Consider the following 115,343-nt stretch of genomic DNA (forward strand, 5'->3'; position numbering starts at 1 on the left):
TGTGTAAGCGCAGCGATGCGTTGAGCTAACCGATACTAATGAACCGTGAGGCTTAACCTTACAACGCCGAAGCTGTTTCGGCGGACGAGACGACACAATCAAATTTCAGCCTGATACAGATTAACAGAATTTGCCTGGCGGCTTTAGCGCGGTGGTCCCACCTGACCCCATGCCGAACTCAGAAGTGAAACGCCGTAGCGCCGATGGTAGTGTGGGGTCTCCCCATGTGAGAGTAGGGAACTGCCAGGCATCAATTAGAAGAACCCCGTACCGTAAGGTGCGGGGTTTTTTGCTTTGTGCTTACCCTCTCTGGCCTTTCTCTTAATCCCTTATCCTGCTAATGGAATGTGTGATCCCTGTCGCAATGTTATTTATAACAAAATTATAACATTTCATTTACGAGGTAATTGAGTCTCCTGGCTCAATACGCCGCTGTTTATGGCAGGAGCATAATCACAATGACAGAAAGCATTACATCAAACGGGACGCTGGCTAACAGTGATACCCGAAGAAGGGTATGGGCAATCGTCAGCGCCTCTTCAGGGAATCTGGTTGAATGGTTCGACTTTTACGTCTACTCATTCTGTTCACTCTACTTCGCACATATTTTTTTCCCATCCGGCAACACCACAACGCAGCTGCTACAAACAGCGGGGGTTTTTGCTGCAGGGTTTTTAATGCGACCCATTGGGGGCTGGCTGTTCGGCCGCATAGCGGATCGTCGCGGCCGTAAGGCTTCTATGCTGATCTCGGTGTGCATGATGTGCTTTGGTTCTCTGGTGATCGCCTGCTTACCGGGATATGAATCGATTGGCACCTGGGCACCGGCGCTACTGTTACTGGCCCGCTTATTTCAGGGATTATCGGTGGGCGGTGAATACGGTACCAGTGCGACCTACATGAGTGAGATTGCACTGGAAGGCCGTAAAGGTTTTTACGCCTCATTCCAGTACGTCACGCTGATTGGTGGTCAACTGCTGGCCATTCTTGTGGTGGTGATCCTGCAGCAAATTCTGACGGACGAACAACTTCATGCCTGGGGATGGCGAATTCCTTTCGCGATGGGCGCAGTAATGGCGGTTGTCGCACTTTGGCTACGCCGTCAGTTAGATGAAACCTCTCAGAAGGAAGTCAGAACGCTGAAGGAGGCGGGAACATTCAAAGGGTTATGGCGTAACCGCAAAGCTTTCCTTATGGTGCTGGGCTTTACTGCGGGTGGCTCTCTCAGTTTCTACACGTTCACGACCTATATGCAGAAGTACCTGGTGAACACCACCGGCATGCACGCAAACGTTGCCAGCGTAGTCATGACCGTGGCGCTGTTTGTCTTTATGCTCATACAACCTATTATCGGTGCGTTCTCGGATAAAATCGGTCGACGTACGTCGATGCTGATTTTTGGCGGCCTGTCGGCGTTATGTACAGTACCTATTCTGTCTGCCCTTCAGCATGTGACTTCGCCGTATGCGGCGTTTGCGCTGGTGATGCTGGCGATGGTGATTGTCAGTTTCTATACCTCTATCAGTGGGATACTGAAAGCTGAAATGTTCCCGGCGCAGGTACGTGCTTTAGGGGTAGGGCTCTCTTATGCGGTAGCTAATGCGCTATTTGGCGGCTCGGCGGAGTACGTTGCGTTGTCGCTTAAATCATGGGGAAGTGAAACGACATTCTTCTGGTACGTAACGATAATGGGCGCACTGGCTTTTGTTGTTTCCCTGATGCTGCATCGCAAAGGGAAAGGCATTCGACTTTAATAGCGCGCCATCTGCCACACGGCATAGCCGGTCGTTGCGCCGGCGACATCCCAGGCGAAATCTTTCCAGCTCCAGCCGCTCCCTGCGGGGCGGCTATCCCACAGCTCTTTTGATGCTCCAAGACCCACTGAGAACATCAACCCTATCGCCGCACTACGATCCCGGCTGTATCCCTGATGCTGCGCATATTCATTACCGGCTGCGGACAACATCGCGGAAGCGAGGAAATGCTGGGCTTTATCCTGTCCAGACCAGTTATCGTTGGCCATATGGCTACAGCCGCTCAGAAAGAAGACGCTCAGTAACAGAGGAATACGCATCAACGGGCTCCATAAAAAAGCCCTGCGGGTGGCAGGGCCTGGATATTACAGAATACGGCTGATAAGTCGGTCGATACGGATACGACGTAAGCGGCGGATAAGCTTGCGGACTTTCACCGGGTAATCGGCAATGCTCTGCAATTCGCGGTAATGATTCACCACAGTAGTATGCGTACGAATCAGCTCCAGCTCACGTTCACGCTGTGCGGCTAACTCATGCTGCGGGTCATGGATCAGGATAGCGTTTTCCAGATCCAGTCGCCACGCGCGTGGGTTGAGGTTGTTACCGGTCAGCAGCATCCACTCATCGTCGACCCACATGCCTTTAAGATGGTAACTGTTGTCTTCGTCTTTCCAGAGGCGTACTACCAGCTGGTCAGTGTTGACGTAATACTGTAAACGGCTCAGGAAACGGCGCAGGTTAATCTCGTAGAGATAAGGCAGCGCACCGATGATTTTGAACGGCTGATCTTCAGGAATGAAGAAGTCGTTTGCAGTTTTATCGCCAACGATGATTTCCACTTTTTTACCGTCGCGCAGCAGCTGAATGATATTACGCACCAGCACGGCAGGAAGGTTAAAGTACGGCGTACAGATGGTGAGTTTCTGCTCTGCACACGGCATCAGATGGAAGATCGTTTTGTTAAGCAGGCTTGATTTGCCGAGCCCTACCAGCGGGGTAACGGATAACTCTTCGTTGTTCGCATCGCCCTGGAAATGATAGACCGCATCACGCAGCTCCTGACGGAAGGCGCGAACATCGTTTTTGATTTCCGGGCTTTTAGGACGCTCGGGATCGTCAAGGCGATTAACACCACGGCCATGGACCAGATTTTTATCAACCCAGTTAAACATGATATCGGCCATCTGCGGATTACGGATCAGATGGTAGCGGTCGTAGCGATATTTATCGAGCTGATGAAGGTAAACATCATTCAGACTTGCACCGCTGTACAGCACGCTGTCATCAATGATGAACCCCTTGAAATGAAGGACGCCGAGCGCTTCACGGGTATTTACCGGGACGCCATAAACAGGCACATCAACGCCAGGATTTTCCTGCGCCGTACGGCAATACCAGTCGGCATTAGTGTTTGAGGCGGCAGCGCCAATACGGCCACGCTGAGCGCGATGCCAGTCTACCAGCACGCGAACATCAAGTTCTGGTCGCTGACGTTTGGCTTCATAGAGCGCGTTCAGGATCCCGCGCCCGCCTTCATCCTGTTCAAGATACAGCGCCACAATGCAAATGCGTCGCGTGGCGCTGGCAATCTTTTCCAGAAGCGTCTCCCGAAAATGAGCGGGAGCGTAAAAGAACTCTACATCATCAACTGACTGAGAAATCTTCGGTAGTTGAGCAAGGTGTTGTTGATGTTTATTACGCTTAAATTTTGACAACATCACAGTGCGTTTCTTCTCTGTTCATTGAAGGGTTGTCTGTACCATGCAAACAACATAAGCGGACAATGATACCACCAGTCCCGTCCAAAGTGGGTAACATTTCCAGTAGCTTACTCGCGTTTGTCTGCTGATCTCAGACTGAGGGACAAGGCCACAATACCTTCGTCCAGCTGAATATCAACGTCAAACCCAAGTTTTCGCGCCAGGGTCACCATACCGCGATTGTTAGGCATAGTAATGCCATTGAGGCGTAACAATCCGTGATCTCGCGTATAACCGATGAGTTTTTCCAGCAGCCGTCTTCCCAGACCCAGGCCTTTAAGATCGGAGCGCACCAGCACCGCAAACTCCGCATCGACGTTATCCGGGTCAGAAATCGCACGCGTGACGCCGAGGATCTCATCCCCCTTATCGGAGCGACGAACGGCAACAAACGCCATTTCTCGATCGTAGTCGATCTGGGTCATATTGGCTAAATCATCGTGGGTAAATTCGTTGATTTCGCTAAAATAGCGATAATAAAGATCCTCTTTCGTGACCAGAGAGATAAAGGCCCGCAGCTGAGGCTCATCTTCCGGCAGAATAGGGCGGAACAAGGCGCGTTCCCCATTCTTCATCTCAACCCACTCCTCCAGCTGCAGGGGATACGGGCGGATCGCCAGACGGCTCTCTCTGTCTCCTTCGAATGGCGCGATATCCAGGGTCACGTCCAGCGCCGTAAACTCATTGCCCGAGGCGAGCAGCGGATGAATGTCCAGCCGCTGGATTTCGGCACAATCCACAATCAGGTTAGACACCTGCACCAGGAACTGACTTAACCCGGCAATATCAAGCGGGCGCAGCGCACTCCGGCCACGGATCTTTTTACTTTTAATCGCCTGGATGATCAGATAACGCGCCAGGTTCATGTTCAGCGGCGGTAGCGCCACCACCGCCTGCTCCTCCGGACGCCACTCAACGCCCCCCTCTCCCAGCATGATGAGCGGCCCGAAGACGGGATCGTGTTCGACCACCACCCGTAATTCCTGAGCCCCTGCGCGGTTGGCCATGCTTTGCACCAGCAATCCGTAGATCCTTGCCTGCGGCCAGGCCATTTTGACCCGGTCGAAAATAGCATCAGCTGCCTGCTGCACCTCTGTTGCCGTACGCAGGTATAACATAACCCCCTGAACATCAGACTTATGCGGGATATCCGGGGAACGCAGCTTCAGGGCCACCGGATAGCCAATCTGTTCGGCTATGTGCACGGCCTCTGCGCTGTCGCTGGCGATCCAGGTCGGCAGGGTTTGCATCCCGTAGCTGCCCAGAATGGGCTGAACCTCATGCGTATCAAGCGAGATCGCGCCCTCTTCGATAGCCTGCTGCAACAGCCGGTGAACGTCGACGGTGTTCGCCGTCAGATTCCCCGGCAAAGCCGGCGTCTCACGCAGTTGTTTCTGGTTGCGGCGATATTCCACCATATGCATAAACGCGGTGATGGTGCCTTCCGGCGTGCGGTAGGTTGGCAGCCCGGCCTCGCTGAACAAGCGCCGCGCCTCCTGAGAGGAAAACTCACCGCACCAGTTGGTGAGCAGGGTAACGTATTTACCGCGTGGATGGTTGCGCACGGCGTCAATAAGCGCGCGCGCGCTTTCACTGCCCGGCGCGACCGCGCTGGGGGAGTGGATGATCATCAGCGCATCGAAATCCTGGCTATCCAGCAAAATGGAGATCGCCCTGATATAGCGGTCGCTGCTGGCGTCATCGCGCAAATCAAGCGGATTGCCGGGCGTCACGCTGGTCGGAAGCGCTTCTTTCAGGCGCTGCAGCGTCTCTTCACTCAGCGTTGCCAGCTTGCCGAAGCGGCGCCACAACTCGTCAAGCGCGAGCGCGGCAGGGGCCGCACCGTTACTGACAATCATTAGCTTCTCGCCGCGCAACGGGCGCATATGGCTTAACGTCTCAACGGCAGAAAAAAGCTCGTGCGTATCCTGTACCCGCAGCAACCCCGCGCGCTGGATGGCGGCGTCCCAGGCGGGATCCATACCGGAATGCGAATGGAGTAGACGCTGTGCCGCAGGGCTTCGTCCGCTTTTGATCACCAGGATCGGCTTATTGCGCGAAGCGCTTCGCGAAGCCGAGACAAAACGACGCGCGTCGCTGAGGTGCTCAAGATAAAGCAGGATCGCGCTGGTTTTGCCGTCACGTGCCAGAAAATCCAGTAGCTCATCAACGTCGATATCCAGACTGTCGCCCAGGGCAATGAAGTAGGAGAATCCCATTTCACGCTGCTGCGCCCAGTCGAGGATGGTGTTCGATACCGCAGCCGACTGCGAGATAAACGCCAGTTTGCCTTTGCGGATCGGAACCGGAGAGAAACTGGCATTCAGCCCCTGCCAGGGGGCGAGAAGGCCCAGACTGTTTGGCCCAAGAATGCGCATTTGATAGCGGCTGGCGCAGGCCAGAAGCTCGGCTTTCTGTTCAGGCGGAGACGAGAGAATAATGCAGGTTTTACACCCTTTCTTGCCGAGTGATTCCAGCAGTTCCAGGTTACGCTTCGCGTTTGTACAAAGTACGGCAAGATCCGGCACGAAAGGCAGGCTCTGTACATCAGGCCATGCAAGCACTCCCTGAACCGCCTTATACGACGGCGTGACGGGCATGACGGGACCATTAAATCCCCCAGCCAGCAGGTTGCGCATCATCAGATAGCCAGCACGATCCGGTTTCATTGATGCGCCGATGACGGCAATGGATTTAGGACGAAGTAGCGCTTCTAACCCTCGCTGGCTCATGCAGGCCTCCTGTGAATGCAAGCGACCTGATGATTTTAAACGCTTTCTGGCTCGGGCGCTGTGACGCTGCCCTTATGAACGGTTTTTCCCGCCAGATAGCGCTCCCGGAAGCATGAGAAATGGTTGCCCAGGGCGCCAGCCGCAGCGGTATCTCCCGCTAAATCCAGAAGCGCGATGGCCACTTCGGCGGTGCAGTATTGTCCGTCAGCATGCGCTTCACGCAGGCGGTAGGTGGAGACGCGAGAAAGGTCGACAGAAATGACCGGCAGCGCGTCGAGATAGGGGCTTTTGCGAAACATTTTTCGCGCTTCGGTCCAGGTGCCGTCCAGCATGATAAACAGCGGTGGTTTACCGGATGGCGGCGCTGAAAGCACCTGGCGCTCCGCGCCTGCATAAGACGCGGGGAAAACGACCATCGGCTGATAGTCGGGGCTGGTCACTAAATCGAGCAGGGCCTGAGGCGGCTCCGTACGGGACCACTGAAACGCGGCGGTATCCGGCAGAATATCGGCGATAAGACGGCCCGTATTGCTGGGTTTCATCGGCTCGGTATCGAACATGACCAGACAAAAACGGCTCTGTGCCGTACTCGGAGCGAGCGTCTCGCACAGACAAACCTTCAGCGGCAGCAGGCAGCGCTGACAGCGGCGAATACGGTTGCCTCGGGCGAGGAACGGTCGAGTGGCGCGCGCAAGGCGTTCGGCGCGTAATCTAAGGACAGCGTTATCAGTCATGAGCGAAATGCAGGAAAAACGCTATTTTCGCAGAGGCGGGAGCGGGGCACAAGACGTGCCCCGTGAATGTTACAGCGACTCGTTTAACCAGCTTTCAAAAGGCGCTTTTGGAACCGCACCGTTGAGCATATCGATCGCTTCGCCATTTTTGAAAATCATAATGGTCGGGATGCTGCGAATACGAAAACGTGCGCTTAGTTCGGGTTCGGCTTCAGTATTGACCTTAACGAACCGCATTTTTCCGCTACGCTCTTCAGCCACATCTTCGAAGATCGGCGCGAAGCTACGGCATGGGCCGCACCATGGCGCCCAGAAATCGATCACGACAGGAAGATCGTCCTTAAGGAGTTTGTCCAGCGTAGCACCCGTCGCGTTAATGACCTCGCCATCAAATAATTCATGGCCGCAGCGTCCGCATTTCGCACCATCTTCAATCCGAGCGTCCGGAATGCGGTTAAGAGCCTGACAGTTGGCACATACGGTATTCATAACTAACCTCTGATAGAGCCGTGGGACAGCGGCACAACGCCGATAATGTTTCTAATATGTTACATATTATCAATGAGCCTGTTTGAAACAACAATGCGTTTTATTCAATGAGAACAATAGTCACAGGCTTTTGTACGAAATTATGGCTATGCGCTGGCACATCGGGTAATCTGCGCGCTTCGCGCAGCGCTGGTGGAGAAAAGCATGAACGACGAAATGAAAAACAAAAGCGGCAAGGTCAAAGTGATGTATGTCCGCAGTGATGATGACTCTGATAAACGCACCCAAAATCCGCGTACCGGAAAAGGTGGCGGGCGTCCGGCGTCTTCTCGTGCAGACGGTGGCCGTCGCCCCGCCCGCGATGACAGAAATAACCGCGGTGATGACCGCAAACGTGACGATCGGAAACGCGATGACCGTCCGCGTTCCGACCGCCCACGCAGTGACCGTCCACGCGACGATCGTCCGCGTGATGATTTCTCACGTGATAACGCCTCCCCGTGGCGCACCGTTTCTCGCGCCCCTGGCGATGAGACGCCGGAAAAAGCCGATCACGGCGGCATCAGCGGTAAAAGCTTTATCGACCCGGAAGTACTGCGCCGTCAGCGTGCGGAAGAGACCCGCGTGTATGGCGAGAACGCCTGCCAGGCGCTGTTCCAGAGCCGTCCTGAGTGTATCGTCCGCGCCTGGTTTATCCAAAGCGTGACCCCGCGCTTTAAAGAAGCGCTGCGCTGGATGGCCGCGAACCGTAAAGCCTACCACGTGGTGGATGATGCGGAGCTGACCAAAGCGTCCGGTACTGAACACCACGGCGGCGTCTGCTTCCTGATCAAAAAGCGTAACGGTACGACCGTGCAGCAGTGGGTCAGCCAGGCGGATGCCGATGACTGCGTGCTGGCGCTGGAAGATGTGGGCAACCCGCACAACCTGGGCGCAATGATGCGCAGCTGCGCGCACTTTGGCGTGAAAGGCGTGCTGTTGCAGGATGCCGCGCTGCTGGAATCCGGCGCCGCGATCCGTACTGCTGAAGGCGGAGCCGAGCACGTACAGCCGATCACTGGCGACAGCGTTCTGGACGCCCTCGAGCAGTTCCGTAAAGCGGGTTATTCCATCGTGACCACCTCGAGCCATGCCGGTACGCCGCTGTTTAAAGCGACGTTGCCGCGCAAAATGGTGCTGGTATTAGGTCAGGAACGTGATGGTCTGTCTGACGCGGCGCTTTCCAGTGCGGATCTGAGCGTCTCTATCGACGGAACTGGCAATGTGGAAAGTCTGAACGTATCCGTTGCGACCGGCGTACTGCTGGCCGAATGGTGGCGTCAGAACAAGGCATAAGCCTCTTAATGTGCCGGGTCAGGCCCGGCACATTCAAATCCTACTCGCTCTCTGCCGGTAATACAGGCATCCAGTCAATCGGCTTTTCGCCACGTTTTTCCAGCCATTCATTCGCCAGAACAAAATGATTACTGCCAAAGAAACCGCGATGCGCAGACAGCGGTGACGGGTGCGGTGCCTTGAGCACGTGATGACGCTGACGATCGATAATCGCCCCTTTCTTCTGCGCGTGAGAACCCCAGAGTAAAAACACCACCCCTTCACGATGCTCGTTGATAAGGCTGATGACTTTATCGGTAAACGTCTCCCAGCCCAGACTGGCGTGCGAGTGCGCCTGACCCGCCCGTACGGTAAGCACCGTATTCAGTAACAGCACGCCCTGGCGCGCCCAGCTTTCCAGGTAACCGTGGTTTGGCCGGGTAAAACCGGGCACGGTTGCTTCAAGCTCTTTATACATGTTGAGCAGAGAAGGGGGGATAGCCACACCCGGACGAACGGAAAACGCCAGCCCATGCGCCTGCCCGGGGCCGTGATAGGGATCCTGACCCAGAATGACCACTTTCACATCGCTCAGTTCGGTGTAGCGAAAGGCGTTGAACACGTCTTTCTGCGGCGGGTAAATCGTCTGTCCGGACTGACGCTCAGCGGCAACGGTGCTGAGCGTATTGATAAAATAAGGCTGCTGCTTTTCTTCTGCCAGCACGTCATGCCAGGTTAAAGGTGTCGTCATCTCGCTCTCCTGCGAATCTCAATCTGTGACTAGCTTACCTGTTTAGCCCCGGTGAGCAAAATTACGTGCTGAAATACGTGCTAAGTGGCTAAATTTATTTTGAAAAGATACAGAGTGAGTTTAATTGGTAAGGCTGTGAAATTGATCTAAAACAATAAATTCAAACCACACTCTTTATGTGGTTGGTGTTTTTGTTGATTTAAATCAATAAATCACCGGGGTGTGAATGTTATATATACACACAAGAAACAATGGTTTTACCAATTGGCCGCGAAAGGCCAGCATCAGTTAATGTAGCCTAGGGAGGCAACACATGATTACAGGTATCCAGATTACTAAAGCTGCAAATGACGATCTGCTCAACTCTTTCTGGCTGCTGGACAGCGAGAAAAACGAAGCGCGCTGCGTCGTTGCGAAAGCGGGTTTTGCTGAAGATGAAATCGTGCCGGTGAACAAACTGGGCGAAATCGAATACCGTGAAATTCCAATGGAAGTGAAACCGGAAGTGCGCGTGGAAGGGGGTCAGCACCTGAACGTTAACGTGCTGCGCCGCGAAACGCTGATGGATGCCGTTGAGCACCCAGAAAAATACCCACAGCTGACCATCCGCGTGTCTGGCTATGCGGTTCGCTTTAACTCACTGACTCCAGAACAGCAGCGCGACGTTATCGCTCGTACCTTTACTGAAAGCCTGTAACGGCTTCAGTAGGGGGGAATAAAAAAGCCGGGGATTTCCCCGGCTTTTTTTTACTCTTCAGTTTTCGTCTCTTGTGCGGCAGAGCTTGGCTTACGTCGCTTACCAATATTCTTGGTATCGCGGTGGCGCTGCTTCACACGCGGTTTCTCTTTTTCTTTCTCTTTTCTCTCCGCACGTTTTGCGAGCGCTTTCTTGGACGGTTTACCCGTCATCTTTTCACTCGGCGCACGCGTGGTCGGGCGGAGTTCGTCAATAACGCGCGCTTTCAGCGGCTCATCAACATAGCGGCCAATCTTCTGCAGCAGCAGGTAGTCATGCGCTTCGACCAGTGAAATCGCAATCCCTTTGCGGCCCGCGCGGCCGGTACGGCCAATACGGTGCAGGTAGGTATCTCCGCTGCGCGGCATATCGAAGTTAATGACGTGGCTGACGTCCGGGATGTCGATTCCGCGAGCGGCTACGTCTGTCGCAACCAGTACGTTAACGCGGCCATCGGTCAGGCGCTTGATGCCTTCGGTACGCTTGATCTGCGCCATCTCGCCTTCAAGATAGCAGTTGTTGATCCCGGCGTTACGCAGCATTTCAGCCAGCTCGTGCACGCGCTCGCGCTTGCGCACAAATACGATTGTGCGCAGTGCATCTTCCTGTTTGAGCAGGTGTTTCAGCAATTCGACCTTGTGCTCGAGGTTATCCGCGCGGTAGTACCACTGGTGGATCTTCTTACGCTCGCGGGTGGACGGCGTCGCCGAGACTTCCACCGGATCTTCCAGCAGACGCTCTGCGAAGTCCTTGATCGCTTCCCCTTCGAGAGTGGCAGAGAACAGCATCGTCTGGTTACGCCAGCGCGTTTCCCCTGCAATGTGTTCGATATCCTGTGCGAAGCCCATGTCCAGCATGCGGTCGGCCTCGTCGAGGATCAGCGTTTCAACCGCGCGGCAGTCGAAGTTCTCTTCTTTAATGTATTGCAGCAGGCGGCCCGTCGTTGCAACGACGATGTCCTGGTTTTCGCTGAACACTTCGGCGTGGTTCATATACGCAACGCCGCCGGTGATGGTGGCGATATCCAGATGAGTATTTGCCGCGAGTTCACGCGCGTGATCGGCAACCTGCATTGCCAGTTCGCGCGTAGGCGTCAGGATCAAAATACGCGGCGGGCCAGATTTTTTACGCGGAAAGTCGAGCAGATGCTGCAACACAGGCAGCAAATAGGCTGCTGTCTTCCCCGTGCCGGTTGGCGCAGAACCGAGCACATCGCGGCCCTCAAGCGCAGGCGGAATGGCCGCTGCCTGAATGGCGGTCGGGCGTGTAAAGCCTTTGCTCTCAAGTGCATTGAGCAGGCTTTCATCGAGTTCAAGTTCGGAAAAAGTCGTTACAGTCATGTTCTACCTCTGTGTGGGGCGCTGATTATAGACGTTACGGCTGTAATCTTCATCTGTTTGTATGGATATCGCTTTTCGGCCACTTCGCTTTCCCCTATGCTACTCCAGTTTCACTTAGAAGGTTGTCCTGACATGTCTCAACTCAAAGCGCAGCTGCGCCGCGATGGTTTTACCTTTAAACAATTTTTTGTCGCTCACGATCGCTGTGCCATGAAGGTCGGTACAGACGGTATTTTACTGGGAGCGTGGGCGCCTGTCGCAGGTGTTAAGCGTATTCTTGATATCGGTACCGGCAGCGGGCTGGTGGCGTTGATGCTGGCGCAGCGTACGGAAGAACATGTCATCATTGATGCCGTCGAACTGGACGCGCAGGCCGCAGAGCAGGCGAGTGACAATATGGCCGAATCCCCCTGGGCAGCCCGAATGAAAGTGGACTGCGCAGATGTGCTCGCCTGGGCGCCTGAACAAACCGCACGTTACGATTTGATCGTCAGCAACCCTCCCTACTACGAGCCCGGCGTTGAGTGCGGGACACCCGAGCGTGAACAGGCGCGTTATACCGGCTCCCTCGATCATAAAGCGCTGCTTACCAGCGCGGCAGAACTCATCTCCGAAGAAGGTTTTTTCTGCGTGGTCCTGCCAGAGAGTACCGGCAACACGTTTATCGGCATCGCGCAGGAGATCGGCTGGACGTTACGTCTGCGTACCGATATTTCGGATACGGAAGGTCGACTGCCGCACCGCGTGCTGCTGGCGCTCTCGCCAAAAGAGGGTGAATGCTTTAATGACCGAATGGTAATCCGTGGGCCAGACCAGCGTTATTCCGAAGATTACACTGCCCTGACCCAGGCGTTTTATCTGTTTATGTAAACCTGCGGGGCGAGTATCGACGGGCCGGACTCAGCCAGCTGATCAGGGTAGTCCAGGGTATAGTGCAGCCCGCGGCTCTCTTTACGCATCATCGCGCAGCGAACAATAAGCTCGGCAACCTGCACCAGATTGCGCAGCTCCAGTAGGTTATTGGATACGCGGAAATTGGCATAATACTCATCAATTTCCTGCTGCAGCATGGTGATGCGGCGCAAGGCGCGTTCCAGGCGTTTCGTGGTGCGCACAATCCCCACGTAGTCCCACATAAACAGCCGTAGCTCATGCCAGTTGTGCTGTATCACGACCAGCTCGTCCGGGTTATCCACGCGGCTTTCATCCCAGGCAGGCAGGTGCTCTGTCTCGCGGGCGTAAGGCATGCGCTTCGAGATGTCTTCCGCCGCTGACCAGCCGTACACCAGACACTCAAGCAGCGAGTTAGAGGCCATACGGTTCGCGCCGTGAAGTCCGGTATAGCTGACCTCACCGATAGCATACAGACCGTCTACGTCAGTACGTCCATGATCGTCAACCATTACGCCGCCGCAGGTATAGTGTGCCGCTGGCACAATGGGCACCGGATCGCGCGTTAAATCAATGCCAAGATTGAGCAGCTTTTCATAAATCATCGGGAAATGCTGGCGAATGAACTCTGCTGGCTTATGGCTGATATCGAGATACATGCAGTCCACGCCAAGACGCTTCATTTCATGGTCGATGGCGCGAGCAACGATATCGCGCGGGGCCAGTTCGCCCCGGGCGTCAAAGTCGGGCATAAAGCGGGAGCCATCAGGGCGTTTCAGATAAGCGCCTTCACCGCGCAGGGCTTCCGTCAGCAGGAAGTTGCGCGCCTGAGGGTGGAACAGGGCGGTGGGGTGAAACTGATTAAATTCGAGATTCGCCACCCGGCAGCCTGCGCGCCAGGCCATAGCGATACCGTCTCCGGAGGCAATGTCCGGGTTCGTGGTGTACTGATACACTTTAGAGGCGCCGCCCGTCGCCAGGACTACAGCCTTTGCCTGACAGGTTTCCACCTTCTCTTTATTTCGGTTCCAGACCCAGGCGCCCACCACGCGACGCGTGCCGGGCAGGCCAATCTTGTCAGAGATAATCAGGTCAACGGCATTGCTTCGCTCGAGAACCCGAATATTAGGATGGTTCAGCGCTTTGCTGACCAGCGTGGTTTCCACTTCTTTTCCGGTGGCATCCGCTGCGTGCAGGATGCGGCGGTGGCTATGGCCGCCTTCGCGAGTCAGGTGGTAGCTCTCTTCACCGTTGGGTTGAACCTGAGTATCGAACAAGACGCCCTGGTCGATGAGCCACTGAACGCAGTGACGGGCATTGCTGGCGACAAACTCTGCGGCGTGTGCATCCACGATCCCGGCCCCGGCAATGAGCGTATCTTCGACGTGGGAAGCAATGCTGTCTGTCTCATCAAACACGGCGGCAATGCCGCCCTGGGCATAAAACGTGGAACCTTCACTTATAGGTCCTTTACTCAGAACGATAACGTTTTGATGCTCGGCCAGGCGCAGCGCCAGAGAGAGACCGGCAGCGCCGCTACCGATGATCAGTACATCACAATGGAGTTCAGATGTTGAGTTCATGATTGTTGTTTAATTTACTAAACAGTGTTGGGTCAGAATAGCACCTGAATGCGATTTATCGCACGTATTTTTTTAGAGGCTGTCGCAATGGCTAAACGCGTAAGCGGAGGTAAACGGAGGGTAAATGAGTGAAATTATTTTGCGAAGCAGATCGTTAGCGTCAGATTTTGTGGTGAAATAAAGCCTGTGTTGCGTTACTCTTCTGGCGGGAAAAAGATGTTTCTTGTCAGAAAGTGGTGCGTATCGTGAACAGACTTATAATGAGAGAAAATGAACAGTCTGCGGCGCGATGAACAAAAACAAAGGCGTTACGGAACTTATTGAAGATCAGACACTCTAATTCGGTGCTTGCTCAAAGTGCGGTATTTTTAGAGTGGCGTTTCGATAACGCGTGGAATTTAGGTTTGGGGAGACATTACCTCGGATGAGCGAGCAGTTAACGGACCAGGTCCTGGTTGAACGGGTCCAGAAGGGAGATCAGAAAGCCTTCAACTTACTGGTGGTCCGCTACCAGCATAAGGTGGCGAGCCTGGTTTCCCGCTATGTACCGTCAGGCGATGTGCCTGATGTGGTGCAAGAGTCTTTTATTAAGGCCTATCGCGCGCTGGATTCTTTCCGGGGAGATAGTGCTTTTTATACCTGGCTGTACCGTATTGCGGTCAATACGGCAAAGAATTATCTGGTCGCTCAGGGTCGTCGTCCGCCTTCAAGTGATGTGGACGCAATAGACGCCGAAAACTTCGAAAGTGGCGGCGCATTGAAAGAAATTTCGAACCCTGAGAACTTAATGTTGTCAGAAGAACTGAGACAAATCGTTTTTCGCACGATCGAGTCGCTCCCGGAAGATTTACGCATGGCAATTACGTTACGGGAGCTGGATGGTCTGAGCTATGAAGAGATAGCCGCTATCATGGATTGTCCGGTCGGCACGGTACGTTCACGAATTTTCCGTGCGCGAGAAGCTATTGATAATAAAGTTCAACCGCTTATCAGGCGTTGACGATAGCGGGATACTGGAAAAGGTATTAGGCATGCAGAAAGAAAAACTTTCCGCTTTAATGGATGGTGAAACGGTAGATAATGAGTTGCTCAACGAGCTGTCTCATTCTCCCGAAATGCAAGAGACCTGGGAGAGTTACCATCTCATCCGTGACACCCTTCGCGGTGACACCGGCGAGGTTCTCCATTTCGATATCTCAGCCCGCGTCATGGCGGCTATTGAGAATGAGCCTGTTCATCAGACCACTCCGCTGATTCCTGAAGCTCAACCCGCACCTCACCAGTGGCAAAAAATGCCGTTCTGGCAAAAGGTGCGTCCGTGGGCCAGCCAGCTTACCCAAATGGGTGTGGCTGCATGCGTATCGCTTGCAGTTATTGTTGGCGTCCAGCACTATAATACTCAGTCTGAAACTAATCAGCAGCCAGAAGCGCCAGTGTTTAACACACTGCCGATGATGGGCAAAGCCAGCCCGGTAAGTCTGGGCGTACCGGCTGATGCATCCGCCAGCGGCGGCCAGCAACAGCAGGTTCAGGAGCAGCGCCGTCGCATTAATGCGATGTTGCAGGATTACGAGTTGCAGCGTCGCCTGCACTCTGAACAGCTTCAGTTTGAGCAGGCGCAGACACAGCAAGCTGCTGTGCAGGTGCCCGGAAACCAAACTTTAGGAACGCAATCGCAGTAATGAAGCAACTTTGGTTCGCCATGTCTCTGATGGCGGGTAGCCTGTTCTTCTCTGCCAACGCCTCGGCTGATGTTTCATCCGGGGCGTTGTTGCAGCAAATGAATCTGGCCAGCCAGTCACTCAATTATGAGTTGGCATTTATCAGCATCAATAAGCAGGGCGTCGAGTCGTTACGCTATCGTCATGCCCGTCTTGATAACCAGCCGCTCGCCCAGCTTTTACAGATGGATGGCCCGCGTCGGGAAGTGGTTCAGCGTGGTAACGAAATCAGCTATTTCGAGCCGGGTCTGGAGCCTTTCACGCTGAATGGCGATTATATCGTTGATTCTCTGCCGTCACTCATTTACACCGACTTCAAACGGCTTGCCCCTTACTACGATTTTATTTCGGTAGGGCGTACCCGCATCGCGGACAGACTGTGCGAGGTCATTCGCGTTGTTGCCCGGGATGGAACGCGCTACAGCTATATTGTCTGGATTGATGCCGAAACCAAACTCCCCATGCGTGTTGACCTGCTCGACCGTGACGGTGAAACGCTGGAACAGTTCCGGGTTATCTCCTTCAGCGTGAACAATCAGGTTGGCAACAGCATGCAGAATCTGGCTAAGGCCAGCCTGCCGCCGCTGCTTTCTGTTCCTGCCGGGGATTCCGTTAATTTCAACTGGGTACCTGCCTGGATCCCGCAAGGGTTTAGCGAAGTGTCCAGCAGCCGTCGTCAGCTGCCAACCATTGAAACGCCGGTGGAATCGCGTCTCTATTCGGATGGTTTGTTCAGCTTCTCGGTGAATATCAATCGCGCAACGGCAAACAGCGCCGAACAAATGCTGCGTACCGGGCGCCGTACGGTGAGTACAACGGTACGCGATAACGCAGAGATCACCATTGTGGGAGAACTCCCTCCGCAGACGGCGAAGCGCATCTCCGACAGCATTAAATTCAGGGCTGCACAATGATCAAAGAGTGGGCGACGGTTGTCTCCTGGCAAAACGGCATTGCGCTGGTAAGTTGCGATGTTAAAGCCTCATGTAATAGCTGCGCATCCCGTGCCGGCTGCGGCAGCCGCGTGTTGAATAAGCTCGGGCCACAAACATCGCACACGATTTCTGTGCCAAGCGAACAGCCGCTGATGGCGGGGCAGAAGGTGGAACTGGGCATCGCGGAAGGCAGCCTGCTCAGCTCCGCTATGCTGGTGTATCTCTCTCCGCTGGTCGGCCTGTTTATCATGGGCGGCCTGTTTCAGATGCTGTTTGGTACCGATGTGGCCGCTATGTGCGGTGCTGCATTGGGTGGCGTGGGGGGATTCTGGCTTGCCAAAGGGCTATCTCCGACGCTTGCCGCGCGCGAGGAGTGGCAGCCTGTCATTCTCAGCGTTGGGCTGGCACCAGACCAGCTTCGTGTTGAAACGCTCTCTTCTGAGGCCCGGTGATCCATCGGGCTTTATCATTTTTTACACCCTAAAACAGAAAACGGCCTTTCTTCACGTTATACGTGCTTCTAAGTGCATTTCCAGGTAGCGAGGATGTAGTGTAGAATGCTGCGTTTTCGCACTGAAAAACGTCAGGCTAAGAACAGCGGCCTCCAGGAATTCGTAAGGCATAATTATTTAACTATATGAAGAACATACGTAACTTTTCGATCATTGCTCACATTGACCACGGTAAGTCGACGCTGTCTGACCGTATTATCCAGATTTGCGGTGGCCTGTCTGATCGTGAAATGGAAGCCCAGGTTCTGGACTCCATGGACCTGGAACGCGAACGCGGTATCACCATCAAGGCGCAGAGCGTTACGCTTGATTACAAAGCGGCTGATGGTGAAACCTATCAACTGAACTTTATCGACACCCCAGGCCACGTTGACTTCTCCTATGAAGTTTCACGCTCGCTCGCGGCCTGTGAAGGCGCGCTGCTGGTGGTGGATGCCGGGCAGGGCGTTGAAGCCCAGACCCTGGCAAACTGCTACACCGCGATGGAAATGGATCTCGAAGTTGTGCCGGTTCTGAACAAGATCGACCTGCCAGCCGCCGATCCTGAACGCGTAGCGGAAGAGATTGAAGATATTGTCGGCATTGACGCGACCGATGCCGTGCGCTGCTCCGCGAAAACCGGTGTGGGCGTGACCGACGTGCTGGAACGCCTGGTACGTGACATTCCGGCCCCGGAAGGCGATCCGGATGGCCCGCTGCAGGCGCTTATTATCGACTCGTGGTTCGATAACTATCTGGGCGTTGTCTCTCTGGTGCGTATTAAAAACGGCACCATGCGTAAAGGCGAAAAAATTAAGGTAATGAGTACCGGACAGGTCTACAACGCCGACCGTCTGGGCATCTTCACGCCAAAACAGGTTGACCGTACCGAGCTGAGATGCGGCGAGGTAGGCTGGCTGGTCTGCGCCATTAAAGACATCCTCGGCGCGCCGGTGGGCGATACCCTGACCGGCGCCCGTAACCCGGCAGATAAAGCGCTGCCAGGCTTTAAAAAGGTGAAACCGCAGGTTTACGCCGGTCTGTTCCCGGTCAGCTCTGACGACTACGAAAACTTCCGTGACGCGCTCGGTAAACTGAGCCTGAACGATGCCTCCCTGTTCTATGAGCCAGAAAGCTCAACGGCGCTGGGCTTCGGCTTCCGCTGTGGTTTCCTCGGTCTGCTGCACATGGAGATCATTCAGGAGCGTCTGGAGCGTGAATACGATCTGGATCTGATCACCACGGCGCCGACCGTAGTTTATGAAGTTGAAACCACCTCGAAAGAAGTGATCTACGTCGATAGTCCGTCCAAGCTGCCGCCGCTGAACAACATTCAGGAACTGCGTGAGCCTATCGCAGAGTGTCACATGCTGCTGCCGCAGGAATTCCTGGGTAACGTCATTACGCTGTGTATTGAGAAGCGTGGCGTGCAGACCAACATGGTTTACCACGGTAACCAGGTGGCGCTGACCTATGAGATCCCGATGGCGGAAGTGGTACTCGACTTCTTCGACCGTCTGAAGTCGACCTCCCGTGGCTATGCGTCACTGGATTACAACTTCAAACGCTTCCAGGCCTCCAACATGGTGCGTGTGGACGTGCTGATCAACGGCGAGCGTGTGGATGCGCTGGCGCTGATCACCCACAACGACAATGCGCCGTACCGTGGCCGCGAGCTGGTTGAGAAAATGAAAGATCTGATCCCGCGTCAGCAGTTCGATATCGCGATTCAGGCGGCGATTGGCAACCACATTATCGCGCGTTCAACCGTGAAACAGCTGCGTAAAAACGTTCTGGCGAAGTGCTATGGCGGTGACGTCAGCCGTAAGAAAAAGCTGCTGCAGAAGCAGAAAGAAGGTAAGAAGCGTATGAAGCAGGTCGGTAACGTCGAGCTGCCGCAGGAAGCATTCCTTGCCATCCTTCATGTTGGTAAAGACGGCAAATAACCCTAAGGAGTTGGCATGGCGAACATGTTTGCCCTGATCCTGGTCATTGCTACCCTGGTGACAGGTCTGCTGTGGTGTCTGGATAAGTTTATCTTCGCCCCAAAACGTCGTGAACGTCAGGCTGCCGCACAGGCAGCCACTGGAGATGGGATTGACGCGAAAACCCTGAAGAAAGTCGGCCCGAAACCGGGCTGGCTGGAAACGGGCGCCTCGGTATTTCCGGTGCTGGCAATTGTTCTGGTGGTACGTTCGTTTATTTATGAGCCGTTCCAAATCCCATCAGGTTCAATGATGCCAACGCTGCTGATTGGTGATTTTATTCTGGTAGAGAAGTTTGCCTACGGCATTAAAGATCCTATCTACCAGAAAACGCTGATCGAAACCGGTCATCCGAAACGTGGCGACATCGTGGTGTTCAAATATCCGGAAGATCCGCGCCTGGACTACATCAAGCGCGCGGTAGGTCTGCCGGGTGATAAAGTGACTTACGATCCGGTTGCGAAAGAAGTCACCGTTCAGCCGGGCTGCAGCTCCGGTACCGCATGTGAAAACGCGCTGCCAATCACCTACTCAAACGTTGAGCCAAGTGATTTTGTGCAGACCTTTGCCCGTCGTAACGGCGGCGAAGCGACCAGCGGATTCTTCCAGGTACCGAAAGGTGAAACCAAAGAGGACGGCATCCGTCTGGTTGAGCGCAAAGAGACGCTGGGCGATGTGACGCACCGAATCCTCACCGTGCCAATCGCGCAGGATCAGCTGGGTATGTACTATCGCCAGCCGGGCCAGCAGCTGGCGAGCTGGATTGTACCGCCAGGACATTACTTCATGATGGGTGACAACCGCGATAACTCTGCGGACAGCCGTTACTGGGGCTTTGTGCCGGAAGCGAATCTGGTCGGCAAAGCCACCGCCATCTGGATGAGTTTTGAGAAGCAGGAAGGCGAATGGCCGACCGGTGTTCGCCTGAATCGTATTGGCGGAATCCATTAATTCTCAATAAATGAACGCGTAGCCGCTTTAATTAGCGGCTGCGTGAATTATTTCCACGATAAATCTCTTCGAACTAACGACATCCCCTGTCGTTGTGTATAGAATATTCCCCCGAAGTTTAAGGTTGGCCCTGCAAGGGTGCCACGGCACACGAAACCGCGTTGGTTTTCTCAGGTCGGTTTCGTGTGCTGCATTTTTGACGCATTCATTTATTGGTATCGCATGAACCCCATCGTAATTAATCGGCTTCAACGGAAGCTGGGCTACACTTTTCATCATCAGGAGTTGTTGCAACAGGCATTAACCCACCGCAGTGCCAGCAGCAAACATAATGAGCGTCTCGAGTTTTTAGGCGACTCTATTTTAAGTTTCGTGATTGCGAATGCGCTTTATCATCGTTTCCCGCGTGTGGACGAGGGTGATATGAGCCGCATGCGTGCCACGCTGGTTCGGGGTAATACCCTTGCGGAAATCGCGCGCGAGTTTGAACTGGGCGAATGTCTGCGTCTTGGACCGGGTGAACTGAAAAGCGGCGGCTTCCGTCGTGAATCTATTCTTGCCGATACGGTCGAAGCATTAATTGGTGGTGTGTTCCTGGACAGCGATATCCAGACCGTAGAAAAGCTGATCCTGAACTGGTATCAGACCCGTCTGGACGAAATCAGCCCGGGCGATAAACAAAAAGATCCGAAAACGCGTCTGCAGGAATATTTGCAGGGTCGTCATCTGCCGCTGCCGTCTTATCTGGTGGTACAGGTGCGTGGCGAAGCGCACGATCAGGAATTTACCATCCATTGCCAGGTCAGTGGCCTGAGTGAACCGGTGGTGGGCACAGGTTCAAGCCGTCGTAAGGCTGAACAGGCTGCCGCCGAACAGGCGTTAAAAATGCTGGAGCTGGAATGAGCGAAGATAAAACCTATTGCGGATTTATTGCCATCGTCGGACGTCCGAACGTTGGCAAATCCACCCTGCTGAATAATCTGCTTGGGCAGAAGATTTCTATCACTTCGCGTAAGGCGCAGACCACGCGTCACCGCATCGTCGGCATCCATACTGAAGGCGCGTATCAGGCGATCTACGTCGATACCCCTGGCCTGCACATGGAAGAGAAGCGTGCCATCAACCGCCTGATGAACAAGGCGGCGAGCAGCTCGATCGGCGATGTAGAGCTGGTGATTTTCGTTGTGGAAGGCACCCGCTGGACGCCGGACGACGAGATGGTGCTGAACAAGCTGCGTGACGGCAAAACGCCTGTCATCCTCGCGGTCAACAAAGTTGATAACGTGCAGGAAAAGGCCGACCTGCTGCCGCATCTGCAGTGGCTCGGTAGCCAGATGAACTTTCTCGACATCGTTCCGCTGTCTGCTGAGACCGGTCTGAACGTTGATACCATCGCGGGCATCGTGCGTAAGCACCTTCCGGAAGCGATTCATCACTTCCCGGAAGACTACATCACCGATCGCTCTCAGCGCTTTATGGCGTCTGAAATCATCCGTGAAAAGCTGATGCGTTTCCTGGGCGCTGAACTGCCTTACTCCGTTACGGTGGAGATCGAGCGTTTCCAGACCAACGAGCGCGGTGGCTACGACATTAACGGCCTGATCCTCGTTGAGCGCGAAGGGCAGAAGAAGATGGTGATCGGCAACAAAGGGGCCAAGATCAAAACCATCGGCATTGAAGCCCGTAAGGACATGATGGAGATGTTCGAAGCGCCGGTTCACCTTGAACTGTGGGTGAAAGTGAAATCTGGCTGGGCCGATGATGAGCGTGCTCTGCGCAGCCTCGGTTACGGCGAAGACCAGTAACTTAAGACGACGAGCATATGGATGGATGGCAGCGCGCCTTTGTCCTGCATAGTCGTCCCTGGAGCGAAACCAGCCTCATGCTGGACGTCTTCACGGAAGAGTCGGGCCGCGTGCGCCTTGTTGCGAAAGGCGCACGTTCCAAACGTTCTAACCTGAAAGGTGCTCTACAGCCTTTCACGCCGCTGTTGGTACGCTTTGGTGGGCGAGGGGAAGTGAAAACCCTGCGCAGCGCCGAAGCCGTCTCTCTGGCGCTTCCTCTTTCCGGCATCACGCTCTACAGCGGTCTGTATGTCAACGAACTCATCTCACGGGTTCTTGAGCATGAGACCCGCTTCTCTGAACTTTTCTTCGATTATCTGCACTGTATCCAGGCGCTGGCTGGCGCATCGGGCACGCCCGAACCCGCCTTGCGTCGTTTTGAACTGGCGCTGCTGGGCCACCTCGGATACGGCGTAGATTTTCTGCACTGCGCGGGCAGCGGGGACGAGGTAGAAGACACCATGACCTACCGCTACCGTGAAGAAAAGGGTTTCATTGCCAGTATCGTGATCGACAACAGCACCTTTACCGGGCGCCAGCTCCGGGCGCTGTATGAGCGCGAGTTTCCCGATCAAGATACCTTGCGCGCAGCAAAACGCTTTACCCGGATTGCCCTCAAGCCGTATCTTGGCGGCAAGCCCTTAAAGAGCCGCGAATTATTCAGGCAGTTTGTGCCTAAACGTTAGACCACAGAATCGAAAAGAAAACCGAGGATTGTCATGGCTGAATTACTGTTAGGCGTCAATATCGACCACATCGCCACGCTGCGTAATGCGCGTGGCACGGCGTATCCCGATCCGGTTCAGGCAGCGTTTATCGCTGAACAGGCTGGCGCCGACGGCATTACCGTTCACCTGCGCGAAGACCGTCGCCATATCACCGATCGCGACGTGCGCATTCTGCGTCAGACGCTGGACACCCGTATGAATCTGGAAATGGCGGTCACCGAAGAGATGCTGGCCATTGCCTGCGAGACCCAGCCGCATTTCTGCTGCCTGGTGCCGGAAAAACGCCAGGAAGTAACCACCGAAGGCGGTCTGGATGTAGCCGGTCAGCTCGACAAAATGCGCGATGCCTGCAAGCGCCTGGCGGATGCCGGTATCCTGGTTTCTCTGTTTATCGACGCCGATTTCGCCCAGATTAAAGCGGCGGCCGACGTGGGCGCACCGTATATCGAAATCCACACCGGCTGCTATGCCGATGCCAAAAATGATGCCGAACAGGCGAAAGAGCTGGAGCGCATTGCCAAAGCGGCGACGTATGCCTCAAGCCTGGGTCTGAAGGTTAACGCCGGTCACGGCCTGACCTACCATAACGTGAAGGCCATTGCCGCCCTGCCGGAAATGCACGAGCTGAACATCGGCCACGCCATCATTGGCCGTGCGGTGATGAGCGGACTGAAAGAGGCGGTTTCAGAAATGAAACGCCTGATGCAGGAAGCGCGTCAGTAATGGCCATTCTGGGCTTAGGCACCGATATCGTTGAAATAGCCCGTATTGAAGCGGTAATCGCCCGTAGCGGCGATCGCCTCGCAAGACGCGTGCTGAGCGATAACGAGTGGGCCATCTGGGAAGCGCATCAGCAGCCGGTGCGCTTCCTGGCAAAGCGCTTTGCGGTAAAAGAGGCGGCAGCCAAAGCCTTCGGGACCGGCATTCGTAACGGCCTGGCGTTTAACCAGTTCGAAGTGTTTAACGATGAGCTGGGCAAACCGAGCCTGCGTCTGTGGGGAGAAGCGCTAAAGTTGGCGGAAAAGCTAGGGGTGAATCACATGCACGTGACGATCGCAGATGAACGCCACTATGCCAGCGCAACGGTGATTATCGAAAGTTAAAGTTTGTCCGCGTGGTGCATCAGGACAAACTTATCCCAGAGCTGCTCTTCGCTCTCGACGTGGGCCGGATCCTTCAGGATGGTATTCGGGATCGGGCACACTTTCTGACAGGTCGGCGTTTCATAGTGGCCGATGCATTCCGTGCAGCGGTCGCTGTTAATCTCATAGATGCTGTCGCCCATCGAAATCGCCTGGTTCGGGCATTCGGGCTCGCACATATCGCAATTAATGCATTTTTTGGTAATTAACAGCGCCATCAGGAAATTCTCAGAAACAACACAAACTGGGCGGGCATTATACGCGTCAAACCAGTTTCTTTACCAGTTCTTCGCTGTGACGAATGCGCTCGGGCGCGCGCTCCAGATCCTGCTGCACCAGCGCCATAAACAGCAGGTCCGTCAGCATCATTTGCGCGCTGGTGGACGAGATAGCCGCGCTGCGCGTGGCCTGCTCTTCGGCAATGGTATATAAACAGCGCGTTGCCCGCTGCTGCAGGGCATTCGGCGTAAAACCGGTGATCGCCAGAATTTTACCGCCGACGCGCAGCGCTTCATCGGTCGCCATATTGATTTCACGGCGCTCGCCGGAGTAGGAGATGGCCAGCAGCAGATCGTCAGGATCCATCGCCTGTACGGTCGCCAGCAGGGCGTGCATATCCTGCTCGACGATGGCGTTAAGCCCAATTTTCGTTAGCTTCCAGCCAAAGTTACGCGCCACAAGTCCGGACGCGCCGATACCGGTCAGAATGATCCTCCGCGCGCCGCGCAGCATCGCCACGCTCTCCAGCAGCTTCTCTTCGGTGTTCACATCGAGCGTCGCGTGCATGGCCGCCACGTTCTCTTTGATGAGCTTTTCGCCAACCAGCCGCATCGGGTCATCGCCGCGGATCTGATTATGCACCGGCATGGACTGCGGGTTGGGGTTGCTCACCAGCGCTTCACTGATCGCCAGCTTGAGGGCGGGGAACCCCTTAAAGCCAATCTTCTGGGCAAACTTCACCACGCTCGACTGGCTCACGCCGGCTTCACTCGCCAGCTGCTGCGAGCTGAGGTGGCGCGCGCGATCGGGTTGAGAAAGCAGAAAATCCGCCAGCTTCTTGTCGCTTTGGGCAAAGCCTGCGTAGCGCTGGCGAATGCGAATTAAACAGTTCATAGGGTCTCCTGGCGAAAATGTGATTATCTGCGCAAATACGAATTTTGCTCGCCTGAATGAATTTTATATTCCATTATAGTGTGATTATTATGAATTAAAAATTCTTGAGGTACAAAAATGAATCTTGGCTCACTTGTTTCTGAAACGCGTAACCCGCAAACCATGGATCTGGATGCACTCTCCACCCTGGAGCTGGTTAACCGCTTTAATCAACAGGATACGCTGGTAGCGCAGGCAGTGAAAGAGACATTACCCGAGGTGGCGAAAGCGGTCGATGCGGCGGCGAAAGCCCTTAAAGCCGGCGGTCGCATTATCTATATGGGGGCAGGCACCAGCGGGCGTCTTGGGGTGCTGGATGCGTCTGAATGTCCGCCAACCTTTGGGGTTCCGCACGGTCTGGTCGTTGGGCTGATTGCCGGTGGACCCGGCGCGCTGCTGAAAGCCGTTGAAGGAGCGGAAGACAATGCACAGCTGGGCGAGGATGACCTGAAGGATCTGAATCTGACCGCGAAGGATCTGGTGGTTGGGCTGGCGGCATCCGGGCGCACCCCGTACGTCATTGGCGGGCTGGAATACGCCAACCGGACGGGCTGCACGACGGTGGCCATCTCCTGTAATCCTGGCTCACCGATTGCGCAGGTGGCCGCTATCGCTATCTCTCCGGTTGTCGGGCCGGAAGCGCTCACCGGCTCCACGCGCCTGAAATCCGGGACCGCGCAAAAGCTGGTGCTCAATATGATCTCCACCGGCGCGATGGTGAAGTTCGGCAAGGTTTATCAGAACCTGATGGTGGATATGCAGGCCACCAACGTCAAGCTGGTGGACAGAGCCTGCCGCATGGTGATGGAGGCGACGGGGGCAGGCCGTCAAGAGGCTGAAGCGGTACTCAAGCAGACCGATCACGATGTTAAACCGGCCATTTTGATGATCCTGAGCGGGCTGGATGCGGCGAGCGCGAGAGCCAAACTCGATGCGCATAACGGCTTCTTACGGGCGGCATTAGAAAACTAACAGAGGCGTCTATGGACAAAACAGCAGCGCTCGCCAGCGATATCCTGCAGGGGATTGGTGGGGAAAAAAATATTCAGCGTCTCGAAAACTGCATGACGCGCGTGCGCGTCGAGGTGCATAACGACGACCAGCTCGACGTGCCGCGTCTGAAGGCGCTTTCCGGCGTCAGCGGCTACGTGAAACAGGGTCAGCAGCATCAGCTGATCGTCGGGCCAGGGAAAGCGGCGCAGGTTGTCGATGCCATGCGCGCGCTGATGGGCGTTAACGCGAGCGCGTCGATTAACGATGCGGAACGCACCAGGGCGCAGGCGAAGGCCAAATACAAAGCCCCCATGAGCGATGCGCTGCGTCAGCTGGCAAACGTCTTTATTCCGCTGATCCCGGCGTTTATTGCCTCGGGCCTGATCACCGGGATCATCAATATCCTCAAGCGACCGGATATTGTGGGGGATTTCGCCACGCAGTATCCGAACCTGCTGGGGATTCTGGGGATCTTCGGCAGCGCTGTGTTCGCCATCATGAACATTCTCGTCGGGGTGAATACCGCGAAGGTGTTTGGTGGATCGCTGGCGATGGGCGGGGTCATGGCGGGCATTTTGTCCAGCCCGCAGCTGGCGCAGATCACGCTGTTTGGTGAGGCGCTCCAGCCCGGGCGCGGCGGGGTGATCGCCGTGCTGCTGGTGGTCATCCTGATGTGCTGGATCGAGAAAAGGCTGCGCGCGGTTTTGCCCGGGTCGATCGAGCTGATTCTCAACCCGCTGCTGACCACGCTGATTACCGGTAGCGTAGCTATTGTGGCCCTCCAGCCGTTAGGCGGGTGGATCTCTGAAGCCATCGCTCACGGTGCGTCTCTGGCTATTGACCGCGGCGGCCTGTTAGTGGGCGCTGTGCTTTCCGGTACCTTCCTGCCGTTAGTGCTGACGGGGCTCCATCAGGGGCTGGTTCCCATCCACGTCGAGCTTGTACAGGCGCACGGCTACAACGCGCTACTGCCTATCCTGTCGATGGCGGGCGTGGGGCAGGTCGGCGCGGCGATTGCCGTACTGATGAAAACCCGCAACGCGCGTCTGAAAAAAATGATAAAAGGCGCGCTCCCGGTTGGCCTGCTCGGTATTGGCGAGCCGCTGATTTTCGGCGTTACGCTGCCGCTGGGTAAACCGTTCCTCGCGGCGTGTCTGGGCGGCGCGGTAGGCGGGGCGCTGATCAGCTACTGGAAAGTCGCTACCGTTATCACCTTTGGGCTTTCCGGTTTACCGCTGGCATTAACCATCGTGACCGGAAAAGTCATGCTCTATCTGTTAGGCTATTTAGTAGCGGTGATCGCCGGGTTCCTTTTTACCTGGCTATTAGGATTCAACGACCCAGAGGAGTAAGGTTTGGCAAATCACGCGCGTCGCGTTGTCTTTTTCGATTTGGATGGAACGCTGCATCAGCAGGATATGTTTGGTACGTTTATGCGTTACCTGCTGCGGCGTCAGCCTTTGAATGCGCTGCTCGTGCTACCGCTCTTACCGGTTATCGGGATCGCGCTGCTGGTGAAAGGCCGGGCGGCGCGATGGCCGATGAGTCTGCTGCTGTGGGGATGTACGTTTGGGCACAGCGAAGCGCGGCTCAAGCAGCTCGAAAAGGATTTTGCGCACTGGTTCCGCGGTCACGTTGCCGCCTTTCCTGTTGTACAGGCGCGCCTGACCAGCTACCTCGACGCGAACGATGCCGACATCTGGCTGATTACAGGTTCCCCGCAGACGCTTGTGGAGCATGTCTACTTTGATACCCCCTGGCTTCCGCGCGTGAATCTTATCGCCACGCAAATTGCCCGCGGTTACGGCGGCTGGGTGCTGACCCTGCGCTGCCTGGGGCATGAAAAAGTGGTCCAGCTGGAGAAACGCATCGGTACGCCGCTGCGCCTGTACAGCGGCTACAGCGACAGCAAGCAGGACAACCCGCTGCTCTATTTTTGCCAGCACCGCTGGCGCGTCACGCCCTCAGGCGAACTTCAGCAACTCGAATAGTCTTCTCTAAAACGGGCGTGTATAATGCCGCCCGCTTTTCGACTGGAGTATCAGCCTTTGTCCAACCCTGAACACAATCATGAATACTGGATGCGCCATGCGCTGACGCTGGCTCAACGCGCCTGGGACGAGGGCGAAGTGCCCGTGGGCGCGGTGCTGGTTCATAACAACCAGGTGGTTGGCGAAGGGTGGAACCGTCCTATAGGCCGCCACGATCCTACTGCGCATGCCGAAATCATGGCGCTTCGTCAGGGAGGACTGGTGCTGCAAAACTATCGTCTGCTTGATACCACGCTGTATGTGACGCTGGAGCCGTGCGTGATGTGCTCCGGGGCGATGGTGCACAGCCGGATCGGGACTCTGGTCTTCGGCGCCCGGGATGAAAAAACCGGCGCGGCCGGTTCACTGATGGACGTGCTGGGTCACCCGGGTATGAACCACCAGGTGAAGACTATCGGTGGGGTGCTTGCACCAGAGTGTTCGGGGCTATTAAGCGATTTCTTTCGAATGCGCCGTCAGCAGAAAAAGCAGCAAAAGGCAGAACTGAAGCTGTCGGACGATTAAGCTCGTCCGGCGCCACGACCGGGTAGCTTTGAGCCAGCCGTTTGGCCTCCGTCGCCTCTTTCTCTTTCTCCAGCAGATACCCGACCAGGCTAATCTGATATTTACGGATATTTTCCACGTAGGCGTAGGCTTCATGTCCGCGCGCGTAGCCGTATGTCAGCTTGTTATACCATGGCTTCTGGCTCAGCAGCGGCAGCCGCTGCTTCACGTCTGACCAGCTGTCCGGGTTACCTTTCGTTTTGGCCGTCAACGCTCGCGCATCAAGCATATGCGCGTAGCCCATATTGTAGGCCGCCAGCGCAAACCAGATCCGCTCTTCTTCCGGCACCGTTTCCGGTACTTTAGCCATCATATCCTGCAGGTAGCGCGCGCCGCCGCTGATGCTCTGTTCGGCGTCGGTACGGTCATTCACGCCCAGGCTCAGCGCGGTATTTTTGGTTAACATCATCAAACCACGTACGCCCGTGGGCGACGTGGCCTGGGTATCCCAGTGGGATTCCTGATACGAAATAGCCGCCAGCAGTTTCCAGTCAATCTCCTGGGCGTATTTTTCGAACAGCGGCTGCAGGTCCGGCAGGACGCTGTCTACCGCGCGCAGGAAGCTGCGGGTGTCAACGTAGTCAAAGTCATCGCCGTGCCCGAGGTACTTCTCCTCGAGACGCGCCAGGGTACCGTCTTCATTGATGGTGTTGAAGAAATCAAGCATCGCGGCAGAGAAGGTCTGATCGTCATCAAGCTGGCTAAACCAGGTCACGGGCTGCTCGTCGGTGACGTCCAGCGCCACGGCGATTTCAGGATGCACCCGCTGGAACAGGCTGATCGCGACCGAATCGGCGATGGTGTAGGGCACCTTCTGATCTTTTACCTGCTCCAGCAGCTCCGTCGTGCCGAGTTTCGGATCTACCGTCCAGCTCAGGTCGGGATATTTCTTTTCCTTAAGCTCCCGCAGATCGTCAATCACCACGTGGCCGGGCGCAATCGTCAGCTGCCGATCGTTAATTGAAGCCAGCGAGCGCGGGCGCAGGCTCCCGACGCGGTAAACCAGCTGCTGCGAAACGGAGTAGTAGGTCGGGCCAGGCTGGTAGTTCTTGCTGCGCTCGCTGTTATACACCAGCCCGGCAGCAAGCATATCGGCATCGTCGTTATCGAGGTCATCAAACAGCTGGTTGATATTCTGGCGGACGGTGATTTTGAGCTTCACGCCAAGATAATCGGCGAACTGTTGTGCCAGTTCATAATCCAGGCCAATGATTTTGCCGTTGATGTCGCTGTAAATCAGCGGGGAGTTGAGGGTACTGACGCGCAGTTCCCCCCGCTCCTGAATGGCGGCGATACGGTTTTCGGCTTTGCCGAACCAGGGGATGGAAGGCCAGAGGGCCACTGCCAGCAGCAACGTTACAATGCCGATGAGCAGATAATTAATCTTTAATTTTTTCAATTAGTTAATTCTCTGCGACGCCGGTTGCCTCAGTCTGCTGTAGCCATGTTAATCATAAGGTTTGCCATTGAATGAGCGGCATTTTGCGTAAACTTGCGCCACTTGGCAACCAATTAGAGAGACAGGTCACATCTATTGTTAAAATTTTATTTCGACGCAAACGGTTTCGTCGGCGCTCAGGATTCTCTATAATGACGCCCGTTTTCCCCCCTTGCGCACACTGTAAGCGCCCCGGCGCTTCGAAGACGAGAGACTTATGATGGAAATTCTGCGTGGTTCGCCTGCACTGTCTGCCTTCCGTATCACTAAACTGCTGGCACGTTTTCAGGCGGCCGACCTTCCGGTAAGCAATATTTACGCTGAGTATGTCCATTTTGCTGACCTGAATGCCCCCCTGAATGCAGAGGAGCGCGTACAGCTGGAACGCCTGCTCAAGTATGGCCCAAGCCTGAGCAGCCATACGCCAACCGGCAAACTGATCCTTGCGACGCCTCGTCCGGGCACCATCTCCCCCTGGTCTTCCAAAGCCACCGACATCGCCCACAACTGTGGCCTGAACCAGATTAACCGTCTGGAACGCGGCGTGGCGTACTACGTGGAAGCCTCTACCCTGAGCGACGCGCAGTGGCAGGCGGTTGCGGCTGAACTGCACGATCGCATGATGGAGAGCGTATTTGCCTCTCTCGATGACGCGCAGAAGCTGTTCTCACACCATCAGCCTGCGCCGGTACAGAGCGTAGACCTGCTGGGGCAGGGCCGTCAGGCGTTGATTGACGCCAACCTGCGTCTCGGCCTGGCGCTGGCAGAAGACGAAATTGATTACCTGCAGGATGCGTTTGTTAAGCTCAATCGTAACCCGAACGACATCGAACTTTACATGTTCGCGCAGGCTAACTCTGAGCACTGCCGCCACAAGATTTTCAACGCCGACTGGATTATTGACGGCGAACAGCAGCCGAAGTCGCTGTTCAAAATGATCAAAAACACCATGGAGCAAACCCCTGACCACGTGCTGTCTGCCTACAAAGACAACGCCGCGGTAATGGAAGGTTCCGAGGTGGGCCGCTTCTTCGCCGATCGCGAAGCAGGGCGCTATGACTTCCATCAGGAGCCCGCGCATATCCTGATGAAAGTGGAAACCCACAACCACCCGACCGCGATCTCCCCGTGGCCGGGTGCGGCGACCGGCTCCGGCGGTGAAATCCGTGACGAAGGGGCGACCGGCCGTGGCGCTAAACCAAAAGCGGGTCTGGTCGGTTTCTCCGTCTCCAACCTGCGTATCCCGGGCTTTGAACAGCCGTGGGAAGAAGATTTCGGCAAGCCGGAGCGCATTGTAACCGCCCTGGATATCATGACCGAAGGTCCGCTGGGCGGCGCGGCGTTTAACAACGAATTTGGTCGTCCGGCGCTGAACGGTTACTTCCGTACCTATGAAGAGAAAGTGGACAGCCACAACGGCGAAGAGCTGCGCGGCTACCACAAGCCGATCATGCTGGCGGGCGGGATCGGCAACATCCGTGCCGATCACGTGCAGAAAGGCGAGATCGTCGTCGGCGCGAAGCTGATCGTGCTCGGCGGCCCGGCGATGAACATCGGTCTGGGCGGTGGCGCGGCCTCCTCTATGGCCTCCGGCCAGTCTGATGCGGATCTCGACTTCGCCTCCGTGCAGCGCGACAACCCTGAGATGGAGCGCCGCTGCCAGGAAGTGATCGACCGCTGCTGGCAGCTAGGCGACGCCAACCCGATCCTCTTCATCCACGACGTGGGCGCGGGAGGTCTGTCCAACGCCATGCCGGAGCTGGTGAGCGACGGCGGCCGCGGCGGACGCTTCAACCTGCGCGACATCCTGAGCGATGAGCCGGGCATGAGCCCGCTGGAAATCTGGTGTAACGAATCCCAGGAGCGCTACGTGCTGGCGGTTGCCGCCGATCAGCTGCCGCTGTTTGACGAGCTGTGCCGCCGCGAGCGCGCGCCGTATGCCGTCATCGGTGAAGCGACCGAAGAGCAGCACCTTTCCTTAAGCGACACCCACTTTGACAACCAGCCGATCGATCTGCCGCTCGACGTGCTGCTCGGTAAAACGCCGAAGATGACCCGCGACGTAACCACCCGTAAAGCGGCGGGCAAAGCGCTGGATCGCCAGGGCATCACCGTGGCAGAAGCGGTCAACCGCGTGCTGCATCTGCCTGCTGTGGCAGAGAAAACCTTCCTGGTGACCATCGGCGACCGCACCGTGACCGGTATGGTATCGCGCGATCAGATGGTCGGCCCGTGGCAGATCCCTGTCGCTAACTGCGCCGTGACCACCGCGAGCCTCGACAGCTACTACGGCGAAGCGATGGCTCTCGGCGAACGTACCCCGGTGGCGCTGCTGGACTTCGCTGCTTCTGCCCGTCTGGCGGTCGGTGAAGCGCTGACCAACATCGCCGCGACGCAGATTGGCGATATCAAACGTATCAAGCTCTCCGCCAACTGGATGGCCGCTGCCGGCCACCCTGGCGAAGATGCTGGCCTGTATGAAGCCGTGAAAGCGGTGGGCGAGGAGCTGTGTCCTGCCCTCGGCCTGACCATTCCGGTGGGCAAAGACTCCATGTCGATGAAAACCCGCTGGCAGGAAGGCAGCGAGCAGCGCGAGATGACCTCTCCGCTGTCGCTGGTGATCACCGCGTTTGCCCGCGTGGAAGACGTGCGTCACACCGTTACGCCGCAGCTTGCGACCGAAGACAACGCCCTGCTGCTGATTGACCTGGGTAAAGGTCACAACGCGCTGGGTGCTACCGCGCTGGCGCAGGTTTACCGCCAGCTCGGCGACAAGCCAGCCGACGTGCGTGACGTGGCCCAGCTGAAAGGCTTCTACGACGCGATTCAGGCGCTGGTGGCGCAGCGTAAGCTGCTGGCCTACCACGACCGTTCCGACGGCGGCCTGCTGGTGACGCTGGCAGAGATGGCCTTCACCGGCCACTGTGGTGTGGAAGCCGACATTGCAACGCTGGGCGAAGACCGTCTGGCGGCGCTGTTCAACGAAGAGTTGGGCGCCGTGATTCAGGTGCGCGCGGCAGATCGCGACGCGGTTGAAGCGATTCTGGCGAAGCACGGTCTGGCAGACTGCGTGCACTATCTGGGTAAAGCCGTTCAGGGCGACCGCTTCGTGATTGAAGCTGACGGTCACGCGGTCTTCAGCGAAAGCCGCACCACGCTGCGCATGTGGTGGGCGGAAACCACCTGGCAGATGCAGCGCCTGCGTGATAACCCGGAATGTGCCGATCAGGAGCATAACGCGAAAGCGAATGACCAGGATCCAGGCCTGAACGTGAAGCTCTCCTTCGACATTAACGAAGACATCGCTGCGCCGTACATTGCGACCGGCGCGCGTCCAAAAGTGGCCGTGCTGCGTGAGCAGGGCGTTAACTCCCACGTTGAGATGGCGGCTGCCTTCCACCGCGCGGGCTTTGACGCTATCGACGTCCACATGAGCGACCTGCTGGCCGGGCGTACCGGTCTGGAAGATTTCCAGGCGCTGGTGGCGTGCGGCGGCTTCTCCTACGGCGACGTGCTGGGCGCGGGCGAAGGCTGGGCTAAGTCCATCCTGTTCAACAGCCGCGTGCGTGACGAGTTCGAAACCTTCTTCCACCGTCCGCAGACCCTGGCGCTGGGCGTGTGTAACGGCTGCCAGATGATGTCTAACCTGCGTGAGCTGATCCCGGGCAGCGAAGCCTGGCCGCGCTTTGTGCGTAACCAGTCAGACCGCTTCGAGGCGCGCTTCAGTCTGGTGGAAGTGACCCAAAGCCCGTCTCTGCTGCTGCAGGGGATGGTCGGTTCTCAGATGCCAATCGCCGTTTCCCACGGTGAAGGTCAGGTAGAAGTGCGTGACGCTGCGCATCTGGCTCAGCTGGAAAGCAAGGGCCTGGTGGCGCTGCGCTTTGTCGATAACTTCGGCAAGGTGACAGAAACCTACCCGGCTAACCCGAACGGCTCCGCCAACGGTATTACGGCGGTGACCAGCGAAAGCGGTCGCGCGACCATCATGATGCCGCACCCGGAACGCGTGTTCCGTACCGTGAGCAACTCCTGGCACCCGGAAAACTGGGGCGAGGATAGCCCGTGGATGCGTATCTTCCGCAACGCGCGTAAGCAGCTGGGTTAAGTTTTAGCCCTACCCCCTTCCAGGCCCGGTAAGCGAAAGCTTCACCGGGCTTTTTATTTATGTCGCAATTACGCGACAGACCCGCAATATGGCTGTCTCCAAAAGGCGACACTTAAGTAATTGATTTATATGTGGCAGTAAAGGTTCCCGTTAAGGTGTTGCTTAATAGCGACACTTAGCCTGAAAATCATTCAACCGATAATTAACGCGTTAAACGAGTAAAAACTATATATTTCAATATGTTAATATTTTATTTTGCATTCTGGCACGGGTGTTGCATAATATTAACCAGTGGCTCATTCACCTTCTTATGTCAGCCCCTTCGGGACGCGCTACATAAACTTCGAATGACGCACAAAAAGGTGCCTGCCGTCCAACTACTGATCATAGCGATGCTTTATCAGGCCAGGGCGAAACGTCGAGTTAGGCACCGCCTCATTCCATGACAAAGCCGGGTTTTTACCCGGCTTTGTTGTATCTGAAGGGCAGACTCAGTTACGCTCTGCGTAAACCCCCATTAAGAGAGTAATGCGTTGAAACGCTGGCCCGTTTTCCCCCGCTCCCTGCGGCAGCTCGTCATGATGGCCTTCCTGCTGATCCTGCTGCCGCTGCTGATCCTTGCCTGGCAGGCGTGGCAAAGCCTGAACGCGCTGAGCGCGCAGGCGGCTTTGACCAACCGCACGACGCTCATCGACGCCAGACGCAGTGAAGCGATGACCAACGCCGCGCTGGAGATGGAGCGTAGCTATCGTCAGTATTGCGTGCTTGACGATCGGACGCTGGAAAAGGTTTATCAGAGTCAGCGTAAACGCTACAGCGAAATGCTGGACGCTCACGCGGGGGTCTTACCTGACGACAAGCTCTATCAGGCATTACGTCAGGATTTGAACGATCTCGCGCAGCTGCAGTGCAGCAACAGCGGCCCGGATGCCGTTGCTGCCGCGCGCCTCGAAGCTTTTGCCAGCGCCAACACCGAGATGGTGCAGTCAACGCGCGCGGTGATTTTCTCTCGCGGCCAGCAGCTCCAGCAGGAGATTGCCGAGCGCGGCCAGTTCTTCGGCTGGCAGGCGCTGGTGCTGTTTTTGGTGAGTCTCGGGCTGGTTCTGCTCTTTACCCGCATGATCATCGGCCCGGTGAAGGGCATTCAGCGTATGATCAACCGTCTGGGGGAGGGGAAATCGCTCGGGGATACGGTCGCCTTTAAAGGTCCCCGCGAGCTGCGATCCGTCGGCCAGCGCATTATCTGGCTGTCCGAACGCCTGGCGTGGCTCGAATCTCAGCGCCATCAGTTCCTGCGCCATATCTCTCATGAGCTTAAAACGCCGCTGGCCAGCATGCGCGAAGGGACGGAGCTGCTGGCGGACGAAGTGGCCGGGTCCCTTACGCCAGAACAGAAAGAAATTGTCGAGATCCTGGATAACAGCAGCCGCAATCTGCAAAAGCTGATTGAGCAACTGCTGGATTACAATCGCAAGCTGGCTGACGGGGCGGTCGTACTGGAAAACGTTGAAATTGAGCCGCTGGTGGATATGGTGATCTCCGCCCACAGCTTGCCAGCAAGAGCTAAAATGATGCATACCGGCGTCGAGCTGAATGCGCCTGCGTGCCTGGCTGAACCCATGCTGCTGATGAGCGTTCTGGATAATCTTTACTCCAATGCGGTGCACTATGGTACTGAATCCGGTAACATTTATATCCGAAGTAATACGAATGGTTCACGGGTGTTTATTGACGTCGCAAACACCGGCACCCCGATCCCCGATGACGAAAAAACCATGATCTTCGAACCCTTTTTCCAGGGGAGTCATCAGCGGAAAGGCGCGGTTAAAGGAAGCGGTCTGGGCTTGAGCATCGCCCGGGACTGCATACGACGCATGCAGGGTGAGCTAAACATTGCCGCGGACGAACGTTCAGATGTTTGCTTCCGTATCGAACTGCCCGTGAGCCGGAAAAATCAATAAAATGAATCTATGTCTGGTGAGTATGTCACACGTCTTTTTCCGCGCCGTACGCGCGGTGTTTTCCAGCAAAACGCTTCGCCTGAGCCTGCCCTGTTTATTTCTGGCAGGGTGTGTTTCCCATGCGCCGCAAAGTGCCATTAGCGATAAGCAGGAAGATAAATGGCCGGATAACCAGCTGGCCGATTTCCTCTCAACCCGCTGTGACGACATCTGGAACCTGTCAGGACATGACGTTGAAAGCAACCCGCTCTTCTGGCTGCGAGGAATAGACTGCGCCCAGCGTCTGGCGCCGGTAGACGCCCGCTCGAAGGCGGCGATGCTGGATGACGACACCTGGCAGGACGCGTTCAAGCGTGGGATTTTACTCGCAGATGCGAAAATCACCCCCGTTGAACGCCGCGTCAATGTCACCCGGCTGGACACGTTTGTTGTCAATCTTCCCGTGCAGGTACGCCCGGTATATCAGCTCTGGCGCGATGGGCAAACATTACAGCTTCAGCTGTCTGAAGAGCGCTCCCGCTACAGCAAGCTGCAGCAGTCAACCGACAGCGAGCTTGATACGCTGCGCCAACAGCAGCAACATTTACGTACGCAGCTGGATACCACGACGCGTAAGCTGGAAAACCTGACCGATATCGAAAGGCAGCTCTCGTCGCGTAAATATCAGCCGGGGAGTTCATCCGCTGTGCCGGACAGCGATACGCCGAAACAAGAGGATGTGAAGCATGACGAGCCGTAAACCTGCCCATCTTTTACTGGTGGATGACGATCCCGGGCTGTTAAAGCTGCTGGGGATGCGTCTGGTGAGTGAAGGCTACAGCGTCGTGACCGCCGAAAGCGGGCTGGAGGGGCTGAAGATCCTTAGCCGCGAGAAAATCGATCTGGTGATAAGCGACCTGCGGATGGACGAAATGGATGGCCTGCAGCTGTTCGCGGAGATCCAGAGGCAGCAGCCGGGTATGCCCGTGATCATTCTGACGGCGCACGGGTCGATCCCGGATGCGGTTGCCGCGACGCAGCAGGGGGTCTTCAGCTTCCTGACCAAGCCGGTGGACAAAGACGCGCTTTATAAGGCTATCGACAGCGCGCTGGAACACGCCGCCCCGGCGGGGGATGAAGCGTGGCGGGAGTCTATCGTCACCCGCAGCCCCATTATGCTGCGTCTGCTTGAACAGGCGCGGATGGTGGCGCAGTCCGACGTCAGCGTGCTCATCAACGGCCAGAGCGGAACCGGGAAAGAGATCCTGGCGCAGGCGATCCATAACGCCAGCCCGCGCAGTAAAAACGCCTTTATCGCCATTAACTGCGGCGCGCTTCCGGAACAGCTGCTCGAATCTGAACTGTTTGGTCACGCCCGCGGCGCATTCACCGGCGCGGTGAGCAGCCGGGAAGGGCTGTTCCAGGCGGCGGAAGGCGGCACGCTGTTCCTGGACGAGATTGGCGACATGCCAGCGCCGCTGCAGGTCAAACTGCTGCGCGTATTGCAGGAGCGAAAAGTTCGCCCGCTGGGCAGCAACCGCGATATCGATATTAACGTGCGCATTATTTCCGCCACCCACCGCGACTTGCCAAAAGTGATGGCCCGCAACGAGTTTCGCGAAGATCTCTACTACCGTCTGAACGTGGTGAATCTGAAGATCCCGGCGCTGGCGGAGCGCGCGGAAGACATTCCGCTGCTGGCGAATCATCTTCTGCGCCAGGCGGCCGATCGCCATAAACCATTCGTGCGCGCGTTCTCCACCGACGCGATGAAGCGGCTGATGGCTGCAGGCTGGCCGGGTAACGTGCGCCAGCTGGTGAACGTGATTGAGCAGTGCGTGGCGCTGACCTCCTCACCGGTGATCAGCGATGCGCTGGTGGAGCAGGCGCTGGAAGGGGAAAACACGGCCTTGCCGACGTTCGCGGAAGCGCGGAATCAGTTCGAGCTGAACTATCTGCGCAAGCTATTGCAGATCACCAAAGGCAACGTGACCCACGCGGCGCGCATGGCCGGACGCAACCGCACCGAGTTCTACAAGCTGCTGTCGCGCCACGAGCTGGAAGCAAACGATTTTAAAGAGTAATGCCGTATGATACTGTGAGCAATCGATTACGAGGCAGCTTACAGGCAAGAGTTTAAGGACCCACCATGAAAAAGATTGATGCGATTATTAAACCTTTCAAACTGGATGACGTGCGTGAAGCGCTGGCGGAAGTCGGCATCACCGGGATGACCGTGACGGAAGTGAAAGGTTTTGGTCGTCAGAAAGGCCACACCGAGCTTTACCGTGGCGCAGAGTACATGGTCGACTTTCTGCCGAAAGTAAAAATTGAAATTGTGGTCAGCGACGATATCGTCGATACCTGCGTGGATACCATTATCCGCACGGCGCAGACGGGCAAAATCGGCGACGGTAAAATCTTCGTCTTTGACGTGGCGCGCGTGATCCGTATCCGTACCGGCGAAGAAGACGACGCTGCGATTTAACAATGCCAACGGTTTTGTAGGCCGGGTAAGGCGCTGCCCCTACCCGGCGAAAAAAAAAGCCCCTCTAACGAGGGGCTTTTTTATTACAGAACTTTATGCGGCCCAAAACATTCGTAATGAATGTTGTCTTTGTTCACACCCAGCTCCACCAGCTGCTTCGCGGCATACTGCATAAACGCCACCGGCCCGCAGACGTAGAACTGCATGTCCGGCGCGCTAAACGCACCTTCCATCTGGCTTAAATTCATCAGGCCTTCGCTGTCAAACCGCGCGGCCGCGCGGTCTGCTTCCGTCGGCAGGCGATACCAGGTGTGCGCGGTGAAGCGCGGCAGGGACGCCCCGAGCGTTTTCACTTCATCCGCAAAGGCGTGCACGTCGCCGTTTTCCGCAGCGTGGAACCAGTTGACCTGCGCACCGTGGTTGGCTTTCGCCAGCGTATCGAGCATCGCCAGCATTGGCGTTTGGCCGACGCCCGCAGAGATCAGCGTAACCGGGATATTCGCTTCAACGGCCATGAAGAAATCGCCCGCCGGCGCGGCCAGATGGACCACGTCGCCCACGTTAGCTTCGTTGTGCAGCCAGTTGGAAACCTGACCGCCGTCCTCGCGCTTCACCGCAATGCGGTAGCCTTTACCGTTTGGCTTACGGGTAAGAGAATACTGGCGGATCTCCTGATGCGGGAAACCTTCAGGCTTCAGCCACACGCCCAGATACTGGCCCGGCTGGTAATCGGCAACCGGCTGTCCGTCCACTGGCTCAAATTCAAAGCTGGTAATCAATGCGCTGCGCGGGGTTTTCTCGACGATACGGAACGCGCGCGTCCCTTCCCAGCCGCCATTTTTGCTGGCGTTTTCGCTGTAGATTTGCGCTTCACGGTTGATGAATACGTTTGCCAGCACGCCGTAGGCTTTCCCCCACGCGTCCAGCACCTCCTGGCCCGGGCTGAACATCTCGTCCAGCGTTGCCAGCAGGTGCCCACCCACAATGTTGTACTGCTCGGGTTGGATCTGGAAGCTGGTGTGCTTCTGCGCGATTTTTTCCACCGCGGGCAGCAGTGCCGCCAGATTTTCAATATTGCTGGCGTAGGCCGCGATGGCGTTGAAAAGCGCTTCGCGCTGATCGCCGTTACGCTGGTTGCTCATGTTGAAAATTTCTTTGAGCTCCGGGTTGTGCGTGAACATGCGATCGTAGAAATGGGCGGTGAGTTTAGGGCCGGTTTCCACCAGCAGGGGAATGGTGGCTTTAACGGTGGCGATGGTTTGAGCGTCGAGCATGAGCGCATCCTTCTGATGTGACTTTAATGATGTATTTTAAATGCATCTTATAAAAAATACCCCTGCGTTGTAAATGGTTCTTTGCAAGATGAAAAATATGCATCACAAACCTGAAAAGAAATCCGCTGGAAAGAGGGAGAGCTTTATTCCTCAAACCCTTGCGTGGCGTGCAGGAAAACGTTTGCGTAAAATCGTTTGTCAAGACCTGTTATCACAGAACTAATCAGTTATACTGTTGCCCGTTGTCCAACAGGACTGCCTTTTCAGGCCAAAATTTACTTGTTAGCTGAGTCAGGAGATGCGGATGTTAAAGCGTGAAATGAACATTGCCGATTATGATGCCGAACTGTGGCAGGCTATGGAGCAGGAAAAAGTACGTCAGGAAGAGCACATCGAACTGATCGCCTCCGAAAACTACACCAGCCCTCGCGTTATGCAGGCGCAGGGTTCTCAGCTGACCAACAAATACGCTGAAGGTTACCCGGGCAAGCGCTATTACGGCGGTTGCGAGTACGTTGATATCGTTGAGCAGTTGGCTATCGACCGTGCGAAAGAACTCTTTGGCGCTGACTACGCAAACGTGCAGCCGCACTCTGGCTCTCAGGCTAACTTCGCGGTCTACACCGCGCTGCTGCAGCCGGGCGATACCGTTCTGGGTATGAACCTGGCGCAGGGCGGCCACCTGACTCACGGCTCCCCGGTTAACTTCTCCGGCAAACTGTACAACATCATCCCTTACGGTATTGATGAGTCCGGTAAAATTGACTACGAAGACATGGCGAAGCAGGCTAAAGAGCACAAACCGAAGATGATCATCGGTGGCTTCTCTGCTTACTCCGGTATCGTTGACTGGGCAAAAATGCGTGAAATCGCGGACAGCATCGGTGCTTACCTGTTCGTCGACATGGCGCACGTTGCGGGCCTGATTGCCGCTGGCGTTTACCCGAACCCGGTTCCACACGCTCACGTTGTGACCACCACCACCCACAAAACCCTGGCGGGTCCACGCGGTGGCCTGATCCTGGCGAAAGGCGGTGACGAAGAGCTGTACAAAAAACTGAACTCTGCTGTATTCCCAAGCGCGCAGGGTGGCCCGCTGATGCACGTTATCGCGGCAAAAGCGGTCGCGCTGAAAGAAGCGATGGAGCCTGAGTTCAAGGTTTATCAGCAGCAGGTTGCTAAGAATGCCAAAGCGATGGTGGAAGTGTTCCTGAACCGTGGCTACAAAGTGGTATCCGGCGGTACTGAAAACCACCTGTTCCTGCTGGATCTGGTTGATAAGAACCTGACCGGTAAAGAAGCTGACGCAGCCCTGGGCCGCGCCAACATCACCGTGAACAAAAACAGCGTGCCAAACGATCCGAAGAGCCCGTTCGTGACCTCCGGTATCCGTATCGGTTCTCCGGCCGTAACTCGCCGCGGCTTTAAAGAAGCGGAAGTGAAAGAGTTGGCTGGCTGGATGTGTGACGTTCTGGACAACATCAATGACGAAGCGGTTATCGAGCGCGTCAAAGGTAAAGTTCTGGATATCTGCGCACGCTTCCCGGTATACGCATAATTCATCTGCCTTGCAGAAACAAAAAAGGCCGCACTTGCGGCCTTTTTTTATGGCTTAACGCCGATCGAGGGAAATAGCCCCCGGACCGACAATCGCCAGCAAAATAAAGGCGCCAGCAATACTGACGTTCTTATAGAAGTTAATCATATTCGGCACGACCGCATCACCTGTCATATCCCAGTAGTGGTGCCCAATCACCGCGGTTCCGAGGGTATAGAATACGAACAGTACCGCGAGAGGACGGGTGAAAAAGCCCAGCACGATCAGAATGGCGGCAGGCACTTCCATCACCACCGCAATAATGGCCGCCAGCATGGGCATCGGCGTACCCAGCGAGGTCATATATTGTACGGTGCCGCTAAACCCCGTCAGTTTTGGATAGCCAAAGATGATAAACAGCACGACAAGCGCGATGCGCGCAATCAACAGCAAAAGGTGACGTGACTGACCGAAATCGAAATAACGTAATGAGTTCATGGCAGAAAAACCTCTGCAAGTGGAGTAATTTAAACGTAATACATATTTTCATTCCCTGCCATAAGCCAGACGACTGCACGAAATGTTAAAATCTTGTTAATTTATAGCAGGCTATCGACTTGCTTAATTTTTATATTCTCGCCAGACTATGGCCTCGATTTCGGGAGGGATTCATGGTCTTGCATTCCACGCGCTGGCTGGCGCTCAGTTATTTCACCTATTTCTTTAGCTACGGCATTTTTCTGCCTTTCTGGAGCGTCTGGCTTAAGGGTATCGGCCTGACGCCCGAGACCATCGGTGTCCTGCTCGGGGCCGGGCTGGTGGCGCGTTTCCTCGGCAGCCTGCTGATTGCACCGCGCGTCAGCGATCCCTCCTTACTGATCAAGGCCGTGCGCATTCTTGCGCTGCTGACCCTGGTCTTTGTTGCCTGCTTCTGGGTCAGCCACCAGTTTGCCTGGCTGATGGTGGTGATGGTCGGCTTTAACCTGTTCTTCTCACCGCTGGTACCGCTGACGGATGCCCTGGCGAACACATGGCAAAAGCAGATCACCATGGACTATGGCCGCGTGCGCCTGTGGGGCTCAATTGCCTTTGTGATTGGCTCGGCGCTGGTGGGGAAACTGGTCAGCCTTTACGATTACCGCGCCATTCTCGCCCTGCTGAGTATCGGTATTGCCTCGATGCTGCTGGGCATGCTGCTGCGACCGTCGGTGATGCCGCAAGGGGAGAGCCGCCATCAGGAGAGCGCAGGTTGGCCCGCCTGGCGGAGCCTGGTGGCCCAGAGCTGGCGTTTTCTGGCGTGTGTCTGTCTGCTTCAGGGGGCGCATGCGGCGTACTATGGCTTCAGCGCCATCTACTGGCAGGGGGCGGGATATTCTGCTTCCGCCGTGGGCTATCTGTGGTCGCTGGGCGTGGTGGCCGAAGTCATCATTTTCGCCCTGAGCAAGAAATTATTCCGTCGCTTTGGCGCGCGAGACCTGCTGCTGCTTTCCGCCGTGTGCGGCGTGGCGCGCTGGGGGATTATGGGCTGGACGACCGATCTGCCTTGGCTGATTGTGGCGCAAATTCTTCACTGCGGCACCTTTACCGTGTGCCATCTGGCGGCCATGCGCTATATCGCAGCGCGCGAGGGCGGAGACGTTATTCGTCTGCAGGCCGTCTATTCGGCGGTCGCGATGGGGGGCAGTATCGCGATCATGACGGTCTTTGCCGGGTTCCTCTATCAGCACCTGGGGCATGGCGTCTTCTGGGTGATGGCGCTTGTCGCCTTACCCGCCATCGTTGTTCGCCCTAAAGTGGCCGCTCGCGCCTCGCTATGATTCCAGCATGGCGCGAATATGTTCTTGCTGCTGCGCGTTCAATGTCTCAACGGCATGGATCAGCGGCGGCGAGAACAGCGGCAGGACGGTAGGGTAGGGGGTGATAACCAGCGCGGCCTCGCGCGGTGCCCCCTCTTTCTGGAAAGCCTGCAGCGTTAGATAGCGAATATTAAGCGGCAGCAGCGTCAGCTCGCGAAGCTGCTGTTCAATCAGGTCCTCGGTGGCTTTATCGTCTCCCGTCAGCAGGATCACCTGTTTTTCGTGCAGATCGGTCTCCTGCATCAGCCAGGCACCGAAAATCACCGCGACAAGACTCATCTCTTCATCAGAAAAACGCAGCCCAAACTCCGCTTCCAGCTCAAACAGCGCTTCCTTTGTGGTGCGTAACAGCCGGGGATAAAGGCGATGGATCTCCTCCGGCAGGCTATTGTCGATGCCGATTTCAAACAGCGAGCGGTCCAGCGCCTGAGCCAGATGGATATACAGCTGATCTGTCAGCCCTTGCTCATCGCTGAAGTTCATCCCGGTCTGCGAGCGAAAACGGGCGACCATGCGCACAATGGCCCGGCGCAGACGCTGATCCTGCTGGTGCTTATCAAGCACCGGATCGGGCGTGCGGAGCATCATAAACAGCAGCGCCAGAAACAGCTGTTCATCCCCGTGCGCACCCTGCGGGACGCGCCGTTTCCAGTGACGTACGATCTCCTGGGCCGTAAAATACTCCCCTCTCGACTGGGTCCAGCTGCGCTGCACGTGGGAAAACTGCGGCGTATTCCCGAGCTGGTGCTGAATAAGACAGTATTGCAGATAGAGCTGTAAAAACTGGACGTCGCGGCATTCAAACTGGCGCTGCAGCTTGCGAGAGCAGAAGCCGATCAGCGCCCGCAGGTTCGCATCATCGTAAAGCGGCCGCGCAATGCCGTGTTGTTTAAGCGCGGTTTTTAATGCGGGGGTAAACTGGTGCGAGACAAACTGCGGGCAAAGCCGCAGCGCCCGGCGCAGCCAGTGCAGCAGGCATAAACGCTGATTCAGGGCTGTGCCTTCAATCCGGTAGCTGCCGTCGTGGTGCGTGACGATATCCAGCCGGTGATAGCGCTGGATTTCATCGCGCGTCTCGGCTATATCTTGCCGTGCCATCGCGTCGTCCACGCCGTTAGCAGCGATAATGCTCTGTGCGGTGACGGCAGCATCGGGCAGGTAAAGCATCAAAAGCACCTGGCAGCGGCGCTGCGAACTGGAAAGCACAGATGGAATTTCAAGCGTCGTCATCATCTGTCGGGTATCCAGTGTGAATGTTTGATAAGAATAGCTAAAGGACGAGCGCTGAAAAGCGCGCCGGCAGGCCTTTCACTCAGGATTGCTGGGGAACATCACAGAATTTTTGACGTGAGGAATTGATGCAAACAGTTAAACAAAGTGCGATGGCGTTATTTTTGGCGGTTATCAGCTTCACCGCCAGCGCACACCCTCACAGTTTTATTGACCTCCAGACCGAGCTGGTTACCGACGGCACGCAGCTGAGCGGCCTGAAGATGCGCTGGACGATGGATGAAATCACCTCGGCCGATCTGCTCTACGATGCGGGAAACGCGAAGCCCGGCGATGAAATCTGGAAAAAGCTGGCGGCGGAAGTGATGGCCAACGTGCTGGGCCAGCACTATTTCACCGAGTTCTGGCACAACGGGCAAAAGGTCAAATTTCTGAACCGGCCAACGGAATATGGGATGACGCGTGACGGGCATCAGGCTGTGCTGACGTTTGTGCTTCCGTTGGCACATCCGCAGCCGCTGGCCGGACAAACGTACACGTTTTCCACTTTTGACCCTACCTACTATGTCGATATGCGCTATGACAAAGACGGCGACGTACGATTGCCGGACGCGCTGCAAAAAAACTGCAAAATTGGCGTACACACCCCAAAACCCAGCGAGGAGACGCTGAACTTTGCGGTCTCGCTTGATAAAGAAGATGCCCCACCTGAGGACATGGAGTTGGGTAAACAGTTCGCGCAGGAGGTGACGTTACAATGTCAGTGATCTCCTCTCCGGTTCGAAAACCTCGCCGCTGGCTGCACCTCTGGCCGCTGGTGCTCTTTTTGCTGTTAGCCGTTTGCGGTTCGCTCTGGCTATGGCAGGCCTGGCCGCAGGTCATGATGAAAAGCATTATCTGGCAGCGTGAGGTCAACCAGCAGATGAGCGGTCTGCTGAAGGCGGTGGCGGAGAACCCGACCAAAGCGGGTGGTTCCCTGCTGGCATTCAGCTTTATCTATGGCGTTCTGCACGCGCTGGGGCCGGGGCACGGCAAAATCGTGATAACGACCTGGCTCGCCACCCATCCGTCGAAGCTGAAATCGAGCATCGGCCTGACGCTGGCCTCCTCGCTGCTTCAGGGCGGCGTGGCGATTGCGCTCGTCGTGGTCGTGCTTTCGCTGTTGCAGCTTCCCGCGCGCCAGCTGCACATGAGCAGTTTCTGGCTGGAGAAGGGGAGCTACGCGCTGGTGGGCGTGCTGGGGCTGATCCTCTGCTGGCGGGCGCTGAAAAAGCTGCACGCGCTGCTGCGAAAACCGAAATTCAAAACCTTTACGCCGCGCCACGTTCATGATGAAAACTGCGGCTGCGGGCATCAGCATTTGCCCACGCAGGAACAATTGCAGAACGGTGACGACTGGCGCGCACGGCTGATGATTGTTCTCTCGATGGGCATGCGCCCGTGTTCGGGGGCAATCATGGTGCTGCTGTTCAGCAAGGTGATAGGCGTGTTTGGCTGGGGAATGCTTTCCGCGCTGGCGATGGCGGCAGGAACCTCTCTCACCATTTCGTCTTTAGCGCTGCTGGTTCACAGCTTCCGTCAGCTGGCGGTCAAACTCAGCGGCAATAAAACGCCGGTGCTGTGGCGGCAGGTAGGGTGGACAACGCTTGCGCTGGCGGGCGGAGTGATTCTGCTGGTGGCGGCAGTGACGATGTGGATGAGCGCCGTGCCGGTGGGAAGGGGATTGCGGCCGTTTTAGTTGGGATCCCCTCTCCCACAGGGAGAGGGAATGACCGGGATTAACGCTTCAGCGCATCGCTCAGTTCATCACGCATGTTGGCCAGCATGGCTTTAACAACGCGTGGGTTACCCGCAACGACGTTGCCGGTAGACATATAGTTATGGCCGCCGGTGAAATCACACACGATGGCGCCTGCTTCACGTGCGATCAGCTCGCCCGCAGCAAAGTCCCACGGCTTCAGCGACAGCTCGAAGTAACCGTCAACGCGGCCTGTTGCTACATAGGCCAGATCCAGTGCGGCAGAACCGGTGCGGCGGAAGTCCGCGCATTCGGTGAACAGTTTGCCCAGGATATTCATATAGGTGGTCGCGTGCTGTTTCGCCTTGAACGGGAAACCGGTCGCCAGAATGGTGCCGTCCAGATCGCGTGCGTTGCTGCAGCGCAGACGGTAGCCGTTCAGCTGTGCGCCCTGACCGCGGGTAGCGGTGAACAGTTCATTACGCATTGGATCGTAAACAACGGCGACTTCAGTACGGCCTTTAATGCGTACTGCGATAGACACAGAGAAGTGTGGCAGGCGTTTGACGAAGTTGGTGGTGCCATCCAGTGGATCGATAACCCATTGAACATCCTGATCGGTACCTTCATGTTCACCGCTTTCTTCGGTGATGATGGTGTGCTGCGGGTAAGATTTGCGGATCGTTTCGATAATAATCGCTTCTGCGGCTTTATCGACGTTAGTCACGAAATCATTGCTGCCTTTCTGGCTGGTTTCTACGGAGTCTGGCGTTTCGTAGTGTTTGGCAATTACATTACCCGCCTTGCGCGCTGCGCGCACGGCGATGGTCAGCATCGGATGCATCGGTCTCTCTCACTGGATGTTAAAGAACAGGAAAATCGGCGCAGAGTATAGCAGTGGGATCGGATTATGTCTCCCGTTTATGATAATATGCCGGAATATTCTTTAGACGCTGAATTCAGACATTAAAAATTATGCTGCAAAACATTCGAATCGTGCTGGTCGAAACATCGCACACCGGCAACATGGGCTCCGTTGCCCGCGCTATGAAAACCATGGGCTTAACGAACCTGTGGCTGGTTAACCCGCTGGTGAAACCTGACTCGCAGGCTATCGCCCTGGCGGCAGGTGCCAGCGACGTGATCGGCAACGCCCAGATCGTCGATACCCTTGACGAAGCGCTGGCCGGCTGCAGCCTCGTTGTTGGCACCAGCGCGCGCTCACGCACGCTGCCGTGGCCGATGCTGGATCCGCGCGAATGCGGGCTGAAAAGCGTCTCAGAAGCAGAACAGGCTCCGGTTGCGCTGGTGTTTGGCCGCGAGCGCGTTGGCCTGACCAACGACGAGCTGCAGAAGTGCCACTATCACGTCGCCATCGCGGCGAACCCGGAATACAGCTCGCTGAACCTGGCGATGGCGGTGCAGGTTATTGCCTATGAAGTGCGTATGGCGTGGCTGGCGACGCAGGAGAAACAGGCAGAGCCTAAAGAAGAAACGGCCTACCCGCTGGTGGACGATCTTGAGCGCTTCTACGGTCACCTGGAGCAGACGCTGCTCTCAACCGGCTTTATTCGTGAAGGTCACCCGGGCCAGGTGATGAACAAGCTGCGCCGTATGTTTACCCGCGCTCGCCCGGAAAGCCAGGAGCTGAACATCCTGCGCGGGATTCTGGCGTCGATTGAGCAGAAGAATAAAGAGTAGTGTCGATTTCCCCCTCTCCCCGCGGGAAAGGGCTAGGGTGAGGGCATCAGACCGCACCTGGGTTATGAAGGCACGGAACGTTAAATACCTGACTAAAACAGTCAAGTAAATAGTTGACCATTTTAGTCAGGAATGTCAGACTTGGCCCTGCTATGCAATACCCCCATTTTACAATAAAAAACCCCGGGCAGGGGCGAGTTTGAGGTTAAGTAAGACATGAGACTGACATCTAAAGGGCGTTATGCCGTGACCGCGATGCTGGACGTTGCGCTCAACTCCGAAGCGGGCCCGGTTCCGTTGGCTGATATTTCTGAACGACAAGGGATCTCCCTCTCTTACCTGGAACAGCTGTTCTCCAGACTGCGTAAAAATGGACTGGTTTCCAGCGTTCGTGGCCCAGGCGGCGGTTATCTGCTGGGTAAAGACGCGGGCAGTATTGCAGTTGGTGAAGTGATTAGCGCAGTTGACGAATCCGTTGACGCGACCCGTTGCCAGGGTAAAGGCGGCTGCCAGGGCGGCGATAAGTGCCTGACCCACGCGCTGTGGCGCGATCTGAGCGACCGTTTGACCGGCTTCCTGAACAACATCACCCTCGGTGAGCTGGTGAATAACCAAGAAGTTCTGGATGTCTCTGGTCGTCAGCACGGTCAGGATTCCCAACGCAGCACCCGCGCGCAGGACGCTATCGACGTCAAACTGCGCGCGTAATAAAACGATAAAGATTTCAGAATCAGGCCGGGGCGAAGACTCGCCCCGTGTACTCGGTCGTACATCCAGCCGGTTGCCTGATTCCTTGCATTGAAGCGATGTACGGAGTTTAAAGAGCAATGAAATTACCGATTTATCTCGATTACTCCGCAACCACGCCGGTGGACCCGCGTGTTGCCGAGAAAATGATGCAGTGTCTGACCCTGGACGGAAACTTTGGTAACCCAGCTTCCCGTTCACACCGTTTTGGCTGGCATGCTGAAGAGGCGGTTGATATCGCCCGTAATCAGATTGCTGACCTGGTGGGTGCCGACCCGCGTGAGATTGTATTCACCTCCGGTGCGACCGAATCCGACAACCTGGCGATCAAAGGTGCAGCCAACTTTTATCAGAAAAAAGGCAAGCACATCATCACCAGCAAAACTGAACACAAAGCCGTGCTGGATACCTGCCGCCAGCTGGAACGTGAAGGGTACGAAGTGACTTACCTGGCGCCACAGAGCAACGGGATCATCGACCTGAAAGAGCTCGAAGCGGCCATGCGTGACGACACCATTCTGGTTTCTATCATGCACGTTAACAACGAAATCGGCGTCGTTCAGGACATCGCGACCATCGGCGAAATGTGCCGCGCGCGCGGTATCATCTATCACGTTGACGCGACCCAGAGCGTGGGCAAACTGCCTATCGACCTGAGCCAGCTGAAAGTGGACCTGATGTCCTTCTCCGGCCACAAAATTTATGGCCCGAAAGGGATCGGCGCGCTGTACGTTCGTCGTAAGCCACGTATTCGCATCGAAGCACAGATGCACGGCGGCGGTCACGAGCGCGGTATGCGTTCCGGCACGCTGCCTGTTCACCAGATCGTGGGCATGGGCGAAGCGTACCGCATTGCGAAAGAAGAGATGGAAACCGAGATGGCACGCCTGCGCACGCTGCGTAACCGTCTGTGGGACGGCGTGAAGGATATGGAAGAAGTGTATCTGAACGGCGATCTCGAGCAGGGCGCACCGAACATCCTCAACGTCAGCTTCAACTATGTTGAAGGCGAATCGCTGATTATGGCGCTGAAAGACCTGGCCGTTTCTTCCGGTTCTGCCTGTACGTCTGCAAGCCTGGAGCCATCCTACGTGCTGCGCGCGCTGGGCATGACCGACGAGCTGGCGCACAGCTCTATCCGTTTCTCTTTAGGTCGTTTCACTACCGAAGAAGAGATTGACTACACCATCAAGCTGGTTCGCAACTCCATCGGCCGTCTGCGCGACCTTTCTCCACTGTGGGAAATGTTCAAGCAGGGCGTGGATCTGAACAGCATTGAATGGTCACATCACTAATCGGTACATAAGGAGAATTCAATCATGGCATACAGCGAAAAAGTCATCGATCATTACGAAAACCCGCGCAACGTTGGCTCTTTTGACAACAGCGACGAATCTGTCGGTAGCGGCATGGTTGGCGCACCGGCGTGTGGCGACGTGATGAAGTTGCAGATCAAAGTCAACAATGAAGGTATCATTGAAGACGCGCGCTTCAAGACCTACGGCTGCGGTTCTGCTATCGCGTCCAGCTCCCTGGTCACCGAATGGGTGAAGGGCAAGTCTCTGGACGAAGCACAGGCAATTAAGAACACGGATATTGCTGAAGAACTCGAACTGCCACCGGTGAAAATTCACTGCTCAATTCTGGCAGAAGACGCGATCAAAGCCGCCATTGCGGATTACAAAAGCAAACGTGAAGCAAAATAATTGAGGTTTGAGTATGTCGATTACCCTTAGCGACAGCGCTGCCGCGCGAGTAAGCTCTTTTCTGGCGAACCGTGGTAAAGGCTTTGGCCTGCGACTGGGCGTACGTACCTCCGGCTGTTCTGGTATGGCTTACGTACTGGAGTTTGTTGACGAGCCGGCGTCTGATGACACCGTGTTCGAAGACAAGGGCGTTAAGGTGGTGGTCGATGGCAAAAGCCTGCAATTCCTCAACGGCACTCAGCTGGACTTCGTTAAAGAAGGCCTGAACGAAGGGTTCAAATTCACGAACCCGAACGTCAAAGACGAGTGTGGTTGCGGCGAAAGCTTCCACGTTTAACCGCGCGTCATCCGAAACCCCACCGTGGCTTACCTGCTGCGCGTGGGGTTTGTTCTAACAGGCTACCCCTGAGATTGTTATGGATTACTTCACTCTCTTCGGACTACCCGCTCAATACCCGATTGATCTCCAGGCGCTGACGATCCGTTTTCAGGATCTTCAGCGTCAGTACCACCCGGATAAATTCGCCAGTGGTACTCAGGCAGAACAGCTGGCCGCTGTATCGCACTCTGCGACCATCAACCAGGCCTGGCAGACGCTGCGCCATCCGCTGAGTCGTGCCGAGTACCTGCTCTCGCTCCACGGATTCGATCTGGCTAGCGAACAGCACACCGTGCGCGACACGGCGTTTCTGATGGAACAGCTGGAGCTTCGCGAAGAGCTGGATGAGATTGAACAGGCCAAAGACGAAGCGCGTCTGGAAAGCTTCATCACGCGCGTGAAGGGCATGTTCGATACCCGCCATCAGCAGATGGTGGAGCAACTGAACAACGAGACCTGGGACGTGGCGGCAGACACTGTGCGCAAACTCCGTTTTCTCGATAAACTGCGAAGCAGTGCTGAACAACTCGAAGAAAAGCTGCTCGATTTTTAATTTCGGAAGCAATTATGGCCTTATTACAAATTAGTGAGCCTGGCTTAAGTGCCGCACCGCACCAGCGTCGTCTGGCGGTGGGTATCGATCTGGGCACCACCAATTCCCTCGTGGCGACCGTGCGCAGCGGCCAGGCGGAAACGCTGGCTGACGAGCAGGGCCGCCATCTGCTGCCTTCCGTGGTCCACTACCAGCAGCAGGGTCACGCGGTCGGCTATGACGCCCGCGCCAACGCCGCGCGCGATCCGGCCAACACCATCAGCTCCGTGAAGCGCATGATGGGCCGCTCGCTGACCGATATTCAGACCCGCTACCCGCATCTGCCGTATCAGCTGCAGGCCAGTGAAAACGGCCTGCCGATGATTGCGACCGCGGCCGGTCTGCTGAACCCGATTCGCGTTTCCTCCGACATCCTCAAAGCGCTGGCGGCGCGCGCGACCGCAACGCTCGGCGGCGATCTGGACGGCGTAGTCATTACCGTTCCGGCCTATTTTGACGATGCACAGCGTCAGGGCACCAAAGACGCCGCGCGTCTGGCGGGCCTGCACGTGCTGCGCCTGCTGAACGAACCCACGGCGGCGGCCATTGCCTACGGTCTTGATTCCGGTCAGGAAGGAGTCATTGCGGTTTACGATCTCGGCGGCGGTACCTTTGATATCTCGATCCTGCGCCTGAGCCGCGGGGTGTTTGAAGTGCTGGCGACCGGCGGGGATTCCGCGCTGGGCGGCGATGACTTCGACCATCTGCTGGCGGATTACATTCGCGAGCAGGCGGGCATCAGCGATCGCAGCGATGCGCGCGTCCAGCGTGAACTGCTGGATGCGGCGATTGACGCCAAAATCGCCCTGAGCGATGCGCAGACGGTTACCGTAAACGTTGTGGGCTGGCAGGGTGAGATCGCCCGCGACCAGTTCAGCGATCTGATTGCCCCGCTGGTGAAGCGCACCCTGCTGGCCTGCCGTCGCGCATTGAAAGATGCGGGCGTTGAGGCGAACGAGGTGCTGGAAGTGGTCATGGTGGGCGGTTCGACCCGCGTGCCGCTGGTGCGCGAGCGCGTGGGCGAATTCTTTGGCCGCACGCCGCTCACCTCCATCGACCCGGACAAAGTGGTTGCCGTGGGCGCCGCAATCCAGGCCGATATTCTGGTCGGCAACAAGCCGGACAGCGAAATGCTGCTGCTGGACGTCATTCCGCTGTCGCTGGGTTTAGAAACCATGGGCGGCCTGGTGGAGAAAGTGATCCCGCGTAACACCACCATTCCGGTGGCGCGCGCGCAGGAGTTCACGACCTTCAAAGACGGCCAGACCGCGATGTCCATCCACGTAATGCAGGGCGAACGCGAGCTAGTGCAGGACTGCCGCTCTCTGGCGCGCTTTGCGCTGCGCGGCATCCCGGCGCTGCCTGCGGGTGGGGCGCATATTCGAGTCACCTTCCAGGTGGATGCGGACGGCCTGCTGAGCGTCACCGCGATGGAAAAATCCACCGGCGTGGAATCGTCCATCCAGGTGAAGCCGTCCTACGGCCTGACCGATGGCGAAATCGCCTCCATGATTCAGGATTCAATGAGCTACGCCGAGCAGGATGTGAAGGCGCGTATGCTGGCTGAACAAAAAGTTGAAGCCGCCCGCGTGCTGGAGAGCCTGAACGGCGCGCTCGCTGCCGATGCCGCGCTGTTAAGCGCCGCTGAGCGCCAGGTGATTGACGACGCTGCCGCGCATTTAAGCGCAGTAGCAGAAGGCAATGACGCTGACGCAATAGAAGAAGCCATTAAAAACGTTGATAAACAAACCCAGGACTTTGCTGCTCGCCGCATGGACAAATCTGTCCGCGTCGCGCTGAAAGGCCAGTCCGTGGACGAGGTTTAATATGCCAAAGATTGTTATTTTGCCTCATGCGGACCTCTGTCCGGATGGCGCTGTTCTGGAAGCGAAGACCGGTGAAACCATTCTCGATGTTGCCCTGCGTGCAGGTATCGAAGTGGAACACGCCTGTGAAAAATCCTGTGCCTGCACCACCTGCCACTGCATCGTGCGTGAAGGTTTTGATTCTCTCGCTGAGAGCACCGAAGACGAAGACGACATGCTGGATAAAGCATGGGGCCTGGAGCCAGACAGCCGCCTGAGCTGCCAGGCGGCGGTGACCGATGAAGATCTGGTCGTGGAGTTCCCACGCTACACCATCAACCACGCACGCGAGCATTGATATGGGACTGAAGTGGACAGACAGCCGTGAAATCGGCGAAGCGCTCTACGACGCGAACCCGGATCTCGATCCGAAGACCGTACGATTCACCGACATGCATCAGTGGATCTGCGATTTAGAGGATTTCGACGACGATCCAAACGCATCCAATGAAAAAATTCTGGAGGCGATTCTGTTAGTCTGGTTAGATGAAGCAGAATAATTTCCACGTCATGCTTCACGTTGCCGATGCGTTGGCTGCGCTTGTTCACCCCGGTCACAGAGTTATCTCTGCTCCCGGGGATTCACTCGCTTGCCGCCTTCCTGCAACGCGAATCATTTAGTGGAAAGAGACTCTATGGGCTGCCTTCAGGCGGCCCGTTTGCTAATAAGGATAAATAAAATGACCGAAGCGATGAAGATTACGCTCTCTACGCAGCCAGCCGATGCGCGCTGGGGCGAGAAAGCCAGCTACAGCATCAACAATGACGGCATAACCCTGCACCTGACGGGCAACGACGATTTGGGTCTGATCCAGCGCGCCGCGCGTAAAATTGACGGCCTGGGCATTAAGCATGTCTCCCTGGAAGGCGAAGGCTGGGACACCGACCGCAGCTGGGCATTCTGGGCAGGCTACAAAGGGCCGAAAGGCACCCGCAAAATTGAGTGGGCGAACCTCGACGAAGCCGGTCAGAAAGAGCTGGAAAGCCGCCTGCAAATCATCGACTGGGTGCGCGACACCATCAACGCCCCGGCGGAAGAGCTTGGTCCGGAGCAGCTGGCGCAGCGCGCGGTTGACCTGCTGTGCGGCGTGGCCGGCGACAAGATGTCCTATCGCATTACCAAAGGTGAAGACCTGCGCGAGCAGAATTACATGGGCATCCACACCGTGGGCCGTGGTTCCGAGCGCCCTCCGGTCCTGCTGGCTCTGGATTACAACCCAACCGGCGATAAAGCGGCGCCGGTCTTTGCCTGCCTGGTCGGGAAAGGCATCACCTTCGACACCGGCGGCTACAGCCTGAAGCAGAGCGCGTTCATGGACTCCATGAAGTCCGACATGGGCGGCGCGGCAACCATCACCGGCGCGCTGGCGTTTGCCATCACTCGCGGTCTGAACAAGCGCGTGAAGCTGTATCTGTGCTGCGCGGACAACATGGTGAGCGGTAACGCCTTCAAGCTGGGCGACATCATTCGCTATCGCAACGGCAAAAACGTCGAAGTGATGAACACCGACGCCGAAGGCCGTCTGGTGCTGGCCGATGGCCTGATCGACGCGTCTGCCCAGAAGCCAGAGCTAATTATCGACATGGCGACCCTGACCGGCGCGGCAAAAACCGCCCTGGGTAACGACTACCACGCGCTATTCAGCTTCGACGACAAGCTGGCCGCTCGCCTGCTGGCAAGCGCCGCTGCGGAAAACGAGCCGTTCTGGCGTCTGCCGCTGGCCGAGTTCCACCGCAGCCAGCTGCCGTCCAACTTTGCCGAGCTGAACAACACCGCGAGCGCGGCGTACCCGGCGGGTGCAAGCACGGCGGCAGGCTTCCTGTCCCACTTCGTTGAGAACTACCACGAAGGCTGGCTGCACATCGACTGTTCCGCAACGTACCGTAAAGCGGCAGTTGAGCAGTGGTCCGCGGGCGCGACCGGTCTGGGCGTGCGTACCGTGGCGAACCTGCTGACGGCTGAGTAATCGTTATTGCCCTCTCCCCTCTCCCAGGGGGAGAGGGGGAAATGCATCATCTGGAATTGTTATGTCCGAAACCAAAAACGAATTAGAAACCCTGCTGGAGCAGGCGGCGACCGAGCCCGCCCACCGTCCGGCATTTTTCCGCACGCTGCTGGAATCTACCGTCTGGGTGCCGGGCACCGCGGCGGAAGGTGAGCAGGTTGTCGAAGACAGCGCGCTGGATCTGCTGCACTGGGAGAAAGACGACGGCAGTTCGGTGATCCCGTTCTTTACCTCGCTGGAGGCCCTGCAGGAAGCGGTAGAAGACGAACAGGCGTTCGTAGTGATGCCGGTGCGTACCCTGTTTGAAATGACGCTGGGCCAGACGCTGTTCCTTAACGCGAAGCTGCCGACCGGGAAAGAGTTTACGCCGCGTGAAATCAGTCATCTGATAGGTGAAGAGGGCAACCCGCTCAGCACCCAGGAAGTGCTGGAAGGGGGCGAAACGCTGCTGCTGTCTGAAGTGGCCGAGCCGCCCGCGCAGATGATTGATTCCCTGACGACGCTGTTCAAAAGCCTGAAACCGGTTAGACGCGCGTTTCTCTGCTCCATTAAAGAACGCGCGGACGAGCATCCGGTTCTGCTGATTGGTATTGAGGCGGACGGCGATATCGACGAAATCATTCAGGCCGCGGGAAGCGTGGCGACCGACACGCTGCCGGGCGATGAGCCGATTGATATCTGCCAGGTGAAGAACGGCGAGAAGGGCATCAGCCACTTTATTACCGAGCACATCACCCCGTTCTACGAGCGTCGCTGGGGCGGCTTCCTGCGCGATCTCAAAACTAACCGCATCATCTGATTACGGCGGGGTGAATATCACCCCGTTGCTTCCAGCAGCAGTAAATCCATCAGCAGCACCAGATTCGACTCAAACGACGTCACCCCCGCGGCTTCGGCGGCGAAGTGTACCGCTTCGTCATAGAGGGCAAAATGCACGTCCGCCATCCCCGCCAGCGTGTTGGCCGAGGCGCGGGTAAACGCGACGATCGTCATGCCAACGTTTTTTGCAATTCGCGCTTTATCCAGCACCTGCTCCGTTTCGCCGCTGCGCGAGACGGCAATAAACACCTGATAGCGGGCGGCGTTGCTGAGAAAAATGTTCCGGCTGTCACCCGGTCCGGAGATAAACGCCGTTTTGCCCAGCACCTGCAGCTTCTTGGTCAGGTACTCCGCAAAGAGATAGGAAAACCCGGCCCCGTAGAGAAAGAAGCTCTCTTTCTGGCGCAGCAGGTCGGCAAACTGCTGGCGCTTCTCCTGCGTGACCCACTGGAAGGTGTGCTGATAGTTGGCGATAAACTGATTAAACAGCGCCGGGAGTTCAGGAGGAGATTGCCCCTGAACGGCAATATGCGGCGTGTCGGAGAGCAGCTGCTTGCAGTGCCAGATAAACTCGCTAAAGCCGCTGAACCCCAGCTTCTGGCACAGCCGCATGATGGTGGCGGTAGAAACAAACGTCGCCTGCGCCAGCTCGCGTACCGTGATGTTGCCCACCAGCAGCGGATGCTCCGTGAGGTGAGCGAGGACGCGATACTCCGCGCGGGTCAGCGACGCACCGCGCGTTAACAGCGTGGTCAGGCGATTATCCATTATTTCGCCGGTTCAACCGGCAGGTCGTCACGCGCGCCCCATTCGCTCCAGGCGCCGTCGTATAGCGTGACGTCGTTCGCGCCGAGCGTGGCGAGCGCCAGGATCACCACGCAGGCCGTGACGCCGGAGCCACAGCTGGCAATAATCGGACGGTGTAAATCAACGCCGGCACGGTCAAAAATGGCGCGCAGCTCGTCGGTGGTTTTCAGCTCGCCCTCAAACACCAGATCGCCCCACGGCACGTTCAGCGCGCCCGGAATATGTCCGCGCTTCAGCCCCGGACGGGGTTCGTCCGCTTCGGCATTGAAGCGAGGCGCTGGACGGGCATCGACGATTTGCGCCGTTTTTTCATGGCTCACGACCAGCACGTCGGTCAGGCGTTTTACCACGTGGGTGTCAAAGGTCGCGTCGAATTCACCTTCCGGCAGCGTTACGTCACCCTGCTGAAGCGGCAGCTCGTCGCGCTTCCAGCCCGCCAGCCCGCCGGCAAGAATCGAGACTTTTTCCACGCCGAAGTTTTTCAGCATCCACCACGCGCGCGGCGCGGAGAAGAGGTTACCTTCATCATAGACAACGAGGTGTTTGTCTTTGCTGACGCCCAGCTCGCGCATCGCCACGGAAAACGCTTCCGGGCGCGGCAGCATGTGCGGCAGGGGAGAGTTGTGATCGGAGAGGGTTTCAATATCAAAAAATACCGCGCCAGGCAGGTGCCCGGCACGGTATTCCGCGACCATATCGCGAAGGTGTTCCTGCCCAGCCGGGGCCATACGCGCGTCAATAATCTGAACTTCCGGATCGTCACCGTGCTCAATCAGCCAGTCGGCGGCGACAAAATATGAGGTGGACATGGGTTGCCTCCATTCTTTTCCGTAAAAAAGGATTGTCGGTGTTTTTTCTGACACCGACAAGCAAACCACGTTCAACTCGCGAGCAAGCCCCTATTTTTTCACCGGTTCGCCGTCTTGCCAGGCTTTTTGCAGCGCTGGCCAGTAGTCGCTGTTGGCCTCAATCATTTCATCCAGAATCGCCTTCGCGTGTTCCATGGTCGGCACGGTGCGGTTGAGGGTAAACGCCTGCAGGGCTTTCTCATAGCTGCCTTCGATAGTCGCCTCTACCAGCAGCTGTTCAGATGCGAGCTGCTGCTGCAAAAGGGTTTGATGGAACAGCGGCACCTGACCGACGCGAATCGGTTCCGGACCCTCGGAGGTGATATAAGCGGGAACCTCCACCACCGCATCGTAAGGCAGGTTGGTAATCGCCCCGCGGTTTTCCACCATCACCAGATGGCGGCTGTGCAGGTTAAAGGCCAGCGAGCAGGCGACATCAACGATAAACTCGCCGTGGACGCCCACGTGGAAGGCATCAGGCAGGATCCCGGTGCGCTTATATTCTTCGGCAGCGGCGAACAGCTTTTTCTCGCGCCCGTCCATCACTTCATTGGCGCGGGTATAGTCCGGGTTCTGGTGTTCCACAATCTGGTTCGGCATCAGGTAGTACTGCAGATACGGGTTCGGCAGATACTCCGGGAAATGGTCCATGATTGGCTTAATGTTGCGCCAGGTTTTTACCCACGACGGATCGGAATGCTGCGGATCGGTTTTGGCCGCATCTTCCGTCAGCAGGCCAAACTTCGCGATATGCTTACGCAGCTCGGGAAGCTTGTCTTCGCCGTCCACCAGCACGCGGGTAAACCAGCCGAAGTGGTTCAGGCCGAAGTAGTCCACCTCCAGCCTGCGGCGATCGACACCCAGAATCGCCCCCATATTGCGCATGGCGGCGACAGGCATATCGCAGATGTTCAGCACCCGCGCGTCCGGACGCAGCTGGCGCACGCCCTCCGCAACGATCGCCGCCGGGTTGGAGTAGTTCACGATCCAGGCTTTTTCGTGCGCGTAGCGATCCACCAGATCGATAAGCTCAACCATCGGCAGGATCGTGCGCAGGCCGTAGGCCAGCCCGCCGGGTCCGCAGGTTTCCTGGCCGACCACCCCGTGACGCAGCGGGATCTTCTCATCCTGCTCGCGCATCTTATACTGGCCGACGCGCATCTGGGCGAAGACGAAATGCGCGCCGCTGAAGGCCACTTCCGGGTCGCTGGTGACGGTGAACTTGATGCTCTGGCTGTGGTCGCGGATGACCTTTTCGACGACCGGCGCAATGGTGTTCTGGCGCGCCTCGTCGATGTCATAAAGGCGGATTTCGGCCAGCGGGAAATCCTGCAGGCGCACCATCAGGCTTTTCACAATACCCGGCGTGTAGGTGCTGCCGCCGCCGGCAATCGACAGAATGAATGGGGGTGTAAACATCTTTAGCTCCTTTCAGAGAAACGTCTCAACGGCTTCTCGCATTTTTTTGACGTGCAGCCCGTAGACCACCTGAACGTTGTTACCTTGTTTGATAATCCCTTTCGCGCCGGTCGCCTTCAGCCGCGGCTCGTCGATAATGGCGATGTCCTTCACCGTGACGCGTAAGCGGGTGTAGCAGTTGTCCACCACTTCAATGTTTTCCCGACCGCCGAGTCCCACCACGATGGATTCACCCAGCCCGTCGTTATTGCCCTTCGCCTGGTACTCCTGCTTGCTGTAGAGGCGCGTCTCTTGATCTTCATCCTCACGGCCCGGCGTTTTCATGTTGAAGCGCAGGATCAGGAAGCGGAACACCACGAAGTAGAGAGCGAACATGATCAGCCCAACCACGATGTACATCGGCCAGTTGGACTTCTCCGTGCCGAGCGGCAGGTTGTAGAGGATGAAGTCGATAATCCCGTTGGCACCGATGGCGTGAACGCCCAGCAGCGAGAACAGCATCATGCCGATGCCGGTCAGCACCGCGTGCACCACGAACAGCAGCGGAGCGACGAACAGGAAGGAGAACTCAATCGGCTCGGTCACGCCGACCAGCAGAGAGGTCAGCGCCGCCGGGATCAGAATGGCTTTCGCAATGGCTTTACGCTCCGGCTTTGCGGTCATATACATCGCCAGGGCTGCGGCAGGCAGGCCGAACATCTTGCTGATGCCGCGCGCGTCCCACACCACGGTGCTGCTGAGCTCCTTCACCTCCCGACAAGCCATTTCGGCGAAGTAGATATTGCGCGCGCCCTGATAGGTTGTGCCGCACACCTCCTGCGTGCCGCCCAGCTCGGTATAGAGGAACGGCGTATAAACCAGATGGTGCAGGCCGGTGGGGACCAGAATACGTTCCAGGAAACCGTAGATTGCCACGCCAAGCGGCCCGGAGCCTTTGATGGCCAGCGCCAGGGCGCTAATACCGTGCTGGGCAAAGGGCCATAGTTCACTCATAACCACGCCGAGCAGCATGGAGACGGGAAGCATGACGATGGCGACAAAACAGTGGCCGGAGTAAATCGCCATCGCGCCGTTAAACTGTACGCCGGAGTATTTGTTGTACAGATAGCCGGAGAGCGCCCCGGTCAGGATCCCGGCAAAAACGCCCATCTCCAGCACCTGTACGCCCAGTACCATGGTCTGCCCGGCCGCTTTCATCTGGGCCGCTGGCGCCAGCGCGCCCTGCAGCTGCAGCGTGACGTTCATGGCGTTGATGAACACGACAAAGGTCACCAGACCAATCAGCGCGGCATAGCCTTTATCACGCGTCGCCAGACCAATCGGGATCCCGACGGCAAACACCAGCGCCAGGTTGACCAGCACCGACACGGCAGATTTCGCGATAAGCTGACCAAGATGCTGAATCAGCGGATGGCCCAGAAACGGCAGGTATTCAGCGAGATTACCGTTACCCAGAACGTTACCAAAGGCGATAAACAGACCGACGATCGGTAAGATAAGGACCGGTCCATACAATGATTTTCCGAAATTTTGTAGGGCGTTCACGGCTCGTTTCATGGCTTTCTCTCTTTTTGAACCGCGCACTCGGGGTGCGTCATGGTCATAAAACTAGCAGCCTTCGGGCGAGCTTAGCCAGCTATCTTCTTGTTTTAAAAACAAATGACGTAAAAGGTAACATGTGACGTCATGTGCTGTGATCGCGGTTCCATCGCGGTGTAGCGACGTGATGCCGTTCTGCGAGGCGCTTTCCACATTTTAAAATTGGCCTTTTTGAATTAACGAAACTTGCGGATAATACTTATCCGGACGACGACCAACAGGCCCCCTCAGGCCAGGGACACAGGATGAAACCGTTTCGCTTAGCCGCGATCTCTCTCGCGCTGCTTACCACGTTTACGCTTGTCGGCTGTGATAACAGCGACGATAAATCTCAGGCTGCGGCTCCCGCGGCATCCACAGCATCAACACCGAAAGCTGCAGAAAAGCCCAATGCTGAAACGTTGGCTAAGCTTGCCGCCCAGAGTCAGGGAAAAGCGCTGACCCTGCTGGATACCTCAGAAGTCCAGCTCGACGGTGCCGCCACGCTGGTGCTGACCTTTTCTGTTCCGCTGAATCCCGATCAGGATTTCGCCAAAACGGTGCATGTCGTGGATAAGAAAAGCGGCAAGGTTGACGGGGCGTGGGAACTTGCGCCTAACCTGAAAGAGCTTCGCCTGCGTCATCTGGAGCCTAACCGCAACCTGGTCGTCACCGTTGAACGTGACCTGCAGGCGCTGAACAAGGCGACGTTTGGCATTGATTATGAAAAAGCCCTGACCACCCGGGACATTGAACCCACCGTTGGTTTTGCCAGCCGCGGCTCGCTGCTGCCGGGCAAAGTGGTGGAAGGTCTGCCGGTGATGGCGCTCAACGTCAACAATGTTGATGTCAACTTTTACCGCGTGAAGCCGGAATCGCTGGCCTCCCTTGTCAGCCAGTGGGAGTACCGTAACTCGCTGACCAACTGGGAATCCGATAACCTGCTGAAGATGGCGGAGCTGGTTTACACCGGTCGATTCGACCTTAATCCGGCGCGCAATACGCGCGAAAAATTGCTGTTGCCCCTGAAGGATATTAAACCGCTCCAGCAGTCTGGCGTTTATATCGCGGTCATGAACCAGGCCGGGCACTACAACTACAGCAACGCCGCAACGCTCTTTACCTTAAGCGATATTGGCCTGTCCGCTCACCGTTACCATAACCGCCTGGATATTTTCACCCAGAGTCTGGAAAACGGTGCGGCGCAGTCCGGCGTGACCGTCACGCTGCTGAACGACAAAGGCCAGACTCTCGCTGAGGCGAAGAGCGACGCTGACGGTCATGCGAAGCTTGAAACGGACAAAGAAGCCGCGCTGATTCTGGCGAGCAAAGACGGCCAGACCACGCTGCTTGACCTCAAGCTTCCGGCGCTGGATCTGGCGGAGTTCGATATTGCCGGTAGCCCCGGCTACAGCAAGCAATTCTTCATGTTTGGCCCACGCGATCTCTACCGCCCGGGTGAAACGGTGATCCTCAACGGCTTACTGCGCGACAGTGACGGTAAGCCACTTCCGGATCAGCCCGTGAAGCTTGACGTGCTGCGCCCGGATGGACAGGTCGCGCGTACGATTGTCGTCAAGCCAGAGAACGGACTCTATCGTTTTAACTATCCGCTGGACAGCGGGGCGGAGACCGGCATGTGGCATATCCGCGCCAACACGGGCGATAACCTGCAGCGCCTGTGGGACTTCCACGTCGAAGACTTCATGCCAGAGCGCATGGCGCTCAACCTGAGCGGACAAAAAACGCCGGTTTCACCGCAGGATAACGTCGACTTTAACGTGGTGGGCTATTACCTGTATGGCGCACCGGCCAACGGTAATTCTCTGCAGGGCCAGCTTTTCCTGCGTCCGCTGCGTGACGCGGTGGCTGCGCTGCCGGGCTTCCAGTTTGGCGATATCGCCGAGGAGAACCTGAGCCGCAGTCTGGATGAAGTTCAGCTTACGCTTGATGAGCAGGGGCGTGGGCAGGTTTCTACCGAAAGCCAGTGGAAAGAGGTGCATTCTCCGCTGCAGCTGATCCTGCAGGCCAGCCTGCTGGAGTCAGGCGGTCGTCCGGTGACGCGTCGCGCTGAGCAGGCAATCTGGCCGGCGGCTGAGCTGCCGGGTATCCGCCCTCAGTTCGCCAGTAAAGCCGTTTACGACTACCGCACCGATACCACCGTCAACCAGCCGATTGTTGACGAGAACGGCAATGCCAGCTTCGATATCGTTTACGCCGATGCCAGCGGAGCGAAAAAGGCAGCGTCCGGTTTACAGGTTCGCCTGATCCGCGAGCGCCGTGACTACTTCTGGAACTGGTCTGAGAGCGAAGGCTGGCAGTCTCAGTTCGATCAAAAAGATCTGGTTGAAGGCGAGCAGGAGCTGACGCTCAAGGCCGACGAGACGGGTAAAGTCACCTTCCCGGTGGAGTGGGGCTCTTATCGTCTGGAAGTTAAAGCACCTGATGAGATGGTCAGCAGCGTGCGCTTCTGGGCAGGCTACAGCTGGCAGGATAACAGCGACGGCACAGGGGCTGCACGTCCTGACCGCGTGACGCTGAAACTGGATAAGCCAGCCTATCAGCCAGGCGATACCATCAACCTGCACATTGCCGCGCCGGCAGCAGGCAAGGGCTATGCGATGATTGAGTCCAGCGAAGGGCCGCTGTGGTGGAAAGAGATAGACGTACCGGCAAACGGGCTTGATCTCGCTATCCCGGTCGACAAAGCCTGGAAACGTCACGATCTTTACCTTAGCACGCTAGTGGTACGTCCTGGGGATAAATCCAAATCCGCCACGCCGAAACGCGCGGTCGGCCTGCTGCATCTGCCGATGGGCGATGAAAATCGCCGTCTGAACATTGCGCTCGATAACCCGCAGAAAATGCGTCCAAACCAGACGCTCTCAGTGAAGGTGAAAGCCAGCGTGAAAGAGGGTGCGGTGCCGCAGAAAGTGAACGTCCTGGTCTCGGCGGTAGACAGCGGCGTGTTGAATATTACCGATTACGTTACACCGGATCCGTGGCAGGCTTTCTTTGGTCAGAAGCGCTACGGCGCGGATATCTACGATATTTACGGCCAGGTCATCGAAGGGCAGGGCCGCCTTGCCGCGCTGCGCTTTGGTGGTGACGGTGATGAGCTGAAGCGCGGCGGTAAACCGCCGGTGAACCACGTCACCATTATTGCCCAGCAGGCACAGCCGGTCACGCTGGATGCCAACGGAGAAGGCACGGTTGCGCTGCCGATAGGAGACTTCAACGGTGAGCTGCGTCTGATGGCGCAGGCCTGGACGGAGGACGATTTCGGCAGCAGTGAAAGCAAGGTTGTGGTGGCCGCGCCGGTCATTGCCGAGCTTAATACGCCGCGCTTCCTGGCAAGCGGGGATACCTCGCGGCTGACGCTGGATATCACCAACCTCACCGACCAGCCGCAAACGCTGAACGTTGCCCTGACCGCGACAGGAAAACTGTCGCTGGAAGGCGGGCAGCCGCAGCCGATTCAGCTGTCTCCTGGCGCACGCAGCACCCTGTTTATTCCGGTGCGTGCGCTGGAGGGTTATGGTGATGGCGAGGTGACCGCTCAGGTGACCGGCCTGCAGCTCCCGGACGAGACCTTTGCACCGCAGCAGAAGAGCTGGAAAATCGGCGTGCGTCCGGCGTTCCCGGCGCAGACGGTGAATACCGGTGCCATGCTGAACCCCGGCGAGTCCTGGACCGCACCGGCGCAGCACAGTAACGGTTTCTCTCCTGCTACCCTGCAGGGGCAACTGCTGCTGAGCGGCAAACCACCGCTTAACCTGGCGCGCTATATTCGCGAACTGCAGGCATATCCGTATGGCTGTCTGGAGCAGACCACCAGCGGTCTGTTCCCGTCGCTCTACACCAACGCGGCGCAGCTTACGGCGCTTGGCATCAAAGGTGATACGGACGATAAACGCCGTGCCGCCATTGATATCGGTATTTCCCGTCTGCTGCAGATGCAGCGTGAAGACGGCGGGTTCGCGCTGTGGGATAAAAACGGTCCGGAAGAGTACTGGCTGACGGCCTACGTGACCGACTTCCTGATCCGTGCGGGCGAGCAGGGCTACAGCGTGCCTGCCGATGCGGTGAATAATGCCAATAGCCGGTTGCTGCGCTACCTGCAGGACCCGGGCATGATGTCTATTCGCTACAGCGACGATACGCAGGCCAGCAAGTTCGCCGTGCAGGCCTATGCCGCGCTGGTGCTGGCACGTCAGCAAAAAGCGCCGCTGGGCGCGCTGCGTGAAATCTGGGATCGTCACGCTCAGGCGGCGTCCGGTCTGCCGCTGATGCAGCTGGGCATGGCGCTCAAACTGATGGGCGATGCCCCGCGCAGCCAGCAGGCGCTGGATCTGGCGCTCAAAACGCCGCGCAACGACAGCAAAACCTGGATGGCCGATTACGGTAGCCAGCTTCGCGATAACGCGCTGATGCTCTCTCTTCTGGAGGAGTACAAGCTGCTGCCGGATGCGCAAAATACGCTGCTGAATGCCCTGTCTGAACAGGCCTTCAGCCAGCGCTGGCTGTCAACGCAGGAGAGCAACGCGCTGTTCCTGGCAGGACGTTCGCTGCAAACCCTGTCCGGTACGTGGCAGGCGAAAACTTCGCTGTCTGAGACCGCATCAGGCGGCGATAAGTCACTGGTACAAAACGTGAGCGGCGACCAGCTTGGCGCGCTACAGGTGACCAACACCGGGACAACACCGCTATGGGTACGCCTGGACAGCACCGGTTATCCGGAATATGCCCCTCAGCCGAGCTCGAACGTGCTGCAGGTGGAACGTCATATCCTGGCAACCGACGGCAGCAGTAAATCGCTCTCTTCGCTGAAGAGCGGTGAACTGGTGCTGGTCTGGCTGGAAGTTAAAGCCAGCCAGAACGTGCCGGACGCGCTGGTGGTGGATCTCCTCCCTGCGGGTCTGGAGCTGGAAAACCAGAATCTGGCGAGCAGCAGCGCCAGCCTGCAGGACAGCGGCAGTGAGGTACAGAACCTGCTCAGCCAGATGCAGCAGGCGGACATTCAGCATATGGAATTCCGCGACGACCGCTTTGTGGCTGCCGTACCGGTAAATGAAGGCCAGCCGGTCACCCTGGTTTATCTGGCGCGCGCCGTGACGCCGGGAACCTACCAGGTGCCTGTTCCGATGGTGGAGTCTATGTACGTTCCGCAGTGGCGGGCAACGGGGGCGGCCAGCGGCCCGCTGATTGTTGTTCCGTAAAATGCGAATGGCATGTCTGACACGCTCCCGCTGGCTATGGCTGGCGGGAGCGCTTCTCGTTTTATGGGGACTGATTGTCGTCGCCGACCGCCTGTGGCCGTTGCCTCTGAAAGAGGTTAACCCCGCCCGGGTGGTGGTGGATGAGAAGGGCACGCCGCTCTGGCGTTTTGCCGATAGCGACGGGATCTGGCGCTATCCGGTGACGATCGAAGAGGTCTCTCCCCGTTATCTTGAGGCGCTCATCCAGTACGAAGATCGCTGGTTCTGGGATCACCCCGGCGTAAACCCGCTTTCTGTCCTGCGCGCCGCCTGGCAGGATCTCAGTTCTGGCAAAGTCGTCTCTGGCGGAAGCACGCTCACCATGCAGGTGGCACGCTTGCTGGACCCGCATCCGCGCACCTTCGGCGGTAAAATTCGCCAGCTCTGGCGTGCCATGCAGCTGGAGTGGCATCTTTCCAAACGCGAAATTCTCACGCTTTATCTCAACCGCGCGCCGTTTGGCGGCACGCTGCAGGGCGTCGGGGCGGCAAGCTGGACCTATCTCGGCAAACCGCCGTCGCAGCTCAGCTATTCCGAAGCGGCGCTGCTGGCGGTACTGCCGCAGGCACCCAGCCGCTTGCGTCCGGACCGCTGGCCTGACCGGGCCGAGGCGGCACGCAACAAAGTGCTCGACCGCATGGCGACGCAGGGCGTCTGGTCCGCAAAGCAGGTCAAAGAGTCCCGTGAAGAATCAGTATGGCTGGCGCCCCGGCAGATGCCGCAGCTGGCGCCGCTCTTTGCGCGGATGATGCTCGGTAAAAGCAGCGACACAAAAATTGTCACCACGCTGGATGCCGGACTGCAGCGGCAGCTGGAAGAGCTGGCGATGAACTGGAAATCCCGCCTGCCGGCACGCAGCTCGCTGGCGATGATCGTGGTCGATCATACCGATATGAAAGTACGCGGCTGGGTGGGATCGGTGGATATCAACGATGACACGCGTTTTAGCCATGTGGATATGGTCAATGCGATCCGATCCCCGGGATCGGTGTTAAAGCCCTTTATTTACGGTATGGCGCTGGATGATGGCCTGATCCATCCCGCCTCGCTGCTTCAGGACGTTCCCAGAAAAACCGGTGACTATCGGCCCGGGAATTTTGACAGCGGGTTCCATGGACCGGTCAGCATGAGTGAAGCGCTGGTACGCTCCCTCAACCTGCCTGCGGTACAGGTACTGGAAGCGTACGGGCCAAAACGTTTTGCCGGGATGCTGAGCAACGCCGGTCTGCCGCTGATCCTGCCAGCGGGGGCGCAGCCGAATCTCTCTCTGATCCTCGGTGGGGCAGGCGCGCGGCTGGCAGATATCGCTGCGGCCTACAGTGCTTTTGCCCGACACGGTAAGGCGGGTAGGCTACGCCTGCAGCCGGGCGATCCACTGACTGAACGTCCGCTGTTATCACCCGGCTCGGCGTGGATTATTCGCCGTATTCTGGCTAATGAAGCGCAGCCGCTGCCGGATAATGCGCTACCGCAGGTTGCGCCGCTGGCGTGGAAAACCGGTACCAGCTACGGCTACCGTGATGCCTGGGCCATCGGTCTGAATGCCCGTTATGTGATAGGCATCTGGACCGGACGACCGGACGGCACGCCCGTGGCGGGACAGTTTGGGTTTGCCAGTGCGGTTCCGCTGTTAAACCAGGTCAATAACCTGCTTCAGTCGCGCTCAACGGTAGACGAAGCCCGTCTGCCGCGCGATCCGCGTCCGGCAAGCGTCGGGCGGGGCGTGATCTGCTGGCCGGGCGGCCAGTCGCTGCCGGAAGGCAGTGAAAACTGTCGGCGTCGCCTGTCGACCTGGCTGCTGGAAGGGAGTGAACCGCCCACGCTGCTATTGCCCGAACAGGAAGGGATACGCGGCATTCGCTTTCCGGTCTGGCTGGATAAAACGGGTAAACGCGTGGCGGCAGATTGCCCTGATGCAACTGAAAAAGTCCTGGATGTCTGGCCGCTGCCGCTGGAGCCGTGGCTGCCGGCGACCGAGCGTCGCGCGGTACGGGTCCCTCCTTCATCAACCATCTGTCCTCCGCTGTCGCAGGACGCACCTGCGCCCCTCATTCTGACCGGCGTGCGTGAAGGGGCCGTCATTAAACGTCTGCCGGGGGAATCCCGCGTTTCGCTGCCGCTTCAGGCGACCGGCAATAGCGGTGAGCGCTGGTGGTTTTTGAACGGTGAACCGCTGAATGTAAAGGGAAGAGTTTACACATTACAGCTTGATAAATCGGGCGATTATCAGTTACTCGTTATGGATGAGACCGGGCAGGTCGCGACGGTGAATTTTACGCTGCAGTGATCTGAAAACAGCTTTCAGATGTGAGCTGTTGCTAAAACTCGTCTTATTTTAAAAAAATGTTACCTGAATCCATAGGCAATGGCGCTATTGCTCATTATAATCCGCGCCACACCATACTCAGGTATGCAAAACAACAGAACATTGACAGAGGTTATCATGGCTATTGAACGTACTTTTTCCATCATCAAACCAAACGCGGTGGCAAAAAACGTTATTGGCAGCATCTTCGCTCGCTTTGAATCTGCAGGGTTCAAAATTGTTGGCACCAAAATGCTGCACCTGACCGTTGAGCAGGCTCGCGGTTTCTACGCTGAGCACGAAGGTCGCCCATTCTTTGACGGCCTGGTTGAGTTCATGACTTCCGGTCCAATCGTGGTATCCGTACTGGAAGGCGAAAACGCAGTACAGCGTCACCGTGACCTGCTGGGCGCAACCAACCCGGACAACGCGCTGGCTGGTACTCTGCGCGCTGACTACGCTGACAGCTTCACCGAGAACGGCACCCACGGTTCTGACTCTGTTGAATCTGCTGCACGCGAAATCGCTTTCTTCTTCGCAGAAGGCGAAGTGTGTCCACGTACCCGTTAATTTAACGGTTTCGTTTACACATTATTTTCGTAAATGCCGCGTCCAGACGTGGCATCCCTGCGCCAGACTTTGTACAATGCAACGCCCCGGACGAGCAGACCGCTTTCCGGGGCGTTTCTATTCAACCCTCCATGGGCCATAACGTGTAACAACGAGGCCGGATAATATTATGTCTGAATTAGTGAATACCTCCGAAGTCGCCATTCCTGCGGTTCCCAATAAAAATGGAAAAATCAACCTGCTGGATCTGAACCGTCAGCAGATGCGCGAGTTCTTTAAAGAGATGGGCGAAAAGCCGTTTCGTGCCGATCAGGTCATGAAGTGGATGTACCATTACTGCAGCGACAATTTTGATGACATGACTGACATCAACAAGGTCCTGCGCAACAAGCTCAAAGAAGTGGCTGAAATCCGCGCACCGGAAGTGGTGGAAGAGCAGCGCTCAGCGGATGGCACCATCAAATGGGCGATTGCGGTCGGCGATCAGCGCGTTGAGACCGTCTACATCCCGGAAGAAGACCGCGCCACGCTGTGTGTCTCCTCTCAGGTAGGCTGTGCGCTGGAGTGCAAATTCTGCTCTACCGCGCAGCAAGGCTTTAACCGTAACCTGCGGGTGTCAGAAATTATCGGCCAGGTCTGGCGTGCCGCGAAAATCGTGGGCGCGGCAAAAGTAACCGGCACGCGTCCTATCACTAACGTGGTGATGATGGGGATGGGTGAGCCGCTGCTGAACCTGACCAACGTCGTTCCGGCGATGGAAATCATGCTGGATGACTTCGGCTTTGGTCTGTCCAAGCGTCGCGTCACGCTGTCTACCTCTGGCGTTGTGCCTGCGCTGGACAAGCTTGGCGACATGATTGACGTTGCGCTGGCGATCTCCCTGCACGCGCCAAACGACGAAATTCGTGACGAAATTGTGCCGATCAATAAAAAGTACAATATCGAAACCTTCCTCGCTGCGGTGCGTCGCTATCTGGAGAAATCCAACGCCAACCAGGGCCGCGTCACCATCGAGTACGTAATGCTGGACCACGTCAACGACGGTACCGAACATGCACATCAGCTGGCTGAACTGCTGAAAGATACGCCATGCAAAATCAACCTGATCCCATGGAACCCGTTCCCGGGCGCGCCGTATGGCCGTAGCTCGAACAGTCGTATCGACCGTTTCTCCAAGGTGCTGATGGAGTATGGTTTCACCACCATCGTGCGTAAAACCCGTGGTGATGACATTGATGCAGCATGCGGACAGCTGGCAGGTGATGTCATTGACCGTACCAAACGTACCCTGCGTAAACGCATGCAGGGCGAGACGATCGCGGTTAAAGCTGTTTGATTATTATGCACTCACGGCGCATCATCTGCGCCGTGAAGCATACTCTTACTGAATAATCAGTCAGATTCGTGATGACTGAACAATAATTACGGTGCGTTTCATCCGACTTTCGGGCAGTATGTAACGACGTAACAACAGTTTAGCCGTACGGGCAGGGCTGTACTGTCATCTCCGGGCTGACAGTCTTATACTCTCTGTTCAAGGTTAACTGACCAGAAGTTTCGCGGTGCGGGTGGCATTGTGACTCACCGGCACCTGAACCCTTATTTTTCACGTACCAGTAGTTGTAGCGAATGAATACTGAAGCCACTCACGACCAACATGAAGCACTTTCCACTGGCGTTCGTCTTCGCAACGCCCGTGAACAACTCGGACTCAGCCAGCAAGCCGTTGCGGAACGCTTGTGCCTGAAGGTTTCCACGGTTCGCGATATTGAAGAAGATAAGGCACCTGCCGATCTGGCTTCAACGTTCTTGCGCGGTTATATCCGCTCTTACGCAAAACTGGTCCATATCCCCGAAAACGAATTACTGCCAATGATGGAGAAGCAGGCACCGGTCCGTGCAGCAAAAGTTGCGCCGATGCAGACTTTCTCTCTGGGGAAACGTCGTAAAAAACGCGATGGCTGGCTGATGAGCTTTACCTGGCTGGTGCTGTTTGTGGTGATCGGTCTGACCGGCGCATGGTGGTGGCAAAACCACAAGGCCCAGCAGGAAGAGATTACCACTATGGCCGATCAATCCTCCGCCGAACTCAACCAGGCCGGAAGTGAGAACGGTCAGAGCGTGCCGCTGAATACCGACGGCGCAGCTTCCTCCAGCGAGCCACAGACCGCAGCGCCAGACGCGTCGGCGACCGATGCAGCACAGGCTCCGGCAGCAACGGCTAACACCGCTGCGCCGCAGGCTCAGGATCAAAACGCGGTTGTTGCCCCTTCTCAGGCGAATGTTGATACTGCGGCGAACGCGCCTGCGGCTACTCAGCCTGCAGACAATAGCGCAGCGACTCTGCCAACCAGCCCGGCGGGTACAGCGACAGCAGCCGATCCCAACGCGCTGGTGATGAACTTCAGCGCCGACTGCTGGCTGGAAGTGACTGACGCGACAGGTAAAAAACTGTTCAGCGGCCTACAGCGTAAAGATGGCACGTTAAACCTAACCGGCCAGGCTCCCTATAAACTTAAAATCGGCGCTCCGGCAGCGGTACAGATCCAGTATCAAGGAAAACCTGTCGACCTGAGCCGCTTTATCAGAACTAACCAGGTTGCACGTCTTACCGTTAATGCCGAACAATCAGCAGCACAGTAACAGACGGGCAACGCGGGAGATTTTTCATGCATAACCAGGCTCCGATTCAACGTAGAAAATCGAAACGGATTTACGTTGGGAATGTGCCAATCGGCGATGGGGCACCTATCGCCGTTCAGTCGATGACCAATACGCGCACCACTGATGTGGAAGCGACGGTCAATCAAATCAAAGCATTAGAACGTGTAGGCGCGGACATTGTGCGCGTCTCCGTCCCGACCATGGATGCCGCAGAGGCGTTCAAACTGATCAAACAGCAGGTCAGCGTTCCGCTGGTGGCTGATATCCACTTCGACTACCGCATCGCACTGAAAGTGGCCGAATACGGCGTCGATTGCCTGCGTATTAACCCGGGCAACATCGGTAACGAAGAGCGCATTCGCATGGTCGTGGACTGCGCCCGCGATAAAAATATTCCTATCCGTATCGGCGTTAACGCCGGTTCCCTGGAAAAAGACCTGCAGGAAAAATACGGCGAGCCGACGCCACAGGCGCTGCTCGAATCCGCGATGCGCCATGTGGATCATCTGGATCGTCTTAACTTTGACCAGTTCAAAGTCAGCGTAAAAGCGTCAGACGTATTTCTCGCGGTTGAATCTTATCGCCTGCTGGCAAAGCAGATCGACCAGCCTCTGCACCTCGGGATCACCGAAGCGGGCGGCCTGCGCAGCGGCTCTGTAAAATCCGCGATCGGTCTGGGGCTGCTGCTCTCTGAAGGGATCGGTGACACCCTGCGCGTCTCGCTGGCGGCCGATCCGGTCGAAGAGATCAAAGTTGGTTTCGATATTCTGAAGTCACTGCGCATCCGCGCACGTGGGATCAACTTCATTGCCTGCCCAACCTGCTCGCGTCAGGAGTTTGATGTGATCGGGACGGTGAATGCCCTGGAGCAGCGTCTGGAGGACATTATCACCCCGATGGACGTCTCCATCATCGGCTGCGTGGTAAACGGTCCTGGTGAAGCACTGGTGTCAACCCTGGGCGTAACCGGCGGTAACAAGAAAAGTGGTCTCTATGAAGATGGCGTTCGTAAAGATCGTCTGGATAATAGCGACATGATCGACCAGCTTGAAGCCCGCATCCGCGCCAAAGCCGCCATGATGGACGAAACACAGCGTATCAGCGTTCAGCAGGTTGAAAAATAACGTGATGGGAAGCATGCCGCTTCCCATGTATGATTGAACCCATTCTTTGGGTTTTTTTTGTATATAGAAAGAGAATAAACGTGGCAAAAAACATTCAAGCCATCCGCGGCATGAACGATTATCTGCCTGGCGAAACCGCCATCTGGCAGCGCATTGAAGGCACACTGAAGCAGGTGCTCGGCAGCTACGGTTACAGCGAAATCCGTTTGCCGATTGTAGAGCAGACCCCGTTATTCAAACGCGCGATTGGTGAAGTCACCGACGTGGTTGAAAAAGAGATGTACACCTTTGAGGACCGCAACGGCGACAGCCTGACTCTGCGTCCGGAAGGTACGGCGGGCTGCGTACGCGCCGGCATCGAACATGGTCTTCTGTACAATCAGGAGCAGCGCCTGTGGTATATCGGCCCGATGTTCCGCCACGAACGTCCTCAGAAAGGTCGTTATCGCCAGTTCAATCAGCTGGGTGTGGAAGTCTTTGGCCTGCAGGGCCCGGACATTGACGCCGAACTGATTATGCTGACCGCCCGCTGGTGGCGCGCCCTCGGTATCGCCGATCACGTTTCCCTTGAGCTGAACTCTATCGGTTCTCTGGAAGCACGCGCTAACTACCGCGATGCGCTGGTGGCGTTCCTGGAACAGCATAAAGAGAAGCTGGACGAAGACTGCAAACGTCGCATGTACAGTAACCCGCTGCGCGTTCTGGATTCCAAAAACGTGGATGTTCAGGCACTGCTGAACGATGCGCCTGCGCTGGGTGACTACCTGGATGAAGAATCTCGCGAACACTTCGCGGGCCTGTGCAAGCTGCTTGAAGCGGCAGGCATCGCCTATACCGTGAATCAGCGCCTGGTGCGCGGTCTGGACTACTACAACCGTACCGTGTTTGAGTGGGTGACCACCAGCCTCGGTTCTCAGGGCACCGTATGTGCGGGCGGCCGTTATGACGGTCTGGTTGAGCAGCTTGGCGGTCGTGCAGCCCCTGCTGTTGGCTTCGCGATGGGCCTTGAGCGACTTGTTTTGCTGGTTCAGGCAGTTAATCCGGAATTTAAAGCAGATTCCGTTGTCGATATATACCTGGTGGCTTCAGGCGCGGAAACGCAGTCTGCGGCGATGCAGCTTGCCGAACGCGTGCGCGATGCGCTGCCGGGCGTTAAGCTGATGACCAACCATGGCGGCGGCAACTTTAAAAAACAGTTTGCTCGTGCCGATAAGTGGGGCGCAAGTATTGCACTGGTGCTGGGCGAGTCCGAAGTGGCTAACGGCGAAGTGGTGGTGAAAGACCTGCGCTCTGGTGAGCAGACAACGGTAACGCAGGACGGCGTTGCGGCGCACTTGCGCACTCTATTGGGCTAAGGAGAAGGACTGCGTGGAAATTTACGAGAACGAACACGATCAGGTCGACGCGATTAAGCGCTTCTTTGTTGAAAACGGCAAAGCGCTGGTTGTTGGGGTTGTTTTAGGTATCGGTGCGCTGGTGGGCTGGCGTTACTGGAACAATCATCAGGCAGATTCCGCGCGCGGCGCGTCCCTGTCCTATGAAAATACCGTGAGCGCAATTCGTGCCGATCAGCCTCAAACGCTGACGGCGGCAGAAAAATTTGCGGCTGACAACAAAAACACCTACGGTGCACTGGCTGCGCTGGAAGTGGCTCAGCAGTACGTTGATAAGAACGAACTGGATAAAGCCGCTGCACAGCTCTCGCAGAGCCTTGCTGCGGCCAGCGATGAGAACCTGAAAGCGGTGATCAATCTGCGCCTGGCACGTATTCAGGTTCAGCAGAAAAAAGCTGACGATGCGCTGAAAACGCTCGATACCATCAAAGGCGAAGGTTTTGCTGCCATCGTTGCCGATCTGCGCGGTGAAGCACTGCTGAGCAAAGGTGACAAAGCGGGCGCGCGTAAAGCGTGGCAAGCTGGCGTAGAGAGCAATGCTTCACCTGCGCTGAGCGAAATGATGCAGATGAAAATAAATAATTTGTCCGTCTGAGAGGGACCCGATGCAATTGCGTAAATTACTTCTGCCAGGACTGCTTTCTGTTACGTTATTGAGTGGTTGTTCACTGTTCAGTGGCGAAGAAGACGTTGTGAAAATGTCCCCACTGCCGACGGTTGAAAACCAGTTTACCCCATCCACCGCGTGGGATGTATCCGTGGGCAATGGGATTGGTGATTTCTATTCCAACCTTCATCCTGCATATGCAGACAGCGTTGTCTATGCCGCTGACCGCAAAGGTACCGTGAAAGCGGTGAACGCCGATGACGGGAAAGAGGTATGGTCCGTTAACCTGGCGGAAAAAGACGGCTGGTTCTCCCGTAAACCTGCACTGCTCTCTGGCGGTCTGACCGTTGCCGGTGGCCATGTTTACGTGGGCAGCGAAAAAGCGCAGGTTTATGCGCTGAACAGCAGCGACGGTTCTATTGCCTGGCAAACAACCGTAGCGGGTGAATCCCTGTCTCGTCCGGTGGTGAGCGACGGCCTGGTGCTGATTCATACCAGTAACGGCCAGCTGCAGGCGCTGAATGAAGCTGACGGTCTGGTGAAATGGACCGTTAACCTGGATATGCCTGCGCTCTCTCTGCGCGGCGAATCCGCACCGGCTACCGCATTTGGTGCTGCCATTGTGGGCGGTGACAACGGTCGCGTGAGCGCAGTGCTGATGCAGCAGGGCCAGATGATCTGGCAGCAGCGTATCTCTCAGGCTACTGGCTCAACGGAAATTGACCGTCTGAGCGACGTAGACACAACGCCAGTCATCGTTAACGGTGTGGTTTACGCGCTGGCCTATAACGGCAACCTGACCGCGCTGGATCTGCGCAGCGGCCAGATCATGTGGAAACGTGAGCTGGGCTCTGTGAACGATTTCATCGTTGAGGGCAACCGCATCTATATGGTCGATCAGAACGACCGTCTGCTGGCTCTGAGCACCGAAGGCGGCGTGACGCTGTGGACGCAAAGCGATCTGCTGCACCGTCTGCTGACTGCTCCGGCACTGTACAACGGTAGCCTGGTGGTTGGCGACAGCGAAGGGTATATGCACTGGATCGATCCGGATAACGGCCGCTTTGTTGCACAGCAAAAAGTCGACAGCTCTGGTTTCCTGACCGATCCGGTTGTGGCCGACGGCAAACTGCTGATTCAGGCAAAAGACGGCACGCTGTACGCGATCACGCGTTAATTACCCGGCGGTTGTAGTATACTAAACGGCTCCTGTTCACTCAGGAGCCGTTTTGACATTTTTAAAAACGCCGCAAAAGCGACGTTATTTTGAATTTTATGAGGCTTCAAACATGGTACCTGTGGTCGCGCTTGTCGGGCGCCCTAACGTTGGAAAATCCACTCTTTTTAACCGTTTAACACGCACCCGTGATGCGCTGGTTGCGGATTTCCCGGGGCTGACGCGTGACCGTAAGTACGGTCGTGCAGAGGTGGAAGGACGTGAGTTCATCTGCATCGATACCGGTGGTATTGACGGCACAGAAGACGGCGTTGAAACCCGCATGGCGGAACAGTCGCTGCTGGCGATTGAAGAAGCGGATGTGGTGCTGTTTATGGTGGATGCGCGCGCTGGCCTGATGCCGGCGGACTCCGCTATTGCCAAACACCTGCGTTCACGCGAAAAGCCGACCTTCCTGGTGGCGAACAAAACTGACGGCATCGATGCCGATCAGGCCGTCGCGGATTTCTGGTCTCTGGGCCTGGGTGAGATCTACCCGATTGCGGCATCGCATGGCCGTGGCGTCACCAGCCTGCTGGAAACCGTTCTGCTGCCGTGGGTGGACGAAGTAAACCCGCCGGAAGAAGTAGACGAAGACGCTGAATACTGGGCGCAGTTCGAAGACGGAGAAGAGGGCGAAGAAGAGCCTGAAGACGACTTCAACCCGCAGGACCTGCCGATCAAGCTGGCCATCGTGGGTCGTCCAAACGTAGGTAAGTCTACACTTACTAACCGTATTCTGGGTGAAGAGCGCGTGGTCGTTTACGACATGCCGGGCACCACCCGTGACAGTATCTACATTCCTATGCAGCGCGATGAGCGTGAGTATGTCCTCATCGACACCGCCGGGGTGCGTAAGCGCGGGAAAATCACCGATGTGGTGGAAAAATTCTCCGTTATCAAAACTCTGCAGGCGATCGAAGATGCCAACGTGGTGCTGCTGGTCATCGACGCACGCGAAGGTATCTCCGATCAGGACCTCTCTCTGCTCGGCTTTATCCTCAATAGTGGGCGCTCACTGGTTATCGTGGTCAACAAGTGGGATGGCCTGAGCAATGAAGTGCGCGAGCAGGTGAAAGAGACCCTCGACTTCCGTCTGGGCTTTATCGACTTTGCCCGCGTGCACTTCATCTCTGCGCTGCACGGCAGCGGCGTGGGTAACCTGTTCGAATCCGTGCGTGAAGCGTACGACAGCTCCACCCGTCGTCAGAGCACCGCGATGCTGACCCGCATCATGAATATGGCTGCAGAAGACCATCAGCCGCCGCTGGTGCGCGGCCGTCGCGTGAAGCTGAAATATGCTCACGCCGGTGGTTACAACCCGCCAATCGTAGTAATTCACGGCAACCAGGTGAAAGACCTGCCGGATTCCTACAAGCGCTATCTGATGAACTATTTCCGTAAATCGCTGGACGTGATGGGCACGCCTATCCGTATCCAGTTCAAGGAAGGGGAAAACCCGTTTGCCAACAAGCGCAACACCCTGACGCCAAACCAGATGCGTAAGCGTAAGCGCTTGATTAAGCACATTAAGAAAAGCAAATAAGCTTTACCTGCTTCACGAAAGCCCGCGTTTATCGCGGGCTTTTTTTTGCCCAATCATACCGCCGGTTTTCTCTGTGTGAAGTCAATCACTATTCACTTTTAACCAAGTTTAAATCTAAGAAAGTAGACAATCGTCGAATTTTCATCTTAAAGTCCAGGGTCCGGTACTAGACAAAACTAGCGCCTGGTTATCAAATGGTTAACTAACTTTTCGCCGCATGTAAAAAATCGGCCAGATACGTAACTGGCCGGCGTACCTGCTGGTGTTTACAAGCACGACGACATACCTTTCGGGAGAATTATGCAATCCACTGTTAATCAAAAAGAGAGCCGAACGTTCTTCGGCCATCCGTATCCGCTCGGTTCCCTGTTCTTCACCGAGATGTGGGAGCGTTTCTCGTTTTACGGCATTCGTCCGTTACTGATCCTGTTTATGGCCGCCACCGTCTATGACGGCGGGATGGGCCTGGCGCGTGAAAACGCCTCGGCGATTGTCGGTATCTTTGCCGGTACCATGTACCTGGCCGCGCTGCCTGGCGGCTGGCTGGCGGATAACTGGCTCGGCCAGCAGAGAGCCGTCTGGTACGGTTCGATCCTGATTGCGCTCGGCCACCTGTCGATCGCGCTCTCTGCGGTAATGGGGAACAACCTGTTCTTTATCGGCCTGATGTTCATCGTGCTTGGCTCCGGGCTGTTCAAAACCTGTATCTCAGTGATGGTCGGCACCCTGTATAAAAAAGGCGACGCGCGTCGTGACGGCGGTTTCTCGCTGTTCTATATGGGTATCAACATGGGCTCGTTCATCGCGCCGCTGATTTCCGGCTGGCTGATTAAAACCCACGGCTGGCACTGGGGCTTTGGTATTGGCGGCATCGGGATGCTGGTGGCGCTGATTATCTTCCGCGTGTTTGCCGTTCCGGCGATGAAACGCTATGACGGCGAAGTCGGCCTCGACTCCACCTGGAACAGCCCGGTGGTGAAGCGTAACGGCGTGGGCGTTTGGCTGCTGGCGCTGGCGGCAGGCGTAGCAACGATCGTGACGCTGATTGCGCAGGGCGTGATTGTGATTAACCCGGTCGCGGTAGCCAGCGTGCTGGTCTATGTAATTGCGGCATCCGTTGCCCTCTACTTTATTTATCTGTTTGTCTTTGCGGGGCTGAACCGTAAAGAGCGCGCCAGGCTGCTGGTCTGCTTTATTCTGCTGATCTCCGCGGCGTTCTTCTGGTCCGCGTTCGAACAGAAGCCAACCTCATTCAACCTGTTTGCCAACGACTACACTAACCGCATGATTGGTGATTTCGAAATCCCGGCGGTGTGGTTCCAGTCAATCAACGCCCTGTTTATCATTCTGCTGGCACCGGTGTTTAGCTGGGCATGGCCGAAGCTTGCGAGCATGAACATTCGTCCGAGCAGCATCACCAAGTTCGTTATTGGTATTTTGTGCGCGGCGGCGGGCTTTGGCCTGATGATGCTGGCGGCACAGAACGTGCTGAGCAGCGGCGGAGCGGGCGTGTCGCCGTTCTGGCTGGTGGGCAGCATCCTGATGCTGACGCTCGGCGAACTGTGCCTGAGTCCGATTGGCCTGGCGACCATGACGCTGCTTGCGCCGGAAAGAATGCGCGGCCAGATGATGGGGCTGTGGTTCTGCGCCAGCGCGCTGGGTAACCTGGCAGCGGGCCTGATCGGCGGCCACGTGAAGGCCGACCAGTTGGATATGCTGCCGGATCTCTTCGCGCGCTGCTCCATCGCGCTGCTGATCTGTGCCGCGGTACTGATCGTCCTTATTGTTCCGGTGCGCCGCATGCTGGAAAATGCGCAGACTAAACCGGCAGCTGAAGCCTGATAATGTTCAGCCTACCGGGGCAGTTATCCTGCCCCGGTAAAACCCAACAGGAGAGAATATGTCGATTACCTGCCCGGAATGCCAGGCACCGCTGGAGCCCCAGAACGGCGTAGCGCACTGCGACAGCTGTAATAAAGATATTGCGCTTGTAGCCCGCTGCCCGGAGTGCCATCAGCCACTCCAGGTATTAAAAGCCTGCGGTGCGGTGGACTATTTCTGCCAGAACGGCCACGGTCTTATCTCTAAAAAACGCGTGGAGTTTGTTCGGGCCGAAGGTTAATCGCACACGCAGCCTTCGCCTTTCTGCCACAGCTCGACCAGCGACTCGGGGGCTTCCTGCTCGGGTACCAGCACGATGATATCGGCGTAGTGCGCCTGATTTTGCCCGGTCCAGATAATCTGGATGCGGAAATAGCGCTGGTCGCCGCTGCCGGGTGAAGAGGCTTGCCCCGGCGGCTGACCGCGCGGAAAAGCCTGCTCCAGGATGCTCACCAGTCGCTGGCGCTGGGCTTCATTGAGCGAGGAGAGCGCGATGGTGCGCTGTCCGCTCAGCCTGGGGATAAAAGCGACGCCGCCTTCCCGGGCCAGCTCAACCACGGCGTCATCCGTCAGTTCCGGAACCTGCATTTACAACACTCCCACCTGTTCCCAGGCTTGTTTAATGGCCGCTCCAACGTCACCGCCGGAGCGTTTCTCTCCGTGCGCGATCGTCAATTTTGCGAAGGCCTCAAAATCCGCATCCTGCGCCAGATTGCGATCGCAAACCGTGTCGTACCAGGCATAACCCGCTTTTTCCCAGGCGTAGCCGCCGATCGCCGTCGCGGCCAGATAAAATGCCCGGTTGGGGATGCCGGAGTTCAGATGCACGCCGCCGTTATCCTCGCGCGTTTTAATGAAATCTTTCATGTGCGCAGGCTGCGGGTCTTTGCCGAGCAGAGGATCGTCATAGGCGGTGCCGGGTTCAGACATTGAGCGCAGCCCTTTGCCGTTAATCCCTTTCGCCAGTAGCCCTTCACCAATGAGCCAGTCAGCTTTATCGGCGGTTTGCTTCAGATGGTACTGTTTGACCAGCGAGCCAAACACGTCCGACAGAGACTCGTTCAGCGCGCCCGACTGCTCAAAATAGATAAGCCCGGCTTCGGTCTCGGTCACGCCGTGGCTCAGCTCGTGCGCCACCACGTCGATGGCGATGGTAAAGCGGTTAAATATTTCCCCGTCGCCGTCGCCAAATACCATCTGCTGACCGTTCCAGAAGGCGTTCTGATATTCCCGACCGTAATGCACGGTGCCGGTCAAAATAAGCCCTTTATTATCGAGCGAATCACGCTGATATTCTTTCCAGAAGAAATCATGGGTAATACCTAAATAATTATAGGCTTCATCCACCGCCACATCGCCGTTCGACGGCTGGCCTTCGTAACGCACCTGCGTACCCGGCAGCTCCTGGGTTTGCTTCGCGTCGTAAATATCGCGCTCCAGCTGCCCGGCTTTATTCACGTGCGGCGCGGCGGGTTTGCCCGGCATGTGGGCCATCAGCGTCTGGACGTGGGTTAAGGTCTGACGGGCGCAGCGCTGCTGCGGCTCGGAACCGCTTTCGATAATACGACGAAGAATATAAGGGGGAATAACGCTATGAAGATGGGGCATGCTGCTCTCCTTATTAAAAAAGGGAATAGCAGCAGTATAGTAAGTAACCGGCGAAGAATTATCCGGTTTTACGCTGACGCGTCTTTTTCACCGGTTTAATTGATTTCACTTCGCTTTCAACCCAGCCGTCTGAAAGACGCGTCGTCAGCACATCGCCGGTATTCACCTGTTTGGTCTGCTTCAGCACTTTGCCGTCCGTCGCCGTCGTCACGCTATAGCCGCGCGCCAGCGTGGAGAGGGGGCTGACCGCTTCAAGATGGGTCACCGCATTGCCAAAACGTTCGCGGGTGGTGCTCAGCCGCGCCCGGATAGTTTCCGCCAGACGATACTCCAGCTGCTGGATCCGCGTTTGCGCGCGATAAATTTTCGGCTGCGGGTTCTGCTGGTTCAGGCGCTGCGTCACGCGCTGCTGGCGCGATACCGCGCGCTTAAGCTGCGCGTCCACCGCAACGTTCATGCGCTGACGCAGACGATCCAGCACGGTCTGCTGGCGCGCCAGACGCAGCTGCGGATGCTGCTGCTGAAGACGATGATGAAGCTGGGTAAAGCGGCGGGTACGGTTGGCAAAAAAGTAGTCCATCGCCATCTCAAGACGCTGCTGTACGTTCTGAATCTGACGCAGCAGCTCCAGCTGGTTGCGGCTGACCACTTCCGCCGCCGCGGACGGGGTAGGCGCACGCAGATCCGCGACGAAATCCGCAATTGTTACGTCCGTTTCGTGGCCGACGGCGCTCACCACGGGGATAATACTTGCAAAGATTGCCCGCGCCACGCGCTCGTCGTTAAAGCTCCACAGATCTTCCAGCGAGCCGCCGCCGCGTCCGACGATTAAGACGTCACACTCCTGACGCACGTTCGCCAGCTCAATGGCGCGAACTATCTGGCCCGGCGCATCGTCACCCTGAACGGCGGTCGGGTAGATGATGACGGGCAGGGAAGGGTCGCGACGCTTCAGCACGTGCAAAATATCGTGCAGTGCCGCACCGGTTTTCGAGGTGATGACCCCAACGCAGTGGGCGGGGGAGGGCAGCGGTTTTTTGAACTGCTGGTCGAACAGCCCTTCGGCAGAGAGCCTGGCTTTTAGCTGTTCATACTTCTGCTGCAGCAGGCCTTCGCCCGCGGGCTGCATGCTCTCGACGATAATCTGATAATCGCCGCGCGGCTCATAAAGGGTGATATTGGCGCGAACCAGAACCTGCTGGCCGTGCTGAGGACGAAACGTCACGCGACGGTTGCTGTTGCGGAACATCGCGCAGCGCACCTGGGCGGTGTCGTCTTTTAGGGTAAAGTACCAGTGACCGGAGGACGGCTGCGTGAAGTTAGAGATCTCACCGCTGATCCAGACCTGCCCCATTTCCTGCTCAAGCAGCAAACGCACCGTCTGATTCAGGCGGCTGACGGTATAAATTGAGGGGGATTGAGAGGATAACATGTGAGCGGGATCAAATTCTAAATCAGCAAGTTATTCAGTCGATAGTAACCTGCTGAGAGGCAATCGCAAGCTTTTTTATAAAAAAGTGTAGATGCAATCGGTTACGCTCTGTATAATGCCACGGCAATATTTAACCACCCAGGTCAGAGATATTGCCCATGCTACGTATCGCTAAAGAAGCACTGACGTTTGACGACGTCCTCCTCGTTCCCGCTCACTCCACTGTTCTGCCGAATACTGCCGATCTCAGCACGCAGTTGACTAAAACCATTCGCCTGAACATTCCTATGCTCTCTGCGGCAATGGACACCGTGACTGAAGCGCGCCTGGCTATAGCCCTGGCACAGGAAGGTGGCATTGGCTTTATTCACAAAAACATGTCTATCGAACGTCAGGCGGAAGAAGTTCGCCGCGTGAAGAAACATGAATCCGGTATCGTGTCTGACCCACAGACCGTTCTGCCAACCACAACGCTGCACGAAGTGAAAGCCCTGACCGAACGTAACGGCTTTGCCGGTTACCCGGTTGTGACCGAAGAGAACGAACTGGTGGGTATCATCACCGGTCGTGACGTGCGTTTCGTGACTGACCTGAACCAGCCTGTCAGCGTGTACATGACGCCAAAAGAGCGTCTGGTCACCGTTCGCGAAGGCGAAACCCGCGACGTGGTACTGGCAAAAATGCACGAAAAACGCGTTGAAAAAGCGCTGGTTGTTGACAGCAGCTTCCACCTGCGCGGCATGATCACCGTTAAAGATTTCCAGAAAGCAGAACGTAAGCCTAACGCCTGTAAAGACGAGCATGGCCGTCTGCGCGTCGGCGCTGCGGTTGGCGCAGGTGCCGGTAACGAAGAGCGCGTTGACGCGCTGGTCGCTGCGGGCGTTGACGTCCTGCTGATTGACTCCTCTCACGGCCACTCCGAAGGCGTTCTGCAGCGTATTCGTGATACCCGTGCCAAATACCCTGACCTGCAGATCATCGGCGGTAACGTGGCCACTGGCGCAGGCGCTCGCGCGCTGGCCGACGCTGGCTGCAGCGCGGTGAAAGTGGGTATCGGCCCTGGCTCCATCTGTACTACCCGTATCGTCACCGGCGTGGGTGTACCTCAGATCACCGCGGTATCTGACGCGGTTGAAGCGCTGGAAGGCACCGGTATTCCGGTTATCGCTGACGGCGGTATCCGCTTCTCAGGCGACATCGCCAAAGCGATCGCCGCGGGCGCCGCTGCCGTGATGGTAGGCTCCATGCTGGCCGGTACCGAAGAATCCCCGGGTGAAATCGAACTCTACCAGGGTCGTTCTTACAAATCTTACCGCGGCATGGGCTCCCTGGGCGCGATGTCTAAAGGTTCCTCTGACCGTTACTTCCAGACCGATAACGCTGCTGACAAACTGGTGCCGGAAGGTATCGAAGGTCGCGTTGCCTATAAAGGCCGTCTGAAAGAGATCATTCACCAGCAGATGGGCGGCCTGCGCTCCTGTATGGGTCTGACCGGCTGTGGTACCATCGACCTGCTGCGTACTAAAGCGGAATTCGTACGCATCAGCGGTGCGGGTATCCAGGAGAGCCACGTTCACGACGTGACGATCACCAAAGAGTCCCCGAACTACCGTCTGGGCTCCTGATAAGTTTCCGCGCCCGGCTTCTGCCGGGCGCTCTGTTTTTGTTTCACTTGCCTCGGAATTAGCGTCAATGACGGAAAACATTCATAAACATCGCATTCTCATCCTGGACTTCGGTTCTCAGTACACTCAGCTGGTGGCGCGTCGCGTACGTGAACTGGGCGTTTACTGTGAGCTGTGGGCGTGGGATGTCACGGAAGCACAGATTCGCGAATTCAATCCAAGCGGCATCATCCTGTCCGGCGGCCCGGAAAGTACCACCGAAGAGAACAGCCCGCGCGCGCCGCAGTACGTGTTCGAAGCTGGCGTGCCGGTATTCGGCGTTTGCTACGGCATGCAGACCATGGCAATGCAGCTGGGCGGCCACGTGGAAGGCTCTAACGAGCGCGAGTTTGGCTACGCACAGGTAGAAGTCGTCACCGACAGCGCGCTGGTGCGCGGTATCGAAGACTCCCTGACCGCAGACGGCAAACCGCTGCTGGACGTGTGGATGAGCCACGGCGACAAAGTTACCGCCATCCCGTCTGACTTCGTGACCGTTGCCAGCACCGAAAGCTGCCCGTTTGCCATCATGGCGAACGAAGAAAAACGCTTCTACGGCGTGCAGTTCCACCCGGAAGTGACCCACACCCGTCAGGGTATGCGCATGCTGGAGCGCTTCGTGCGCGACATCTGCCAGTGTGAAGCCCTGTGGACCCCGGCAAAAATCATCGACGACGCCGTTGAGCGTATCCGCCAGCAGGTTGGCGATGACAAGGTAATTCTCGGCCTCTCAGGCGGCGTTGACTCCTCCGTGACCGCGATGCTGCTGCACCGCGCCATTGGCAAAAATCTGACCTGCGTCTTCGTGGACAACGGTCTGCTGCGTCTGAACGAAGCCCAGCAGGTTATGGACATGTTTGGCGACCACTTCGGTCTGAACATTGTCCACGTGGAAGGCGAACAGCGCTTCCTGGACGCGCTGAAAGGCGAGAACGATCCGGAAGCGAAACGTAAAATCATCGGCCGCGTGTTCGTGGAAGTGTTCGACGAAGAAGCGCTGAAGCTGGAAGACGTGAAGTGGCTGGCGCAGGGTACCATCTACCCTGACGTGATCGAATCCGCGGCCTCTGCAACCGGTAAAGCACACGTCATCAAATCTCACCACAACGTGGGCGGCCTGCCGAAAGAGATGAAGATGGGCCTGGTTGAGCCGCTGCGCGAGCTGTTTAAAGACGAAGTGCGTAAGATCGGTCTGGAACTGGGTCTGCCGTACGACATGCTCTACCGTCACCCGTTCCCGGGTCCGGGTCTGGGCGTGCGCGTGCTGGGCGAAGTGAAGAAAGAGTACTGCGACCTGCTGCGTCGCGCGGACGCTATCTTCATCGAAGAGCTGCACAAAGCTGACTTGTACAACAAAGTGAGCCAGGCGTTCACCGTGTTCCTGCCGGTTCGCTCTGTCGGCGTAATGGGCGATGGCCGCAAGTACGACTGGGTTGTTTCCCTGCGTGCGGTGGAAACCATCGATTTTATGACCGCGCACTGGGCGCACCTGCCGTACGACTTCCTGGGCCGCGTGTCTAACCGCATCATCAACGAAGTAAACGGTATTTCCCGCGTGGTGTATGACATCAGCGGTAAGCCACCGGCTACGATTGAGTGGGAATAATCCCCTCTGAATTAACACCCAAACCCTCTGCCTGTGCAGGGGGTTTTTTATTGCCTTACTTCCCTTCCCCTAACCGATACGCCAGCGCCACCACCAGCGACTGCACCAGGCATAGTGTCGCCGACTGAGACCGAAACGCGTCCACCTGCGCCTCTTTCACCACAAAGCAGAGATCGCTGAACGTCGCCAGCGGGCTTATCTGACTGTCCGTAATCACAATCTGCCGCGCGCCAACGCTGGCGGCGGTTTCGCTGACCATCACCGTCTCTTCCGCGTACGGCGAGAAGCTTATCGACACCACAATGTCGCGCGCCTTAATGCGGCTGATCTGCTCGCGCAGCATCCCGCCCATACCGTCGAGCAGGATAGGGCGGCACTCCAGATGGCTCAGGGCATAGGTAAGGTACGCGGCGACGCTAAAGGAGCGGCGCAGTCCGGCGATGTAGATGGTGTCGGCGTCGGCCAATAGCTGTACCGCGCGCTCCAGCATCTCCGGTTCGGCGCGCGCGGCCAGCTGCTGGAGCGCCTGCGCGTTCGAGCGGGCAAACTCCTGCAGGATATCGAGCGGCGTTTCCGGCACGGCCTCGCTCTCCATTTCGCGAAACAGCCGGGCGCGGTCGCTGTAGCTGGCGGTCTCTTCAACCAGGTTCATGCGAAACAGCTGTTTCATTTCGTTGAAGCCGGTGAAGTCAAAGGCGTTGGCAAAGCGGATCAGCGTCGACGGCGGCACGTCGGCGCGCTCGGCAATGACGGCAACCGTATCGAAGGCCACGCTGTTGGTGTTGTCCAGCACGTAGCGGGAAACCTGCTGCAGCCTCTTGCTCAGGCTATCGTAGCGATCGCGGATTTGCTGCTGCAGTTCGTTCAGGCTGGTTGCTGTCGTCATCTTATCCCCCAAATACAGTCATATGATTCTAAACGCAAAACCGCGTCTTTTAAATGTCGGCCATCCATATGGCAGCAAAAATGAAACAGAAGCTTCAGTCATTTCCTCGCCCGAAATCCCTTAATAGCGCACGCGGCGTCAGTGGTGCTGGCTGTTAACATAAAAATCCATCCTTGATCACAATAATCATCATTTATTTTATTTCAACTTAAAATGGAATATTTGTTTCATATATAGTGTTCAGTACACGGTATTCAGGTAACAGTCACGTATCAACAGCGAGAGGTTAAGGATGGAGACGGTAGCGAATTTTATTCACGGCGAATGTGTCACCGGTTCAGGCCAGCGCGTTCAGGCGATCTTCAACCCGGCCACCGGCGAGCAGATCCGCCAGGTGGTGATGAGTACGGCACAGGAAACGGAGCAGGCGATTGCCGCCGCGCAGCAGGCGTTTCCGGCGTGGGCGCGCCATGCTCCGCTGAAGCGCGCGCGCGTGATGTTTCGCTTCAAGGCGCTGCTGGAGGAGAACATGGAGCGCCTGGCCCGCATCATCAGCGAAGAGCACGGCAAGGTCTTCTCCGACGCGGTGGGCGAACTGACCCGCGGCCTGGAAGTAGTAGAATTTGCCTGCGGCATCCCGCATCTGCAAAAGGGTGAACACTCTGCGAACGTCGGCACGGGCGTCGACAGCCACTCGCTGATGCAGCCGCTCGGCGTCTGCGCCGGGATCACGCCGTTTAACTTCCCGGCGATGGTACCGATGTGGATGTTCCCGATTGCGCTGGCGACCGGCAACACCTTCGTGCTGAAACCGTCGGAAAAAGATCCTTCTCTGGCGCTCGCGCTGGCGCAGCTGCTGAAAGAGGCCGGCCTGCCGGACGGCGTGTTCAACGTGGTGCAGGGCGATAAGGAGTCCGTTGACGTACTCCTGACCGACCCGCGCGTGCAGGCGGTGAGCTTTGTCGGCTCCACGCCGATTGCGGAATACATTTACCAGACCGCGTCTGCCCACGGTAAGCGCTGTCAGGCGCTGGGCGGCGCGAAAAACCACTGCATTTTAATGCCGGATGCCGACATGGAGATGGCGACCAACGCCATCATGGGCGCGGCCTACGGCGCGGCGGGCGAGCGCTGCATGGCGCTCTCGGTAGTGCTGGCGGTGGGAGATAAAACCGCCGATGACCTCTGCGCCCGGCTCGAAAAACAGATTGCCGCGCTGCGCGTCGGGCCGGGTCTGGACCAGACGCCGGAAAACGAAATGGGGCCGCTCATCTCCTCCGCGCATCGCAGCAAGGTGCTGGGCTACATCGACAGCGGGGAAGCGCAGGGAGCGAAACTTCGCGTGGACGGTCGCGGCTTCAGCGTGAAGGGCCACGAGCAGGGCTACTTCGTCGGCCCGACGCTGTTCGATAACGTCACTCCTGAAATGACCATCTATAAAGAAGAGATTTTTGGCCCCGTGCTTTCTGTGGTGCGCGTAGCAGATTACGCCAGCGCGGTGGATCTGATTAACCGCCATGAATATGGTAATGGCTCGGCGATCTTCACCCGCGACGGCGGCTGCGCGCGCCGATTCTGCGAAGAGGTGCAGGCGGGCATGGTGGGGGTCAACGTGCCGATCCCGGTGCCGATGGCGTTCCACAGCTTCGGCGGCTGGAAGCGTTCCATCTTTGGCGCGCTCAACGTGCACGGCAACGACGGCGTGCGCTTCTACACCCGAATGAAAACCATCACCGCGCGCTGGCCGGAAATGCAGCAGGAGACAGGCGCTGCGTTCTCTATGCCAACGCTGGGCTGACAGGAGGTTTTATGCAAACCGAACGTATGACCATGGCCCAGGCGCTGGTCCGGTTCCTTAATCAACAGTACGTCAGCGTGGACGGCAACGAAACGCCCTTCGTGGAGGGCGTGGCCACCATCTTTGGGCACGGCAACGTGCTGGGTATCGGCCAGGCGCTGGAGCAGGACCCCGGCCATTTGCAGGTAATGCAGGGCTGTAACGAGCAGGGGATTGCCCATATGGCGACGGGATTCGCCAAACAGCACCGCCGCCAGCGTATTTTTGCCGTTACCTCCTCGGTCGGGCCGGGCGCCGCCAATATGGTCACGGCGGCGGCGACGGCCACGGCGAACCGCATCCCGCTGCTGCTGCTGCCGGGAGATATCTATGCCAGCCGCCAGCCGGACCCGGTGCTGCAGCAGATCGAGCAGTATCACGACCTCAGCATCAGCACCAACGACTGCTTCCGTCCGGTCTCCCGCTACTGGGACCGCATCAACCGCCCCGAGCAGCTGATGAGCGCGATGTTAAGCGCGATGCGAACGCTTACTGACCCCGCAGATACCGGAGCGGTGACCATCTGCCTGCCGCAGGACGTGCAGGGAGAGGCCTGGGACTACCCGCTGAGCTTCTTCGCGCGTCGCGTGCACCACATCGAACGCCGTCCGCCCGATCCGCAGCGTCTGGCGCAGGCGCGGGCGCTGATCGCCCGCAAGCGTCATCCGCTGGTGGTGTGCGGCGGCGGCGTGCGCTATTCCGGCGCGCATGAGGCGTTTCGCGAATTTGTCGAGACGCTGCGGCTGCCGTTTGCCGAAACCCAGGCCGGAAAGGGAGCGCTGGTAAGTGACCACCCACTTAACCTGGGCGGCGTTGGGGTGACGGGCGGAATGGCCGCCAACCAGCTCGCGCCGCAGGCCGATTTAGTGATTGGCATCGGCACGCGCCTGACCGACTTTACCACCGGCTCCAAGGCGCTCTTTTCCCATCCGGACGTCGAATTCCTGCTCCTGAACGTGGCCGAGTTTGACGCCCTGAAGCTGGACGCCACCGCGCTGATTGCCGATGCCCAAACCGGGCTCCAGGCATTGACCCACGCGCTTGGGGATTACCGCAGCGGCTGGGGAGAGGCGATCGCTCAGGCGAAGTCCGTCTGGCGCGAGGAGTGCCGCCGCCTGTGGGATCGCCAGTGGCGCCCTGACGACGCGCCCGAAGTGGCGGGGCACCTGGATGCGCAGCTGGCGGAATACGGCGAGGTGCTCAACACCCGCCTGACCCAGACGCGGGTGCTGGGGCTGATCAACCAGCATATTGAAGATAACGCCATCGTGGTGGGCGCGGCCGGTTCGCTGCCGGGGGATTTACAGCGCCTCTGGCAGGTCAAAACGCCGGACAGCTATCACCTGGAGTACGGCTACTCCTGCATGGGCTACGAGATTGCGGCGGCCCTCGGCGCGAAGCTCGCCAGACCCGAACTGCCGGTGTACGCCATGGTGGGGGATGGCTCCTACATGATGCTGCACTCCGAGCTGCAAACCGCGGTACAGGAGGGGATTAAGGTCACCGTTCTGCTGTTTGATAACGCCAGCTTCGGCTGCATTAACAACCTGCAGATGGGGCACGGTATGGGCAGCTTTGGCACGGAAAACCGCCACCGCAACCCGAAAACCGGACGGCTTGACGGTCCGCTGGTGACGGTCGACTTCGCGCAAAATGCGGAGAGCTACGGCTGCCGCGCGTGGCGGGTGAACGATGAGCAAAGCCTGCTGGCGGCGCTTGAGGCGTCGCGGGCGCATCCCGGCCCGACGCTGCTGGACATCAAGGTGCTGCCGAAGACCATGACCCACGATTACGCCTCGTGGTGGCGAACCGGTGATGCGCAGGTGGCGGCGTCGTCTGCCGTGCGTGAGGCCGCTGAGCAAACCCAGGCGCAGGTGAAAAAAGCCCGCCAGTATTGAGTTTTTCCGTCTTAACGAAATTTTCATTTCATTTTTCTTTTTCCCCTCACCCTAACCCTCTCCCACCGGGAGAGGGGACGGATCGGTGTGGTTTTTTCTCCCTCGCCCCTTTGTAATGGCGGGGGCATCCCTACCGCCATGTTGTGAGATTGATAACAAAATTTATCTCATTCATCTCAAAAGTGTTAACCCGCACTCAAAAATATAATTTTCACTATTTATAAAAATGAAATAAATGTTTTATTTATAGGGTCGTTAGTTCACAGCATTCACCAACACCGGGAGCCGTTATGTTTAACATTGCTTTACTGGGCGCTGGCCGAATTGGCCAGGTACATGCAGCTAACATCGCCAGCCACGGCGCGACCACGCTCTGGTCCGTGGTTGACCCGAATCAGGAATTTGCCACCCGTCTCGCCGCGCAGTATCAGGCCCGCCAGCAGAGCCTGGAAGAAGCGATGACCGACCCTAACGTTCACGCCGTGCTGATCGCCTCCGCCACCGATACCCACGCGGACCTGATTGAAATGGCCGCCCGCCACGGCAAGGCCATCTTCTGCGAAAAGCCGGTACATCTCGACCTCGCCCGCGTGCGCGACTGCCTGAAGGTGGTCAAAGAGTACGACGTGCCGCTGTTTATCGGCTTTAACCGCCGCTTTGACCCGCAGTTCCGCCGCGTGAAAACCGACGCGCAGGCCGGGCGCATCGGCAAACCGGAATCGCTGCTCATCATCTCCCGCGACCCGTCTCCCCCGCCTGCTGAGTACGTGCGCGTCTCCGGCGGCATGTTCCGCGATATGACCATTCACGACTTTGACATGGCGCGCTTCATCATGGGCGAAGAGCCGGTGTCGGTGTATGCCCAGGGCAGCAACCTGGTGGATCCGGCGATTGGCGAGGCGGGGGATATCGATACCGCGTTTATCGTTCTGAAATATGCCTCCGGCGCGATGGCGACCATCGTCAACAGCCGCCGTTCATCTTACGGCTACGACCAGCGCCTGGAGCTGCACGGCTCCGAAGGGCTGCTGTGCGCGGGCAACATTCTGGAAAACCAGGTGCAGCATTACGGCAAACAGGGCTGCACCAGCGCGCTGCCGGAACATTTCTTCCTGCAGCGCTACAAATCCGCTTACGCCGCGGAATGGGAACACTTTGTCGCGGTCCTGCGCGGGGAAGCGGTGCCTGACTGCAGCGGCGATGATGGTGAACGTGCGCTGTACCTCGCGGATAAAGCGCTGGAGTCACTGCGCAGCCAGCGCGAGATCGTCCTCTAAACACAACAACCCTACACAGAGAGAAATAATAATGAAAAAACTGATCGTAGCCGCCCTCATCGCCATGACGTCCGGGGCCGCCCTCGCCGAAAACGAGCAAATTGTCTTCAGTACGCCAAACCTGGCCATGCCGTTTGAAGTTCACATGCAGCGCACGGCGGTGAAAGCCGCAAAAGAGATGGGCGTGAAGCTTCAGGTGCTGGACGGGCAGGGCAGCTCGCCGAAGCAGGTAGCTGACCTGGAAAACGCCATCACCCGCGGGGCGCAGGGCTTTATCGTCTCCCCGAACGACGTGAACGCGGTCTCCAGCGCGGTGGATGAAATTCAGGATGCGAAGCTGCCGGTGGTCACCCTTGACCGCTCCGTCGACAGCCAGAAGAAAGTGCCGCACTTTGGCGCCAACAACTACAAGGGCGGCCAGGCGATTGGCGATTTCGTCAAAACCAAATTCCCCAACGGCGCGGAGATCATTCTCCTCACCGGCCAGCCGGGCTCCTCTTCCAATATTGAACGCACCAAAGGGATCCGCGACAGCCTGAAGGCGGGCGGGGACAAATACAAGATCGTCGCCGATCAGACCGGCAACTGGATGCGTTCTGAAGGGATGCGCATCGTTGAAAGCGTTCTGCCTTCGCTGCCGAAACGTCCGCAGGTAATCCTCTCCGCCAACGACGACATGGCGCTGGGCGCGATTGAAGCCCTGCAGAGCCAGGGCGTGAAGCCGGGCGAAATCCTCGTGACCGGGTTTGATGCGGTGCCGGAAGCGCTGGCCCGCGTGCGCGACGGCTGGCTGGCGGTGACGGCGGATCAGCGTCCGGGCTTTGCGGTGCAGACGGCGATGAGCCAGCTGGTGGCCAACGTGCGCGAGAAAAAAGCCATCACCGGGGCCGACTACCCGCCGACGCTGATCACCAAAGAAAACCTGCAGCAGGCTGAGCGTATCGGTGAGGCCGGTAACTGATATGTCCCGAGCCGCCTCCGGCGGCTCAACATGAGGAGGAGCAGACCGATGTCGCAACCCTTACTGAAAGTGACCGACCTGGCAAAAAGCTTTTCCGGCGTCTGGGCGCTGAGCAGCGCCCAGCTGACCGTCGGCGCGGGGGAGATCCACGCCCTGCTGGGGGAAAACGGAGCGGGAAAATCCACGCTGCTGAAGGCGCTCGCGGGCGCGCAGCCGCAAACGCGCGGGGAGATCTGGTTCAACGGCGAAACGCTGCCGGTGGACGACTCCCCGGTGGAACGGCAGAACAAGGGCATTATCACCATCTATCAGGAGTTCAACCTGCTGCCCAACATGACCGTCGCGGAAAACATGTTTCTCGGACGCGAGCCGCGTAAACGGAACCTGATCGTCGACGAAAGGGCGGTCAACCAGGAGGCGCAGGTCATTCTCGATTATCTCCAGCTGAACGTTGCGCCGACCACGCCGGTCGCCCGCCTGAGCGTCGCCCAGCAGCAGATGGTGGAGATCGCCCGGGCGCTGACCCTCAACGCCCGCCTGATCATCATGGATGAACCCTCCGCCGCGCTGAGCGACAGCGAGGTGGAAAGCCTGCACCGCGTGGTGCGGGAGCTTAAAAACCGCGGCGTGAGCATTATTTACGTTACCCACCGCCTGCACGAAGTTTTTCAGCTCTGCGATCGCTTCACCGTTTTCCAGGACGGCCGCTTTACCGGCACCGGCGCGGTGGCGGAGACCAACGTCGAGCAGTTGATTCGCCTGATGGTCGGGCGCGACGTGGCCTTTAACCGTCGCCCCGCCAGCGAAACCCATCATGAGGACAAACCCGTCCGCCTGGCGGTGAAGGGGCTGAGCCGCGAAAAGCCGCCGCTGGATCCACACGGCATCGCCCTGCACGACATCAGCTTCCACGTCCACGCCGGGGAAGTTCTGGGCATTGCCGGGCTGGTGGGCGCGGGACGTACCGAAGTGGCGCGCTGCCTGTTTGGCGCAGACGCCTTTACCGCCGGGAGCTTTGAGCTGGACGGCGTGCCGTACCAGCCGCGCGACCCGCTGTATGCCCTCGATCAGGGCGTGGCGCTGGTACCGGAAGACCGCAAAAAAGAGGGGGCGGTGCTGGGGCTGTCGATTCGCGACAACCTGTCGCTCTCCTGCCTCTCCTCGCTGCTGCAGTGGCGCTGGTTCGTAAACACCCGCAAGGAGGACGACCTGATTGAGTCCTACCGCAAGGCGCTGCAGATCAAAATGGTCGACAGCGCGCAGGAGGTGCGCAAGCTCTCCGGCGGCAACCAGCAAAAGGTGATCCTCGCGCGCTGCATGGCGCTCAACCCGCGGGTGCTGATCGTTGATGAGCCGACGCGCGGCATCGACGTGGGGACCAAATCGGAAGTGCACCAGGTGCTGTTTGACATGGCGAAAAAGGGCGTGGCGGTGATCGTGATCTCCTCCGATCTGCCTGAGGTGATGGCGGTGTCCGATCGGATCATCACCCTCAGCGAAGGCCGGGTGACCGGCGAGATCCACGGTGACGACGCTAACGAAGAACGGCTGATGACGATGATGGCCATCAACCACAACGCCCTGAACGCGGCATAACGGAGTTTCTCATGACGCAGATGATTTCTAAAACGCAGGCCCCGGTCAAACGCGCCGGACGCATCGATCCCATCGCCTTCTTCGAGCGCTTCGGGGTGCTGATTTTCATGATCCTGCTGCTGATCTTCTTCCAGTCGCAGAACAGCAATTTTTTCTCTGAACGCAATATTTTCAACATCCTGACCGAAGTGTCCATCTACGGGATCATGGCCGTGGGGATGACCTTCGTCATCCTGACTGCCGGGATTGACCTCTCCGTGGGCTCCATTCTGGCGGTCTGCGCCATGACCGCGGCGTACGTAATTAAGGGCGACAACTTCACCACCGTCGACCCGAACGCCTGGGGCGGCATGAGCTGGCTGATTGGTCTGGGGATTTGTCTGGCGATGGGCACGGCGATTGGTTTCCTGCACGGTCTGGGCGTCACCCGCCTGCGCCTGCCGCCGTTCATCGTGACCCTCGGCGGGATGACCATCTGGCGCGGCCTGACGCTGGTGATCAACGACGGCGCGCCGATCGCCGGTTTCGATCAGGGCTACCGCTGGTGGGGTCGCGGGGAGCTGCTCGGCATCTCCATTCCGATCTGGATCTTCGCCATCGTCGCCCTCGGCGGCTATCTGGCGCTGCATAAAACCCGCTGGGGCCGCTTCGTCTATGCCATCGGCGGTAACCCGGAGGCGGCGCGCCTGGCGGGGGTGAACGTCAAGCGCGTGCTGGTCAGCGTCTACGTGCTGATCGGCTGTCTGGCCGGGCTGGCGGGCTTCATTCTGAGCGCGCGTCTGGGGAGCGCCGAGGCGGTGGCCGGGATCTCCTTTGAGCTGCGCGTCATCGCCTCGGTGGTGATCGGCGGCACCTCGCTGATGGGCGGCTACGGGCGGATCGGCGGCACCATTATCGGCTCCATCATCATGGGGATTCTGATTAACGGCCTGGTGCTGATGAACGTCTCGGCCTACTACCAGCAGATTATCACCGGATTAATTATCGTTCTGGCGGTGGCGTTTGATACCTACGCCAAGAGCCGTCGCGGCGCACTGTGAGGATCACGATGAAAGAGGTTCGTATTGGATTAATTGGCACCGGTTATATCGGCAAGGCGCACGCTATCGCCTACGCCCAGGCCCCGACGGTGTTCAACCTGCGCGGCAGGCTGGTGCGCGAGATGGTGGCGGAAGTCACGCCGGAGCTGGCGGCAGAGCGCGCGCAGGCGTTTGGCTTCAACCGCTCCACCGGGGACTGGCGGGCGCTGGTGGCCGACCCGGCCATTGACGTGGTGGATATTTGCTCGCCGAACCACCTGCATAAAGAGATGGCGCTGGAGGCGATCCGCCACGGCAAGCACGTCTACTCGGAGAAGCCGCTGGCGCTGAACGCCCACGACGCGCGCGAGATGGTAGACGCGGCGAAGCGGGCCGGGGTGAAAACGCTGGTGGGGTTCAACTACATGAAAAACCCGACGGCGCAGCTGGCGAAGGAGATTATTGCGCGCGGCGAGATTGGCGAGGTGATCCACTTCTACGGCACCCACAACGAAGATTATATGGCCGACCCGCTCTCGCCTGTTCACTGGCACTGCTTCAAAGAGACCGCCGGGCTGGGGGCGCTGGGCGACCTCGCGGCTCATATCGTCAATATGGCCCAGTACCTGGTCGGGGAGATCGAGCAGGTCTGCGGCGACCTGAAGATCGTGGTCCCGGCGCGCCCGGCGAAGGCCGGATCGTCAGAGATGATTGCCGTCGAAAACGAGGATCAGGCCCACGCGATGGTGCGCTTTGCGGGCGGCGCGCAAGGGGTTATTGAAACCTCCCGCGTTGCCTGCGGCCGCAAGATGGGGCTGTCGTACGTCATCACCGGGACGAAAGGCGCCATCAGCTTCACCCAGGAGCGCATGGCCGAGCTGAAGCTCTATCTGCATGACGATCCGGTGAATCGTCAGGGGTTCCGCACGCTTCTCGTCGGCCCGGCGCACCCGGACTACGCCGCGTTCTGCATGGGCGCGGGCCACGGGATTGGCTTTAACGATCAAAAAACGGTGGAGGTGCGCGACCTGGTGGACGGGATTGCCGCCGACGCGCCGATGTGGCCGGACTTCGAAGAGGGCTGGAAGGTGTCGCGCGTGCTGGACGCGATCGCGCTCTCTCACCAGGAAGGCCGATGGCTGAACGTGAACGACATTGTCTGATGAGGTATCAACGTGGAAAAGCAGTTTGATGTGATATGCATGGGCCGCGTGGCGGTAGACCTCTACAGTCAGCAGATTGGTGCCCGCCTGGAGGACGCGTCGAGCTTCGCCAAATATCTCGGCGGGTCGTCGGGTAACGTGGCGTACGGCACCGCGCGCCAGGGTTTACGTTCGTCGATGCTGGCGCGCGTCGGCGATGAACATATGGGCCGCTTCCTGCGGGAAGAGCTCAACCAGGTGGGCTGCGATACCAGCCATCTGATTACCGATAAACAACGCCTCACGGCGCTGGTGCTGCTCGGCATTAAAGACCGGGACACCTTTCCACTGATTTTTTATCGCGATAACTGCGCGGATATGGCGATTACCGCCAGCGATGTGGACGAAAGCTACATTGCCTCCGCACGTTGTCTTGCCATCACCGGGACTCACCTTTCTCATCCGCAGACCCGCGAGGCGGTGCTGACGGCGCTGGGCTATGCCCGCCGTCACGGCGTGCGCGCGGTGCTGGACATCGACTACCGTCCGGTGCTGTGGGGGCTCACCGCCTTAGGCGACGGGGAAACGCGCTTTATCGCCGCCGATAAGGTCACCCGCGAGCTGCAGGAGGTGCTGCACCTCTTCGACGTCATTGTCGGCACCGAAGAGGAGTTTCACATTGCGGGCGGCAGCACGGATACCCTGCAGGCGCTGGAGCAGGTGCGCGCCGTCAGTGACGCTGCGCTGGTCTGCAAACGCGGCGCGCTCGGCTGCTCGGTCTATACCGACGCTATTCCGTCCCGGCTGGACGACGGCCTGACGGTGACCGGCGTGCGCGTGGAGGTGCTGAACGTTCTTGGGGCGGGGGACGCGTTTATGTCCGGCCTGCTGCGCGGCTACCTGAACGACGAGGGCTGGGAGCAGGCGTGCCGCTACGCCAACGCCTGCGGCGCGCTGGTGGTCTCGCGTCACGGCTGCGCCCCGGCGATGCCGAGCAAAATCGAGCTGGATGACTATCTCTCCCGCGCCGCGATGGTGCCGCGCCCGGATCTTGACCCGCGTCTTAACCATCTCCACCGGGTGACCACCCGCCGCCGCGAATGGCCGGAGCTGTGCGTGATGGCCTTCGATCACCGCAGCCAGCTTGAGGATATGGCGATGCAGTGCGGCGCGTCGCTTAAGCGTATTCCGGCGCTGAAGCAGCTGATCCTGCAGGCCAGCCGCGAGGCGGCGAGTCGCGCCGGGCTGGAGGGCAAAGCCGGCCTGCTGTGCGACGGCACCTTTGGTCAGGACGCGCTGAACGCCATCACCGGGGAAGGGTGGTGGATTGGTCGTCCCATTGAGCTGCCGGGCTCCCGGCCGCTGGAGATGGAGCACGGCAACATCGGCACCCAGCTTATCAGCTGGCCGCAGGAGCACGTGGTGAAGTGCCTGGTCTTTTTCCATCCGGAAGATGCCCACGGCCTGCGCCTGGAGCAGGAGCAGAAAATCGCCGAGGTGTACCACGCCTGCTGCCGGTCCGGGCACGAGCTGCTGCTTGAGGTGATCCTGCCCGCGACCATGCCGCGCAGCGACGAGCTCTACCTGCGCGCTATATCCCGCTTCTACAACCTGGGCATTTACCCGGACTGGTGGAAGCTGCCGCCGCTCTCCGCCGACGGCTGGACGGCGCTGAGCGAGATTATCGAACGCCGGGACCCGCACTGCCGAGGGGTGGTGATCCTCGGTCTGGACGCTCCGGCGGAACAGCTGCGCGCCGACTTTAAAGCCGCAGCGGGGCAGACGCTGGTGAAAGGCTTCGCCGTGGGGCGCACGCTGTTTGGCGATGCCTCCCGCGCGTGGCTGAAGCACGATATTGACGATGTGCAGCTGGTGGCGCGCATCCGGGACAACTACCTGCAGCTTATCGCCTGGTGGCGCGAGCGCGGACACGCATAATGGAGACGACAATGAGTGTGCAATTAGGCATTAACCCGCTGACGTGGACGAACGACGATCTGCCTTCTCTCGGCGCGGAGACGTCGCTGGAGACCTGTCTGAGCGAAGGTAAAGAGGCCGGTTTTGCCGGCTTCGAGCTGGGCAATAAATTCCCGCGCGAAGCGCGCCTGCTTGGCCCCATCCTGCAGCGCCACGACCTGCAGCTGGTCTCCGGCTGGTACTCCGGCCGCCTGCTGGAGCGCAGCGTGGAGGAGGAGATCGCCGCCGTGCAGTCCCACCTGACGCTGCTGCGCGAGCTGGGGGCGAAGGTGCTGGTGTTTGCGGAAGTGAGCGGCTGCATTCACGGCGAGCAGCAGACCCCGGTGCATCTGCGCCCGCGCTTCCCGCAGGAACGCTGGAAGGAGTACGGCGAGAAGCTCACCGAATTTGCCCGCTATACGCAGCAGCAGGGCGTGCAGATTGCCTACCATCACCATATGGGCACGGTGATTGAATCTGCCGAGGACGTGGACAATCTGATGACTCACACCGGGGAGGCGGTCGGACTGCTGCTGGATACCGGCCATCTGACCTTTGCCGGGGCCGATCCTCTGGCGGTGGCGCAGCGCTGGGCGTCGCGCATCAATCACGTTCACTGCAAAGACGTGCGCGCCGACGTGCTGGCGGACGTCAAAAACCGCAAAACCAGCTTCCTCGATGCGGTGCTGAGCGGCGTGTTTACCGTGCCGGGCGACGGCTGCGTCGATTACCCGCCGATTATGCGGCTGCTGAAGGCGCAGGATTATCACGGCTGGCTGGTGGTCGAGGCCGAGCAGGATCCGGCGATTGCCCATCCGCTGACCTACGCCCGTCTGGGGTATAACAACCTGAGCCGCCTGGCGCGCGACGCCGGACTGATTTGAGGAGGAAACATGTCACGTCTGTTATCACGCTGGCAACAGCCGAACGCGGAGGGACGCACCCAGTCCGTCACGCCGGAAAGCGCAGGGTGGGGCTACGTCGGCTTTGAGGCGTATGAGCTGCAGGAGGGGCAGACGCTGACGCTGCCCGCCGTCAGCGAAGAGCGCTGCCTGGTGCTGGTCGCCGGGCGGGCCTCCATCCGCACGCCTTCCGCACAGTTTAACGACATCGGCGAGCGGATGAGCCCCTTCGAGCGCATCAAGCCGTGGGCGGTTTACGTCACTCCGCAGGAGTCGGTGCAGGTGAAGGCGCTGACGACGCTGGAGCTGGCGGTCTGCGCCGCGCCGGGCAAGGGCACCTATCCGACGCGGCTGATTGCCCCGCAGGATATCGACGGTGAAGCGCGCGGCAAAGGACATAACCAGCGCTACGTGCATAATATTTTGCCGGAAGATAAGCCCGCCGACAGCCTGCTGGTGGTGGAGGTGTGGACCAGTGAGGGCTGCACCAGCTCGTACCCGAGCCACAAGCACGACACGGATAACCCGCCTCAGGAGACCTATCTGGAGGAGACCTACTACCATCGCCTCAACCCGGAGCAGGGGTTCTGCATGCAGCGCGTCTATACCGACGACAGAACGCTGGATGAGTGTATGGCGGTCTATAACCGTGACGTGGTGATGGTGCCGAAGGGCTACCATCCGGTGGCGACAATGGCCGGGTATGACAGCTACTACCTCAACGTGATGGCGGGCCCGGTGCGTAAATGGATGTTCACCTGGGAAGAGGAGCACGCGTGGATTAATCGGGATTATCCCGCGAACAGGGAGCGCTGAAGCGGTCTTTTTTGCCGGGTGGCGCCGTGCTTACCCGGCATAAAGTCCGCAAAAATACTACTTTGCTTCAACCGCCTGCGCAATCGTCCGGGCGATAGCCTCCGGCTGGCTCACCATCGACACGTGGCTTGCCGCCACCTCGGCGGTTTTCGCATGGATCGTCTTCGCCATTGCCCGTTCAAGATCGGGGTTGATCATACGGTCATTCTTGCTGACCACATACCAGCTCGGTTTATCATGCCACGCCGCGTGGGCGACCTTTTCACCAAACGCCTCGGCCTTAATCGGCCCCTCCGTGGCTGCAATCGTATCTTGAATGACTGGCTTCACGTCAGGCGCGAAGTCATTTCTGACGGCTCCTGTCGGCAGGTATAAATAGCCGTCCGCCGTTTTGGCAATGCCCGCGCTGCCCGGCGGGGCAGGATAGCTTCCTGCCAGATCCACCGTCGACTGGCCGGAGTCCGGCGCGAACGCCGCCACGTATACCAGCGATTTGACCCGCGCATCGTTGCCCGCCTCGCTAATGACGGTGCCGCCCCAGGAGTGGCCTACCAGCACCACGTCACCCTCGGCGCGGGCGATAGCCCGTCGCGTGGCCGCAACATCATCTTTGAGCGACGTGAGCGGGAGCTGGACGGCAATGACTTCTGCGTGCTGCTTCTGCAAAAGGGTAATCACCTTATTCCAGCTGCTGCCGTCGGCAAACGCGCCGTGCACCAGCACGACGCTGGTATTACTCTGCGCAAAGGCGCTGGCGGAAAGCGCCAGCAGGCCTGCCGTGACTACAGAAAGTGCTTTCATCTTCAGACTCCTTAAAAATGGTGGACCGCCGCATGGGGCGGGACGGTGAATTCAACGGTTATGTGGTCGAGCGGCTTATGCGTCGGGTCGGCCAGAATTATCGTCACCTTGTGTTTACCGGCGGGCAGCCCTACCAGGATCACCGGTTCTCCGCTGGCGTCAGCCCAGTGCCACGGCGCGTCATCCACCACCACGTGAATGTGTCCGATGCGCGGAGTGACCTTGAGCGCTTCAGGGCCGAATACCGGCTCGATACGCAGGTTTTCGGCACGGTACTGGATAAACACCGCGCCTTTGCTCAGTGGCCCGGCAAGCGGGGGATCGACGATCAGCTTTGCGGGCGGCTGCGGCTGCGCCAGCGGGGCAACGGCGGCGGGGCCGTTCACGTCCGCGGCGCTCAGGTTATCCAGCGGTGTGGCCTGGGCATGGGCTACAGATGCCAGGACAAGCAGGGGGAAAAGTGCATAGCGACGAATCATGGGTTCTCTCCTCATCGGTTCTGAATGGCGACAGGGAAAGAAAACCATTTTTATGTATCGGAGATATTTGCCGGAGGCGGGGTTTTGTACCCGTTTGTCAGCGTGGCGCTCTGGATACAGTGCGATACAGTTTGCCTGCGTGGACGGCGCACAATCGCTATCGCCAGCCCGGCAATCACCAGCGTCAGGCCCGTTGATACCCACATTGCACCCGCTATCCCCAGCGTTTTATTCAGCCACGCATAGGCGAACGGTGAGGCTGCCGCCATCAGCTGGCCGGGGATAAGCAGCATGCCCGTGCGGCGGGCATAGCTCTCGGTACTAAACAGCTCCAGCGGCAGGGTGGCTTTTACGATGGTGACCAGCCCGTTAATGGCGCCATAGCCCAGCACAAACCCGGCCGCACACCATGCAAACAGGGCGCTGCTCATCCCCAGAAGAAAGCAGAGCGGCATGGCGAGCGCGGTAAAAAGCGTCAGTTTGAACGGCGTTAAGCGAGCGCCCGCCAGCACCTCCACAGAACGAGCGCCCGTCTGGCCGATCCCCCACAGCATCCCGATGGCGACCGGCAGGCCGAAGTGGGCAATAAACTCCGGCAGATGGGTGGACGTGCCGTTAGAGACAAAGGTGATGAGGGCAATGAAGGCGGCATAAAGCCAGCCGTTACGCCGCTCGTTGTCCAGCGGCGGCGCGGCGACCCTTGCCGTCACCGTCAGCCGCTGTCGGGGAAGCGTTCGAATCAGCATCGCGCTCAGCAGGCCGAAAAGAGCGTAGACGCGCAGCGCCTCCTGCCAGCTCATGACCTGAAGCAGAGCATTGCCCAGCGGCCAGAAAACGGCGGAGGCCAGCCCGCCCGCCAGCGTGACGCGTGAGATCGTTCTTCGCGCCTGCTGCCCGTAGAGGTTTACCAGCGCGGCGAACAGCGCATCGTACAGCGACAGGCGCATCCCGATGCCGCCGATCAGCCAGGCACAGTACCAGCCAAAAAGCGTCTGGGTATAGGCCATCCCTGCGCAGCTTGCGGCGATCAGCAACGTGCCGCTCATCACCACCTTCTGGCCGCCAAAGCGTGCCAGCAGGCGGGCGACAAATGGAGAAATCGCCGCCATCACCAGCATCGCCAGCGTCAGGCCGAGGTAAATCTGCGGTGATGACCATCCCCGGTCGGCTGAAATCGCCAGCGCAAAGGTGCCGGGCATATAAAACGAGATCCCCCAGTTGATGAGCTGATTACATCCCGCCGTGAGGGCGAGGCGGCGTGGCAGGGCGGGTGTTTCCATTAGTTTTCATTCCGTTATGCAGTTGTCCTGAGCATAACTCGCGCGCTATTGTGCTGGCAGGGCAGCAACCTTATGCGCGGTATAAGAGAAACTTTGAATGACAACGCTTAATCTGGGCTATCTCGCCACGTTCCGTCTGGTGATCCAGCGCGGCAGCTTTTCAGCGGCAGCGGATGCGCTGGGTATCTCCCAGCCCGCCGTCAGCCTGCAAATACGCCAGCTGGAGCAGTTTCTGCAAACGCGGCTGGTGGAGCGTACCGGGCGGGGGATTAAGGCGACGGCTGCCGGGCAGGCGTTGCTGGCGCACGGAGAGCGTATTCAACTGGCGGTGGATGACGCTATTCGGTCCGTGAGCGCATTCAGCCACGATGTGAGCGGCATCATTACGCTTGGCACGGGGGCAACGGCCTGCATCCATCTTCTGCCGCCGCTGCTGGAGAAGTTGCGGCGCGACTATCCGCTCCTGAGGGTGGGGGTGACGACGGGCAACACGCTCGATATCGTCAGGGCCATCGAAGAGAACCGGCTCGATATGGGACTGGTGACGCTGCCGGTAAGTGGCAGATCGCTGGACGTCATGCCGGTAATGGACGAAGAGTTTGTTTTTATCGCGTCGCAGGAGCAGCTGGAGGCTTTCAGGGACTTTACCCCGGAGGCGCTGCACGCTCAGCCGCTGATTGCCTTTGAATCAGGCAGCGGTACCCGGACGCTGATCGATGGCTGGTTTGCGGCTAATGGATTAGCGATCGCACCGGTGATGCAGCTTGGCAGCATCGAGGCGATCAAACGCATGGTTCGCGCGGGGCTGGGCTACAGTATTGTGCCGCGAATGGCGGTCGAACAGGATGTCGATCGCGAAGGGCTACGCGTGATGTCGCTTACGCCCATGCTGCAGCGGCAGCTGGCGGTGGTCATGCGGCAGGATAAAATCCTCAGCAAAGGGATCGCGGCCATTATTCGGCTCGTGCAACATCCTTCGGCTGTTTAGCGATCGGCGGTGTCGACGGTCAGGCTGGATTGCTGCGACTGGGTTTTGTCCTGATGGTGGTACCAGGCGCCAATTGAAGAGTAAACGAAGCGGCCAAAGAAAAACAGGAAGCTGATGAGCAGTATGATGCGGGTCATTCGGGTATTAAATTGATGTCGTTTTCGCATACGCGTGACCTGACTCACTCTGTTTTTCCTGGATAAGCCCTTTTGGGCGACAAGGATATTAAGGCACAGCGGGAAGACGGGGTCAATTCTGCTGTGTGTAAATAACCGTCAATGTTTACATTGATTAATGTTATTGAAATTAGTTAAGGCATTTACCACATTGATAATATGAAGAAAATGATTACAAAAAAACGCCGCAAAAAGATATTTGCGTAAAATAGTTTGATTTAAGTCAACGGCTTCCCGGCCCTTATATTTAAAATCCTTCCTCCACACAGTTCGCCCCGCACGCCGCCGGGCGGCGCTTACGTCAGGTTGGATGCCTGTCTTTATTTTCCCTCTGGAGCGGAAGGGGTTTAACCGGGCATCTATGAACATTCTCGCTTTCCTGAAAAAAAATGAAAACCGCTGGTGGGCATTGCCGCTTATTTTGCCTGTGGTTTTACTTCCCGTGCTGAGTATCGCGAATACCTTCACGCAGCTGGGCGACGGCATTGCGGCACTCTATTATTTACCCCTCTCATTTTTGCTTTCGCTGATGATGTTTTTTGGCCTGGAAGCGCTGCCCGGGATCGTATTGTCGCTGTTTATCCGCTATTACCCGTCGGTCGGCATGTTTGAAACCTTCGCGGGGATCCTCCATTTTGTCGTCCCTTTAGTCCTCAGTTGGGGTGGCTACCGGGTATTTGCGCCCAGACGGAATATGACCGCGTACGGCGACGTGCGGCTGATGGCGCAGCGCATCTTCTGGCAGGTATTCTGCCCCGCGACGCTGTTTCTGGTGCTGTTTCAGTTTGCGGTCTATCTGGGCGTGTATGAGAGCCGTCAGAGCCTTGCGGGATTAAACCCCCTCAATATTCGCACGCTCATCAACTATCAGACGCTGCTGGTCAGCGGGCTGACGGGCGTGCCGCTGAGCTATCTGCTGATCCGCCTGCTTCGCCATCCGCGCTATCTCAAAAGCCTTCTCTCGCAGATCCGTTCCGGGATAGACAAAAAGGTGACGGTCATTGAGTTGCTGGTGTGGGCTATCGCGCTTGGCGGACTGCTTTCGCTACTGCTGATTCCGATGAATGAGAACAGCTCCATTTTCACCACCAACTACACTCTTTCCCTGCTGATGCCGGTGATGCTCTGGGGCGCGATGCGTTTTGGCTATAAGCTGATTTCGCTTATCTGGACGCCGATACTGCTGGTGTCTATTCACTATTTTTACCGCTATATCCCGGTAAATCCGGGGTATGACATTCAGCTGGCGATCACCTCTTCCAGTTACCTGGTCTTCTCCTTCGTGGTGATTTATATGTCGATGCTGGCAACACGGCAGCGCGCGGCGAACAAACGCTCCCGCAGGCTGGCGCTGCTCGACCCGGTCGTCCATATGCCTAACCTGCGGGCGCTGTCGCGCGATCTGGCGAAAAACCCGTGGTCGGCGCTCTGCCTGCTGCGCATTCCGGAGCTGGAAATTCTCGGCCGAAATTACGGTGTGTTGCTGCGGATTCAGTACAAGCAGCAGCTGGCGCAGTGGGTGAATGGCATTCTCCAGCCCAATGAGCTGGTCTATCACCTGACCGGGTATGACCTGGCGGTACGGCTTAACGCGGAATCGCACCAGCAGCGTATTGAAGCCCTGGACGAGCATATCAAGCAGTTCCGCTTTGTCTGGGACGGCATGCCGCTGCAGCCGCAGGTGGGCGTGAGCTATTGCTATGTCAGGTCCCCGGTAAACCATCTTTATCTGGTGCTGGGCGAGCTGGGCGTGGTCGCCGATCTGTCGCTCTCCTCCAACCATCCGGAAAATCTTCAGCAGCGTGGGGCCGTCCATTTGCAGCGCAACCTGAAGAATAAAGTCGCAATGATGAGCCGCCTGCAAAAGGCGCTTGATAACGACGAATTCACCCTGCTGGTTCAACCCGTTCGCGGCATGCGTGGCGATTGCTATCACGAGGTCCTGCTCCGGATGCCGGATATCAACGGGCTATTGATTTCCCCCGACCAGTTCCTGCCCGTCGCGCAGGAGTTTGGCCTCTCCTCGCGGGTAGATTTGTGGGTGCTCGAGCACACCCTGTGTTTCCTGGCCGCGCATCGCGAAAGACTGCCCGGCCAGCGCTTTGCCATTAATCTTGCCCCGTCGACCGTGTGTCGGGTGCAGTTTCCGCTTGAGGTGAGTCGCCTGCTGGCGAAATACGCCATTGAGCCGTGGCAGCTGATCTTTGAAGTGACGGAGTGCAGCACTTTTTGCAACGCGGAGCAGGGGCTACACATCCTCCGGCAGCTGCAGAAAATGGGGGTACGTATTGCAATTGATGATTTTGGCACCGGCTATGCGAGCTATGCGCGGCTGAAAAGCGTGGACGCGGATATTCTCAAGATTGACGGCAGCTTTATCCGCAATATCGTCAACAACAGCCTGGATTATCAGATTGTCGCGTCTATCTGCCATCTGGCGCGCATGAAGAAAATGCTGGTGGTGGCGGAGTATGTCGAAAGCGAAGAGATACGTAGCGCGGTTCAGGCGCTAGGCATCGATTATGTGCAGGGTTATCTGATTGGCAGACCGGCACCGCTTGAGTCACTGCTGGAAGCAGAGGCGTCCACCGCGGACGCCTGAGCCGTTACGCGGCGACGTCGGCGCTCTCTTCTTCGATTTTGAGCAGCCAGCCGGTGACCGCTTCCCAGTACTGCTGCTCTTTTTCCAGATCCAGCAGGACCAGCGCGTTCTGGCTGAACCAGTCGTGCGGGAAGCTCAGCGTCCAGTGATGGTCGTCTGTTTTCAGTTTTAACGTTGGGGGCGTCGTTGTCGCCTGACGCTGGTTATTGAGCAGCACGCCCAGACGCAGCAGCTGAATAAGCGGCAGGAACTGTTTTTTCTTGAACAGCGTAAAGCGCGGCAGATCGTCAAGCTTGATGGCCTTGCGGTGATAACGCACCAGGGTCGCCATCATGGTTTGCTGCTCCTGATTGAAGCCAGGCAGATCGCTGTTTTGCAGAATGTAGGCAGAATGGCGGTGCATCCCGCTGTGGTTGATGTTCAGCCCCACTTCGTGCAGCATCGCGGCCCATTTCAACAGCGCGGCAAGCTGCGGGTGTGCGAGCTTAGGATTCTGCTCCTGCCACTGTTCGTACATCTGCACCGTGGTGTCCAGCACGCGCTTCGCCTGCTCGCGGTCGATGTTGTACTGGTTGGCCAGGCTTTGCGCGGTGCGGCTGCGAATATCCTGATGGCGGAAGCGGCCTTCCATCTCATACAGCACGCCTTCACGCAGCGCGCCGTCCGACAGACGCAGCTCTTTTATGGCGAGGGCATCAAACACGCCGCAGAGAATAGCCAGCCCCGGCACGAATACCGCTTTACGCTCGTCGGAAAGACCCGGCAGACTTAAGGCGTCAAAACTTTTATGCTTCAGCACTTCTTCAGTCAGCAACGTCAGGCGTTCGGGCGTGATAAACCCGTCTTTTTCACCCATCGCCAGCAGCACCTCATGCGCCGCCTTGATGGTGCCTGACGCGCCCAGCGCCACGTTCCAGCCCTGAATACGGTACTGCCAGGCCAGGTTTTCCAGCTTCTGGACGGCCGCCATACGCGCGCGCTGGAAGTTCTCGCGGGTGATGGTGCCGCCCGGGAAATACATCTGTGCGAAGCTGACGCAGCCCATACGGCGGCTTTCCACCAGGCGCGGCTCAAAGTCTTCGCCGATCACCAGCTCCGTTGAGCCACCGCCGATATCGATAACCAGCTTGCGCCCTTTTTCCGGCTGGGTGTGCTCAACGCCCATGAAAATCAGACGCGCTTCTTCGTTGCCGGAGATGATCTCAATCGGGTAGGGGATCACCTTTTCGGCCCGCTTGAGGAACTCCGGGGCATTCAGGGCCTGGCGCAGGGTGTGGGTGCCCACGATGCACACGCTTGAGGGAGAGAAGCCCTGCAGGCGTTCAGCAAACAGCGACAGGCAGTTTAACCCGCGCTCCATCGCCTCTTCGCTGAGCATGTTGCGTTCATCAAGACCATCCGCCAGGTGTACGCGCTGCTTCAGACGACCGATGATCTGCAGCGCGCCATCCACCTCACGGGCGATGACCATGTGGAAACTGTTAGAGCCAAGGTCGACCGCGGCGAATTCCTGCGGGCGTGGGGTCTTATCATTTATCGGCATAGGTTAATCGGGTTGCTCGAGTGATTTGATATAGTCGTAAATCGCCAGTTGCGACCGCACTTTGCGGCGGTTGCCGCGCGGTACATAGCGGTTACTGAGTTCTTTGTCGATATAGCGTGCTTTCACGGTATCGCTGAACAGAATCTCGATGATGTCGAGGATCTGCTGCTTCAGACGCGGATCCAGCAGCGGTGCCGCGACTTCAATACGGTAGTCAATATTGCGCGTCATCCAGTCTGCCGAAGAGAGATAAACCTGTTTATCACCCGCATTATCAAAAATATAGATCCGATCGTGTTCCAGGTAACGGTCAACGATGCTGATCACGCGAATATTGTCGCTGATGCCTTCCAGTTCCGGGATCAGCGAGCACATGCCGCGGATCAGCAGGTTAACCGGCACGCCTGAGCTGGACGCTGCATACAGCCTGTCCACCAGCCCTTTGTCGACAAGGTTGTTAAGCTTCAGCGTGATGCCGGACGACAGCCCTTTCTGGGCATTGGCGATCTCTTTATCGATCATATCGTACAGCAGGCGGCGCGAGTTCTGCGGCGAGACCAGCAGATAGTCAAAGCTCACCGGACGGTACGGGTTTTCGATAAAGTTAAAGACCCGGCGCACTTCGTTAGTGATGCGGGCGTCGGCGGTTAAGAGCGAGTAGTCGGTATAAATTCGCGCCGTTTTCTCGTTAAAGTTCCCGGTACCGATGTGGGCATAACGCACCACATCGTCGCCCTCTTTACGGGAGATCAGGAACAGCTTGGCGTGAATTTTCAGCCCCGGCGCGGAGAAGATGACGTGTACACCGGCTTCCGTCAGACGGCGCGCCCAGTGAATGTTCGCTTCTTCGTCGAAACGCGCCTGCAGCTCAACCACCACGGTCACTTTTTTGGCGTTATGCGCCGCGTGGATCATCGCATCGATGATGCGGGAATCTTTCGCCACGCGGTAAATGTTGATTTTGATCGCCAGCACGCTCGGGTCAAACGAGGCCTGACGCAGCAGTTCGAGCACGTGCTCAAACGTGTGATACGGATAGTAGAGCAGCACGTCGCGTTCGCGAATGGCGTCGAATCCGTTGCGGAATTTATCGAACCACAGATGGCGCAGGCGCGGCAGCGGCTTGTTCACCAGATTGGCTTTGCCGACGTTCGGGAAGCCAATAAAGTCTTTAAAGTTGTGGTAGCGACCACCCGGCACGATGGAGTCATAGCGCGAAATGGTCAGTTTCTCGCGCAGCATCTCTACCATGGCGTCCGGCATATCGCGCTGATAGACAAAACGTACCGGTTCGGCCGTCAGGCGCTGTTTCAGGCTGGAGGACATCAGCTCCATCAGGCTGGCTTCCATCTCGTGCACCAGGTCATATTCGGCGTCACGGGTCATTTTCATCGAGTAGGCGTTTAACGCATCGTAATCGAAGAAGCCTTTGAAGATGTCGTCCAGACAGTAGCGCAGGATGTTGTCCAGCAGGATCATCGGCTTGCGTCTGCGCGGGGTTTCCGGCGGAAGGTTCACAAAACGGGGCACCTTGTCGGACGGGATCTCCAGCAGCGCGTAACGGATAGACTCACCGCGAATAATTTCCACCGCCAGGTAGGTGTAATCATCTTTCAGGAACTGAACCAGATCGGTTTCGCGGTTGATGAGAATCGGGGTAATGTGCTGGCGCAGGTAGTGTTTGAAGTAGTGGCGCAGCCAGTTTTGTTGGTTAACGGAAAGCTGGCGTTCGTTAATCAGGAAGATTTGATTGCGCGCCATCTCCAGCAGCAGTTCGTTATACAGGCCGTCAAATTCCTGATCGGCTTTCAGCACGCGGGACTGGATTTTGCCCAGCAGATGCCGCGAGTGCGAGTTTAAGCCCTGTTCTTCGCTGATGATGATGCGTCTTTTCAGCTCGGCAAAGCGAACCTTGTAGAACTCATCCAGGTTGTTGGAATAAATGCCCAAAAAACGCATGCGCTCAATAAGCGGGTTACTTTTATCTGCCGCTTCCTGGAGTACACGTTCGTTGAATGCTAACCAGCTTAGCTCTTTCTCGATATATAACTTTTCCTGACCCATTACAGCTCACACTCCAGTTCAATCACAGGACGTGGTAAATCCGTCTCGTCCTTATTATGGCGAGCATTTCCACGATATGTCCAACAGTGCCAGAAAAGTATGACAGTTATTTTTTTTGTTGGGGATTTTAGAAGGTTGGAGAAGGGGATATCCGGTAATGCAATGTACAGGTCGGGTAAGCGCAGCAGCGCCACCCGACGTAACAAACTACTCTTCGGCCGCATAACCCTGCGGGGGTAACTTCACGCCGTCCAGCCAGGCTGCGCCGTCGCGCATCTCGAGACGCCCGTCGACAAACCAGCTGACCACCAGCGGGTAAATGGCGTGTTCCTGGGTCTGCACGCGTTCGGTCACGTCTTCTTCGCTGTCGCCGTCAAAGACCGGAACTTTCGCCTGCAGGATCACCGGACCGCCGTCCAGCTCGTCGGTAACGAAATGCACGGAGGTACCGTGCTCCTCATCGCCGTTTTCAAGAACCTGACGATGGGTATGCAGGCCGGGATATTTTGGCAGCAGGGAAGGGTGGATATTCAGCAGACGACCGGCGAAGTGTTCGACGAAGGCCGGGCTCAGAATACGCATATAGCCCGCCAGCACGACCACGTCCGGCGCGTAGGCATCAATCTCATGCACCAGCTCGCGGTCAAAGGCTTCACGCCCGGCGAACTGGCTGGCTTCCAGCGCGTGCGCGGGAATGTTCGCTTCCCGCGCGCGCTCAAGGCCGAACGCGTCGGCCTTGTTGCTGAAAACTGCCCGAATGGTGCCATTGATTTTCTTCTGCTTGCAGGCGTCTATGATGGCCTGCAAATTGCTTCCGTTGCCGGAAATGAGCACCACGATGTTTTTCATTCAATGACCACACGCTGTTCGGAATCGGAAGCTTTAATCGTACCGATTTTCCACGCGTTTTCACCTTTTTCAGTCAGCAGCTTAACCGCTTTATCCGCTTCGCTTGCCGGCAGGGCGATAACCATGCCCACGCCGCAGTTAAAGGTGCGGTACATTTCGTGAGAGCTCACGTTACCCGCGGTCTGCAGCCAGTTAAACACGGCTGGCCACTGCCATGAGGATTCGTCGATCACCGCCTGGGTGTTGTTCGGCAGGACGCGCGGGATGTTTTCCCAGAAGCCGCCGCCGGTCAGGTGAGCGATAGCGTGAACCTCGACGTTCTCGATAAGCTCAAGCACGTTTTTCACGTAGATGCGGGTCGGCGCCAGCAGATGGTCAGCCAGCGGTTTACCGTCAAGCTCGGTAGTCAGCGGATCACAACCGCTCACTTCGAGGATTTTACGCACCAGGGAGTAGCCGTTGGAGTGCGGGCCGCTGGAAGCCAGCGCGATCAGCACATCGCCATCGGCCACTTTGCTGCCGTCGATAATTTCTGATTTTTCTACTACGCCGACGCAGAAGCCCGCGACGTCATAATCTTCGCCGTGATACATGCCCGGCATTTCTGCGGTTTCACCACCGACCAGCGCACAGCCGGACTGCAGACAGCCTTCGGCGATACCGTTAATCACGCTGGCAGCGGTATCCACGTCCAGTTTGCCGGTCGCGTAGTAATCGAGGAAGAACAGCGGCTCTGCGCCCTGAACCACCAGGTCATTCACGCACATCGCGACCAGATCGATACCGATCGTGTCGTGACGTTTTAAATCCATCGCCAGGCGCAGTTTGGTGCCTACACCGTCAGTACCCGAGACCAGAACAGGTTCACGATATTTTTGCGGCAGCGCGCACAGTGCGCCGAATCCACCCAGACCACCCATCACTTCCGGGCGGCGGGTTTTTTTCACCACACCTTTGATTCGGTCAACCAGCGCATTACCTGCGTCAATATCAACACCGGCATCTTTGTAGCTGAGAGAAGTTTTGTTGGTCACGGCTTAAATCCCCACGCGATTGCATAGCTAGTAAGAAAAATCGGCGCAATTCTAACAGTCCAGGCAAACGTTTGCGAGCCTATTCTGGACGTAGGGATCTTTTTTTCTGCGTACCTTGTGAATGCAGCCAAACTTGACTCTGTTCACGAAAATGAAACCGGTTTCTGAGAACTGCTTGCAACAGCTATGCCCTTTGCACATCATCGAACTGAAACCGGTTTCTGTAATTGTTTTTGCAGAAAATAACGCAGAATGAGGGAAAGCGAATGTCAGGATTTAAAGCAGATTTTCTGTGGGGCGGGGCCGTTGCGGCGCACCAGCTGGAAGGCGGCTGGAAAGAGGGCGGCAAGGGCGTGAGCGTCGCCGACGTCATGACCGCGGGCGCGCACGGCGTGCCGCGTGAAATCACCAACGGCGTGCTGGAGGGGAAAAATTACCCTAACCATGAAGCCATCGATTTCTACCACCGCTATAAAGAAGACATCAAACTCTTTGCCGAGATGGGGTTCAAATGCTTCCGCACCTCTATTGCCTGGACGCGGATCTTCCCGAAAGGCGACGAGCTTGAGCCTAACGAGGCTGGCCTGAAATTCTATGACGATCTGTTCGACGAATGCCTGAAGTACGGCATCGAGCCGGTTATCACTCTTTCTCACTTCGAGATGCCTTTCCATCTGGTCACCGAATACGGCGGCTGGCGCAACCGTAAGCTGATCGACTTCTTCGTTCGTTTTGCAAAAGTGGTGTTCCAGCGCTACCAGCATAAGGTGAAGTACTGGATGACCTTCAACGAGATCAACAACCAGGCGAACTTCCACGAAGACTTTGCGCCGTTTACGAACTCCGGGCTGAAGTACGCGCCGGGTGAAGACCGTGAACCGGTGATGTTCCAGGCGGCGCACTACGAGCTCGTGGCCAGCGCCCTGGCGGTGAAGGCGGGGCGCGAGATTAACCCATCGCTGCAGATTGGCTGCATGATTGCCATGTGTCCTATCTACCCGCTGACCTGCGCGCCGGACGATATGATGATGGCGATGAACGCCATGCACCGCCGCTACTGGTTCACCGACGTGCACGTGCGCGGCAAGTACCCGCAGCACCTGCTCAACTACTTCGAACGTCGCGGCTTCGCGCTGGATATAACCGAAGAAGATAAAGCCGCGCTGACGCAGGGCTGCGTCGATTACATCGGCTTCAGTTACTACATGTCCTTCGCCACCAAGGCGACGGCGGACAACCCGCAGCTGGATTACGACGAAAGCAAAAGCCTGGTCTCTAACCCGTACGTGCAGAAATCCGACTGGGGCTGGCAGATTGACCCGGTCGGGCTCCGCTACTCCCTGAACTGGTTCTGGGATCACTATCAGCTGCCGCTGTTTATCGTTGAGAACGGCTTTGGCGCGATCGACGTGCAGGAAAGCGACGGCACGGTGAACGACCAGTACCGTATTGATTATCTGGCCGCCCACATCCGCGAGATGAAAAAAGCGGTGGTGGAAGATGGCGTGGATCTGATGGGCTACACCCCGTGGGGCTGTATCGACCTGGTGTCTGCCGGTACGGGCGAAATGAAAAAACGCTACGGCTTTATCTTTGTCGATAAAGATAATGAAGGGAACGGCACGCTGAACCGCAGTAAGAAGAAATCGTTCGACTGGTATAAGCAGGTGATTGCCAGCAATGGAGAGCAGCTCTAAGCGCCACCCGGCAGAACCCCGCAAAAAAGCCGGAGCCCAGTCTCCGGCTTTTTTGTCTTTGCTTGATCCCTGTCAAGCAACATGGGTATGGCCTAATCTGAAAAAAGCGGTATAATCCCGCGATTTTTTTGCGGACGCCACCTCAGAGGAGAAAGAGAATGAAGATTGTGGAAGTGAAACACCCACTCGTTAAACACAAGTTGGGCCTGATGCGTGAGCATGACATCAGCACGAAGCGTTTTCGCGAACTGGCATCTGAAGTCGGCAGCCTGCTGACCTACGAAGCGACCTCTGATCTGGAAACAGAAAAAGTCACCATCGAAGGCTGGAACGGCCCGGTGCAGGTTGAGCAGATCAAAGGTAAGAAAATTACCGTGGTGCCAATCCTGCGTGCCGGTCTCGGCATGATGGAAGGCGTGCTGGAGCACGTGCCAAGCGCGCGTATCAGCGTGGTGGGTATCTACCGTAACGAAGAGACCCTCGAGCCGGTTCCTTACTTCCAGAAGCTGGTGTCTAACATCGACGAGCGCATGGCGCTGGTGGTTGACCCAATGCTCGCGACCGGCGGCTCTATGATCGCTACCATCGACCTGCTGAAAAACGCGGGCTGCAACAGCATTAAGGTACTGGTACTGGTTGCCGCTCCGGAAGGGATCGCTGCGCTGGAAAAAGCGCACCCGGACGTTGAGCTGTATACCGCCTCTATCGACCAGGGCCTGAACGAGCACGGGTACATCATCCCGGGTCTCGGCGATGCCGGCGATAAGATCTTTGGTACGAAATAATCGAATAACGATAAATAAGCCGACTTTGATAGTCGGCTTTTTTTTGAATAAAACACCAACAATACTACACAGAGGAAAACACTATGACGCGCCGTGCTATCGGGGTGAGTGAAAGACCGCCGCTTTTACAGACTATCCCGCTTAGTTTGCAGCACCTGTTCGCCATGTTTGGCGCAACCGTGCTGGTGCCAATCCTGTTCCACATTAACCCGGCCACCGTGCTGCTGTTCAACGGCATCGGTACGCTGCTGTACCTCTTTATCTGTAAAGGCAAAATCCCGGCGTATCTCGGGTCGAGCTTCGCCTTTATCTCGCCGGTGTTACTGTTGCTGCCGCTGGGTTATGAAGTCGCGCTGGGCGGCTTTATCATGTGTGGCGTCCTGTTCTGCGTGGTGTCCTTCATTGTGAAGAAAGCCGGTACCGGCTGGCTGGACGTGATGTTCCCGCCTGCAGCGATGGGCGCGATCGTTGCGGTCATCGGTCTTGAGCTGGCGGGCGTGGCGGCGAATATGGCCGGTCTGCTGCCTGCTGACGGTCAGTCACCGGATTCCAAAACCATTATCATCTCGCTGGTAACGCTGGGCGTAACGGTGTTTGGCTCCGTGCTGTTCCGCGGCTTTATGGCGATTATCCCGATCCTGATCGGCGTGCTGGCGGGCTATGCGCTCTCCTTCGCGATGGGCGTGGTGGACACCACCCCGATTGCTCAGGCCCACTGGTTCGCCCTGCCAACCTTCTATACGCCGCGCTTTGAATGGTTTGCTATTTTCACCATTCTGCCCGCGGCGCTGGTGGTGATTGCGGAGCACGTCGGCCACCTGGTGGTGACGGCGAACATCGTTAAGCGCGATTTAATCCGCGACCCGGGCCTGCACCGCTCCATGTTTGCGAACGGTTTCTCCACCATCATTTCCGGTTTCTTTGGCTCGACGCCAAACACCACCTACGGTGAGAACATCGGCGTGATGGCGATTACCCGCGTCTACAGTACCTGGGTTATCGGCGGCGCGGCGATTATCGCCATTCTGCTCTCCTGCGTCGGTAAACTGGCGGCAGCGATTCAGATCATTCCGGTGCCGGTAATGGGCGGCGTTTCTCTGCTGCTGTACGGCGTGATCGGCGCCTCCGGTATTCGCGTGCTGATTGAATCCAAAGTGGATTACAGCAAGGCGCAAAACCTGATC

Annotated in this window: 99 protein-coding genes, 1 rRNA gene and 1 pseudogene (1 of these 101 running past the window's edge); 70 read left to right on the forward strand and 31 right to left on the reverse strand. The window is 57.5% G+C overall.

All coding sequences use genetic code 11. The annotated features are described in order from the left end of the window. The first annotated feature begins 133 nt into the window (after positions 1–133). Positions 134–249 (forward strand): 5S ribosomal RNA (gene rrf, locus ACOTZB_RS11585). A gap of 209 nt (positions 250–458) precedes the next feature. After that, on the forward strand, positions 459–1,754 hold the full coding sequence (locus ACOTZB_RS11590) for an MFS transporter (protein WP_421627208.1): 1,296 nt from the start codon (positions 459–461) through the stop codon (positions 1,752–1,754). Here the strand turns inward: ACOTZB_RS11590 and ACOTZB_RS11595 are convergent. The 5 genes from ACOTZB_RS11595 to trxC form a co-directional block, all read right to left on the reverse strand. Continuing rightward, positions 1,751–2,074 (reverse strand): YfiM family lipoprotein, encoded by a 324-nt coding sequence (locus ACOTZB_RS11595; RefSeq protein WP_024908611.1) that lies wholly within the window; start codon positions 2,072–2,074, stop codon positions 1,751–1,753. The genes ACOTZB_RS11590 and ACOTZB_RS11595 overlap by 4 nt on opposite strands. A 45-nt stretch (positions 2,075–2,119) precedes the next feature. After that, positions 2,120–3,475: a CDP-diacylglycerol--serine O-phosphatidyltransferase gene (gene pssA, locus ACOTZB_RS11600; protein ID WP_421627444.1), complete on the reverse strand. Its 1,356-nt coding sequence runs from the start codon at positions 3,473–3,475 to the stop codon at positions 2,120–2,122. A 110-nt stretch (positions 3,476–3,585) separates the two neighbouring features. Continuing rightward, positions 3,586–6,249 carry a bifunctional acetate--CoA ligase family protein/GNAT family N-acetyltransferase gene (locus tag ACOTZB_RS11605; protein ID WP_421627209.1) on the reverse strand — a complete coding sequence of 888 codons (2,664 nt, stop codon included), beginning with the start codon at positions 6,247–6,249 and terminating at the stop codon, positions 3,586–3,588. Positions 6,250–6,284: 35 nt separating this feature from the next. Next, positions 6,285–6,983, reverse strand: a complete 699-nt coding sequence (locus ACOTZB_RS11610; RefSeq protein WP_421627210.1) for a tRNA-uridine aminocarboxypropyltransferase — start codon at positions 6,981–6,983, stop codon at positions 6,285–6,287. 69 nt (positions 6,984–7,052) lie between these two features. Next, positions 7,053–7,472: a thioredoxin TrxC gene (trxC, locus tag ACOTZB_RS11615; protein WP_421627211.1), complete on the reverse strand. Its 420-nt coding sequence runs from the start codon at positions 7,470–7,472 to the stop codon at positions 7,053–7,055. A gap of 204 nt (positions 7,473–7,676) precedes the next feature. On the opposite strand from trxC, the gene ACOTZB_RS11620 reads away from it, so the two are divergent. Further along, the gene (locus tag ACOTZB_RS11620; RefSeq protein ID WP_023308857.1) at positions 7,677–8,807 is read left to right on the forward strand and encodes a tRNA/rRNA methyltransferase; all 1,131 of its coding nucleotides are present in this window, start codon (positions 7,677–7,679) and stop codon (positions 8,805–8,807) included. Between the two features lie 40 nt (positions 8,808–8,847). Here the strand turns inward: ACOTZB_RS11620 and ung are convergent, their stop codons facing one another. Further along, positions 8,848–9,537, reverse strand: a complete 690-nt coding sequence (gene ung / locus ACOTZB_RS11625; protein WP_023308856.1) for a uracil-DNA glycosylase — start codon at positions 9,535–9,537, stop codon at positions 8,848–8,850. A gap of 313 nt (positions 9,538–9,850) precedes the next feature. Here ung and grcA point away from each other — a divergent pair, with 313 nt between their 5' ends. After that, entirely contained in the window at positions 9,851–10,234 is a 384-nt protein-coding gene (gene grcA, locus ACOTZB_RS11630) for an autonomous glycyl radical cofactor GrcA (RefSeq protein ID WP_047652709.1), read from the forward strand. Between the two features lie 50 nt (positions 10,235–10,284). Here grcA and srmB read toward each other — a convergent pair whose 3' ends face one another. Then, complete coding sequence (gene srmB / locus ACOTZB_RS11635) at positions 10,285–11,613, reverse strand: ATP-dependent RNA helicase SrmB (protein ID WP_193805822.1); 1,329 nt, start codon at positions 11,611–11,613, stop codon at positions 10,285–10,287. Positions 11,614–11,745: 132 nt separating this feature from the next. Here srmB and trmN point away from each other — a divergent pair, with 132 nt between their 5' ends. Then, positions 11,746–12,483: a tRNA(1)(Val) (adenine(37)-N(6))-methyltransferase TrmN gene (gene trmN, locus ACOTZB_RS11640; protein ID WP_047652707.1), complete on the forward strand. Its 738-nt coding sequence runs from the start codon at positions 11,746–11,748 to the stop codon at positions 12,481–12,483. On the opposite strand, the gene nadB is transcribed toward trmN, so the two are convergent. Continuing rightward, a complete protein-coding gene (gene nadB / locus ACOTZB_RS11645; RefSeq protein WP_421627212.1) occupies positions 12,468–14,087 on the reverse strand; it encodes an L-aspartate oxidase in 1,620 nt (539 codons plus the stop codon). The genes trmN and nadB overlap by 16 nt on opposite strands. A gap of 344 nt (positions 14,088–14,431) precedes the next feature. Here nadB and rseD point away from each other — a divergent pair, with 344 nt between their 5' ends. From rseD to acpS, 12 genes are all read left to right on the forward strand, one after another. After that, positions 14,432–14,515: a rpoE leader peptide RseD gene (rseD, locus tag ACOTZB_RS11650; protein ID WP_223605340.1), complete on the forward strand. Its 84-nt coding sequence runs from the start codon at positions 14,432–14,434 to the stop codon at positions 14,513–14,515. Then, positions 14,512–15,087 carry an RNA polymerase sigma factor RpoE gene (gene rpoE, locus ACOTZB_RS11655; protein WP_006176728.1) on the forward strand — a complete coding sequence of 192 codons (576 nt, stop codon included), beginning with the start codon at positions 14,512–14,514 and terminating at the stop codon, positions 15,085–15,087. Before rseD ends, rpoE begins: the two co-directional genes overlap by 4 nt. A 31-nt stretch (positions 15,088–15,118) precedes the next feature. After that, the gene (gene rseA, locus ACOTZB_RS11660; RefSeq protein ID WP_257833345.1) at positions 15,119–15,769 is read left to right on the forward strand and encodes an anti-sigma-E factor RseA; all 651 of its coding nucleotides are present in this window, start codon (positions 15,119–15,121) and stop codon (positions 15,767–15,769) included. Next, positions 15,769–16,722, forward strand: a complete 954-nt coding sequence (rseB, locus tag ACOTZB_RS11665) for a sigma-E factor regulatory protein RseB (protein WP_023308851.1) — start codon at positions 15,769–15,771, stop codon at positions 16,720–16,722. The genes rseA and rseB overlap by 1 nt, the downstream gene beginning before the upstream one ends. Then, a complete protein-coding gene (gene rseC, locus ACOTZB_RS11670) occupies positions 16,719–17,195 on the forward strand; it encodes a SoxR-reducing system protein RseC (protein WP_023308850.1) in 477 nt (158 codons plus the stop codon). The genes rseB and rseC overlap by 4 nt, the downstream gene beginning before the upstream one ends. A gap of 185 nt (positions 17,196–17,380) precedes the next feature. Continuing rightward, positions 17,381–19,180 (forward strand): translation elongation factor 4, encoded by a 1,800-nt coding sequence (gene lepA / locus ACOTZB_RS11675; protein WP_047652704.1) that lies wholly within the window; start codon positions 17,381–17,383, stop codon positions 19,178–19,180. A 15-nt stretch (positions 19,181–19,195) separates the two neighbouring features. Then, positions 19,196–20,170: a signal peptidase I gene (gene lepB, locus ACOTZB_RS11680; RefSeq protein ID WP_023308848.1), complete on the forward strand. Its 975-nt coding sequence runs from the start codon at positions 19,196–19,198 to the stop codon at positions 20,168–20,170. Between the two features lie 222 nt (positions 20,171–20,392). Continuing rightward, the gene (rnc, locus tag ACOTZB_RS11685; RefSeq protein ID WP_003860711.1) at positions 20,393–21,073 is read left to right on the forward strand and encodes a ribonuclease III; all 681 of its coding nucleotides are present in this window, start codon (positions 20,393–20,395) and stop codon (positions 21,071–21,073) included. Then, a complete protein-coding gene (era, locus tag ACOTZB_RS11690; protein WP_023308847.1) occupies positions 21,070–21,975 on the forward strand; it encodes a GTPase Era in 906 nt (301 codons plus the stop codon). Before rnc ends, era begins: the two co-directional genes overlap by 4 nt. Positions 21,976–21,992: 17 nt before the next feature. After that, positions 21,993–22,700: a DNA repair protein RecO gene (gene recO, locus ACOTZB_RS11695; RefSeq protein ID WP_047652702.1), complete on the forward strand. Its 708-nt coding sequence runs from the start codon at positions 21,993–21,995 to the stop codon at positions 22,698–22,700. A gap of 33 nt (positions 22,701–22,733) precedes the next feature. Next, a complete protein-coding gene (pdxJ, locus tag ACOTZB_RS11700) occupies positions 22,734–23,465 on the forward strand; it encodes a pyridoxine 5'-phosphate synthase (protein WP_032659491.1) in 732 nt (243 codons plus the stop codon). Next, positions 23,465–23,845 (forward strand): holo-ACP synthase, encoded by a 381-nt coding sequence (gene acpS / locus ACOTZB_RS11705; RefSeq protein ID WP_256063156.1) that lies wholly within the window; start codon positions 23,465–23,467, stop codon positions 23,843–23,845. The genes pdxJ and acpS overlap by 1 nt, the downstream gene beginning before the upstream one ends. Here acpS and ACOTZB_RS11710 read toward each other — a convergent pair. Then, the gene (locus tag ACOTZB_RS11710) at positions 23,842–24,102 is read right to left on the reverse strand and encodes a YfhL family 4Fe-4S dicluster ferredoxin (RefSeq protein ID WP_008502177.1); all 261 of its coding nucleotides are present in this window, start codon (positions 24,100–24,102) and stop codon (positions 23,842–23,844) included. The two genes, acpS and ACOTZB_RS11710, sit on opposite strands and share 4 nt — an antisense overlap. Positions 24,103–24,148: 46 nt before the next feature. After that, a complete protein-coding gene (locus ACOTZB_RS11715; RefSeq protein ID WP_023333056.1) occupies positions 24,149–24,997 on the reverse strand; it encodes a MurR/RpiR family transcriptional regulator in 849 nt (282 codons plus the stop codon). A 117-nt stretch (positions 24,998–25,114) separates the two neighbouring features. On the opposite strand from ACOTZB_RS11715, the gene murQ reads away from it, so the two are divergent. The 4 genes from murQ to tadA are packed head-to-tail and all read left to right on the forward strand — an operon-like array spanning position 25,115 to position 28,584. Next, complete coding sequence (murQ, locus tag ACOTZB_RS11720; RefSeq protein ID WP_421627213.1) at positions 25,115–26,008, forward strand: N-acetylmuramic acid 6-phosphate etherase; 894 nt, start codon at positions 25,115–25,117, stop codon at positions 26,006–26,008. 11 nt (positions 26,009–26,019) lie between these two features. Beyond that, on the forward strand, positions 26,020–27,381 hold the full coding sequence (locus tag ACOTZB_RS11725) for a PTS transporter subunit EIIC (RefSeq protein ID WP_421627214.1): 1,362 nt from the start codon (positions 26,020–26,022) through the stop codon (positions 27,379–27,381). A 3-nt stretch (positions 27,382–27,384) separates the two neighbouring features. After that, positions 27,385–28,020, forward strand: a complete 636-nt coding sequence (gene yfhb / locus ACOTZB_RS11730; protein ID WP_133294939.1) for a phosphatidylglycerophosphatase C — start codon at positions 27,385–27,387, stop codon at positions 28,018–28,020. A 24-nt stretch (positions 28,021–28,044) separates the two neighbouring features. Then, entirely contained in the window at positions 28,045–28,584 is a 540-nt protein-coding gene (gene tadA, locus ACOTZB_RS11735; RefSeq protein ID WP_421627215.1) for a tRNA adenosine(34) deaminase TadA, read from the forward strand. On the opposite strand, the gene mltF is transcribed toward tadA, so the two are convergent. Continuing rightward, complete coding sequence (mltF, locus tag ACOTZB_RS11740; RefSeq protein ID WP_047652698.1) at positions 28,472–30,022, reverse strand: membrane-bound lytic murein transglycosylase MltF; 1,551 nt, start codon at positions 30,020–30,022, stop codon at positions 28,472–28,474. The two genes, tadA and mltF, sit on opposite strands and share 113 nt — an antisense overlap. A gap of 256 nt (positions 30,023–30,278) precedes the next feature. Here mltF and purL point away from each other — a divergent pair, with 256 nt between their 5' ends. The 5 genes from purL (at position 30,279) to glnB (ending at position 38,594) form a co-directional block, all read left to right on the forward strand. Continuing rightward, positions 30,279–34,166: a phosphoribosylformylglycinamidine synthase gene (gene purL / locus ACOTZB_RS11745; RefSeq protein ID WP_421627216.1), complete on the forward strand. Its 3,888-nt coding sequence runs from the start codon at positions 30,279–30,281 to the stop codon at positions 34,164–34,166. Positions 34,167–34,699: 533 nt separating this feature from the next. Further along, positions 34,700–36,127, forward strand: coding sequence for a two component system sensor histidine kinase QseE/GlrK (qseE, locus tag ACOTZB_RS11750; protein WP_193805838.1), 1,428 nt, complete (start codon positions 34,700–34,702; stop codon positions 36,125–36,127). Position 36,128: 1 nt separating this feature from the next. Then, positions 36,129–36,866 (forward strand): two-component system QseEF-associated lipoprotein QseG, encoded by a 738-nt coding sequence (gene qseG / locus ACOTZB_RS11755; RefSeq protein ID WP_193805846.1) that lies wholly within the window; start codon positions 36,129–36,131, stop codon positions 36,864–36,866. Continuing rightward, positions 36,853–38,190: a two-component system response regulator GlrR gene (gene glrR, locus ACOTZB_RS11760; protein WP_193805848.1), complete on the forward strand. Its 1,338-nt coding sequence runs from the start codon at positions 36,853–36,855 to the stop codon at positions 38,188–38,190. Before qseG ends, glrR begins: the two co-directional genes overlap by 14 nt. A 65-nt stretch (positions 38,191–38,255) precedes the next feature. Continuing rightward, positions 38,256–38,594, forward strand: a complete 339-nt coding sequence (glnB, locus tag ACOTZB_RS11765; RefSeq protein ID WP_003860685.1) for a nitrogen regulatory protein P-II — start codon at positions 38,256–38,258, stop codon at positions 38,592–38,594. Positions 38,595–38,677: 83 nt separating this feature from the next. Here the strand turns inward: glnB and hmpA are convergent, their stop codons facing one another. Then, entirely contained in the window at positions 38,678–39,868 is a 1,191-nt protein-coding gene (gene hmpA / locus ACOTZB_RS11770; RefSeq protein WP_421627217.1) for an NO-inducible flavohemoprotein, read from the reverse strand. 304 nt (positions 39,869–40,172) lie between these two features. On the opposite strand from hmpA, the gene glyA reads away from it, so the two are divergent. Further along, positions 40,173–41,426 carry a serine hydroxymethyltransferase gene (gene glyA / locus ACOTZB_RS11775; protein ID WP_008502165.1) on the forward strand — a complete coding sequence of 418 codons (1,254 nt, stop codon included), beginning with the start codon at positions 40,173–40,175 and terminating at the stop codon, positions 41,424–41,426. A gap of 54 nt (positions 41,427–41,480) precedes the next feature. Here the strand turns inward: glyA and ACOTZB_RS11780 are convergent, their stop codons facing one another. After that, positions 41,481–41,903 carry a DoxX family protein gene (locus ACOTZB_RS11780; protein ID WP_421627218.1) on the reverse strand — a complete coding sequence of 141 codons (423 nt, stop codon included), beginning with the start codon at positions 41,901–41,903 and terminating at the stop codon, positions 41,481–41,483. A 173-nt stretch (positions 41,904–42,076) separates the two neighbouring features. Between ACOTZB_RS11780 and ACOTZB_RS11785 the strand changes: the two genes are divergently transcribed. Continuing rightward, positions 42,077–43,222, forward strand: coding sequence for a 3-phenylpropionate MFS transporter (locus tag ACOTZB_RS11785; protein ID WP_008502163.1), 1,146 nt, complete (start codon positions 42,077–42,079; stop codon positions 43,220–43,222). On the opposite strand, the gene csiE is transcribed toward ACOTZB_RS11785, so the two are convergent. Beyond that, on the reverse strand, positions 43,217–44,494 hold the full coding sequence (gene csiE / locus ACOTZB_RS11790) for a stationary phase inducible protein CsiE (protein WP_421627219.1): 1,278 nt from the start codon (positions 44,492–44,494) through the stop codon (positions 43,217–43,219). The genes ACOTZB_RS11785 and csiE overlap by 6 nt on opposite strands. Positions 44,495–44,619: 125 nt before the next feature. On the opposite strand from csiE, the gene ACOTZB_RS11795 reads away from it, so the two are divergent. Together ACOTZB_RS11795 and ACOTZB_RS11800 are read left to right on the forward strand one after the other, a co-directional pair. Continuing rightward, positions 44,620–45,258 carry a DUF1007 family protein gene (locus ACOTZB_RS11795; protein WP_033146226.1) on the forward strand — a complete coding sequence of 213 codons (639 nt, stop codon included), beginning with the start codon at positions 44,620–44,622 and terminating at the stop codon, positions 45,256–45,258. Further along, on the forward strand, positions 45,249–46,229 hold the full coding sequence (locus ACOTZB_RS11800; RefSeq protein ID WP_421627220.1) for a nickel/cobalt transporter: 981 nt from the start codon (positions 45,249–45,251) through the stop codon (positions 46,227–46,229). Before ACOTZB_RS11795 ends, ACOTZB_RS11800 begins: the two co-directional genes overlap by 10 nt. Before the next feature lie 40 nt (positions 46,230–46,269). Here ACOTZB_RS11800 and suhB read toward each other — a convergent pair whose 3' ends face one another. Then, complete coding sequence (suhB, locus tag ACOTZB_RS11805; RefSeq protein WP_023308828.1) at positions 46,270–47,073, reverse strand: inositol-1-monophosphatase; 804 nt, start codon at positions 47,071–47,073, stop codon at positions 46,270–46,272. A 131-nt stretch (positions 47,074–47,204) separates the two neighbouring features. On the opposite strand from suhB, the gene trmJ reads away from it, so the two are divergent. From trmJ to sseB, 11 genes are all read left to right on the forward strand, one after another. After that, the gene (trmJ, locus tag ACOTZB_RS11810; RefSeq protein WP_047652688.1) at positions 47,205–47,930 is read left to right on the forward strand and encodes a tRNA (cytosine(32)/uridine(32)-2'-O)-methyltransferase TrmJ; all 726 of its coding nucleotides are present in this window, start codon (positions 47,205–47,207) and stop codon (positions 47,928–47,930) included. A 216-nt stretch (positions 47,931–48,146) separates the two neighbouring features. Beyond that, positions 48,147–48,638 (forward strand): Fe-S cluster assembly transcriptional regulator IscR, encoded by a 492-nt coding sequence (gene iscR, locus ACOTZB_RS11815; RefSeq protein ID WP_023308826.1) that lies wholly within the window; start codon positions 48,147–48,149, stop codon positions 48,636–48,638. Between the two features lie 119 nt (positions 48,639–48,757). Beyond that, positions 48,758–49,972 carry a cysteine desulfurase gene (gene iscS / locus ACOTZB_RS11820; protein WP_008502157.1) on the forward strand — a complete coding sequence of 405 codons (1,215 nt, stop codon included), beginning with the start codon at positions 48,758–48,760 and terminating at the stop codon, positions 49,970–49,972. Between the two features lie 24 nt (positions 49,973–49,996). Further along, positions 49,997–50,383: a Fe-S cluster assembly scaffold IscU gene (gene iscU / locus ACOTZB_RS11825; protein WP_003860661.1), complete on the forward strand. Its 387-nt coding sequence runs from the start codon at positions 49,997–49,999 to the stop codon at positions 50,381–50,383. A 13-nt stretch (positions 50,384–50,396) separates the two neighbouring features. Next, positions 50,397–50,720 (forward strand): iron-sulfur cluster assembly protein IscA, encoded by a 324-nt coding sequence (gene iscA, locus ACOTZB_RS11830; protein WP_003860659.1) that lies wholly within the window; start codon positions 50,397–50,399, stop codon positions 50,718–50,720. Between the two features lie 79 nt (positions 50,721–50,799). Next, positions 50,800–51,315 carry a co-chaperone HscB gene (gene hscB, locus ACOTZB_RS11835; RefSeq protein WP_119915345.1) on the forward strand — a complete coding sequence of 172 codons (516 nt, stop codon included), beginning with the start codon at positions 50,800–50,802 and terminating at the stop codon, positions 51,313–51,315. A gap of 14 nt (positions 51,316–51,329) precedes the next feature. Further along, positions 51,330–53,180, forward strand: a complete 1,851-nt coding sequence (gene hscA, locus ACOTZB_RS11840) for a Fe-S protein assembly chaperone HscA (RefSeq protein WP_421627221.1) — start codon at positions 51,330–51,332, stop codon at positions 53,178–53,180. A gap of 1 nt (position 53,181) precedes the next feature. After that, complete coding sequence (fdx, locus tag ACOTZB_RS11845; protein ID WP_003860652.1) at positions 53,182–53,517, forward strand: ISC system 2Fe-2S type ferredoxin; 336 nt, start codon at positions 53,182–53,184, stop codon at positions 53,515–53,517. A gap of 1 nt (position 53,518) precedes the next feature. Beyond that, on the forward strand, positions 53,519–53,719 hold the full coding sequence (gene iscX, locus ACOTZB_RS11850) for a Fe-S cluster assembly protein IscX (protein WP_003860650.1): 201 nt from the start codon (positions 53,519–53,521) through the stop codon (positions 53,717–53,719). Between the two features lie 180 nt (positions 53,720–53,899). Further along, entirely contained in the window at positions 53,900–55,186 is a 1,287-nt protein-coding gene (pepB, locus tag ACOTZB_RS11855; protein ID WP_047652685.1) for an aminopeptidase PepB, read from the forward strand. 61 nt (positions 55,187–55,247) lie between these two features. Then, the gene (gene sseB, locus ACOTZB_RS11860) at positions 55,248–56,024 is read left to right on the forward strand and encodes an enhanced serine sensitivity protein SseB (protein WP_368525409.1); all 777 of its coding nucleotides are present in this window, start codon (positions 55,248–55,250) and stop codon (positions 56,022–56,024) included. Between the two features lie 17 nt (positions 56,025–56,041). Here the strand turns inward: sseB and ACOTZB_RS11865 are convergent, their stop codons facing one another. The 4 genes from ACOTZB_RS11865 to ACOTZB_RS11880 form a co-directional block, all read right to left on the reverse strand. Next, positions 56,042–56,812: a MurR/RpiR family transcriptional regulator gene (locus ACOTZB_RS11865; protein ID WP_368525410.1), complete on the reverse strand. Its 771-nt coding sequence runs from the start codon at positions 56,810–56,812 to the stop codon at positions 56,042–56,044. Then, a complete protein-coding gene (sseA, locus tag ACOTZB_RS11870; RefSeq protein WP_047652682.1) occupies positions 56,812–57,660 on the reverse strand; it encodes a 3-mercaptopyruvate sulfurtransferase in 849 nt (282 codons plus the stop codon). The genes ACOTZB_RS11865 and sseA overlap by 1 nt, the downstream gene beginning before the upstream one ends. Positions 57,661–57,750: 90 nt before the next feature. Further along, on the reverse strand, positions 57,751–59,118 hold the full coding sequence (locus ACOTZB_RS11875) for a 6-phospho-alpha-glucosidase (protein WP_421627222.1): 1,368 nt from the start codon (positions 59,116–59,118) through the stop codon (positions 57,751–57,753). 12 nt (positions 59,119–59,130) lie between these two features. Beyond that, a complete protein-coding gene (locus ACOTZB_RS11880) occupies positions 59,131–60,675 on the reverse strand; it encodes a PTS transporter subunit EIIC (RefSeq protein WP_421627223.1) in 1,545 nt (514 codons plus the stop codon). A 287-nt stretch (positions 60,676–60,962) separates the two neighbouring features. Here ACOTZB_RS11880 and ACOTZB_RS11885 point away from each other — a divergent pair, with 287 nt between their 5' ends. The 12 genes from ACOTZB_RS11885 to ACOTZB_RS11940 all read left to right on the forward strand — a co-directional run bounded on the left by ACOTZB_RS11885 (position 60,963) and on the right by ACOTZB_RS11940 (position 79,502). After that, entirely contained in the window at positions 60,963–65,915 is a 4,953-nt protein-coding gene (locus ACOTZB_RS11885; protein ID WP_421627224.1) for an alpha-2-macroglobulin family protein, read from the forward strand. Position 65,916: 1 nt separating this feature from the next. Then, positions 65,917–68,241, forward strand: coding sequence for a peptidoglycan glycosyltransferase PbpC (gene pbpC / locus ACOTZB_RS11890; protein ID WP_421627225.1), 2,325 nt, complete (start codon positions 65,917–65,919; stop codon positions 68,239–68,241). A 156-nt stretch (positions 68,242–68,397) separates the two neighbouring features. Continuing rightward, on the forward strand, positions 68,398–68,829 hold the full coding sequence (gene ndk / locus ACOTZB_RS11895) for a nucleoside-diphosphate kinase (RefSeq protein ID WP_003860625.1): 432 nt from the start codon (positions 68,398–68,400) through the stop codon (positions 68,827–68,829). 169 nt (positions 68,830–68,998) lie between these two features. Continuing rightward, positions 68,999–70,165, forward strand: coding sequence for a bifunctional tRNA (adenosine(37)-C2)-methyltransferase TrmG/ribosomal RNA large subunit methyltransferase RlmN (locus ACOTZB_RS11900; protein ID WP_014171168.1), 1,167 nt, complete (start codon positions 68,999–69,001; stop codon positions 70,163–70,165). A gap of 293 nt (positions 70,166–70,458) precedes the next feature. Continuing rightward, complete coding sequence (gene rodZ / locus ACOTZB_RS11905; protein WP_126329994.1) at positions 70,459–71,472, forward strand: cytoskeleton protein RodZ; 1,014 nt, start codon at positions 70,459–70,461, stop codon at positions 71,470–71,472. 26 nt (positions 71,473–71,498) lie between these two features. After that, positions 71,499–72,617: a flavodoxin-dependent (E)-4-hydroxy-3-methylbut-2-enyl-diphosphate synthase gene (ispG, locus tag ACOTZB_RS11910; protein WP_023308814.1), complete on the forward strand. Its 1,119-nt coding sequence runs from the start codon at positions 71,499–71,501 to the stop codon at positions 72,615–72,617. A gap of 80 nt (positions 72,618–72,697) precedes the next feature. Beyond that, the gene (gene hisS, locus ACOTZB_RS11915; protein ID WP_421627226.1) at positions 72,698–73,972 is read left to right on the forward strand and encodes a histidine--tRNA ligase; all 1,275 of its coding nucleotides are present in this window, start codon (positions 72,698–72,700) and stop codon (positions 73,970–73,972) included. A 13-nt stretch (positions 73,973–73,985) separates the two neighbouring features. Continuing rightward, the gene (locus tag ACOTZB_RS11920) at positions 73,986–74,606 is read left to right on the forward strand and encodes a YfgM family protein (RefSeq protein WP_039263736.1); all 621 of its coding nucleotides are present in this window, start codon (positions 73,986–73,988) and stop codon (positions 74,604–74,606) included. Positions 74,607–74,616: 10 nt separating this feature from the next. Continuing rightward, positions 74,617–75,795, forward strand: coding sequence for an outer membrane protein assembly factor BamB (bamB, locus tag ACOTZB_RS11925; RefSeq protein ID WP_008502135.1), 1,179 nt, complete (start codon positions 74,617–74,619; stop codon positions 75,793–75,795). A 112-nt stretch (positions 75,796–75,907) separates the two neighbouring features. After that, positions 75,908–77,380, forward strand: a complete 1,473-nt coding sequence (gene der / locus ACOTZB_RS11930; protein ID WP_023308811.1) for a ribosome biogenesis GTPase Der — start codon at positions 75,908–75,910, stop codon at positions 77,378–77,380. Positions 77,381–77,680: 300 nt separating this feature from the next. Further along, on the forward strand, positions 77,681–79,222 hold the full coding sequence (locus ACOTZB_RS11935) for a peptide MFS transporter (protein ID WP_368525416.1): 1,542 nt from the start codon (positions 77,681–77,683) through the stop codon (positions 79,220–79,222). A gap of 58 nt (positions 79,223–79,280) precedes the next feature. Beyond that, a complete protein-coding gene (locus ACOTZB_RS11940; protein ID WP_033146199.1) occupies positions 79,281–79,502 on the forward strand; it encodes a zinc ribbon domain-containing protein in 222 nt (73 codons plus the stop codon). Here ACOTZB_RS11940 and ACOTZB_RS11945 read toward each other — a convergent pair. The 3 genes from ACOTZB_RS11945 to xseA are packed head-to-tail and all read right to left on the reverse strand — an operon-like array spanning position 79,499 to position 82,301. Further along, a complete protein-coding gene (locus ACOTZB_RS11945; RefSeq protein ID WP_126329984.1) occupies positions 79,499–79,849 on the reverse strand; it encodes a protealysin inhibitor emfourin in 351 nt (116 codons plus the stop codon). The genes ACOTZB_RS11940 and ACOTZB_RS11945 overlap by 4 nt on opposite strands. Continuing rightward, entirely contained in the window at positions 79,850–80,869 is a 1,020-nt protein-coding gene (locus ACOTZB_RS11950; protein ID WP_063408285.1) for a M4 family metallopeptidase, read from the reverse strand. It lies immediately after the preceding gene. 58 nt (positions 80,870–80,927) lie between these two features. After that, a complete protein-coding gene (gene xseA, locus ACOTZB_RS11955) occupies positions 80,928–82,301 on the reverse strand; it encodes an exodeoxyribonuclease VII large subunit (protein WP_421627227.1) in 1,374 nt (457 codons plus the stop codon). 158 nt (positions 82,302–82,459) lie between these two features. On the opposite strand from xseA, the gene guaB reads away from it, so the two are divergent. Further along, the gene (gene guaB, locus ACOTZB_RS11960) at positions 82,460–83,926 is read left to right on the forward strand and encodes an IMP dehydrogenase (protein ID WP_023333022.1); all 1,467 of its coding nucleotides are present in this window, start codon (positions 82,460–82,462) and stop codon (positions 83,924–83,926) included. A 67-nt stretch (positions 83,927–83,993) separates the two neighbouring features. Further along, entirely contained in the window at positions 83,994–85,571 is a 1,578-nt protein-coding gene (gene guaA / locus ACOTZB_RS11965) for a glutamine-hydrolyzing GMP synthase (protein WP_006811514.1), read from the forward strand. A 55-nt stretch (positions 85,572–85,626) separates the two neighbouring features. On the opposite strand, the gene ACOTZB_RS11970 is transcribed toward guaA, so the two are convergent. Continuing rightward, entirely contained in the window at positions 85,627–86,457 is an 831-nt protein-coding gene (locus ACOTZB_RS11970) for a MurR/RpiR family transcriptional regulator (protein WP_008502123.1), read from the reverse strand. A 292-nt stretch (positions 86,458–86,749) separates the two neighbouring features. Here ACOTZB_RS11970 and ACOTZB_RS11975 point away from each other — a divergent pair, with 292 nt between their 5' ends. The 10 genes from ACOTZB_RS11975 to iolB all read left to right on the forward strand — a co-directional run bounded on the left by ACOTZB_RS11975 (position 86,750) and on the right by iolB (position 99,861). Next, the gene (locus ACOTZB_RS11975) at positions 86,750–88,255 is read left to right on the forward strand and encodes a CoA-acylating methylmalonate-semialdehyde dehydrogenase (protein ID WP_421627228.1); all 1,506 of its coding nucleotides are present in this window, start codon (positions 86,750–86,752) and stop codon (positions 88,253–88,255) included. A gap of 11 nt (positions 88,256–88,266) precedes the next feature. Then, positions 88,267–90,192 carry a 3D-(3,5/4)-trihydroxycyclohexane-1,2-dione acylhydrolase (decyclizing) gene (gene iolD, locus ACOTZB_RS11980; protein ID WP_421627229.1) on the forward strand — a complete coding sequence of 642 codons (1,926 nt, stop codon included), beginning with the start codon at positions 88,267–88,269 and terminating at the stop codon, positions 90,190–90,192. 290 nt (positions 90,193–90,482) lie between these two features. Next, a complete protein-coding gene (iolG, locus tag ACOTZB_RS11985; protein WP_045325983.1) occupies positions 90,483–91,469 on the forward strand; it encodes an inositol 2-dehydrogenase in 987 nt (328 codons plus the stop codon). Between the two features lie 31 nt (positions 91,470–91,500). Continuing rightward, positions 91,501–92,430, forward strand: coding sequence for a sugar ABC transporter substrate-binding protein (locus ACOTZB_RS11990; protein ID WP_021241824.1), 930 nt, complete (start codon positions 91,501–91,503; stop codon positions 92,428–92,430). Positions 92,431–92,478: 48 nt separating this feature from the next. After that, positions 92,479–94,026 carry a sugar ABC transporter ATP-binding protein gene (locus tag ACOTZB_RS11995; protein ID WP_047652664.1) on the forward strand — a complete coding sequence of 516 codons (1,548 nt, stop codon included), beginning with the start codon at positions 92,479–92,481 and terminating at the stop codon, positions 94,024–94,026. Positions 94,027–94,037: 11 nt separating this feature from the next. Further along, a complete protein-coding gene (locus ACOTZB_RS12000) occupies positions 94,038–95,066 on the forward strand; it encodes an ABC transporter permease (protein ID WP_008502116.1) in 1,029 nt (342 codons plus the stop codon). 8 nt (positions 95,067–95,074) lie between these two features. Beyond that, complete coding sequence (locus ACOTZB_RS12005; protein WP_193805897.1) at positions 95,075–96,208, forward strand: Gfo/Idh/MocA family protein; 1,134 nt, start codon at positions 95,075–95,077, stop codon at positions 96,206–96,208. A gap of 12 nt (positions 96,209–96,220) precedes the next feature. Beyond that, the gene (locus ACOTZB_RS12010; RefSeq protein WP_421627230.1) at positions 96,221–98,125 is read left to right on the forward strand and encodes a bifunctional 5-dehydro-2-deoxygluconokinase/5-dehydro-2-deoxyphosphogluconate aldolase; all 1,905 of its coding nucleotides are present in this window, start codon (positions 96,221–96,223) and stop codon (positions 98,123–98,125) included. A gap of 11 nt (positions 98,126–98,136) precedes the next feature. Further along, positions 98,137–99,027 (forward strand): myo-inosose-2 dehydratase, encoded by an 891-nt coding sequence (iolE, locus tag ACOTZB_RS12015; RefSeq protein WP_047652661.1) that lies wholly within the window; start codon positions 98,137–98,139, stop codon positions 99,025–99,027. Between the two features lie 9 nt (positions 99,028–99,036). Beyond that, entirely contained in the window at positions 99,037–99,861 is an 825-nt protein-coding gene (gene iolB / locus ACOTZB_RS12020; protein ID WP_421627231.1) for a 5-deoxy-glucuronate isomerase, read from the forward strand. Between the two features lie 57 nt (positions 99,862–99,918). Here iolB and ACOTZB_RS12025 read toward each other — a convergent pair whose 3' ends face one another. From ACOTZB_RS12025 to ACOTZB_RS12035, 3 genes are read right to left on the reverse strand one after another with little or no spacing between them, the layout of a single operon-like run. Continuing rightward, complete coding sequence (locus ACOTZB_RS12025; protein WP_193805902.1) at positions 99,919–100,662, reverse strand: alpha/beta fold hydrolase; 744 nt, start codon at positions 100,660–100,662, stop codon at positions 99,919–99,921. A gap of 11 nt (positions 100,663–100,673) precedes the next feature. Continuing rightward, on the reverse strand, positions 100,674–101,141 hold the full coding sequence (locus tag ACOTZB_RS12030) for a DUF6130 family protein (protein ID WP_421627232.1): 468 nt from the start codon (positions 101,139–101,141) through the stop codon (positions 100,674–100,676). Positions 101,142–101,191: 50 nt separating this feature from the next. Beyond that, positions 101,192–102,421 carry an MFS transporter gene (locus ACOTZB_RS12035; RefSeq protein ID WP_421627233.1) on the reverse strand — a complete coding sequence of 410 codons (1,230 nt, stop codon included), beginning with the start codon at positions 102,419–102,421 and terminating at the stop codon, positions 101,192–101,194. Between the two features lie 72 nt (positions 102,422–102,493). On the opposite strand from ACOTZB_RS12035, the pseudogene ACOTZB_RS12040 reads away from it, so the two are divergent. Continuing rightward, positions 102,494–103,409 (forward strand): annotated as a pseudogene (locus ACOTZB_RS12040) (LysR family transcriptional regulator). Here ACOTZB_RS12040 and ACOTZB_RS12045 read toward each other — a convergent pair. Further along, positions 103,406–103,576, reverse strand: coding sequence for a YfgG family protein (locus ACOTZB_RS12045; protein ID WP_023333002.1), 171 nt, complete (start codon positions 103,574–103,576; stop codon positions 103,406–103,408). The pseudogene ACOTZB_RS12040 and the gene ACOTZB_RS12045 sit on opposite strands and share 4 nt — an antisense overlap. Before the next feature lie 370 nt (positions 103,577–103,946). Here ACOTZB_RS12045 and ACOTZB_RS12050 point away from each other — a divergent pair, with 370 nt between their 5' ends. Next, positions 103,947–106,187, forward strand: a complete 2,241-nt coding sequence (locus ACOTZB_RS12050; RefSeq protein ID WP_421627234.1) for an EAL domain-containing protein — start codon at positions 103,947–103,949, stop codon at positions 106,185–106,187. A gap of 4 nt (positions 106,188–106,191) precedes the next feature. Here ACOTZB_RS12050 and ppx read toward each other — a convergent pair whose 3' ends face one another. The 4 genes from ppx to purM all read right to left on the reverse strand — a co-directional run bounded on the left by ppx (position 106,192) and on the right by purM (position 111,677). Beyond that, positions 106,192–107,730, reverse strand: a complete 1,539-nt coding sequence (gene ppx, locus ACOTZB_RS12055; RefSeq protein WP_348941263.1) for an exopolyphosphatase — start codon at positions 107,728–107,730, stop codon at positions 106,192–106,194. A 3-nt stretch (positions 107,731–107,733) separates the two neighbouring features. Beyond that, complete coding sequence (gene ppk1, locus ACOTZB_RS12060) at positions 107,734–109,794, reverse strand: polyphosphate kinase 1 (RefSeq protein ID WP_033146179.1); 2,061 nt, start codon at positions 109,792–109,794, stop codon at positions 107,734–107,736. Positions 109,795–110,001: 207 nt separating this feature from the next. Then, positions 110,002–110,643, reverse strand: coding sequence for a phosphoribosylglycinamide formyltransferase (purN, locus tag ACOTZB_RS12065; protein ID WP_023308771.1), 642 nt, complete (start codon positions 110,641–110,643; stop codon positions 110,002–110,004). Beyond that, complete coding sequence (purM, locus tag ACOTZB_RS12070) at positions 110,640–111,677, reverse strand: phosphoribosylformylglycinamidine cyclo-ligase (protein ID WP_421627235.1); 1,038 nt, start codon at positions 111,675–111,677, stop codon at positions 110,640–110,642. The genes purN and purM overlap by 4 nt, the downstream gene beginning before the upstream one ends. Positions 111,678–111,943: 266 nt before the next feature. On the opposite strand from purM, the gene ACOTZB_RS12075 reads away from it, so the two are divergent. The 3 genes from ACOTZB_RS12075 to uraA form a co-directional block, all read left to right on the forward strand. Then, positions 111,944–113,374 carry a 6-phospho-beta-glucosidase gene (locus tag ACOTZB_RS12075; protein ID WP_421627236.1) on the forward strand — a complete coding sequence of 477 codons (1,431 nt, stop codon included), beginning with the start codon at positions 111,944–111,946 and terminating at the stop codon, positions 113,372–113,374. A 158-nt stretch (positions 113,375–113,532) separates the two neighbouring features. After that, positions 113,533–114,159 carry a uracil phosphoribosyltransferase gene (upp, locus tag ACOTZB_RS12080; RefSeq protein WP_023308769.1) on the forward strand — a complete coding sequence of 209 codons (627 nt, stop codon included), beginning with the start codon at positions 113,533–113,535 and terminating at the stop codon, positions 114,157–114,159. Between the two features lie 83 nt (positions 114,160–114,242). Further along, a protein-coding gene (gene uraA, locus ACOTZB_RS12085; protein ID WP_257833749.1) for a uracil permease crosses the window boundary here: on the forward strand, positions 114,243–115,343 show its 5' portion. The gene runs 189 nt beyond the window's last position; the window shows 1,101 of its 1,290 coding nt (coding positions 1–1,101); it begins with the start codon at positions 114,243–114,245; its stop codon lies off the right edge, out of view.

This window comes from Enterobacter cloacae complex sp. SHL020, from assembly GCF_049236945.1.
Taxonomy (GTDB): domain Bacteria; phylum Pseudomonadota; class Gammaproteobacteria; order Enterobacterales; family Enterobacteriaceae; genus Enterobacter; species Enterobacter dykesii.

Coding starts and splice junctions, on each gene's coding strand:
- hscB (WP_119915345.1), top strand. CDS start 50,800: ATGGATTACTTCACTCTCTTCGGACTACCCGCTCAATACCCGATTGAT.
- tadA (WP_421627215.1), top strand. CDS start 28,045: ATGCCGCCCGCTTTTCGACTGGAGTATCAGCCTTTGTCCAACCCTGAA.
- ACOTZB_RS11590 (WP_421627208.1), top strand. CDS start 459: ATGACAGAAAGCATTACATCAAACGGGACGCTGGCTAACAGTGATACC.
- suhB (WP_023308828.1), bottom strand. CDS start 47,073: ATGCATCCGATGCTGACCATCGCCGTGCGCGCAGCGCGCAAGGCGGGT.
- purL (WP_421627216.1), top strand. CDS start 30,279: ATGATGGAAATTCTGCGTGGTTCGCCTGCACTGTCTGCCTTCCGTATC.
- iolB (WP_421627231.1), top strand. CDS start 99,037: ATGTCACGTCTGTTATCACGCTGGCAACAGCCGAACGCGGAGGGACGC.
- rseA (WP_257833345.1), top strand. CDS start 15,119: ATGCAGAAAGAAAAACTTTCCGCTTTAATGGATGGTGAAACGGTAGAT.
- hscA (WP_421627221.1), top strand. CDS start 51,330: ATGGCCTTATTACAAATTAGTGAGCCTGGCTTAAGTGCCGCACCGCAC.
- ACOTZB_RS12035 (WP_421627233.1), bottom strand. CDS start 102,421: ATGGAAACACCCGCCCTGCCACGCCGCCTCGCCCTCACGGCGGGATGT.
- ppk1 (WP_033146179.1), bottom strand. CDS start 109,794: ATGGGTCAGGAAAAGTTATATATCGAGAAAGAGCTAAGCTGGTTAGCA.
- ACOTZB_RS12050 (WP_421627234.1), top strand. CDS start 103,947: ATGAACATTCTCGCTTTCCTGAAAAAAAATGAAAACCGCTGGTGGGCA.
- ACOTZB_RS11950 (WP_063408285.1), bottom strand. CDS start 80,869: ATGCCCCATCTTCATAGCGTTATTCCCCCTTATATTCTTCGTCGTATT.
- ACOTZB_RS11975 (WP_421627228.1), top strand. CDS start 86,750: ATGGAGACGGTAGCGAATTTTATTCACGGCGAATGTGTCACCGGTTCA.
- trxC (WP_421627211.1), bottom strand. CDS start 7,472: ATGAATACCGTATGTGCCAACTGTCAGGCTCTTAACCGCATTCCGGAC.
- ACOTZB_RS12045 (WP_023333002.1), bottom strand. CDS start 103,576: ATGCGAAAACGACATCAATTTAATACCCGAATGACCCGCATCATACTG.
- ndk (WP_003860625.1), top strand. CDS start 68,398: ATGGCTATTGAACGTACTTTTTCCATCATCAAACCAAACGCGGTGGCA.
- ACOTZB_RS11940 (WP_033146199.1), top strand. CDS start 79,281: ATGTCGATTACCTGCCCGGAATGCCAGGCACCGCTGGAGCCCCAGAAC.
- rodZ (WP_126329994.1), top strand. CDS start 70,459: ATGAATACTGAAGCCACTCACGACCAACATGAAGCACTTTCCACTGGC.
- qseG (WP_193805846.1), top strand. CDS start 36,129: ATGAATCTATGTCTGGTGAGTATGTCACACGTCTTTTTCCGCGCCGTA.
- rnc (WP_003860711.1), top strand. CDS start 20,393: ATGAACCCCATCGTAATTAATCGGCTTCAACGGAAGCTGGGCTACACT.
- iscA (WP_003860659.1), top strand. CDS start 50,397: ATGTCGATTACCCTTAGCGACAGCGCTGCCGCGCGAGTAAGCTCTTTT.
- glyA (WP_008502165.1), top strand. CDS start 40,173: ATGTTAAAGCGTGAAATGAACATTGCCGATTATGATGCCGAACTGTGG.
- ACOTZB_RS11945 (WP_126329984.1), bottom strand. CDS start 79,849: ATGCAGGTTCCGGAACTGACGGATGACGCCGTGGTTGAGCTGGCCCGG.
- sseB (WP_368525409.1), top strand. CDS start 55,248: ATGTCCGAAACCAAAAACGAATTAGAAACCCTGCTGGAGCAGGCGGCG.
- iscU (WP_003860661.1), top strand. CDS start 49,997: ATGGCATACAGCGAAAAAGTCATCGATCATTACGAAAACCCGCGCAAC.
- upp (WP_023308769.1), top strand. CDS start 113,533: ATGAAGATTGTGGAAGTGAAACACCCACTCGTTAAACACAAGTTGGGC.
- recO (WP_047652702.1), top strand. CDS start 21,993: ATGGATGGATGGCAGCGCGCCTTTGTCCTGCATAGTCGTCCCTGGAGC.
- ppx (WP_348941263.1), bottom strand. CDS start 107,730: ATGCCGATAAATGATAAGACCCCACGCCCGCAGGAATTCGCCGCGGTC.
- purN (WP_023308771.1), bottom strand. CDS start 110,643: ATGAAAAACATCGTGGTGCTCATTTCCGGCAACGGAAGCAATTTGCAG.
- ACOTZB_RS12025 (WP_193805902.1), bottom strand. CDS start 100,662: ATGAAAGCACTTTCTGTAGTCACGGCAGGCCTGCTGGCGCTTTCCGCC.
- iscR (WP_023308826.1), top strand. CDS start 48,147: ATGAGACTGACATCTAAAGGGCGTTATGCCGTGACCGCGATGCTGGAC.
- iscS (WP_008502157.1), top strand. CDS start 48,758: ATGAAATTACCGATTTATCTCGATTACTCCGCAACCACGCCGGTGGAC.
- ACOTZB_RS11990 (WP_021241824.1), top strand. CDS start 91,501: ATGAAAAAACTGATCGTAGCCGCCCTCATCGCCATGACGTCCGGGGCC.
- iolD (WP_421627229.1), top strand. CDS start 88,267: ATGCAAACCGAACGTATGACCATGGCCCAGGCGCTGGTCCGGTTCCTT.
- rpoE (WP_006176728.1), top strand. CDS start 14,512: ATGAGCGAGCAGTTAACGGACCAGGTCCTGGTTGAACGGGTCCAGAAG.
- ung (WP_023308856.1), bottom strand. CDS start 9,537: ATGACGACACCTTTAACCTGGCATGACGTGCTGGCAGAAGAAAAGCAG.
- hmpA (WP_421627217.1), bottom strand. CDS start 39,868: ATGCTCGACGCTCAAACCATCGCCACCGTTAAAGCCACCATTCCCCTG.
- ACOTZB_RS11785 (WP_008502163.1), top strand. CDS start 42,077: ATGGTCTTGCATTCCACGCGCTGGCTGGCGCTCAGTTATTTCACCTAT.
- nadB (WP_421627212.1), bottom strand. CDS start 14,087: ATGAACTCAACATCTGAACTCCATTGTGATGTACTGATCATCGGTAGC.
- ACOTZB_RS11970 (WP_008502123.1), bottom strand. CDS start 86,457: ATGACGACAGCAACCAGCCTGAACGAACTGCAGCAGCAAATCCGCGAT.
- rseC (WP_023308850.1), top strand. CDS start 16,719: ATGATCAAAGAGTGGGCGACGGTTGTCTCCTGGCAAAACGGCATTGCG.
- ACOTZB_RS11610 (WP_421627210.1), bottom strand. CDS start 6,983: ATGACTGATAACGCTGTCCTTAGATTACGCGCCGAACGCCTTGCGCGC.
- ACOTZB_RS11800 (WP_421627220.1), top strand. CDS start 45,249: ATGTCAGTGATCTCCTCTCCGGTTCGAAAACCTCGCCGCTGGCTGCAC.
- ACOTZB_RS11900 (WP_014171168.1), top strand. CDS start 68,999: ATGTCTGAATTAGTGAATACCTCCGAAGTCGCCATTCCTGCGGTTCCC.
- lepB (WP_023308848.1), top strand. CDS start 19,196: ATGGCGAACATGTTTGCCCTGATCCTGGTCATTGCTACCCTGGTGACA.
- ACOTZB_RS12005 (WP_193805897.1), top strand. CDS start 95,075: ATGAAAGAGGTTCGTATTGGATTAATTGGCACCGGTTATATCGGCAAG.
- ACOTZB_RS11710 (WP_008502177.1), bottom strand. CDS start 24,102: ATGGCGCTGTTAATTACCAAAAAATGCATTAATTGCGATATGTGCGAG.
- der (WP_023308811.1), top strand. CDS start 75,908: ATGGTACCTGTGGTCGCGCTTGTCGGGCGCCCTAACGTTGGAAAATCC.
- csiE (WP_421627219.1), bottom strand. CDS start 44,494: ATGATGACGACGCTTGAAATTCCATCTGTGCTTTCCAGTTCGCAGCGC.
- guaB (WP_023333022.1), top strand. CDS start 82,460: ATGCTACGTATCGCTAAAGAAGCACTGACGTTTGACGACGTCCTCCTC.
- lepA (WP_047652704.1), top strand. CDS start 17,381: ATGAAGAACATACGTAACTTTTCGATCATTGCTCACATTGACCACGGT.
- ACOTZB_RS11780 (WP_421627218.1), bottom strand. CDS start 41,903: ATGAACTCATTACGTTATTTCGATTTCGGTCAGTCACGTCACCTTTTG.
- ACOTZB_RS11595 (WP_024908611.1), bottom strand. CDS start 2,074: ATGCGTATTCCTCTGTTACTGAGCGTCTTCTTTCTGAGCGGCTGTAGC.
- ACOTZB_RS11865 (WP_368525410.1), bottom strand. CDS start 56,812: ATGGATAATCGCCTGACCACGCTGTTAACGCGCGGTGCGTCGCTGACC.
- pbpC (WP_421627225.1), top strand. CDS start 65,917: ATGCGAATGGCATGTCTGACACGCTCCCGCTGGCTATGGCTGGCGGGA.
- ACOTZB_RS11880 (WP_421627223.1), bottom strand. CDS start 60,675: ATGAAACGAGCCGTGAACGCCCTACAAAATTTCGGAAAATCATTGTAT.
- ACOTZB_RS11935 (WP_368525416.1), top strand. CDS start 77,681: ATGCAATCCACTGTTAATCAAAAAGAGAGCCGAACGTTCTTCGGCCAT.
- acpS (WP_256063156.1), top strand. CDS start 23,465: ATGGCCATTCTGGGCTTAGGCACCGATATCGTTGAAATAGCCCGTATT.
- srmB (WP_193805822.1), bottom strand. CDS start 11,613: ATGACTGTAACGACTTTTTCCGAACTTGAACTCGATGAAAGCCTGCTC.
- pepB (WP_047652685.1), top strand. CDS start 53,900: ATGACCGAAGCGATGAAGATTACGCTCTCTACGCAGCCAGCCGATGCG.
- iolG (WP_045325983.1), top strand. CDS start 90,483: ATGTTTAACATTGCTTTACTGGGCGCTGGCCGAATTGGCCAGGTACAT.
- sseA (WP_047652682.1), bottom strand. CDS start 57,660: ATGTCCACCTCATATTTTGTCGCCGCCGACTGGCTGATTGAGCACGGT.
- rseB (WP_023308851.1), top strand. CDS start 15,769: ATGAAGCAACTTTGGTTCGCCATGTCTCTGATGGCGGGTAGCCTGTTC.
- pdxJ (WP_032659491.1), top strand. CDS start 22,734: ATGGCTGAATTACTGTTAGGCGTCAATATCGACCACATCGCCACGCTG.
- ACOTZB_RS11885 (WP_421627224.1), top strand. CDS start 60,963: ATGAAACCGTTTCGCTTAGCCGCGATCTCTCTCGCGCTGCTTACCACG.
- trmJ (WP_047652688.1), top strand. CDS start 47,205: ATGCTGCAAAACATTCGAATCGTGCTGGTCGAAACATCGCACACCGGC.
- pssA (WP_421627444.1), bottom strand. CDS start 3,475: ATGTTGTCAAAATTTAAGCGTAATAAACATCAACAACACCTTGCTCAA.
- ACOTZB_RS11715 (WP_023333056.1), bottom strand. CDS start 24,997: ATGAACTGTTTAATTCGCATTCGCCAGCGCTACGCAGGCTTTGCCCAA.
- glrR (WP_193805848.1), top strand. CDS start 36,853: ATGACGAGCCGTAAACCTGCCCATCTTTTACTGGTGGATGACGATCCC.
- ACOTZB_RS11795 (WP_033146226.1), top strand. CDS start 44,620: ATGCAAACAGTTAAACAAAGTGCGATGGCGTTATTTTTGGCGGTTATC.
- guaA (WP_006811514.1), top strand. CDS start 83,994: ATGACGGAAAACATTCATAAACATCGCATTCTCATCCTGGACTTCGGT.
- xseA (WP_421627227.1), bottom strand. CDS start 82,301: ATGTTATCCTCTCAATCCCCCTCAATTTATACCGTCAGCCGCCTGAAT.
- grcA (WP_047652709.1), top strand. CDS start 9,851: ATGATTACAGGTATCCAGATTACTAAAGCTGCAAATGACGATCTGCTC.
- era (WP_023308847.1), top strand. CDS start 21,070: ATGAGCGAAGATAAAACCTATTGCGGATTTATTGCCATCGTCGGACGT.
- ACOTZB_RS12075 (WP_421627236.1), top strand. CDS start 111,944: ATGTCAGGATTTAAAGCAGATTTTCTGTGGGGCGGGGCCGTTGCGGCG.
- murQ (WP_421627213.1), top strand. CDS start 25,115: ATGAATCTTGGCTCACTTGTTTCTGAAACGCGTAACCCGCAAACCATG.
- glnB (WP_003860685.1), top strand. CDS start 38,256: ATGAAAAAGATTGATGCGATTATTAAACCTTTCAAACTGGATGACGTG.
- ACOTZB_RS11605 (WP_421627209.1), bottom strand. CDS start 6,249: ATGAGCCAGCGAGGGTTAGAAGCGCTACTTCGTCCTAAATCCATTGCC.
- ACOTZB_RS12030 (WP_421627232.1), bottom strand. CDS start 101,141: ATGATTCGTCGCTATGCACTTTTCCCCCTGCTTGTCCTGGCATCTGTA.
- ACOTZB_RS12000 (WP_008502116.1), top strand. CDS start 94,038: ATGACGCAGATGATTTCTAAAACGCAGGCCCCGGTCAAACGCGCCGGA.
- ACOTZB_RS11875 (WP_421627222.1), bottom strand. CDS start 59,118: ATGTTTACACCCCCATTCATTCTGTCGATTGCCGGCGGCGGCAGCACC.
- iscX (WP_003860650.1), top strand. CDS start 53,519: ATGGGACTGAAGTGGACAGACAGCCGTGAAATCGGCGAAGCGCTCTAC.
- ACOTZB_RS11620 (WP_023308857.1), top strand. CDS start 7,677: ATGAACGACGAAATGAAAAACAAAAGCGGCAAGGTCAAAGTGATGTAT.
- ACOTZB_RS11725 (WP_421627214.1), top strand. CDS start 26,020: ATGGACAAAACAGCAGCGCTCGCCAGCGATATCCTGCAGGGGATTGGT.
- fdx (WP_003860652.1), top strand. CDS start 53,182: ATGCCAAAGATTGTTATTTTGCCTCATGCGGACCTCTGTCCGGATGGC.
- bamB (WP_008502135.1), top strand. CDS start 74,617: ATGCAATTGCGTAAATTACTTCTGCCAGGACTGCTTTCTGTTACGTTA.
- ACOTZB_RS11995 (WP_047652664.1), top strand. CDS start 92,479: ATGTCGCAACCCTTACTGAAAGTGACCGACCTGGCAAAAAGCTTTTCC.
- trmN (WP_047652707.1), top strand. CDS start 11,746: ATGTCTCAACTCAAAGCGCAGCTGCGCCGCGATGGTTTTACCTTTAAA.
- ispG (WP_023308814.1), top strand. CDS start 71,499: ATGCATAACCAGGCTCCGATTCAACGTAGAAAATCGAAACGGATTTAC.
- iolE (WP_047652661.1), top strand. CDS start 98,137: ATGAGTGTGCAATTAGGCATTAACCCGCTGACGTGGACGAACGACGAT.